Annotated in this window: 86 protein-coding genes, 2 tRNA genes, 2 pseudogenes and 1 riboswitch (1 of these 91 running past the window's edge); of the genes and pseudogenes, 47 read left to right on the forward strand and 43 right to left on the reverse strand. The window is 38.1% G+C overall.

The features are described from left to right. From N0B48_RS04630 to tenA, 6 genes are all read left to right on the forward strand, one after another. Positions 1-118 carry the 3' portion of a DUF3037 domain-containing protein gene (locus N0B48_RS04630; protein ID WP_259837089.1) on the forward strand. The gene continues 266 nt to the left of window position 1, outside the view, so only the last 118 of its 384 coding nucleotides appear in the window; its start codon lies off the left edge, out of view; it ends in the stop codon at positions 116-118. 270 nt (positions 119-388) lie between these two features. Then, complete coding sequence (locus N0B48_RS04635) at positions 389-2,230, forward strand: carbon starvation CstA family protein (protein ID WP_259837090.1); 1,842 nt, start codon at positions 389-391, stop codon at positions 2,228-2,230. A gap of 42 nt (positions 2,231-2,272) precedes the next feature. Further along, a riboswitch (TPP riboswitch) is annotated at positions 2,273-2,366 on the forward strand. 62 nt (positions 2,367-2,428) lie between these two features. After that, positions 2,429-3,226 carry a hydroxyethylthiazole kinase gene (thiM, locus tag N0B48_RS04640; RefSeq protein WP_259837091.1) on the forward strand — a complete coding sequence of 266 codons (798 nt, stop codon included), beginning with the start codon at positions 2,429-2,431 and terminating at the stop codon, positions 3,224-3,226. Next, positions 3,223-3,858 (forward strand): thiamine phosphate synthase, encoded by a 636-nt coding sequence (gene thiE / locus N0B48_RS04645; protein WP_259837092.1) that lies wholly within the window; start codon positions 3,223-3,225, stop codon positions 3,856-3,858. The genes thiM and thiE overlap by 4 nt, the downstream gene beginning before the upstream one ends. Then, the gene (gene thiD, locus N0B48_RS04650; RefSeq protein ID WP_259837093.1) at positions 3,855-4,688 is read left to right on the forward strand and encodes a bifunctional hydroxymethylpyrimidine kinase/phosphomethylpyrimidine kinase; all 834 of its coding nucleotides are present in this window, start codon (positions 3,855-3,857) and stop codon (positions 4,686-4,688) included. Before thiE ends, thiD begins: the two co-directional genes overlap by 4 nt. Then, complete coding sequence (tenA, locus tag N0B48_RS04655) at positions 4,675-5,325, forward strand: thiaminase II (protein ID WP_259837094.1); 651 nt, start codon at positions 4,675-4,677, stop codon at positions 5,323-5,325. Before thiD ends, tenA begins: the two co-directional genes overlap by 14 nt. Positions 5,326-5,745: 420 nt before the next feature. Here the strand turns inward: tenA and N0B48_RS04660 are convergent, their stop codons facing one another. The 3 genes and pseudogenes from N0B48_RS04660 to N0B48_RS22950 all read right to left on the reverse strand — a co-directional run. Beyond that, entirely contained in the window at positions 5,746-8,472 is a 2,727-nt protein-coding gene (locus N0B48_RS04660; RefSeq protein ID WP_259837095.1) for a TonB-dependent receptor plug domain-containing protein, read from the reverse strand. A gap of 500 nt (positions 8,473-8,972) precedes the next feature. Further along, positions 8,973-11,303: an ATP-dependent helicase gene (locus tag N0B48_RS04665; protein ID WP_259837096.1), complete on the reverse strand. Its 2,331-nt coding sequence runs from the start codon at positions 11,301-11,303 to the stop codon at positions 8,973-8,975. A gap of 651 nt (positions 11,304-11,954) precedes the next feature. Beyond that, positions 11,955-12,218: pseudogene (locus N0B48_RS22950) on the reverse strand (thrombospondin type 3 repeat-containing protein); the annotation flags it as partial. Positions 12,219-12,450: 232 nt separating this feature from the next. On the opposite strand from N0B48_RS22950, the gene N0B48_RS04675 reads away from it, so the two are divergent. From N0B48_RS04675 to secG, 3 genes are all read left to right on the forward strand, one after another. Continuing rightward, complete coding sequence (locus tag N0B48_RS04675) at positions 12,451-13,764, forward strand: M16 family metallopeptidase (RefSeq protein ID WP_259837098.1); 1,314 nt, start codon at positions 12,451-12,453, stop codon at positions 13,762-13,764. 52 nt (positions 13,765-13,816) lie between these two features. Beyond that, entirely contained in the window at positions 13,817-15,847 is a 2,031-nt protein-coding gene (locus N0B48_RS04680; RefSeq protein WP_259837099.1) for a M16 family metallopeptidase, read from the forward strand. Between the two features lie 133 nt (positions 15,848-15,980). After that, positions 15,981-16,343, forward strand: coding sequence for a preprotein translocase subunit SecG (secG, locus tag N0B48_RS04685; protein ID WP_259837101.1), 363 nt, complete (start codon positions 15,981-15,983; stop codon positions 16,341-16,343). 51 nt (positions 16,344-16,394) lie between these two features. Here the strand turns inward: secG and N0B48_RS04690 are convergent, their stop codons facing one another. Together N0B48_RS04690 and recR are read right to left on the reverse strand one after the other, a co-directional pair. Then, on the reverse strand, positions 16,395-17,228 hold the full coding sequence (locus N0B48_RS04690; RefSeq protein WP_259837102.1) for a glycosyltransferase family 2 protein: 834 nt from the start codon (positions 17,226-17,228) through the stop codon (positions 16,395-16,397). A gap of 2 nt (positions 17,229-17,230) precedes the next feature. After that, the gene (recR, locus tag N0B48_RS04695; RefSeq protein WP_072922549.1) at positions 17,231-17,842 is read right to left on the reverse strand and encodes a recombination mediator RecR; all 612 of its coding nucleotides are present in this window, start codon (positions 17,840-17,842) and stop codon (positions 17,231-17,233) included. A gap of 446 nt (positions 17,843-18,288) precedes the next feature. Between recR and N0B48_RS04700 the strand changes: the two genes are divergently transcribed. The 4 genes from N0B48_RS04700 (at position 18,289) to N0B48_RS04715 (ending at position 21,747) form a co-directional block, all read left to right on the forward strand. Next, complete coding sequence (locus N0B48_RS04700; protein ID WP_259837103.1) at positions 18,289-18,894, forward strand: LURP-one-related family protein; 606 nt, start codon at positions 18,289-18,291, stop codon at positions 18,892-18,894. A 20-nt stretch (positions 18,895-18,914) separates the two neighbouring features. Continuing rightward, entirely contained in the window at positions 18,915-19,406 is a 492-nt protein-coding gene (locus N0B48_RS04705; RefSeq protein ID WP_259837104.1) for a hypothetical protein, read from the forward strand. Positions 19,407-19,515: 109 nt separating this feature from the next. Beyond that, entirely contained in the window at positions 19,516-20,958 is a 1,443-nt protein-coding gene (locus N0B48_RS04710; RefSeq protein WP_259837105.1) for an aminoacyl-histidine dipeptidase, read from the forward strand. 207 nt (positions 20,959-21,165) lie between these two features. After that, positions 21,166-21,747: an LOG family protein gene (locus N0B48_RS04715; RefSeq protein WP_259837106.1), complete on the forward strand. Its 582-nt coding sequence runs from the start codon at positions 21,166-21,168 to the stop codon at positions 21,745-21,747. Between the two features lie 249 nt (positions 21,748-21,996). On the opposite strand, the gene N0B48_RS04720 is transcribed toward N0B48_RS04715, so the two are convergent. Beyond that, positions 21,997-22,326 (reverse strand): 2Fe-2S iron-sulfur cluster-binding family protein, encoded by a 330-nt coding sequence (locus N0B48_RS04720; RefSeq protein WP_123876696.1) that lies wholly within the window; start codon positions 22,324-22,326, stop codon positions 21,997-21,999. Between the two features lie 12 nt (positions 22,327-22,338). Then, positions 22,339-23,394: an NAD(P)/FAD-dependent oxidoreductase gene (locus tag N0B48_RS04725; RefSeq protein WP_047455067.1), complete on the reverse strand. Its 1,056-nt coding sequence runs from the start codon at positions 23,392-23,394 to the stop codon at positions 22,339-22,341. A 157-nt stretch (positions 23,395-23,551) separates the two neighbouring features. On the opposite strand from N0B48_RS04725, the gene N0B48_RS04730 reads away from it, so the two are divergent. Then, positions 23,552-24,322, forward strand: a complete 771-nt coding sequence (locus tag N0B48_RS04730; RefSeq protein ID WP_259837107.1) for a DUF3108 domain-containing protein — start codon at positions 23,552-23,554, stop codon at positions 24,320-24,322. A 335-nt stretch (positions 24,323-24,657) separates the two neighbouring features. On the opposite strand, the gene pheS is transcribed toward N0B48_RS04730, so the two are convergent. Together pheS and N0B48_RS04740 are read right to left on the reverse strand one after the other, a co-directional pair. After that, the gene (pheS, locus tag N0B48_RS04735) at positions 24,658-25,668 is read right to left on the reverse strand and encodes a phenylalanine--tRNA ligase subunit alpha (RefSeq protein WP_259837108.1); all 1,011 of its coding nucleotides are present in this window, start codon (positions 25,666-25,668) and stop codon (positions 24,658-24,660) included. Positions 25,669-25,794: 126 nt separating this feature from the next. Continuing rightward, positions 25,795-26,454, reverse strand: coding sequence for a YceI family protein (locus tag N0B48_RS04740; RefSeq protein ID WP_259837109.1), 660 nt, complete (start codon positions 26,452-26,454; stop codon positions 25,795-25,797). A 75-nt stretch (positions 26,455-26,529) separates the two neighbouring features. Here N0B48_RS04740 and N0B48_RS04745 point away from each other — a divergent pair, with 75 nt between their 5' ends. Continuing rightward, positions 26,530-27,465: a sulfate/molybdate ABC transporter ATP-binding protein gene (locus N0B48_RS04745; RefSeq protein ID WP_259837110.1), complete on the forward strand. Its 936-nt coding sequence runs from the start codon at positions 26,530-26,532 to the stop codon at positions 27,463-27,465. 320 nt (positions 27,466-27,785) lie between these two features. Here the strand turns inward: N0B48_RS04745 and N0B48_RS04750 are convergent, their stop codons facing one another. Further along, positions 27,786-28,130: a zinc ribbon domain-containing protein YjdM gene (locus tag N0B48_RS04750; RefSeq protein WP_076506582.1), complete on the reverse strand. Its 345-nt coding sequence runs from the start codon at positions 28,128-28,130 to the stop codon at positions 27,786-27,788. A gap of 433 nt (positions 28,131-28,563) precedes the next feature. Between N0B48_RS04750 and N0B48_RS04755 the strand changes: the two genes are divergently transcribed. The 16 genes from N0B48_RS04755 (at position 28,564) to N0B48_RS04830 (ending at position 44,084) form a co-directional block, all read left to right on the forward strand. Next, positions 28,564-29,769, forward strand: a complete 1,206-nt coding sequence (locus N0B48_RS04755; RefSeq protein ID WP_259837113.1) for an RsmB/NOP family class I SAM-dependent RNA methyltransferase — start codon at positions 28,564-28,566, stop codon at positions 29,767-29,769. A gap of 199 nt (positions 29,770-29,968) precedes the next feature. Further along, positions 29,969-31,636, forward strand: a complete 1,668-nt coding sequence (locus N0B48_RS04760; RefSeq protein WP_259837115.1) for a GLPGLI family protein — start codon at positions 29,969-29,971, stop codon at positions 31,634-31,636. A 318-nt stretch (positions 31,637-31,954) separates the two neighbouring features. Further along, entirely contained in the window at positions 31,955-33,628 is a 1,674-nt protein-coding gene (gene asnB / locus N0B48_RS04765; protein ID WP_259837116.1) for an asparagine synthase B, read from the forward strand. Between the two features lie 358 nt (positions 33,629-33,986). Further along, entirely contained in the window at positions 33,987-34,799 is an 813-nt protein-coding gene (locus tag N0B48_RS04770; RefSeq protein ID WP_259837118.1) for a hypothetical protein, read from the forward strand. A gap of 139 nt (positions 34,800-34,938) precedes the next feature. After that, complete coding sequence (locus tag N0B48_RS04775) at positions 34,939-36,342, forward strand: MFS transporter (RefSeq protein WP_259837120.1); 1,404 nt, start codon at positions 34,939-34,941, stop codon at positions 36,340-36,342. Between the two features lie 99 nt (positions 36,343-36,441). Next, positions 36,442-37,317, forward strand: coding sequence for a pirin family protein (locus tag N0B48_RS04780; RefSeq protein WP_259837121.1), 876 nt, complete (start codon positions 36,442-36,444; stop codon positions 37,315-37,317). Between the two features lie 229 nt (positions 37,318-37,546). Beyond that, positions 37,547-37,858: a GNAT family N-acetyltransferase gene (locus N0B48_RS04785; RefSeq protein ID WP_259837122.1), complete on the forward strand. Its 312-nt coding sequence runs from the start codon at positions 37,547-37,549 to the stop codon at positions 37,856-37,858. A 56-nt stretch (positions 37,859-37,914) separates the two neighbouring features. Beyond that, positions 37,915-38,814: a pirin family protein gene (locus N0B48_RS04790; RefSeq protein ID WP_259837123.1), complete on the forward strand. Its 900-nt coding sequence runs from the start codon at positions 37,915-37,917 to the stop codon at positions 38,812-38,814. A 23-nt stretch (positions 38,815-38,837) separates the two neighbouring features. Continuing rightward, complete coding sequence (locus N0B48_RS04795) at positions 38,838-39,377, forward strand: NADPH-dependent FMN reductase (protein ID WP_259837124.1); 540 nt, start codon at positions 38,838-38,840, stop codon at positions 39,375-39,377. Beyond that, entirely contained in the window at positions 39,370-39,948 is a 579-nt protein-coding gene (locus tag N0B48_RS04800) for a TMEM175 family protein (RefSeq protein ID WP_259837125.1), read from the forward strand. The genes N0B48_RS04795 and N0B48_RS04800 overlap by 8 nt, the downstream gene beginning before the upstream one ends. 1 nt (position 39,949) lies before the next feature. Further along, positions 39,950-40,168: a (4Fe-4S)-binding protein gene (locus N0B48_RS04805; protein ID WP_259837126.1), complete on the forward strand. Its 219-nt coding sequence runs from the start codon at positions 39,950-39,952 to the stop codon at positions 40,166-40,168. After that, the gene (locus N0B48_RS04810) at positions 40,168-40,563 is read left to right on the forward strand and encodes an OsmC family protein (protein ID WP_090023949.1); all 396 of its coding nucleotides are present in this window, start codon (positions 40,168-40,170) and stop codon (positions 40,561-40,563) included. Before N0B48_RS04805 ends, N0B48_RS04810 begins: the two co-directional genes overlap by 1 nt. 1 nt (position 40,564) lies before the next feature. Further along, positions 40,565-40,852, forward strand: a complete 288-nt coding sequence (locus N0B48_RS04815) for a GNAT family N-acetyltransferase (RefSeq protein WP_259837127.1) — start codon at positions 40,565-40,567, stop codon at positions 40,850-40,852. 112 nt (positions 40,853-40,964) lie between these two features. Continuing rightward, on the forward strand, positions 40,965-42,404 hold the full coding sequence (locus N0B48_RS04820; protein ID WP_259837129.1) for a sodium:solute symporter: 1,440 nt from the start codon (positions 40,965-40,967) through the stop codon (positions 42,402-42,404). A 432-nt stretch (positions 42,405-42,836) separates the two neighbouring features. Continuing rightward, complete coding sequence (locus N0B48_RS04825) at positions 42,837-43,526, forward strand: GDSL-type esterase/lipase family protein (protein WP_259837131.1); 690 nt, start codon at positions 42,837-42,839, stop codon at positions 43,524-43,526. A 39-nt stretch (positions 43,527-43,565) separates the two neighbouring features. After that, entirely contained in the window at positions 43,566-44,084 is a 519-nt protein-coding gene (locus N0B48_RS04830) for a hypothetical protein (protein WP_259837132.1), read from the forward strand. A gap of 114 nt (positions 44,085-44,198) precedes the next feature. Here N0B48_RS04830 and N0B48_RS04835 read toward each other — a convergent pair whose 3' ends face one another. Further along, entirely contained in the window at positions 44,199-45,230 is a 1,032-nt protein-coding gene (locus tag N0B48_RS04835) for an alpha/beta fold hydrolase (RefSeq protein WP_259837134.1), read from the reverse strand. 330 nt (positions 45,231-45,560) lie between these two features. Between N0B48_RS04835 and N0B48_RS04840 the strand changes: the two genes are divergently transcribed. After that, positions 45,561-46,415, forward strand: coding sequence for a transketolase (locus tag N0B48_RS04840; protein WP_259837555.1), 855 nt, complete (start codon positions 45,561-45,563; stop codon positions 46,413-46,415). 85 nt (positions 46,416-46,500) lie between these two features. Further along, entirely contained in the window at positions 46,501-47,448 is a 948-nt protein-coding gene (locus N0B48_RS04845) for a transketolase family protein (protein ID WP_259837136.1), read from the forward strand. A 310-nt stretch (positions 47,449-47,758) separates the two neighbouring features. Here the strand turns inward: N0B48_RS04845 and N0B48_RS04850 are convergent, their stop codons facing one another. Genes N0B48_RS04850 through N0B48_RS04860 form a run of 3 tightly spaced genes read right to left on the reverse strand, consistent with a single transcriptional unit; the run spans position 47,759 to position 49,316 of the window. Next, the gene (locus N0B48_RS04850; RefSeq protein ID WP_259837137.1) at positions 47,759-48,271 is read right to left on the reverse strand and encodes a hypothetical protein; all 513 of its coding nucleotides are present in this window, start codon (positions 48,269-48,271) and stop codon (positions 47,759-47,761) included. Beyond that, the gene (locus tag N0B48_RS04855) at positions 48,268-48,732 is read right to left on the reverse strand and encodes a hypothetical protein (protein ID WP_259837138.1); all 465 of its coding nucleotides are present in this window, start codon (positions 48,730-48,732) and stop codon (positions 48,268-48,270) included. Before N0B48_RS04855 ends, N0B48_RS04850 begins: the two co-directional genes overlap by 4 nt. Positions 48,733-48,764: 32 nt before the next feature. Further along, on the reverse strand, positions 48,765-49,316 hold the full coding sequence (locus N0B48_RS04860; RefSeq protein ID WP_259837139.1) for a hypothetical protein: 552 nt from the start codon (positions 49,314-49,316) through the stop codon (positions 48,765-48,767). Positions 49,317-49,778: 462 nt separating this feature from the next. Here N0B48_RS04860 and N0B48_RS04865 point away from each other — a divergent pair, with 462 nt between their 5' ends. The 4 genes from N0B48_RS04865 to gwsS all read left to right on the forward strand — a co-directional run bounded on the left by N0B48_RS04865 (position 49,779) and on the right by gwsS (position 53,142). Next, the gene (locus N0B48_RS04865; RefSeq protein ID WP_259837140.1) at positions 49,779-49,973 is read left to right on the forward strand and encodes a hypothetical protein; all 195 of its coding nucleotides are present in this window, start codon (positions 49,779-49,781) and stop codon (positions 49,971-49,973) included. Between the two features lie 53 nt (positions 49,974-50,026). After that, positions 50,027-50,920, forward strand: coding sequence for a hypothetical protein (locus tag N0B48_RS04870; protein WP_259837141.1), 894 nt, complete (start codon positions 50,027-50,029; stop codon positions 50,918-50,920). A 73-nt stretch (positions 50,921-50,993) separates the two neighbouring features. Continuing rightward, entirely contained in the window at positions 50,994-51,896 is a 903-nt protein-coding gene (gwsG, locus tag N0B48_RS04875; RefSeq protein WP_259837142.1) for a grasp-with-spasm system ATP-grasp peptide maturase, read from the forward strand. A gap of 175 nt (positions 51,897-52,071) precedes the next feature. Beyond that, a complete protein-coding gene (gene gwsS / locus N0B48_RS04880; protein WP_259837144.1) occupies positions 52,072-53,142 on the forward strand; it encodes a grasp-with-spasm system SPASM domain peptide maturase in 1,071 nt (356 codons plus the stop codon). 17 nt (positions 53,143-53,159) lie between these two features. Here gwsS and N0B48_RS04885 read toward each other — a convergent pair whose 3' ends face one another. The 3 genes from N0B48_RS04885 to N0B48_RS04895 form a co-directional block, all read right to left on the reverse strand. Further along, positions 53,160-53,537, reverse strand: a complete 378-nt coding sequence (locus N0B48_RS04885; protein ID WP_259837145.1) for a hypothetical protein — start codon at positions 53,535-53,537, stop codon at positions 53,160-53,162. A gap of 71 nt (positions 53,538-53,608) precedes the next feature. Further along, on the reverse strand, positions 53,609-54,079 hold the full coding sequence (locus tag N0B48_RS04890; protein WP_047455018.1) for an Lrp/AsnC family transcriptional regulator: 471 nt from the start codon (positions 54,077-54,079) through the stop codon (positions 53,609-53,611). Positions 54,080-54,213: 134 nt separating this feature from the next. Further along, positions 54,214-59,004 carry a translocation/assembly module TamB domain-containing protein gene (locus tag N0B48_RS04895; RefSeq protein ID WP_259837147.1) on the reverse strand — a complete coding sequence of 1,597 codons (4,791 nt, stop codon included), beginning with the start codon at positions 59,002-59,004 and terminating at the stop codon, positions 54,214-54,216. Positions 59,005-59,008: 4 nt separating this feature from the next. On the opposite strand from N0B48_RS04895, the gene tsaD reads away from it, so the two are divergent. Genes tsaD through N0B48_RS04910 form a run of 3 tightly spaced genes read left to right on the forward strand, consistent with a single transcriptional unit; the run spans position 59,009 to position 61,185 of the window. Then, positions 59,009-60,025: a tRNA (adenosine(37)-N6)-threonylcarbamoyltransferase complex transferase subunit TsaD gene (gene tsaD / locus N0B48_RS04900; RefSeq protein ID WP_047455014.1), complete on the forward strand. Its 1,017-nt coding sequence runs from the start codon at positions 59,009-59,011 to the stop codon at positions 60,023-60,025. Continuing rightward, on the forward strand, positions 60,022-60,438 hold the full coding sequence (locus N0B48_RS04905; protein ID WP_259837148.1) for a hypothetical protein: 417 nt from the start codon (positions 60,022-60,024) through the stop codon (positions 60,436-60,438). The genes tsaD and N0B48_RS04905 overlap by 4 nt, the downstream gene beginning before the upstream one ends. 45 nt (positions 60,439-60,483) lie before the next feature. Further along, the gene (locus N0B48_RS04910) at positions 60,484-61,185 is read left to right on the forward strand and encodes an RsmE family RNA methyltransferase (RefSeq protein WP_259837149.1); all 702 of its coding nucleotides are present in this window, start codon (positions 60,484-60,486) and stop codon (positions 61,183-61,185) included. 93 nt (positions 61,186-61,278) lie between these two features. On the opposite strand, the gene N0B48_RS04915 is transcribed toward N0B48_RS04910, so the two are convergent. Next, on the reverse strand, positions 61,279-61,950 hold the full coding sequence (locus tag N0B48_RS04915) for a TrmH family RNA methyltransferase (protein ID WP_259837150.1): 672 nt from the start codon (positions 61,948-61,950) through the stop codon (positions 61,279-61,281). A gap of 81 nt (positions 61,951-62,031) precedes the next feature. On the opposite strand from N0B48_RS04915, the gene N0B48_RS04920 reads away from it, so the two are divergent. The 4 genes from N0B48_RS04920 (at position 62,032) to N0B48_RS04935 (ending at position 64,365) form a co-directional block, all read left to right on the forward strand. Then, positions 62,032-63,048, forward strand: coding sequence for an asparaginase (locus tag N0B48_RS04920; RefSeq protein ID WP_259837151.1), 1,017 nt, complete (start codon positions 62,032-62,034; stop codon positions 63,046-63,048). 55 nt (positions 63,049-63,103) lie between these two features. Continuing rightward, a tRNA-Ser gene (locus N0B48_RS04925) sits at positions 63,104-63,190 on the forward strand. Between the two features lie 75 nt (positions 63,191-63,265). Beyond that, on the forward strand, positions 63,266-63,415 hold the full coding sequence (locus N0B48_RS04930; RefSeq protein ID WP_259837152.1) for a hypothetical protein: 150 nt from the start codon (positions 63,266-63,268) through the stop codon (positions 63,413-63,415). A gap of 71 nt (positions 63,416-63,486) precedes the next feature. Further along, a complete protein-coding gene (locus N0B48_RS04935; protein WP_259837154.1) occupies positions 63,487-64,365 on the forward strand; it encodes a DUF2490 domain-containing protein in 879 nt (292 codons plus the stop codon). A 139-nt stretch (positions 64,366-64,504) separates the two neighbouring features. Here the strand turns inward: N0B48_RS04935 and N0B48_RS04940 are convergent, their stop codons facing one another. The 15 genes and pseudogenes from N0B48_RS04940 to N0B48_RS05010 all read right to left on the reverse strand — a co-directional run bounded on the left by N0B48_RS04940 (position 64,505) and on the right by N0B48_RS05010 (position 86,252). Further along, positions 64,505-65,200 (reverse strand): hypothetical protein, encoded by a 696-nt coding sequence (locus N0B48_RS04940; RefSeq protein ID WP_259837156.1) that lies wholly within the window; start codon positions 65,198-65,200, stop codon positions 64,505-64,507. A gap of 316 nt (positions 65,201-65,516) precedes the next feature. After that, complete coding sequence (locus N0B48_RS04945; protein ID WP_259837157.1) at positions 65,517-67,049, reverse strand: M20/M25/M40 family metallo-hydrolase; 1,533 nt, start codon at positions 67,047-67,049, stop codon at positions 65,517-65,519. 140 nt (positions 67,050-67,189) lie between these two features. Beyond that, positions 67,190-67,681 carry a DUF7336 domain-containing protein gene (locus N0B48_RS04950; RefSeq protein ID WP_259837158.1) on the reverse strand — a complete coding sequence of 164 codons (492 nt, stop codon included), beginning with the start codon at positions 67,679-67,681 and terminating at the stop codon, positions 67,190-67,192. Between the two features lie 361 nt (positions 67,682-68,042). Then, complete coding sequence (locus N0B48_RS04955; protein ID WP_259837159.1) at positions 68,043-68,615, reverse strand: hypothetical protein; 573 nt, start codon at positions 68,613-68,615, stop codon at positions 68,043-68,045. A 190-nt stretch (positions 68,616-68,805) separates the two neighbouring features. Then, positions 68,806-69,198 carry a hypothetical protein gene (locus N0B48_RS04960; RefSeq protein ID WP_259837160.1) on the reverse strand — a complete coding sequence of 131 codons (393 nt, stop codon included), beginning with the start codon at positions 69,196-69,198 and terminating at the stop codon, positions 68,806-68,808. Positions 69,199-69,250: 52 nt separating this feature from the next. Further along, positions 69,251-69,619: pseudogene (locus tag N0B48_RS04965) on the reverse strand (RHS repeat-associated core domain-containing protein); the annotation flags it as partial. A gap of 132 nt (positions 69,620-69,751) precedes the next feature. Next, the gene (locus tag N0B48_RS04970; RefSeq protein ID WP_259837161.1) at positions 69,752-70,246 is read right to left on the reverse strand and encodes a hypothetical protein; all 495 of its coding nucleotides are present in this window, start codon (positions 70,244-70,246) and stop codon (positions 69,752-69,754) included. A gap of 4 nt (positions 70,247-70,250) precedes the next feature. Beyond that, positions 70,251-73,820 carry a DUF6443 domain-containing protein gene (locus N0B48_RS04975; protein ID WP_259837162.1) on the reverse strand — a complete coding sequence of 1,190 codons (3,570 nt, stop codon included), beginning with the start codon at positions 73,818-73,820 and terminating at the stop codon, positions 70,251-70,253. 9 nt (positions 73,821-73,829) lie between these two features. Continuing rightward, positions 73,830-74,957, reverse strand: coding sequence for a hypothetical protein (locus N0B48_RS04980; protein ID WP_259837165.1), 1,128 nt, complete (start codon positions 74,955-74,957; stop codon positions 73,830-73,832). 11 nt (positions 74,958-74,968) lie between these two features. Next, positions 74,969-78,031, reverse strand: coding sequence for a hypothetical protein (locus N0B48_RS04985; RefSeq protein WP_259837167.1), 3,063 nt, complete (start codon positions 78,029-78,031; stop codon positions 74,969-74,971). A 13-nt stretch (positions 78,032-78,044) separates the two neighbouring features. Continuing rightward, a complete protein-coding gene (locus N0B48_RS04990) occupies positions 78,045-79,721 on the reverse strand; it encodes a T9SS type A sorting domain-containing protein (RefSeq protein WP_259837170.1) in 1,677 nt (558 codons plus the stop codon). Between the two features lie 259 nt (positions 79,722-79,980). After that, positions 79,981-81,423, reverse strand: coding sequence for a TolC family protein (locus N0B48_RS04995; RefSeq protein WP_259837171.1), 1,443 nt, complete (start codon positions 81,421-81,423; stop codon positions 79,981-79,983). Further along, positions 81,410-84,604, reverse strand: a complete 3,195-nt coding sequence (locus N0B48_RS05000; RefSeq protein ID WP_259837173.1) for an efflux RND transporter permease subunit — start codon at positions 84,602-84,604, stop codon at positions 81,410-81,412. Before N0B48_RS05000 ends, N0B48_RS04995 begins: the two co-directional genes overlap by 14 nt. A 22-nt stretch (positions 84,605-84,626) precedes the next feature. After that, complete coding sequence (locus tag N0B48_RS05005; protein ID WP_259837175.1) at positions 84,627-85,712, reverse strand: efflux RND transporter periplasmic adaptor subunit; 1,086 nt, start codon at positions 85,710-85,712, stop codon at positions 84,627-84,629. Between the two features lie 150 nt (positions 85,713-85,862). Then, entirely contained in the window at positions 85,863-86,252 is a 390-nt protein-coding gene (locus tag N0B48_RS05010; RefSeq protein ID WP_259837178.1) for a hypothetical protein, read from the reverse strand. A gap of 949 nt (positions 86,253-87,201) precedes the next feature. On the opposite strand from N0B48_RS05010, the gene N0B48_RS05015 reads away from it, so the two are divergent. Together N0B48_RS05015 and N0B48_RS05020 are read left to right on the forward strand one after the other, a co-directional pair. Beyond that, positions 87,202-87,594 carry a hypothetical protein gene (locus N0B48_RS05015; RefSeq protein ID WP_259837180.1) on the forward strand — a complete coding sequence of 131 codons (393 nt, stop codon included), beginning with the start codon at positions 87,202-87,204 and terminating at the stop codon, positions 87,592-87,594. 49 nt (positions 87,595-87,643) lie between these two features. After that, the gene (locus tag N0B48_RS05020; protein WP_259837182.1) at positions 87,644-88,078 is read left to right on the forward strand and encodes an META domain-containing protein; all 435 of its coding nucleotides are present in this window, start codon (positions 87,644-87,646) and stop codon (positions 88,076-88,078) included. Positions 88,079-88,330: 252 nt separating this feature from the next. Here N0B48_RS05020 and N0B48_RS05025 read toward each other — a convergent pair whose 3' ends face one another. The 9 genes from N0B48_RS05025 to N0B48_RS05065 form a co-directional block, all read right to left on the reverse strand. Continuing rightward, the gene (locus tag N0B48_RS05025; protein ID WP_259837184.1) at positions 88,331-88,588 is read right to left on the reverse strand and encodes a SemiSWEET transporter; all 258 of its coding nucleotides are present in this window, start codon (positions 88,586-88,588) and stop codon (positions 88,331-88,333) included. Between the two features lie 26 nt (positions 88,589-88,614). After that, positions 88,615-89,664 carry an NAD(P)/FAD-dependent oxidoreductase gene (locus N0B48_RS05030; RefSeq protein ID WP_259837186.1) on the reverse strand — a complete coding sequence of 350 codons (1,050 nt, stop codon included), beginning with the start codon at positions 89,662-89,664 and terminating at the stop codon, positions 88,615-88,617. 56 nt (positions 89,665-89,720) lie between these two features. Beyond that, the gene (porN, locus tag N0B48_RS05035; RefSeq protein ID WP_259837197.1) at positions 89,721-90,659 is read right to left on the reverse strand and encodes a type IX secretion system ring subunit PorN/GldN; all 939 of its coding nucleotides are present in this window, start codon (positions 90,657-90,659) and stop codon (positions 89,721-89,723) included. Positions 90,660-90,679: 20 nt separating this feature from the next. Further along, the gene (porM, locus tag N0B48_RS05040) at positions 90,680-92,272 is read right to left on the reverse strand and encodes a type IX secretion system motor protein PorM/GldM (RefSeq protein ID WP_259837198.1); all 1,593 of its coding nucleotides are present in this window, start codon (positions 92,270-92,272) and stop codon (positions 90,680-90,682) included. 53 nt (positions 92,273-92,325) lie between these two features. Next, positions 92,326-93,018 (reverse strand): type IX secretion system motor protein PorL/GldL, encoded by a 693-nt coding sequence (porL, locus tag N0B48_RS05045; protein WP_259837199.1) that lies wholly within the window; start codon positions 93,016-93,018, stop codon positions 92,326-92,328. 60 nt (positions 93,019-93,078) lie between these two features. Continuing rightward, positions 93,079-94,500, reverse strand: coding sequence for a T9SS ring complex lipoprotein PorK/GldK (porK, locus tag N0B48_RS05050; protein ID WP_259837200.1), 1,422 nt, complete (start codon positions 94,498-94,500; stop codon positions 93,079-93,081). Positions 94,501-94,608: 108 nt separating this feature from the next. Then, positions 94,609-96,462 (reverse strand): glutamine--fructose-6-phosphate transaminase (isomerizing), encoded by a 1,854-nt coding sequence (gene glmS, locus N0B48_RS05055; RefSeq protein ID WP_259837201.1) that lies wholly within the window; start codon positions 96,460-96,462, stop codon positions 94,609-94,611. A 20-nt stretch (positions 96,463-96,482) separates the two neighbouring features. Continuing rightward, positions 96,483-98,108, reverse strand: a complete 1,626-nt coding sequence (locus N0B48_RS05060; protein WP_259837202.1) for a DUF4270 family protein — start codon at positions 98,106-98,108, stop codon at positions 96,483-96,485. Between the two features lie 13 nt (positions 98,109-98,121). Beyond that, entirely contained in the window at positions 98,122-98,892 is a 771-nt protein-coding gene (locus N0B48_RS05065; protein ID WP_259837203.1) for a glycogen/starch synthase, read from the reverse strand. 171 nt (positions 98,893-99,063) lie between these two features. Between N0B48_RS05065 and panC the strand changes: the two genes are divergently transcribed. Further along, positions 99,064-99,912, forward strand: coding sequence for a pantoate--beta-alanine ligase (panC, locus tag N0B48_RS05070; RefSeq protein WP_259837204.1), 849 nt, complete (start codon positions 99,064-99,066; stop codon positions 99,910-99,912). Positions 99,913-100,103: 191 nt separating this feature from the next. Here panC and N0B48_RS05075 read toward each other — a convergent pair. Then, positions 100,104-100,176, reverse strand: a tRNA-Lys gene (locus tag N0B48_RS05075). Between the last annotated feature and the right edge of the window lie 2 nt (positions 100,177-100,178).

A 100,178-nucleotide genomic window follows, 5' to 3' on the forward strand; every position in this document is an offset into this window, starting at 1 on the left:
GTTCCGCTGGCTGACGGCTGTAAGAAGCTCTGTCGTTCAAACTTCAAGACCTCATCCGGGAAAATCTAAAGACCTGGAAAAGACTTTTGATAAACTTTTTGAGGAGTTAGTAAAATAATACTCCACTAGAAAAAGTATCCTATAAATCATTAACGAACAACATTTCAACTGACGAGTCTTAACATATATATTCTTAGATAGAAAATTATTTAATCAACTATAAATCAATATTATAAAATAAAAAAAACATCTAAAAATATAAATTTGCTAGATTAATATACATATCACCCGTTTTTACGTCTAAAATAATTAACTTGGCTTTTGTTTAAATTATTCTTAACAAAATATCCAATATTTTTAATTATTCATTCTTAAAAAAACAACTGGTATGGATTTTCTGAATAACACCAATGCACTTACCCTGATCTTTGTATCAGTCCTTATTTTTGCGATCGCCTATCGTTTTTATGGTATTTTCATTGCCAATAAAGTACTTCGGCTTAATGATAAAAATACAACGCCTGCCGTAGAATTTGCAGATGGTAAAGATTACGTAGCGACCAATAGAAATGTTCTTTTCGGACATCATTTTGCGGCTATTGCTGCAGCAGGACCTTTGGTGGGACCTGTTCTGGCGGCCCAGTTTGGTTATCTTCCCGGTGCATTATGGATCCTGATCGGATGTGTATTGGGTGGCGGTGTGCATGATATGGTGGTTTTATTCGCTTCTGTACGACACAAGGGACAGAGTCTTGCCACCATTGCTTCTAAGGAAATTGGAAAGACCACCGGAACAGTTGCCGGTTTTGCCATTTTATTCATATTGATTCTTACGCTGGCCGGTTTATCATTGGCCTGTATCAATGCGATGCATGAAGCTTCATGGTCTTTATTTACAGTTGTGATTACAATGCCTATCGCGGTGATCATGGGATTGATCATGAGATACAGAAAAAACAGTGTGCTTTTCGCCAGTATTTTAGGAGGGATCCTTTTAATAGCAGGAATTATCGGCGGTCATAGCTTAATGCAGAATGAAACGATGAACAACCTGTTTACATGGGATATAAAAACCATTTCGATTGCTATTCCGCTGTATGGTTTTCTGGCTTCTGTGCTTCCGGTTTGGTTGCTTCTTGTACCTAGAGATTACCTTTCAACTTATTTAAAAATAGGAACCATCATTATGCTTGCTGTAGGTGTGATCGTGATCCATCCAACGATTCAGATGCCTGCCCTTACGGAATTTATAAACGGTGGAGGTCCTGTCATTGGCGGCCCTGTACTTCCTTTTATTTTTATTGTGATCGCCTGTGGAGCCATTTCAGGTTTCCATGCTGTAATTGCAACCGGAACAACCCCAAAAATGCTTAACAAAGAAAAAGAAATCCTTTTTGTAGGCTACGGAGCGATGCTGGTGGAAGGTTTTGTAGCATTAATGGCTTTAATCGCAGCTTGTACGTTAATGCCGGGTGATTATTTTGCCATCAATACTCCGAAGGAATCTTATGATGCTTTCCTGGCAGCACATCCTGCTCTTCATGGCGTAGACATCGATTATTATTCACAAAAAATAGGCATTGAGCTTCACGGAAGAACAGGTGGAGCGGTGTCCTTAGCCGTTGGAATGGCTCATATTTTCAATAAAATCCCATATATGGATCAGCTGACGGCTTACTGGTATAATTTTGCCATCATGTTTGAAGCCGTGTTCATCCTTACCGCTATTGATGCAGGAACAAGAGTCGGCCGTTTCTTTTTACAGGAAATGCTGGGTTCTGTGATTCCTAAATTCAATGATAAAAACTGGATTCCGGGAATTATTATCAGCAGCCTCTTATTTACTTTCGCGTGGGGATATCTGGTATTTACGGGTAATGTCAGCAGTATCTGGCCGCTCTTTGGAATCAGTAATCAGCTATTGGCAGCCTGCGGACTTATTGTATGTACGACGATGCTCATACGGATGAACAGAGGGAAATATGCGTTATGCTCAGCCATTCCGGGAGTTTTTATGGCCGGAATTACTTTCTGGGCCGGTTATATCCAGGTTACTGCGATCTATCTTCCTAAAGAACAGTATCTGCTGGCAGCTTTAGCCGTAACGGCTATGGTTCTGATGTTAATTGTATTCATTGGGGCATTTATCAAATGGTACCAGCTTCTGCAGATTAAAACCACTGTGACAGATTATTACGGAGAGCCTGTCAAAGAGCTTGTAGAAAGATAATTCTTGTGAGTTTTTGCCTGCTCTGATAATTTTTATACATTTGTTTTGCTTTAGGGGTATTCTGAAAAAGAATTGAGAGAGTCCCTTTGAACCTGATACGGCTGACACCGACGTAGGGAAAAGCAAAATGACATTGTTGACAGTGTACTTTTTGTTTTGGATTTTTTCCTAAAGCTATTTTTATTTTAAATGATAATAATGGAAAAAATTCTTTGGGAACAGGTACAGCTTGTCAGACAACAGTCTCCTTTGGTTCATAATATCACCAATTATGTGGTGATGAACAATACCGCCAATGCCCTTTTGGCTGCAGGAGCCTCTCCTATCATGGCGCATGCAAAATCTGAAATTCAGGAAATGATTGGCATCGCGCATTCGGTGGTGATCAATATTGGTACGCTGGATGAATACTGGTCAGAATCTATGATCCTGGCGGCTAAAACGGCACATTCAACCGGAAAACCATGGGTTTTAGATCCTGTAGGTGCCGGAGCCACTTCTTTCCGGGACGAAGTTTTACAGCAACTTTTGCAATATCAACCTACCGTTATCAGAGGGAATGCTTCTGAAATCATTGCGCTGGCCAAAGCCAATACAACCGCTACCAAAGGAGTAGATAGCACTGCACAGAGTAATGAAGCTATAGATGCTGCCCGCAGTCTCGTTGACCAATACGGCACCATTGTCTGTATCTCCGGTGAGACCGATATTATTCTTGATAATCAACAGGAAATTTTCATTCAAAACGGACATCCGCTTATGACGAAAGTAACCGGTCTGGGATGTTCTGCGACAGCCTTAATCGGTGCATTTATAGGAATTACACAGGATAAAGTAATGGCTGTAGCTGCTGCCATGGCATTCATCGGGATAGCGGGGGAACTGGCTGCTGAGGAAAGCAAAGGTCCCGGAAGTCTTCAGGTCAACCTCATCGATAATCTGTATACGATCACTGAACAGGAATTCTCAAACCGTCTAAAAATAGAAAGGAAATGAGTTTAAATCCTTTTCCTTATCAACTTTATCTGGTTATTTCTGAAGCCGACTGTGTGGGAAGAAATTTTCTGCAGGTTGCCGAGCAAGCTATGCTTGGCGGAGTTGATGTGATTCAACTGAGAGAGAAAAACAGCAGTACAGATTCCTTTCTTGCAAAAGCTCAACAGCTTATTGAATTGACCGATAAATATTCAGTTCCACTCATCATTAACGATAATATTCAGGTTGCAGAAAAGGTCGATGCAGCAGGCATTCATGTGGGAAACAGCGATGCTTCACCCGTTTATTTAAGACAACGGCCTCTTCTCCATCATAAAATCATTGGTTACTCCATAGAATATCTTTCCCAGCTTGACAATGAACAGACAGCCGTTTCAGATTATCTGGGAATCAGTCCCGTTTTCAGAACGGATACAAAAACGGATACGATAACAGAATGGGGCCTTGAAGGAATTAAAACAATCAGACAGCTTACGGAAAAACCTTTAGTCGCCATTGGCCATATTCATTTAGGAAATGCAAAAGAAGTGATGAATGCAGGGGCAGATTGTCTTGCTGTTGTTTCCGCGATCTGCGGTGCACCTGATCCTCAAAAAGCAGCCTATCAATTAAAAAACGAAATTTTAAAATGAAGAAATACACTTATCCATCGGTATTAACGATCGCCGGATTTGACGGAAGCGGCGGCGCTGGCATTCAGGCTGATATTAAAACCGCTTCTGCTTTAGGATGTTTCTCGACATCTGTATTAACCGCTTTACCTGTACAGAACACGAGGGGTGTACGGAAAATATATTCCATTCCCGTAGAAGCTATAGCGGATCAAATTGAAGCTATTCTGGATGATATTTTTCCGGATGCTATAAAAATCGGGATGGTTCATACCCCACAACTGGTCGAAACGATTGTTTCAACTTTAGGGAAGTATAAAAAAATACCGCTTGTATTTGATCCTGTTATGGTTGCCACAAGTGGTCACCGTCTGATCGAAGAGGATACGATAACAGCCATCACGGAGAAACTTTTCCCGATTGCTGATGTGATTACCCCTAATATGGACGAAGCTGCCATTTTAGCAAAGATGAAAGTCGAGACCCTTGAAGATTTGTACGCTGCCGGAAAAGAAATAAAAAAGCTGGGCTGCCGAAGCATTCTTTTGAAAGGCGGACATCAGGAAACCTCAACAATCACGTCTTTATTTTTTGATGAAAATGAAAAATTTCATTCTTTCGAGACGGTGAAATTTAACACTAGCAATACCCATGGCTCAGGCTGCACGCTTTCTTCTGCCATTGCTTCCTATCTGGCTCAGGGTAAAACTTTATACGATGCCGTTTCTTTGGGCCAGGAATATGTTTATCAAGCCATAGACAACGGAAAAGACGTACAAACAGGGCACGGAAACGGTCCGCTTAATCATTTTTTTAATCCTCAAAAACTCATCAAAAATGAAATGGTCTGAACACACCTGGCAAGCTATAGAACAACGGTATGAGTCTATTCTGGACATGCCGTTTATCAAAGAATTGTCAGACGGAACTTTACCCCAGGAGAAATTTCGGTTTTATATGGCTCAGGATTCCTTATATCTTGAACATTTCGGGAGAACGCTTTCGCTGATTGCTGCTAAAATTCAGGATCTTCACGATGTACTTGCATTTATGCGATTTGCTGAAAATGCCATTGTGGTGGAAAATGCACTGCATGAATCTTACTTTGTAGATTTTGGAGTTACTGATAAAGGCGTACTGGAACCTGCCTGTCATCATTATATTCACTTTCTGAGAAGTACGGCAGCTTTAGAATCTGTAGAAATTGCAGTAGCGGCAGTCCTTCCCTGTTTCTGGATTTACAGAGAAGTCGGAGATTATATTTACAGCAATCAAAACACGATCAATAATCCTTACCAAAAGTGGATTGATACGTATGGAGGGGATGAATTTTCTATTGCCGTAGATCAGGCTATTGCAATCTGTGACCGACTGGCTGAGAACAGTACAGAGGAAACAAGAGAAAAAATGACCGAAGCTTTTATCATGTCCACGAGAATGGAATTCCATTTCTGGGAAGGCGCTTATGAGCTGAAAACATGGAAATAGATTAATCTGAGTTCAATTGAACAAAAGGCAAATATCTGGTGACTTCGAGGCCCTCAGCCACCAGATATTAAAAGCGGATTCAAAAATTTGAATCCGCTTTTTTGATATGGAATTTTTTTTTGTTGGTAAACGCAAAGGCGCAAGTTTTTTTAATATGAATCTTTTTTTAAGGCGCAAAAAAATCATAGATTTTCAGCTATTTTTATGCCTCTGTCATTGCGAACCTTTAGGTGAAGCAATCTCAAATTATTTAACAATACCTTTTTTTGAGATTGCTTCGTCGCTGTGCTCCTCGCAATGACAGCGGCACTCAATTTTATCGAAGATAAAATCCTGGCTCCTTACAACGTAATGCATTCAAATATCTTGCTCCTTTGCGTTTTTCCAACCAGAAAATATGATTTTTAAACGGACTATGATTTAAAAATTAAAATTAAGTCGTGAGAATACATATCTTCCGTTTTGACCAAACTGAGACGTAGAACGTGAGTAAACAAACTGGTCATTATTGGTGGATGCCGGAAGGTTTTTATCAGGATAAATATCAAATAGATTATTGACCCCTATCGTCAGTCCTACATTTTTTGTAAACTGGTAAGCTAATGAAAGATCAGTAATGATTTTATCGCCGATTTGCTGGTGCTCATTGAATCCGATGATTCCGTCTCCATTAGCATCAATCAGATCTGCACCCGTCACTTTTCCGAAATAGGTATTTCTAAGATACACACTTGCCTTTTTCCATGAAAGCGTGTGGGATAAACTTGCTTTTACCCTTGGAACCGCTTCTTCCAGATATACTCTTGACTTCTCTGAAAAATAAATTTTCTCAAGATTCGGAGACTGTAAAAGTCCTGAGGAGTGAGTATTTCCTACTTTTCTGGTTTCGCTTACATTAATTGCAAAATTGTTGTCCAGTTTTATCCCTGAAAATCTCGCATTGTGGGAAATAACAACGTCCACACCTCTGGTCTCGGTATCAATCGCATTGGTAAAGAACTGTGCCCCATTAACTCCCTGTGCATCAAAAGCAGCTTGCGCAGCGGCAGGTACATCAGCTTTTAAGAACTGATCAGTAAGAATAATTCTGTTATTGATTCTGGTAAAATATCCATCTGCTGTAAAGGTCAGGCTCGCAGAAGGAATTTTGTACGTAAATCCTACGCTGGCAGATTTAGAAGTTTCCTGTTTCAGTTTTGGCATTTCCAACAGTCCTGCAATTTGTGAATCATTACTGAAGGTTCCCACTTCCAGAAGCTGACTGTTGGTAAACAAGGTAGAGGTCACATTATAATAAATCTGATGGATAGAAGGTGCCCTGAATCCAGTAGAACCCGCTAATCTTACATTAAAATTGGGAGCGACTTTGATTCTTGACGCTAATTTATAATTAAAGGTAGATCCAAAATCTGAATAATTTTCATACCTCGCTGCGGCATCCACCAATAACCAGTTGGTGAAATTAAATTCAACATCCGCGTAAGCCGCTACTGCCTGTCTGTTTTTATCGATCGCATTCACCGGCTTAAATCCTCCAAAAACCTGTGATCCTCCCGGAAGTGGATTCTCAAAGAAATCTGTTGCTCTCGGGCTGCTATTATTCCACACATTTCCTGCGGCATCATAAGTGGTGTAGGAAGCTTCATCACCCTGCGTTATTTTAAAATTCTCATAACGGTGTTCCGCTCCAAAAGCTACGTTGATTCCACTCCAGACATCATATTTTTTAGAGAAATCTAAATTGATCGTGTTCTGTGAGAATCTTAAACCGCCTGCATTAAATTCTTTGGGAGAAGCAAAACGTAAAGACGTATTTCCTGTGTTCTGAATATTATAACTGAATGAATTCTGTCCGAATGTATTGCTTAAATCGATATTCCAGCCGTCCCAGTTTCCTTTGATTCCTGCGGAAAGCGACAGATCCTGGATATCAGTTCCGATCTGAGGTAAATAACCGTCTGAATACAATCCTGTAAACGTTCTGCTCTGATTCGGTTTTCTATAAAATCCTCCTGAAGTTCCTTGTCTGAAGCTGTAACCACCGAAAGAATAGACTTTCCAGTTATCATTGATAGGAACTTCGATATTGGCAAAAAGCTGATGGTTATTCAGTTTGGACTGCCCTACCTGCATGTTGAAATCTTTTCTTTCCTGCCCTCTGTATGCCAGCTCCTGATCTGTAAAATCACCTTTTAAAAGTCCCTGCAAAACGCCAATACTGTTCGCTCCCTGAATCTGGTTCTGAAGATCCTGAGAAAAATAGCTTACGCCTTGGGCATATTGATGGATGTAATTAATAAGCTGCTGAGAATTCGGCACATTATTGATATTTGAAAAAAGGGAAGATAAATTCACGCCATCGTTCTGTGCACGTTTTTCAATCGCATTGTAAGCATTGTAGATTGATCCACTTTCAGCTCCGGCTCTTGAGGTTGGGTTTCTGAACTGGGAAGACCATGTGATATTATAGAAGCCACCTTTATTCCCGATTTTATTTCCGTAATTAAGGTCAACCTGAATATTCTGTCCGTCAAAATTTCCGGTATGGTCATTAGCAGTCGGAGTTAGATTCCCACCGTAGCTCACCTGACCGGTTAGTTTTCCGATATCTTTTTTCAGTTCAAGGTTGATCACTCCGGCGATTGCATCAGATCCGTATTGAGCTGAAGCCCCGTCACGCAGGACTTCAATTCTGTTTAAAGCAAAGGAGGGAATCGAGTTTAAATCGGTTCCTACAGTTCCTCTTCCGGGAGTTCCATTGACATTGACCAATGCTGATGTATGTCTTCTTTTTCCGTTAATCAAAACCAATACCTGATCCGGTCCCAATCCTCTCAGCTGAGCCGGATCCAAATGGTCCGTTCCGTCTGAATTCGTTTGGATGGTAGAAGTGAAAGACGGCGCTACCGCATTCAAAATCTGTCCTATGCTGGACTGTGGAAGAACTACTGAAGACTCTCTTATATTGAAGACATCCACAGGAACCGGGCTGTCTATTTTAGATCGGGTACCCGCTCTTGAGCCCAGTACCACTACTTCTTCTACATTATTGGTTTTCACGCTGTCTTTTTCTTTTTCCTGCCCGAAAGCATAGGTTCCGAGGAAAAAAAGAACAGAAGCTGATACGATAGTCGTTTTATTTTTCATACCCTTATATCAATTTATAGTTTATGTTTTTTTGAGTGGCAAATGTAAAACTAATTCATTAGTCTACAAAACTAATAGACTTTAATTTTATGAAAATTTAAGATAGTTTCAATCTATTATTTTAAACACGAATGTCACAAATACTTTCACAAATGGCACTAATGCCGTCAAAGATATTCGTGTTATTCGTGAAAAACATTCGTGCTATTTGTGTTTTGAGAGCGTATTTTTTAATTTTTATCACAAAGAAAGACAAAGATTGTATTAGGTATTTTTTTTAAGAAAGACAGAGCCGCTTCGCTTATTTTAAGAAAGACAACAATAGGAATTGCCCTTGTCTTACATTGATAAGTCTACGCCTTTGTTTATCTTAATAATAGCATTCACAGAAAATAAATCCTTGTCTTACTTTGCGATAAAAAATAATCAATAAAAAAACGGACTCCAAATAGAATCCGTTTTAAAATATATCATCAGCTTTTCCGCTGAACAATTAACTATTATATTTTTGTAAGCTTAGCATACTTCAGGATAAGGTTTTTCTCCCCTTCATGAATGAAAACTACTTTGGCTTTAATGTTCTGAGGATCCGTACCATCCAGGAAAGAAACTTCCCCGATTCCGAAACGGTCATGTCTTACCTTATCTCCTACCTCAATGTCCTGTGAAGAAGCTCCGCTTGGATTGATAATTTTCGCAGTACTTACCGGCTTTAGTTTTCTGACTTCCGGGGCAGGTTTTGAACTATCACCTTTATCAATGGTTTTCTTTTCAACTCTTCTGAATGCTTTCTGCTCGGAAGGATGTTCATCAAATATATTGGACTTGATCCCGGTGTTATTGATAAATCTCTTTTCCAGAGCCGGGTTTAAGAATTCAATATACTGATCATCAATTTCACTTAAGAATCTTGAAGGTTCCGCATCTGTAATTTTCCCCCATTGGAAACGGGAAACCGCATAAGAGAAGAAGACCTGCTTTTCGGCTCTCGTCAATGCTACATAAAACAGACGTCTTTCTTCCTCCAGATCTTCTCTGGTCGCGGAACTCATAAAGCTAGGGAAAAGGTTTTCTTCCAGACCTACAAGGTGTACCACCGGGAATTCCAGACCTTTGGAAAGGTGAATCGTCATTAACGAAACCATATCTTCCTCTAAACTTTTATCCTGAGTATCTGCAGAAAGGGCAATATTCTCAAGGAAATTCGGAAGACTAGGATCTCCATCTTCCAGCTGGATCTGTTCTTCAATGAACCCCTGCATAGAGTTCATTAATTCCTGAACGTTTTCTACACGGGAAATGCCTTCCGGAGTCTGGTCGTCTTTTAAAAACTTGATCAGTCCGCTTCGTTTGGCCACTTCCATCGCAACGCTATACGCCGTATCGGTTTTCAGCAATACCTGGAACGCTTTGATCATGGACCAGAAGTCATTCAGTTTAGTTAAAACCCCATTATTCAGTCCCAATTGAGGTGCGTACATTGGTAAATTACTCAATACCTGCGAAATGGTTACATTATGGGAATCGGCAAAAACGATCAGCTTATTCTGTGTAGTTTCCCCGATTCCTCTTGTAGGGTAATTGATGATTCTCATCAATGCTTCCGAGTCATTTTCATTGACCAGAAGACGCAGATAACCGATCAGGTCTTTTACTTCTTTTCTCTGATAGAATGAAAGTCCTCCGTAAACCTTGTACGGAATATTTTTACGTCTCAGTGCATCTTCAAATGCTCTGGTCTGTGAGTTCGTTCTGTATAAAATCGCAAAATCACTGTACTTTCTCTGATCCGTATTTCTAAGCTCCCAGATATTTCCGGCCACGAAATTCGCTTCATCGGCATCAGAAAGGGAACGGTATATTTTGATCTTATCTCCTTCTTCGTTATCACTGAAAACGTTCTTCTTGAACTGCTGAAGGTTTTTTGAAATGACAACATTGGCTGCATTCACAATATTCTGGGTTGAACGGTAGTTCTGTTCCAAAGAAACTGTAATCGCGTCAGGATAATCTTTCTTAAAGTTTAAGATGTTATAAATATTAGCTCCACGGAAAGAGTAAATAGACTGTGCATCATCCCCTACCACGCAAATGTTTTCAAATTTTGAAGCCAGTGCTTTTACAATAAGGTATTGGGAATGATTGGTATCCTGGTACTCATCTACCATGATATATCTGAATCTGTCTTGGTATTTGGCCAATACTTCCGGAAAACGGGTCAGTAATTCGTTGGTTTTTAACAACAAATCATCAAAATCCATTGCTCCGTTTTTAAAACAGGCATCCACATATCTCTGGTAGATCTGCCCGATGAATTTCATATTTGCTTTTTCATCAGCTTCCATCAGTTCAGGATTGTTGAAATAAGCTTTTACGGTGATCAGGTTGTTTTTGTAGGTTGAAATTCTTGCCTGTACTTTTTTAGGTTTATAAAGATCGGCATCGATATTCATGTCTTTCAATACTTTTCTGATGACATTCAGGGCATCCTGCATATCATAGATCGTAAAATTGGACGGATAGCCCAGATTATGACCTTCAATTCTCAGGATTCTTGCAAACACCGAGTGAAAGGTTCCCATCCACAAACTTCTTGCATTGCTGTCTCCCACCACTTTTGCGATACGGTCTTTCATTTCGCGGGCGGCTTTATTGGTAAATGTCAGGGCCAGGATGTTGAAAGGGTCCACACCGTTGTGGATCAGGTGGGCAATACGCATGGTCAGCACACGCGTTTTTCCGGAACCGGCTCCTGCAAGTACCATCAAAGGTCCCTGTAGAGAGGTAACGGCTTCATATTGTGATTCATTGAGTCCTTTCAGATAATCCATACTGCAAAAAAATTTTGGGAACACAAAATTAATGTATTCAAAGGACAATTCAAACTTTAATAAAACAGCACTTACCTATTTTATTGTATTCCAAGTTTTTCCATCATATGTATAAGTAGTGTCCGTATAAAAACGGTTACTGTCTGTCATTAAAACTCTGATTTGATGTGGATTTTCAAAATACATTGATATTATAACCAATTGATATTGCTCTTTATCGTTTTTTAATACGGAAATCGTCCGTTCTTTTTTGTAATGTTTCACCAAATAATTATATAAAGGAGGATCTACAAATTCTTTCAGTTCCGGAAATATTTCCGGCCAAAACTTTGTAGAGAAAAAGATCCCGTTGATATCTTTCCTGTTATATAATTTTTCCAGTGTAGTTTTATTCCAAAATTTAGTACTCAAGTAATTTGACTGAATATGTTTCCAATTCTGATCGCAACCATCTCCTGTAAGACAGGAAGGTCCCCAATCAATAAGTTTAATATACAGCCTTATATTTTTCAGATGATATTTGTTGATGGGCTCCAGAATTTTTTTGCTGAGCTGGTTATAAATCTTATCAATCTCTTTATAGCCGGCACGTAATTTCATCATGTCCAGACTATCTTGTTTTGCTATTGCTCCGCAATCCCGTGTAAATGATTTAGGTTTAGGACAGCCACCATATTCTATAAATCCCTTCACTGTGGGACACTTATCCTCATTATCCAAAATCCCGTCATTATCGGTATCCGACCATGGACAGCCATAATTTTCCGCCGGACCAGCCAAATCCGGACAGTTATCTTCCTGATCTATAATCCCATCTTTATCTTTATCGGGCCATGGACAACCCTTATTTTCAACGGGACCTTTCTCTTTAGGACACTGATCCAGATAAAAAATTACTCCATCCCCATCTTCATCGGAAAGGCAGGTCTTTTTATTCAATTCTTTTCTGCATTTTTTCAACGCATCCTGATCGATGGTTTCCTGTGCCTGCATCAGAAAAAGGGAGAAAAGAAAAAGTAAAGTATAATAAATTCTCATAGTGGAATTAATGGTTATACAAATAAACAAAATTTTAAAAAAAAGTAGAGTAATTATGTAACAAATACCGTGTTTTCCCTACTAATTTATACAAAACAATTTCTACTTTATGAAAAAGCGACTTCTTTCTGTTGCGGCAGCATCTTTCTTCGGAATGGTTCTGAATGCACAGCAAATTAAATTCGAAGAGTATGACCTGCCAAACGGCCTTCACGTAATTCTTCACCAGGACAATTCTGCGCCGGTAGTCACTACAGGGGTAATGTACCACGTAGGTGCGAAGGATGAAGTAAAGGGGAGAACAGGTTTTGCCCACTTCTTCGAACATCTTTTATTTGAAGGAACACCTAACATCAAAAGAGGTGAATGGTTCAAGATCGTTTCTTCAAACGGAGGACAAAATAACGCTAACACCACGAATGACAGAACGTATTACTTTGAAACGTTCCCTTCCAACAACGAGCAACTTGGACTTTGGATGGAATCTGAAAGAATGCGTCACGCCGAGATCAATCAAGTGGGAGTAGATACTCAGAGAGAGGTTGTAAAAGAAGAGAAAAGATTAAGAATGGACAACCAGCCTTATGGAAACCTTTTCCCTACGATTCAGAAAAATTTATTTACCAATCACCCGTACAACTGGCCTACAATCGGTTCTATGGATGATCTTAATTCTGCAAAGCTTGAAGAATTCCAGGCTTTCTATAAAAAATACTACGTTCCGAACAACGCTACATTGGTAGTGGCAGGAGATATCAAACCTGAGCAGACCAAGAAGTGGATTCAGGAATACTACGGAGGAATTCAGAAAGGAACTCTTTATCCAAAAGACTTCCCGAAAGATGCTCCTATCACTCAGGAAAAAGAAGTAACGGCTACAGACCCGAACATTCAGCTTCCTGCGTATATTTTTGCGTACAGAACTCCGGCTAACAAAGAGAAAGACGCTTACGTTCTTGATATGCTTTCGTCTTATCTGAGCAATGGTAAATCTTCAGTTTTATACAAAAAATTAGTTGACCAGGACAAAAAAGCGCTTGCTGTACAGGCTTTCAATCAGGGTCTTGAAGATTACAGTATTTTCGCATTCTTCGCGATCCCGATGGGACAGACTACAAAACAGACTTTACAGGCTGACATTGATGCTGAAATCAAAAAATTACAGACCGGTCTGATCTCTGAGGAAGATTATCAGAAACTTCAGAACCAGTATGAAAATCAGTTTGTGAATGCCAATTCAAGTATTCAGGGAATTGCTGCTTCATTGGCAACGAACCACGTATTGATGGGAAATACCAATCTGATCAACAAGGAAATCGACATCTACAGATCGATTACAAGACAGGATCTGCAGAACGCGGCTAAGAAATATTTGAATTCCAATCAAAGAGTAATCATTAATTACGTTCCTGAAAAAAAGTAATCATTTAAAAACTTCAGGTTTAAAATGATTATTAAAAATTAAATTTTTACAAATGAAAAAGCAATTAACATATATAGCTGCAGCGTTTTTTTTCGCAGGAACGGTTTCAGCACAAAAAATTGATCTTAACGCAATGCCGAAACCGGGACCTACTCCTGCGATCAACATTGCAAAACCAAAAACGTTTCAACTAAGCAACGGTCTTACGGTAATGGTAGTGGAAAACAATAAACTACCAAGAGTAAATACGACGCTTTCTATGGATAGAGCTCCGTTCAACGAGGGAGGTGTAACCGGAGTAAGCTCTATCATGGCCGAACAGTTCGAAAACGGAACGACTAATTTAAGCAAAGACGATTTCAACAAAAAAGTAGATTATTTGGGCGCTAACCTTAATTTTTCTTCCAACGGTGCTGCTTCGAATTCTCTTTCCAAATATTTCCCTGAGGTATTAAGTTTAATGGCAGATGCGATCATTAATCCTAAATTCTCAGCTGAAGAAATTCAAAATTCAAAAGAAAGAGCTTTAGAAGGTCTGAAATCTGGAGAGAAAAATGCTTCAGCGATCGCTTCAAAGGTTTCCAACGCTTTAATGTATGGTAAAAATACAGCAAGAGGAGAATTTGAAACTGAAGAATCTATCAACAAAATCCAGCTTGCTGACGTACAAAACGTTTATAAAAAATACTACGCTCCGGACAATGCTTATTTAGTAATTGTAGGAGATGTGAAATTTGACCAGATCAAACCTTTGGTGGAAAAAGCATTCAGCGGATGGAAAAAGGCGAATACACCTATAGTTCCTTTGGAGCCGACAGCCAATGTTGGTAAAACGGAAATTAATATTGTAGACGTCCCTTCAGCGGTACAGTCTGTAGTTTCTGTAAGCAACCTGAACAATCTTAAAATGAAGGATCCTAATTATTTCGCGGCTACTATGGCTAACTACATCTTAGGTGGTGGTGGTGAAGCGAGACTTTTCATGAACCTTCGTGAGAAAAACGGATTCACTTACGGAGCGTACTCCAGCATGAGTGCCGATAAATATGCTTCAGAATTTTCAGCTGATGCCAGTGTAAGAAACGAGGTTACCGATAAAGCCGTTAAGGAATTCATGAATGAACTTAACGCTATTTCTACCGTAAAGCCTGAAGAACTTGAGAACGCTAAGGCTAAATTGAAAGGTTCTTTCATCATGTCATTAGAGAAACCTGAAACGATTGCAAAATTTGCTTTAAACCAAAAGGTTCAGGATCTTCCTTCTGATTTCTATACGAACTATTTAAAATCAATAGATAAAGTAACTGCTGCTGATATTTCCAACGCAGTAAAAGCTAATATTCTTCCTAACCAGAGCAGAATTTTCATCGCCGGTAAAGCGGCTGATATTTCTGAGGGGCTGGAGAAATTAGGGTATCCTGTAAAATATTTCGACAAACAGGCTAATCCGGTTGCGAAAGCTGCTGCACAGAAAGTAGATGCAGCAGTAACCACGGCATCTGTTGCTGATAAATACATCAATGCCATCGGAGGTTTGGCAGCGGTTCAGAAAATCACTTCCATCAGTACTGACGCTACTACAAAGGTTCAGGGAATGGAAATGAATATGAAACTGGTTCAGGCTAAAGGCGGAAAAATGCTGATGGATATGAAAATGATGGGCAACACAGTACAAAAGATTGTTTTTGACGGTAAAGATGGCTACATGGAAGGACAGGGCAAGAAAATAGCTTTAAATGACAAGCAGAAGGCTGAAATGGCTGATCCGGAATTGTTCCCGGAACTTGCTTTCGCTAAATCTGCCGACTACAAAGTAACAGGAATCGAAAAGTATAACAACGAAGATTCTTACGTAGTAAAGGGACCAAAAGACACCTATTATTACAGTGTAAAAACAGGACTTAAAACGGGTGAAACAAAATCGAGTGAAGGAGGTTCTATCCCTACAAGCTTTGCAGATTACAAAGATGTTTCGGGGGTAAAGTTTCCATTCACGATCATCCAGAATATGGGTGGAATGGATATCAACCTGACGGTAAAATCCCGTGAGGTGAACCAAGCTAAGGATTCCGATTTTAAATAAAAATAGTCTTTTTATTATAGAAAAAACGGCAGCTGACGCTGCCGTTTTTATTTTTACTAATATTTACCATGATCTTCTTTGTCATTCGGTAAAAAAAGATTAAATTTGCCCATTCAAAAAGATATCAAAATTAATGGATACTATATTTATACTATTGATGGTTCTTGTTATGATCGCCAGCATCTTATTGGTAATCATCGTTATGGCTCAAAATCCTAAAGGAGGAGGTCTTTCCAGTACTTTCGGAGGTGCATCACCTGCACAATTCGGAGTACAGAGAACCAATGATTTCATGGAAAAAGCAACATGGACTCTGGGCGCAGTAATCATCGTTCTTATTCTTATAAGCGTTGTGATCACAGGGAAGCCTACAACAGCAGCTCCTGCACAGCAGCAGCCATTGAAGAAGGAAACTACAGCTCCGGCTAAGCAAACTGCTCCAGCAGCTACGACTACTGCTCCGGCTCAGAAAACACCTGTAGCTCCGGCTAAATAATAACAGACCTATCTTATATACAACAAAAGCAGTTCAAATTGAACTGCTTTTTTATTTTAGCTTGATTTTTTCAATCTTATGCCTCAGCTTCAGACCTGCTTTTAAAAACGAATACTGCATCGGTTTAGATTCTCTGTAGTATTTATCGATGAAGATCTGCATTGCTCCATAAAACCGGTTAAGATATACTTCATCTTTAATGGTACTTTCGCCCTTATGATGAAGAAGAGAAGCTTTTCCGTAATAATAATTTTTGTAGCCGTTTCTCAACAGCGTATAGCACAGATCAATATCTTCCCCGTACATAAAATACGCTTCATCCAATCCTCCGATATTTTCGTAAATGTCTTTTTTGACCAGTAAAAATGCTCCGGTCACGACATCTACTTCTGCAATGGCATCTTCCTCAATATCACTTCTGTAATAAGATTTTGAATTGCTTCTTTTAAAACTCGTAAACAGTTTCTCAAAGGAATTGAACATATCAGGAACGGAACGCTTGCTTTCAGGAAGAAAAACCCCTTCCGCATCATGCATTTTTACGCCCAGGCATCCGAAATTCTCTTTAGAATCAGCAAAATCAAGAAGATCTTTCATATAATAACCTTCCAGTTCAGTATCCGGATTCAGGAGCAAAACATACTCTCCTGCTGCGGTATGGATTGCTTTATTGTTGGCAATGGCAAAACCTTCATTATGTTCGGAAGATATAAAACGTACTTTTGGGAATTCCGGGATAAGATCACCCCAGGACGCATCTGTAGACGCATTATCTATAACGATCACTTCATAATCCTCTCCTTCCGTATATTTCTGAATAGACAAAAGGCAGTTTCTCAACAGCCTGGTAACATTATAATTGACAATAATTATCGACAGCTTCATATTTAATCCTTTTCGTTGTAGGGCAATCTGTTCATAATAGATCTTCCCAAAGATACTTCATCTGCATATTCCAATTCATCTCCTACCGAAATTCCTCTCGCAATACTTGAAAAATTAACATTGGAGTTTTTAAATTTCTTGTAAATGTAATAAGCTGTGGTATCTCCTTCCATCGTGGCACTTAATGCGAAAATAAATTCCCTCACTCCGCCTTCACTCACTTTTCTTTCAATGCTTGGAATATTCAGCTGATTCGGTCCTACTCCTTCCATCGGTGATATTTTCCCACCTAAGATCAGGTATTTCCCTGTAAACTTTCCTGTATTTTCAATGGCAATCACATCACGCACATCTTCAACGATACAGATCACTTCGCTGTTTCTTTTTTCATTACTGCAGATTTCACACACTTCAAAATCTGAAAAATTGTGACATTCTTTGCAGTATTTTATTTCGTTGACAAGGTTGATTAATGAGTTTCCAAGACTTACCGCTCTGGAACTGGGCTGTTTTAACAGATGTAACGCTAATCTCAAAGCTGTTTTTCTCCCGATCCCGGGCAGCCCCGAAATTTCGTCTACGGCTTTTGCTAAAACTTTACTAGGGTAATCCATAGTACAAAAATAAGGAATATTGTTGAGAGTTGAGGGTGTTTGAGAGTGGGAGTGTTTGAGTGTTTTAGGGTTGGGGAGTTGTGAGTTTTGTGGGTTTCGTGGTGCGGGATTCGGGAGTTGGGAGTTGGGTTGGAGAATATGACTGGTGGCTTCGAGGCCCTCAGCCACCAGACATTGGTCTTGCATTCAATCTTTCCGGATTCAAAGTCTTTCCAACCCAGTATTTTGTAATTTAAACTCTACAACACAAAACTCTCCGTCTGATATCTGGCATCTAAAATCTTATTTCTAAAATCTACCATTCACCATTCACTTGCGAAGCAAAATTGACCATTGACCTATTCCCGTCTCATGTCTCGTGTCTGAAATCTCACATCTAAAATCTTCCCCCAACATTCTAAAAAAACCTCTATCTTTGAGGCTCTAATATGAAAAAAATAAACTAAATGGTACTTAAAAATCTAAACTATCCTCTGGATTTCAAATTTAAAATTTCAACTTTATCGAGTGACTTCAATATTACTGACAAAAACGGGAGCTATGTAGCCTATGTACGTCAGAAAATGTTCAAACTAAAGGAAGATGTGATTGTTTTCAATGACGAAAGCAAAACTAAGGAGCTTTTCAGAATCAAAGCCAACCAATGGATCGATTTCAATGCTTCTTATTCTCTAAATGATCTTACCGACAACAAAAACTACGGAAGGCTGGCCAGAAAAGGAATGCGCTCTCTCTGGAAATCTACCTATGACATTCTGGATTCAAACGACCAACCTAAATTCATCGTTACAGAAGATAATGGATGGACAAAATTCTTTGACGGAATGGTAAGCGAGATTCCAATCATAGGGATGTTTACAGGGTATTTTCTTAACCCGGCTTATACGGTAAGAGGTATAGACGGAAAGGAATATTTTAAACTAAAAAAAATGCCTTCATTCTTCGGAAGAAGATTCCAGCTTGACAGAGTGATCGATATTGATGACGAAGACGAAAGCTTAGTGATCCTGTCATTATTAATGATGGTTCTTCTGGAAAGAGCAAGAGGCTAAAACAACAAAAACCGCAGACAATGAAATATCTAATCATTTTCTTTTCAGCGCTCCTTTTGACCGCATGTAAAAAAGATAAAGAAACCGTTAAGGACAACGCTTCAACAGATTCTTTGAACATTGTTAAGGATTCTGCTAAAACAAATGCCGCATCAGGAAAGGTGCAGGTAGACATTATCGCTTTTCCGAAAGAGATCAAAGAATGTTCATGCTATTTTGCAAGAAATAAAGCAGAGTTTGAAGCAGAGAAGTATATCTACGCCGATGATGCCGGAAAAACGGCCTATATGAAACTGGATGGCCAAAGAATGGCAATGAACCTTATTTCCTCAAGCGACATGGAAGTGGATGAGGAACTGACCAAAGAAATTGAAAGCGATAACTACAAGATTTCTGTAAAAGGTAAAAAAATAAAGCATGAAGAAGCTTTACTGTTCGAAGGTACACTGACGATTGAAAAACCGGATGGTACTGTAGAAACCATGCCTATTTATGGAGAATGTGGATGCTAGAAAAACGAAAGGGCTAAAAAATAAATTTACCCCTATGCTCCTTATAAAAAATGCTTTCGGATTCACGGAAGCATTTTTTATTTTGTAATTTTGATAAAAATAAAATTTCATGGAATTATCTAATATAGAACCGCAGATTATCTGGAAAAATTTCTCCAAATTAAATGCAGTTCCAAGACCGTCTAAAAAAGAAGAAAGAGTCATTGCTTTCATCAAAGGATTTGGTGAAGATTTAGGGTTGGAAACTACCGTAGATGAAGTCGGAAACGTGATCATCAGAAAGCCGGCTACAGCAGGTATGGAAAACCGCAAGTCTATCGTTCTTCAGTCGCACCTTGACATGGTATGTCAGAAGAACAGCGATACCAATTTTGATTTCGATACGGAAGGGATCAAAATGGAAGTTGACGGTGACTGGGTAAAGGCAAAAGGAACAACTTTAGGTGCTGATAACGGTTTAGGAGTAGCGACGATCATGTCTATCCTGGAAAGTTCAGATATTCCACATCCTGCTTTGGAAGCACTTTTTACCATTGATGAAGAAACGGGAATGACTGGTGCTTTAGGTTTAAAGCCCGGACAGTTGACTGGAGAAATCCTGTTAAATCTTGATACCGAAGAAGACGATGAGATCGATATCGGTTGTGCTGGTGGTGTAGATGTTACGATTACTCAAAATTACGGAACAGAAGCTGCAAAAGGACAAATTGTAAGAATTGAAGTAAAAGGCCTTCAGGGAGGACATTCAGGAATGGATATCCACAAAGGTTTCGGAAACTCCAATATTATTTTGGGAAGACTTCTTTACAGCGGTTTAGCTAATCAAAATATCCAATTGATCTCTGTAGACGGAGGCGGATTGAGAAATGCCATTCCAAGAGAAGGGGCAGCATTGATTTCTGTGAGAAATGCTCATGAATTCATCGAAGCGGCAACCGCTCTTAAAAAAGATATTTTAGAAGAATTTGCTACCGTAGAACCTGGTCTTCATATCAATATTGAAAACTCTACAACGTCTGACTTAGCTATTTCTGAGGAAGATTCAAAGAAGATCATTCTTACTTTAAAATCTCTTCACAATGGAGTTTACAGAATGAGCCCGGACGTAAAAGATCTTGTGGAAGCTTCTAACAATGTTGCGAGAGTTGAATTAAAAGGAGGTGAGCTTAAAATTTTAAACCTTACCAGATCATCCGTAGATTCATCTAAATATTCTGTGGCAGAACAGTTAAAATCTGTGGCTGAATTAGCAGGAATGAATGTTGAATTCAGTGGTTCTTATCCTGGATGGAAACCGAAACCGGGGTCTGAGATCGTACAGCTGATGGAAAAGATCTATACGGAGAAGTTTGGTGAGAAACCTCACGTTGTTGCCTGTCACGCGGGATTGGAATGTGGGATCATCGGAGCCAATTATCCTGAAATGGAAATGGTAAGCTTTGGACCTACCATCAGAGGAGCACACTCTCCGGATGAGAAAGCGAATATTCCTTCTGCTCAGAAATTCTGGAGTTTCACCAAGGATATTTTAGCGAATATTCCTTTAAAATAAGAAGATAAAATTGCTATATTGAATATCCAAAATCTTACGACTTTGGATATTTTTAATTTAAACCATTAAGTTTTTTTTTTAAGTCGTTAAGATGATTAAGAATTTACAGATGTCGGGCTTAAAAATATCTTTGATATTTTACTTAACTTTCCTTAATAACTTCATTGATCTTAATGGTTCAAAAATTATTTAACAAGATTTAAAATAATGAAAAGTATAACAGTATTCTGCGGCTCAAGTTTCGGCACAGATGATATTTTTAAAGAACAGGCTTTTCTGCTTGGTCAAACATTGGCTAAACAGCACATACAATTGATCTATGGCGGTGCAGACACAGGTCTGATGGGAGCTGTAGCAGACGGAACTTTAAGCGCAGGAGGAAAGGTTACAGGAATTCTCCCCCATTTCCTGCAATCCAAAGAAATTGCCCATAAAAACCTTACCGAGCTGATCATCGTAGAAACCATGCACGAAAGAAAAACAAAGATGAATGATCTTTGTGAAGGAGTCATCGTCCTTCCCGGCGGCTATGGAACGCTGGAAGAGTTTTTTGAAATGATCACCTGGGCTCAGCTTGGACTTCATAAAAAACCGATCGGGATTTTAAATATTGACGGGTTTTATGATGATCTGATAAAACTAGTTCAGACGATGGTAGATAAGGGATTTTTAAAGCTGGTGAATCGTGACATGCTTTTGATAAGTGAGAACATCGATGAGCTTTTGGAGAAAATGAGAAATTATGAGGCGCCGACAGTTGGGAAGTGGATTTCTAAGGATGAAGTTTAAGACTTTTATAATTTTCACATGAATAACTACAACGTTAATAAAGAAATGTTAGGTGTTACAGCCGTATTTGTAGGACTTTTTATTGTAGCCCCATTACTTTTCAAAGTTGATCATAAGGCATTCACAGAGGAAATTAAAAAAGAAGATACTGTAATTGTTCACAAATGGAACTGATCACCTTATTCAACCTATAGCAAAACCGCCCGGAGATTTCCAGGCGGTTTTTATATTAATTAAATTTAATATAGTCTAAGGATAAGGAGCAATCGCCACTTCAAGACCTTCCATGGAATCCATCATATGCAGCTGGCATCCCAGTCTGCTGTTTTCTTTTACGTGGTAAGCTTCCGCCAGCATGGCATCTTCTTCATCTCCCATAGGCTCAAGGCCCGGATCATTGATCACATATACCTGACATGAGGCGCACATCGCCATTCCGCCACAAACTCCGATAGTTCCCTCTTCCGCCAATTCATAAGAACGGATGATCTCCATCAGGTTCATAGACATATCTGTAGGTGCTACAACATCATGGGTAATCCCCTCCCGATCGGTGATCTTTATATTAATATCTGACATAATAGTGCAAAATTAGTCAATTTTTTTCACAACTGCCTTTTCTGCTTCTTTACGGCTACCGTCAAATCCGTCTACACCGCTTACTGTCGTATATTTAAGTACAAATTTTTTCCCTGGATTCAGTCTGTTGTAAACACTCTGACACATCAGAGTTGCTTCGTGGAAACCGCAAAGGATCAGCTTCAGTTTACCCGGATAGGTATTGATATCTCCGATTGCGTAGATTCCATCGATGTTGGTCTGATAATCAAGTGCATTGTTCACTACGATTGCATTTTTCTCGATATTCAGTCCCCAGTTTCCGATCTCACCCAATTTTGGAGTCAGTCCGAATAAAGGAATGAAATAATCTGTTTCAATATCAAAAGCTTCCTGCCCTTCAATTTCTACTGTAATCGCTTCTACTTTTCCGTCACCTTTGATCCCGGTCACTTCAGCGGGTGTAATTAACTTGATTTTCCCCTGGTTCTTAAGATCCTGAACTTTCTCTACAGAATCCAAAGCTCCTCTGAATTCATTTCTTCTATGGATCAAAGTCACTTCACTCGCTACATTAGAAAGGAAAACACTCCAGTCCAAAGCAGAATCTCCACCTCCGGCGATCACTACTTTTTTGTTTCTGAAATGTTCAGGTTCTTTCACGAAATATTCAAGACCTTTTTCTTCATAGTCAGCTACATTTTCAAAAGTAGGTTTTCTAGGCTCAAAAGTTCCCAATCCACCGGCAATGGCAATTGCTTTACATCTGTGAACCGTTCCTTTGTTAGTGATCACTTCAAACCATTCATCGTCTACCTTGGTATAAGAAACCGCCGTTTCTCCCAAAGTGAATCCCGGCTGGAACTGTTTGATCTGCTCCATCAAATTATCTACTAATTCTCCTGCATTCACAGAAGGATATCCCGGAATATCGAAAATAGGTTTTTTAGGATAAAGCTCAGCTAGCTGTCCTCCCGGCTGTGGAAGTGCATCAATAATATGGCACTTCATTTTTAATAAACCTGCTTCAAAAACAGCGAAAAGCCCGGTAGGTCCGGCACCTATGATCAATATATCAGTGGTTATCATAATAATAAGATAATTTAATTATACATGTAAGTGCAAATTTACTAATTTTAATGCGAAGCCTATTTAATTGATTCTAAATAAAAACCTGAGATTTATCAAATCTCTGTAAATACTTAAGGATCTTAAATTTGGCAGTGTTTTTGTTAAATGTCATACCATGAAGAAAATTTTAAGTTTTTTTGCAGTATTTACGTTCCTGTTGAGTTACGCTCAGATCGATAATATTGCTGACGGCGAGTCTATTACCTTCAGAATCCACTACGGAATCCTGAATGCCGGAACCGCCAATCTTACCACAAAAAAAACGACTTATATGGGCGCTCCCCATCTCTACGTTAAAGGCACAGGACAGACTACCGGAGCTGTAAAAGCCTTCTTTAAAGTAGAAGATCTCTATGAAAGTTTTATCAATACAGATACCGGTCTTCCCAGTTTTTATGTAAGAAATGTGCGTGAAGGCAGCTATCGTCAGCATTTTGAGACTGTTTTCAACCACGATAATCACACTTTAATATTAACTGATAAAAAGACACCTGCTAATGGCTCAAAGGTCATGAAATCCATCAAAGGGGTTCAGGATATGCTTTCCTGCTTTTATTATCTGAGAAGCAAAAGTACAAGCGAGCTAAAAGTAGGAACCGTGATCAATATGAATGTCTGGATAGACGATGAAATGTTTCCGTTTCAGCTGAAAGTAACAGGCAATGAAGATCTGAAAACAAAATTCGGGACGATCAACTGTCTTAAAATTATTCCGTCTGTCAAAAGCGGAAGGGTTTTCAAGGAAAAAGAAGGGGTTACGATGTGGGTGACCAATGATGCCAACCACATCCCAATGCTTCTGAAAGCCGAACTGGCTGTAGGATCCCTGAAAGCAAGTATTGACGATCTTAAAAATGTGAAATACCCTTTAAAGTATCTTAAATAAAGAAGATAATCAGTTTTAAAAATATAAAAATGCCGGCAAAGAAATTTTCCGGTATTTTTTGTGTTAACGATGTAATACATCTCAACTTCCGGTTGTCTTATTAATAACAGCAGACGTAAGAATGTATACCGATGAATCCGAAATATAATGTAACGCTTCGACTCCGCTCAGCGTGACAGAGTTTCAGAAAAATAAGAATCCGTATTTATATTTCTCTGCCCATGAATAAGACAATACACGTTGTAAATTTTCAATAAAATCGTTTTTAATTACGTTTTGTTTCTTAGGTCAGTAATTAAAAACAAAAACCTCCGGAAATTCCGGAGGTTTATTTTTTATAGTGATTTAAACTGTTCTAAAGTTCTGATATCATTTTCGAAGAACATTCTGATGTCGCTCATCTGATAAAGAAGCATCGTGATTCTTTCAATACCCATTCCGAAAGCGTATCCGGAATATTTCTCAGCATCGATATTCACGTTTTTCAGAACGGCAGGATCTACCATTCCGCAACCCATGATTTCCAGCCAGCCTGTTCCTTTTGTGATTCTGTAATCGGTCTCAGAGTTTAATCCCCAATATACATCAATCTCCGCACTAGGTTCCGTGAACGGAAAATAAGAAGGTCTCATTCTGATCTTAGATTTTCCGAAAAGCTCAGTCGTAAAGAACTGGATCGTCTGCTTAAGATCTGCGAAACTTACATTCTCGTCAATATACAAACCTTCGATCTGATGGAATATACAGTGTGAACGTGAAGAAATAGCCTCATTTCTGAATACTCTTCCCGGAGAAAGAATTCTGATTGGCGGCTGATTTTCTTCCATATAACGGATCTGAACGGAAGAAGTATGCGTTCTTAAAAGGACATCAGGATTCTGCTCAATGAAGAAAGTATCCTGCATATCTCTTGCCGGATGGTATTCAGGAAGGTTCAGCGCCGTAAAGTTATGCCAGTCGTCCTCTATTTCAGGACCGTCGGCTACTGCGAAACCAATTGATTTGAAAATTTCAATAATTCTGTTTTTCACCAGATTGATCGGATGTCTGGACCCAAGATCCAATGGAAAAGCAGGTCTTGTAAGATCTTCTTTTTCTGTGATAATAGCAGATTGGGAAGAATCTTTCAGATCTTCCAGTTTTCCTGCGACAGCCTGTTTCAAAGAATTGATCTTCAGTCCGAATTCTTTTTTCTGGTCGTTTGGAACTTCTTTAAATTTTTCAAAAAAATCATTCAGAACACCTTTTTTACCATTATACTTAATTCGGAAGTTTTCAATTTCCTCTTTAGACGTAGCATTGAAGCTGTTTACTTCGGTAAGTAGTTCTTCTATCTTTTCTATCATTGTTTTACCCTTTCAAAATGTTTTGCAAAAATACGTTTTTTAAGTTTAATAATGAATCTGTGATAAAAAAATCTGCCCCTTTATCGGAGGCAGACTTCAATCACTTATTTCACTTAAATAAAAAAATTATTTCTTTTCTAAAGCTTTAACGCTGATCTGAAGAGTTACCTCATCCTTAATCACGCCGTTTTCAGCAGGAGCCTGGAACTTCACGCCAAACTCTTCTCTTTTAATATCCTTAGGCTCGGTAGCCACACTTACTTCTCCATCTTTTACAGAGACATTGGCCTTAAACTGAACCGGTTTTGAAATGCCTTTGATCGTTAAATTACCATCAAGAAGCGTATTGTAATCTCCTTCTGTAGACGGAGTCACTTTTGTAATCTCAAATGAAGCCGTCGGGAATTTTTCCACTTCGAAGAAGTCTCCGCTCTTCAGATGACCGTTCAGTTTTCCTAACTGTTCAGCATCGTCTTTCAGATCTACGGAAGTCAGAGAAGCCATATCAGCAACAAATTTTCCGCTTTCAAGTTTTCCATCTTTTACCGTTACATCACCACTTTCAAACTTGATGGTTCCGAAATGGCTTGTGCTTTCAGACTTGAATACTTTATATCCTTTCCACTCCACTTTACTGTTTAATGTATCCAGTGTATACTGGTTCCCGTCTTTTGTAGTCGCCACCTCATTGCTTTCGCTGGTAACCGGTTTGTCTTTTTTACAAGAAACCGCTACAGCTGCCACAAATAAAGCAGGAATAGCTAAAGAAAACAGTTTTTTTCTCATTTTTGATATATTTTTATTACTTCCGCTAATATAATAAAAAATTTTATTTTTTCATAAAAACCTTACATTTGTATTATGCTATTAGAAATAAACAATTTATATTTTTCCCACACCAAAGATAACCCCCTGTTTCAGAACCTAAATCTAGGTTTTGAAGAGGGCAGAATCATTGCTCTTGCAGGAGAAAGCGGATGTGGAAAGTCTACATTGCTCAACCTGATTTATGGACTTTTGGACTGGGAAAGCGGTGAAATTGTTTTTAACGGAAAGCGTCTTTTGGGACCGAAAGGAAATCTTGTTCCCGGGGAAGCGGAAATGAAACTGGTTGCCCAGAATTTTGATCTGATGCCTTACGCTATGGTTGCTGAAAATGTAGGTAAATTTATTTCCAATATCAATTTAGCTCAGAAAAAAGAAACCATCATGGAACTTCTGGAAGTGGTAGGTCTTCAGGAATTCGCTCATGTTCTTCCTAAATATTTAAGCGGTGGCCAGCAGCAGCGTGTTGCCATTGCCAGAGCGCTCTCTGTGCTTCCGAAACTACTTATTTTGGATGAACCTTTCAGTAATCTGGATTTTTCAAGAAAAATAGAACTTCGCGAAAGACTTTTCAGATATGTGAAGCAGCATCAGATTTCTCTGATTATTTCCACCCACGAACTTCAGGAAATCATGCCATGGCTTGACCAGATCGTTATTCTTCAAGATGGAAGACTGATCCAGAACGAAAGTCCGGAAGAAACGTACAGACGTCCTTACAATTCATATGTCGCCAAACTTTTTGGGGAAGTCAATATTTTCAGTGAGGAAGAAAAAGCAGAATTTCAGCTTGCTAAATTTTCATATTATCCTAAAGAAATAAAAATTTCTGAAGATGGTATTGAAGCCGATCTTGTGGAAAGCAGATTTGCAGGAAACCATTACTGGAATAAGTTGAAAGTCCACAATAAAGAACTTATTATTTATACGGATGAAAAGTTAGAAGGAAATATTAAGATTTCATTTATTTAAGCTAAGAAATCACGGCAGTTAATGAACTGATAAGGGTCAATTTTATGATCAGTCTTTTCACCATTCAGGACTTACAACTCACCATTAAAAAATCATAACTCGTACATTTCCTTACACTTATTGTTAATATGTGGATAAAAAAAATACAAATCTAAGAAGCCGTTTAAAACTTTTTCTTACATTTGTATTTCCACAGCATAAGGAAATTTTTGGTTAATTCTCTTTCTGCCTTGAGACGGACATTAGCACCTCCCTGCAATTAAGTCTTTTTGAAAGATTACACTGTCCAATCTTTTCCTTTTTTATTTTTTGCAATAAGCCTACGCTTTCTTTACAAACTCAGATTTCAGAGCCATAGACCCGAAACCATCAATTTTACAGTCGATATTATGGTCGCTATCCGGTCTTAAACGAATATTTTTCACTTTAGTTCCGGCTTTTACCGGTTTTGGAGCACCTTTTACAGGAAGATCTTTGATTACTACTACAGAATCTCCATCCTGAAGCTCATTTCCGTTCGAATCCAGAATTTTTCCTTCACCGGCTGTTTCAGCAGCTGTCTCTTCAGGACTCCATTCATAGAAGCATTGTGAACAGGTCATCATATTATCTGTTGGATAGGTAAATTCAGAGCTGCATTTCGGACAAAGTACAGTATCACTCATATTTTTGATTTTTGCAAAGGTAGGATTTTTGTTTTAGATGTAAGATTTCAGACACGAGACATCAGACTCAGATGATAAGATGTCAATGGTGAATTTTGCTTCGCAAGTGAAGAGTGAATTTAAGATGCCAGATTTCAGATATGAGTACTGGTGACTTCGAGGTCCTCAGCCACCAGATGTTTGTCGTTCATTTAATCTTTCTTGATATATATATTGAATCCGATAACTCAAAAAAACCTCAAACCCGAATCCCACACCTCGGAATTTCGAACTCTCCTACTCTAAAACCCTCAACCTCTCCTACTCTCAAACTCAAACCCTTACCCCGCATCCCACAACCACTAAAATCTATCGATTCTCAAACTCATCAACCCGCCTCCCAACTCTCAACTATAATTCGTACTTTTGCAGATTCAAACAGCGAAGCAAATTTATGGAACTTATTCACAGAAACTTAGCGATCGGAATTCACGATGCTTTACAGGAAACATTTTTCGAGAAAAATAAATACGCCGATAAGGTTATCGAAAGACTATTAAAAGCCCACAGAAAATGGGGAAGCCAGGACAGAGCCGTTGTTTCTGAGATTTTCTATAATATTATCCGCTGGAAAAAACGTCTTGAATATTATATGGGTGAAGGTGTAAAACCTACCAATATCTATAAACTGATGATTGCGTACCTGCTTTGGAGCAAGACCAATTACAAAAAATTTGAGGAATTTGACGGAATTAAAATCGCAGATATCCTTACTAAGCTTAAAAAGAATACCGTTCCTACAAAAGCTATCGAGCATTCTATTCCTGAATGGCTGGCTGAAACTCTTGAAAAAGAATTAGGTCCCGGGTGGGAAAAGGAAATGCACGCTTTAAATGAGCAGGCTCCTACGGTATTAAGAGCAAACAGCCTAAAAACAACTCCTAGAGAATTGATCTCCGACCTTTCTGACGAAGGTGTTGTAGCGTATACGGTAAAAAATTATCCTGATGCTGTACAGCTTGAGGAAAAGAAGAATGTTTTTCTTACGACCGCTTTCAAAGAAGGTTTATTTGAGGTTCAGGATGCTTCTTCACAGAAAATCGGATATTTCCTTGATGTAAAAGAAGGCCAGAGAGTCGTAGATGCATGTGCGGGTGCGGGTGGAAAAACACTTCACTTAGCTGCATTGATGGGAAATAAAGGTCAGATTGTGGCTTTAGATATTTTCGAGTGGAAACTTGCTGAACTGAAGCGTCGTGCAAAAAGAGCGGGAGCGCACAATATCGAAACCCGTATGATTTCTGATAACAAAGTAATCAAGCGTCTTCATGATAAAGTGGACCGACTTCTTATTGACGCCCCTTGTTCAGGACTTGGTGTTTTAAAGAGAAACCCGGACAGTAAATGGAAAATTGATCAGGATTTTATCGACAGAATCAAAAAAGAGCAGCAGCAAATCCTTCAGGATTATTCCAAAATGCTTAAAGTAGGAGGAAAAATGGTGTATGCCACATGTTCTATTTTACCATCTGAAAATAATTTACAGGTAGAGGAATTTTTGAAAAACAATTCAGGTTACAAGCTGGTTAAAGATGACAAAGTAATGCCTAGTCATGGTTACGATGGATTCTATATGGCGTTGATCGAGAGAGTTTCTTAATCAGATTCAATCATACAATATATATAGCTGCTCTATTTCAGGGCAGCTTTTTTTGTTGAAAATTTTAATTAGATGAATATTTAAGGCGTATGTAACATCTGCTTCACTAAAGACTACTTATTGTATTGTAAAATCGTTTCAAAACCCAGCAAAATCTTAGCACAAATAGTAGAATTATTTCTGCAGAAACTCTGTCCTTATGTATAAAAAAGCTCTATTCAATTTCTTCGCCTTATTCTTATGCTGTATTGCATATGCACAAACCTATGAGATCCAGTACACCAGCTCTTCCAACGGAAAAGTTCTTACGGAACAGTCCCCTACTCTTGTTTGGGCAAACGCGAAAGAGAATTTTATCCTAACCAATAAGATCAGGGAGCAGAAAAGTGATTATCCATATGAAATCACAAAGGTCGAAAAACCTTCTAATACTGTTGTTTCCTATGCTTTCCTGAAGCTGGGAGACATAATTTCTTCTCCAGATGCAGAATCCATCGGAAAACAATCCTTTGAATTAACCAATGAAACGAAAAAAATCCTGGGTTATTCCTGTAAAAAAGCGGTTACAAAGATCAATTCCAATACTATAGAGGTCTGGTATACCAATGATTTAAAGATCAATGGTGGACCATCTGTTTTAGGACAAAGTTTAGGTTTTGTATTGGAAATCGAAAGAAATAAAAATTCACTGATCACCGCAACATCGATTAAACAAGTAAAGAAAACAGACATTAATGCTATTATAAAAGGATCCGTACCGTCTACCGACCTTTTAGGATATAGGAATCTGCTTTGGAAAAGTCGCTTTACCACTTTGAAAGTTTTTGACAATGAAACAATCAATTTTTCAGATGAATCAAAATCCAATGAAAACGTAAAGAAATTCGCTAATGGAACCATTATCCTTAAAAAAATAAAATTCCCTGCGATAAAGGAAGGTGAAAACATATTTGTAGAAGTTAAACAGCAATCCAATGGTGATGCCTACGACAGAACCGGAACCGTATTTTTTATTCCTCAGGATAAAACGTCTTCTTTTTTTGACGGACTGGAAAAAGGTGCTAAAACGCTTCCTGTTTACGACAATGGAAATGGAAAACAGTATTACGGAGTAACAGCCACTGAAAATTACAGCCCGGCGATAGAAATGATGAGATTTTTTACTGCTTTCGGGATTCAGAAATTCAATCATATTCAGTTGAAAGGAAAAGACTGGCAAACGGTGAGCCCTTACCGTCAGGATATCACAGAATTAAAACCGTCCCTTTCCGAAAAAGAACTTTGGATAGGAGCTTTCATCGGGAATTATGATAAAGGCGGTCATAAAATAAGTCTGGACATCACCATTCATAAAAGTGATCAGACGGTGTATAAAAACAATACGGTAATCCCTCTTTTCAACACTTTAAATATTATGGAAATGGCGGGTCAGGATTATTCAACGATGTTCGATAAGGACAAAGGTCTTTTTGTAGAATTTACCTTAAAAAAAGATCTGAAAAATGCCCAATTGAGATACATCACTACCGGACATGGAGGTTGGGAAAACGGAGATGAATTTGTTCCGAAAGCCAATTCTGTATTCTTAGACGGAAAAATGACATTTTCTTTTGTTCCCTGGAGATCAGATTGCGGTTCTTATCGCCTGTACAACCCTGCATCAGGGAATTTTCCGGACGGACTTTCTTCCTCAGACCTCAGCCGATCCAACTGGTGTCCCGGAACGGTTACGAATCCAAATTTCATCCCCCTTGGAGATCTGAAAGCGGGAACGCATACCATACAGGTAAAAATCCCTCAGGGAGCTTCAGAAGGCACAAGTTTCAGTTCATGGAATGTCTCAGGAGTTCTGTTAGGGTCCCAATAAAACAAAACCTTCTTGCAAAGAGAATTGCAAGAAGGTAAAAACACAAATGATGAAAAAAAATTATTTCGAGCCACAAAGTAAGGGCTAAAATTCATATAATAAATTACCATATATTATTAATTATTTCATTTTAATTTTGTATAGGATTAAGCCCCATTTTTTCATAGCGAAAAAAATTAATTAAATACGCGATAATTGGACCAAATAGTTAATATTTTTCTTTGAAATAAATTATTAAGTTAAAAATATTAACTTTTATTTATTTTTTATTGTTATTTTTAAACATCAAAGCTAATTTTGCTTCAAATAAGTAACAATATGTGTGGAATAGTATGTTTGTTTGATGCCAAACAAAAGACCGAAATACTGAGACCTCAGGTCTTGGAAATGTCAAAAAAGATCCGTCACCGTGGTCCGGACTGGAGCGGTGTGTTTCAGGATGAAAAAGTCGTATTTTCTCATGAGAGGCTTGCTATCGTAGATCCTACTTCAGGAAAGCAGCCCTTATTCACCAAAGACGGGAAAGTAGTTCTTGCTGTGAATGGCGAGATTTATAACCATAGAGAATTAAAAGAAGAATTTCCTGATTTTGAATTTCAGACCCAGTCAGATTGTGAAGTTATTCTTGCACTATATGGAAAATACGGAAAAGATTTCATCGAGAAACTGAACGGAATCTTCGCATTTGCTCTATACGATATAGAAAAAGGTATTTATCTGATTGCCCGCGATCATATGGGAATTTGCCCTCTTTATCAGGGATGGGATAAAAACGGAAACTATTATGTAGCTTCTGAATTAAAAGCATTGGAAGGCATCTGCAAAACCATAGAAACATTCCTGCCGGGACATCTTTTATACAGTCCGGACGGCACAGAGCTTCAGCAGTGGTATAAAAGAGACTGGGAAAGCTTTGACAGCGTAAAAGACAACGAAACCGATATTTCAAAAATAAGAAAAGGCCTTGAAGACGCCGTTCACAGACAATTGATGAGCGATGTTCCTTATGGCGTATTGCTTTCCGGAGGATTAGATTCATCCGTGATTTCAGCCGTTACCGCGAAGTTTGCAAGACAGAGAGTTGAAAGTGGTGACACTCAGGAAGCCTGGTATCCGAGACTTCACAGTTTTGCAGTAGGATTGGTAGGTTCTCCGGATCTGGCTGCTGCAAGAAAAGCAGCTGATCATATCGGATCTGTACACCACGAAGTTAATTTCACCGTTCAGGAAGGATTAGACGCCGTGCGTGATGTGATTTATCACCTTGAAACCTATGATGTAACCACCATCAGAGCCTCCACGCCGATGTATCTTCTGGCAAGAGTGATCAAATCGATGGGAATCAAAATGGTTCTTTCAGGAGAAGGCGCAGATGAACTTTTCGGGGGCTATCTGTATTTCCACAAAGCACCAAATGCAAAAGAGTTTCATGATGAAACCGTAAGAAAATTGGGTAAGCTTCATTTATATGACTGTTTAAGAGCCAACAAAGCTTTAATGAGCTGGGGAATTGAGGGCAGAGTTCCTTTCCTGGATAAAGAATTTATAGACATTGCAATGGCTGTGAACCCAAAAGACAAAATGATCAACGTGGCAGAAGGAAAAATAGAAAAATGGGTACTGAGAAAAGCCTTTGAAGACGTCCTTCCGGATTCTATTGTCTGGAGACAGAAAGAACAGTTTTCAGATGGTGTAGGCTATTCCTGGATTGACACTTTAAAAGAAGTTGCCGAAAAAGAAGTTACTGACGAAATGATGACGAACTCAAGATTCAGATTTCCGCTAAACACGCCTCAAAACAAGGAAGAATACCGTTACAGAACCATCTTCGAAGAGCATTTCCCAAGTGAAACGGCAGCGGCAACAGTTCCTTCCGTTCCTTCGGTAGCCTGCTCCACGCCTATCGCCTTAGAATGGGACGAAGCTTTCAAAAAAATGAACGATCCGAGCGGAAGAGCGGTGAAGGTGCATGAGACGAGTTACGGTTCGTGATGAGTTTGAGTTGGAGAGTTTTAGGGTTTTAGAGTGAGGGAGTTGTTGGTTTGGATCTCGAAACCCGAATCCCGAACCACGTCTGAAATCTGATGTCTGAAATCTAGCATCTACCATTAACAATTCACTTGCGAAGCAAAATTCACAATTGACATTTTTCAACCTCAATCTAGGCTTTAATCTGGTCTGAAATCTCATATCTGAAATCTCACATCTATCTAAGATTTTATCAATCCTGTAGCAATACGGGATTTTCTTTTGAATAAACCTTAATAATATAATATAATTTAACTGACAATCAAAAATAATATCTAAGAAATAATTATATTTGGACAACGAAAATATCAATTATAAAAAAATGAGAAGAAATCTTACTGTTTTATTTGCCTTACTATCCATCAGTTTTGCTTTTGGACAGGGAAAATATGGCAAATACTTAAATTCAAAAAAGCTTGCTTTATCTTATAAGACTGTAAAAGATCAGGATAAGGATGACTATTATCAGCAGTTCTACTGGTTGGTAAAAGCAGAGCAGCTTAAAACGTATCCTCACCTTAAAGATGTAAAACCTATCGTTTTATATGAGTTCGTGAAAAAAGTAAATCCACAGAATCCTACCAAAAAACTGGATGACAGAGGAAAAGAGCTTAGAGCAACGGCTGAATTATCTTTAAATCAATATTTTAAGAACAAAAAATTCGAAAACAATTCGGTTTTGATGTACAATCTTGAAACGTATGTTGATCCGTCTAAAGGACAGTTCTATACTAAGGTAGATCCAGAAAAAATCAAGGAGCTTGTTCCTAAAGAATTGTTTGCGTTCAACTCTTTAAACAGAAACTTAGGGGAAGAAAAGACCTACTACCTGTGGATTGATAAGAAAAAGGATGACTTAAATATTATAGATATCATCCCTAACGAAAAAGAAGACAAAGATTTCTACGTAAGACTAAAACAGTATCTTCCAGGTTATAAGTTTTCCAAATATGTTCCGACTGTGAAAAAAGGAAACAAATCAGACAAAACAGATATTGACTACTACTATATCATGCCGTTCGAACAGAACACCGATAACATCGAGTACAAAACAAAAGATTTCAAAACTTACATCTTAAGCCAGTACAGAAAAGCCGGCAACGAATGGAAAGGAGTAGAAAAACCTAGAAAATAAATTGAAAAGTCCTGTGAAAATTCACAGGACTTTTTTAATTTTATATGAAATTCTTTATCTAAGGATCAGGCTGTTTTAAAACAGCACTTCTTCCAATAAAAATAAATCTGGAAATCATCAGGTTTTCAGTCTACACCGAATGACAGAAACAAACCCGCAACAGATCTCTGTAAAAAAAATACTTCCACTCATCCTGGCCACTGCCATCTTTATGCAGATGCTGGATTCCACGATCCTGAACACCTCCCTGCCCTCCATCGCCAAGGACCTTCATGAATCTCCGCTCAATATGCAGAATGCCATTATCAGTTACGTTCTGACATTGGCCGTCTTCATGCCAGCCAGCGGTTTCCTGGCGGATCGGTTTGGAACAAAAAAGGTATTTATTTTTTCACTGATTCTTTTCAGCTTAGGTTCACTGTTTTGCTCCATGTCACAGAATCTTACGCATTTGGTTATTTCAAGGGTGATTCAGGGTGTCGGAGGAAGTTTGATGACACCGGTAGGAAAACTGGCACTGATCAAAACTTTTGATAAAAGTGAATTATTGAAAGCAATGAACTTTGCGATCATTCCCGCGCTGATTGGGCCTGTGCTCGGTCCATTGGTCGGCGGTTATATGGTAGATTATCTTTCGTGGCACTGGATCTTCCTGATCAACATTCCCATCGGAATTTTAGGAATTGTTTTAGGATTGAAATATATGCCTGATTACAAATCCACCGATGTCGATTTTGATTTAAAAGGATTCTTAATCTTCGCGGCAGCATCACTTCTGCTCTCTATTTCACTGGAACTATTCGGGGATATGCAGAATATAAGTCCGGTACTTTTTGTATTTATTTTGGGCTTTTTATTCCTTTACTATTACTACAAACATGCAAGAAGAGGAGGAAATCCTATTTTCCCGCTGGATCTTTTCCAGGTGAGAACTTTCCGGGTAGGCATTGTCGGAAATCTGGCTACAAGATTGGGAATCAGCTCAGTTCCGTTATTGCTTCCTTTAATGATTCAGATCGCTTACAAACAGTCGGCGGTGACTTCCGGATGGATCATTGCCCCGATGGCCCTGACGGCTATATTCGGGAAATCGTCGGTTATCAAAATTTTAGATAAATACGGCTACAGACAGACTTTGATGGTGAATACGTTCATTATCGGAACTTTGATCTGCCTTCTTGCCATTCCAGATATTCATACTTCTTTATATTGGTTCGTCCCTATTATTGCCATATTAGGATTTTTCAACTCTATCCAGTTCACTTCGATGAATACCATATCCATTGCAGATCTTAGAAATTTCCAGACCAGCAGCGGAAATTCATTAATATCCGTTAATCAGCAGCTGGCCATCGGTTTTGGGATCGCTTTCGGACTTATTGTATTAAAATTATTTGAAAGCTCAGACCTCATTAAAGGAGAAACTCACAACGCTTTCCGCTATACTTTCCTTACCGTAGGGATATTAACCATTATCTCAGGTTTTGTTTTCAGAAGACTTCACATTTCAGATGGAAAAAACATGAAATCCAAGGACGAATAAGAACTGACAAGCTTAGCCTTTAAACCCACCGAACTTAACACAGATCAATGTATCTGATTTCCCGCTATCGTATTTTTGTTATATAAAATTCACAATATTATGACAGCGAAAAAAGTAGAAATCGTAGTATCTCCAAAGCCAGCCCATTTTGTAGGGGACGGTTTTAGGGTTCATAATTTTATACCAGGGGTACACGGATTGGATATGAAAAGAATGGACCCGTTCATTATGCTGGATTACAATTCAAAATTTCACTTCAACGGTTCGGAAAGACCAAGAGGCGTGGGCGTTCATCCTCACAGAGGTTTTGAAACAGTAACGATAGCTTATCAGGGGAAAGTAGAACATCATGACAGCGCCGGCGGAGGCGGAATCATAGGCGAAGGCGACGTACAGTGGATGACTGCAGCAAAAGGAGTTCTTCACAAAGAATATCACGAAACCGAATGGTCTAAAAAAGGTGGGATTTTCCAGATGGTCCAGTTATGGGTCAATCTGCCCGCAAAAAATAAAATGAGCTGCCCGAAATACCAGGCGATAGAAAATGCAGCGATGGAACGTGTTGATCTAGGTGAAAACGGTTTAGTGGAAATCATTGCCGGAGAATATAGCGGACATAAAGGTCCAGCGGAAACCTTCACCCCATTAAATATGATGAATGCTAAATTAAAAGCAGGTGGAAAAGCTGAGTTTAGTTTTCCGGCCAACTTTAATACGGCAGCATTGGTCATTGAAGGAAGCATTACCGTAAATGGAGAGCAAAAAGCAGCAGCAGATCATCTTGTTTTATTTAAAAATGAAGGTGAAACGTTCAGCATTGAAGCTCATGAAGACTCAATAGTATTGATCATAAGCGGAGAACCGATCAACGAACCGATCTATCCTCACGGACCTTTTGTGATGAATTCAAGGGAAGAGATCATGCAGGCTTTCGAAGATTACAATACCGGAAAGTTCGGTTATCTGGAAGATTAACAGAATTTAAATTTCTCTTAATCTTACATTCTTCCTTTTTTATTAACTTTATATAATGGTGTTTGGTGAAACGCAAATACGAAAGTTCAATTGAAATGTGATGTTTAATCAATGCATCAAATCTTATAGGTTTTTAAAACCTATAAGGTTTAGTGAAATAATGAAAAGCATTCTAACATTCGATCTTTTCTCTTTGCGATTTGCCAACCCATTTATCCTATAAAAATTTATGAAACCAGAATTTGAAAATATACTGCTTGTAAAAGCAGCAACAAGATTTGAAATAGAAATCGACGGACATTTTGCCTTTATCGATTACCGTGAAATGGGTCACCAGATCGCTCTGGTACACACAGAAGCAGATCCCGAACTGGCCGGAACAGGGGCAGCCGTAGCTGTGGTAGAGAAAACGCTGGCTTATATTGAAGAGAATGAAAAAAAGCTTCTTCCTTTCTGCCCTTATGTTTTTGCCTACATCAAGAAACATCCGGAATGGAAACGCATTGTTGATGAAAAATTTGAAGGCTACGACAAACTGTAATCTCAGATTAAAAAAAATCATCGGCTTAAATACAATTCAAAAACATTTACTTTATTATGTCAAATATCGGACTTATCATAGAAGAAAAAGCAGCAGATATAGGAAATTTCCTTGTGGGAAGACTTCTTCCTTTCCGTGAAAAAAGAGCGGTGGGACCTTTTGTTTTCATCGATCATATGGGACCTTCTGAACTGAAGGACTACCAAAATCTTGATGTACCTCCGCATCCGCATATCGGTCTGTCAACTTTAACCTACCTTTTGGAAGGATCTATTTTCCACAGAGACAGCATCGGAAGTGCGATTGAAATAAAACCGGGCGCTGTGAACTGGATGACTGCCGGAAAAGGCGTAGTACATTCAGAGAGAACGCCTGAATATTTAAGACACACCGATAAAAGACTTCACGGATTCCAGATCTGGGTAGGTCTTCCGAAACATCTGGAGCAGACAGAACCTAGTTTTCATCACATCGAGGCGGATGAAATTCCTACATGGGAAGAAGACGGAATTCAATATAAACTGATTGCCGGTGAGGCTTTCGGAAGAACTTCTGCAGTTCCTGTTCACAGCAAATTATTTTTCATCGAAATCAAAACCAAAGAAGCAAAGAAAATAAGCATCGGAAAAGACCTTTACGGTGAAGCAGCGATGTATGTACTGGACGGAACAGTTTCTACAGAAGGAAATACCTACGGTTCAAAACAGCTGATGATCGCTAAAGATACCAAACTGTGTGAATTCGATATGAGTGAAAACGGTACGGTCTATCTTTTTGGTGGCGAACCTTTTGATGAAGAGCGTTTTATATTCTGGAATTTTGTAAATTCAGACAAAGAATTGCTTGATCAGGCTAAAGTCAACTGGAATGATCAGAATCACGACGCGTTTCCTTTGGTACCCGGCGACGAAAAAGAATACGTTCCGCTACCTAAGGCTATTTTAAACAGAAAATAACATTAGGGCCACATTCATCAACCATGAAAATATTAGCATTTGCGGGAAGTACATCTTCCACTTCGATCAACAGGGAACTGGTAAAATTTGTGCTGAAAGATTTTCAGGATGAAGAGATCAATCTGATTGACCTCAACGATTTCACCATGCCTGTTTTCTCCGTAGACCTTGAAAAGAAAGGATTTCCGGAAGAAGCCTACAACTTTTTAAAGGAGATCGGAGCATGCGACGTGATCATCTGCTCGCTTGCAGAACATAACAGATCTTACAGTTCCGCTTTTAAAAATGTGTTCGACTGGTCATCAAGGATCAACGTTAAGGTATTTCAAAACAAACCGATGCTTCTGATGAGCACTTCTCCGGGAGGTTATGGCGGCGGCAATGTGATGAATACGGCTAAGACGTTTTTCCCACAGTTTGCAGCAGATATTAAGGATACGTTCTCCCTTCCCAAGTTTTATGAAAATTTTGATCTGGAAAGCGGCGTTATTAATCCTGATATGCTTAAAGAGCTTAAGGACAAGATCGGAAACTTTAAAAACACCGTTAAGACCAATGACTAAAGGGAGACTGGAGGCTTTCAGTGATGGGGTTTTAGCCATCATCATTACCATCATGGTCCTTGAACTGAAGGTTCCGGAAGGGAGCAGCTGGGCCAGCCTAAAGCCTCTCGTTCCAAGAGTTCTCGCTTATATTTTCAGTTTTATTTATGTAGGAATTTACTGGAACAATCACCATCACCTCTTTCAGGCAGTGAAAAAGGTCAACGGAAGCATTCTGTGGGCCAATCTTCATCTCCTGTTCTGGCTTTCGCTAATGCCGATCGCTACGGAATGGATAGGCACTACTCATTTTGCAAAAAATCCGGTGGCGGCTTATGGCATTTGTCTCATCATGGCTGCTGTGGCCTACACTATTCTGGAGCATGTGATCGTCCGTTGTGAAGGTGAAAGTTCCATGCTGAAAGAGGCTATACATTCAAAATTTAAAGAATATATCTCGATTATATTTTACGTCCTCGGAATCGCTGTTTCATTTTTTTATCCTTATATTGCCATAGGTTTTTATTATATCGTGGCTCTCATATGGCTGATTCCGGACCGAAGAATCGAAAAATCACTAAAAGAAAATTGACATGGAAATACACGAATATCCTAACGGCAGTATCACTGTCCTCTGGCAGCCCCAGAAGTGTATCCACTCGGCTGTCTGCGTAAAAATGCTTCCCAAAGTCTACAATCCCAAAGACAGACCCTGGATAAAAGCTGAAAACGCAACTCCACAAGAACTTAAAAACCAGATAGACCAATGCCCGTCGGGCGCATTAAGTTATAAATTCAATACAGAACAATAATGGCGGTAACCGTAAAAGCAAGTTTAGGAAAAACAAAATATTACACTGAGGTAACGGCCGGCGAAAACCAGATCATTACCGATGAACCCATCGATAAAGGTGGTCAGAATAAAGGTTTCAACCCTATGGAAATCTTAGCCACATCTCTGGCAAGCTGTACAGCAGCTACTTTAAGAATGTACATTGAAAGAAAGGAATGGGACGTGGAAAACATCAACGTAGAAGTAGAACTCGAAAATTTTCCTTTAACGAAAAGAGCGATTTTCAAAAGAGATATCAGCTTTGAAGGTATTCTGGATGATGAGCAGCTGAAGAGACTGCATACCATTGCCGATGCCTGCCCTGTACACAAAATATTAACTAACGATATAGAAATACTAACAAAATTCTCATAATATGATCGAAGTAAAACAAAACAACGACGAGAAACACGGAAGTTTTGAGGCTTTCATAGATGGAAAACACGCAGGACTAATGACTTATACCTGGGCCGGAGAAGAAAGATTCATCATAGACCACACGGAAGTGGAAGAAGCCTACAACGGAAAAGGCGTAGGAAAAGAAATGCTTCTGGCAGCAGTAGATTTTGCCAGGAAAAGCAACAAAAAAATCATTCCTCTCTGTCCTTTTGCCAAAGCAAGTTTTCAGAAAAGTGAGGAGCTGCAGGACGTATTAGTGAACTGATCCTAATTTCCGTCCTTAAGATACAGGCCTTTCAGAGTTTAACATCTGAAAGGCTTTTTCTTTTACCAGAACAGAAAAAAACTATATTTGTAAAATTTTAATTGAAAAAACTATGTCTCCAATTATATTACTGTCTATTATTATCGTCTACTTCGCGCTCTTGCTGTGGGTAGCCTACAAAACAGGGAAAGGAAGTGATAATGAGAGTTTCTTTATCGGAAACCGTAAGAGTAATTGGATGCTGGTAGCTTTCGGGATGATTGGCACCTCGCTTTCCGGTGTCACGTTTGTAAGTGTTCCGGGAGCGGTAGGAAATGATAAATTCGGGTATCTGCAGATCACACTGGGATATCTTATCGGATATATGGTCGTGGCTTATGTTCTTCTTCCCTTGTATTACCGTCTGAAACTGACTTCTATTTATGGGTATCTCCAGCAAAGAATGGGTCAGCTCTCTTATAAATCGGGAGCGTGGATCTTTATTGTTTCCCGACTGGTAGGTGCCACTGCAAGACTGTATCTGGTAGTGAATATTCTTCAGCTTACGATTCTGGACAGTTTAGGCATTCCGTTTATTGTAACGACACTGATTATTTTAGCAATGATCATTCTTTATACCTATGAAGGAGGGGTAAAAACCATTGTCTGGACGGATACCTTACAAACGTCATGTATGCTTTTGGGACTGATTATCTGTACGGTGTATATGCTGAATCATTTAGGCTTAAGCTTTGGCGAAAGTTTTACAGCGATGCAGGATAAAGGCTATACCAAGATTTTTGATTTCGATCCGAACCAGAAAAGTTTCTTTGTTAAGCAAATCCTTGCCGGAGCTTTTATCACCATCACAATGACGGGAATCGATCAGGAAATGATGCAGAAAAGTTTATCGGTAACGAGACTGAAAGATTCACAGAAAAATATGGTGACTTTAGGATTTATTCTTCTTGGAGTTATCTCATTATTCCTTTATATGGGAGGACTTCTTCACCTTTACGGAGCGCAGGAGCATGTAACGAGTGCGGGAGATCAACTTTTCCCTGATGTCGCTTTAAATCATATGCCCGGTTTTATTTCAATTATCTTTATTATTGCGCTGATTTCGGCATTATTTCCAAGTGCAGACGGGGCTATGACCGCTCTTACCTCTTCTTTATGCATCGATATTTTTGGCATGAAAGAGAAGAAAGACTGGGATGATTCCAAAAAAGAAAAATTCAGAAAAAACATACACTTAATTGTGGCCCTTTCTTTCCTGATTATGGTGGTTATTTTTAAAATGATCAATGACAACTCCATGATCGGACTTATTCTGAAGCTTGCAGGATTCACTTACGGACCTCTTCTCGGACTTTTTGCCTTCGGAATTTTCACCAAATACAAGGTGAATGATAAACTGGTTCCTTACGTTTGTATCGCAGCACCGGTGATCTCATTCTTTATCGATAAATACCAGGAAAACATGTTCGGGGATTTCAAAATCGGACTGGAACTTTTGATCATCAACGGATTGTTGACATTCATAGGGCTTTGGCTGATCAGAAAGAAATAATATTTAATTTTGTAAATAGAGTAAAACCTAGTGGTGGTCGGAAGAAAAATTTTTCCGATCATGATTACCCAAAAATGGAATCTTTTAAAGTTTATAGTATCAAAAACGATAGTTATTTTTTAAATTTTTATCGCAAGGAAAGACAAAGGTTAGATTAGATATTTTTTTAAGAAAGACAAAGCCGCTTCGCTTATTTTAAGAAAGACAACAATAGGAATTGTCCTTGTCTTACATTGATAAGTTTACGCCTTTGTTTATCTTAATAATAGCATTCAAAGAAAATAAATCATTGTCTTTCTTTGCGATAAAACGTAATCAATAAAAAAAGCACCCTAGAATGTAGTTATAGTCGAAGGAAAAATTCTTCCGAGCATAACTAGAGTAAAACCCGTTCCTATTGAAAATTGAATTTTCTAACAGATACCATTTGATATGAAATTATCCCTATTCATAGCTATTGGCTTGCTTGCAGGCGAGTTTGTACATGCACAAAGCGCTGTTGACTTTGCTAATCTGGCCAAATACAGAGAAGACAATACAGCCATTTTAAATGCAAAGAAAAAAGTGGATGTGGTCTTTATGGGCAATTCCATTACGGAAGGATGGGTAAAAAGCCATCCGGAGTTTTTTTCTCAAAATAATTATGTGGGCAGAGGAATCAGCGGTCAAACCTCTTCACAGATGCTTTTGAGGTTTCAAAATGATGTCGTGGTATTAAAACCTAAACTGGTCGTCATTAATGCCGGCACTAATGATATTGCTCAAAACGCGGGAGCATATGATCCGGATTTTACGTTCAGCAACATTAAGGTAATGGCTGATATTGCCCGAAGCAACGGGATTAAGGTAATCATTGCATCTGTACTGCCTGCAGCTGCATTTCCATGGCGTAAAGAAATAACGGATGCCACTCAGAAAGTGGACGCTTTAAACAGCAGACTAAAACAATATTCTCACAGCAGCAAGATCACTTTTATCGATTATAATACAGCAATGCGTAATGAAAAAGGGGGTATGCGTGACGGTCTTTCAAGTGACGGCATCCATCCCGATTTGGCAGGTTATGCTATTATGGAACCGATTGTTAAGAAAGCTATCAATCAGACATTAGGCAAGAAATAAACGTCTTTGCTATTTTAAAAATCAACTTATTTATACATCATGAAAAAAATTATTTCACTTTTCTTATTCGCATTGACATTTGGTATAATGACTGCTCAGGATTTTGAGGTTTCCACTTTAAGAATGGGACCTTACAAAGTCTTTATGGAAAAAGCAGAAGGAGAAAAAATAGCCGGTGCAAAATTAAAAATAACGGACGGACAGATCAAAAACAATGTAAAATACAATGGTGAACTGATCCAGCTCGATCTTTATGAGGCTTATATCAGTGAAGCAAAACCCAATGCGGCAAGCATTATGGGCCTTACCACTACCAGTAAAAAGTTTAAAACCAAAAGCGGAATCGGGATTGGAAATACCAAGGATGATCTGATCAATGCTTATAGAAATTACCCAAGTTTTACCGTACATCCTGCCTGGGACGATAAGAGTGAAAAGCGCCTTAAAGATACCGGATATTTCACTTTGGAAGATCTTGATGCAGGAACACAGCTCTCTTTCAAGTTTGTTAATAACATCATTACTGAAATATCAGTATATCTTAACGAAGGCTGTTAAACCTCATATCTTCATCCTTCTCCGTAACAAAAAAATAAGATAGCCAAAAATTGTTTTTTGGCTATCCGTATTTATTCTATCATGAGAGGAATAAATTTCCCTCATTTTAAGAGCTTACTTCTTTAAAAAGGATTGTACCGTCTTTCTCACTTCTGCAGCTTCACACCACGGAGCGATGTGGCCGCAGTTCCCTTCAAGTACGAAAAGCCGAGCGTTGGTCATTTCTGCAAAGCGGGTTGCCGGCAAAGGATTTACCATATGGTCCTGCCGGGATACAATGATCAACATTTTAGCCTTGATTTCCTTTGCTGCTTGTTCAAGAGTTCCGCCGAACTTGGCAATATTGTGACTTTTAAGTGCTTCCAGCTGTCGATGCATATCGTTCCAATCCATATTTTCTGATTCTTTTTTTGCCAGCCATTTTGAAAAATCATCTCTCGAAACGGCATTGGATAAATACTCAGGGGTAGTTAATGCAAACTGATGCATCATCGTGACACCAGGAAGTAAAGGTTTCTGCTCATAGTTCCCGTTAAGATAGGCAGGATCTCTTTCCATGGCATTTAATTCGGCATTCCATAGCAGCAGATCGCTGGTAGTAAGTTGTGGAGAACCTACAATGGAGACTATTTTATTCATCAATTCAGGATAGGTAACTGCCCATTGAAAGGTCTGCATTCCTCCCATAGAAATTCCACAGACAGCTTCCAGATGATGAATTCCCATGTTTCCGGTTAGTACCTGATGCTGGCTTTCTACCATATCCCTGATGGTAAATACCGGAAATTGTAAACGGGCCTGCTTTGAACTGTTGCTGGGTGAAGAGGAAACACCATTGCCCAATGCATCGAAAAGGATAAGATGGTACGCCAGCGTATCTACTATTTTTCCGGGAACCATACTTTCGAGTTCCTTTGTGGTTCCGGTAAACCAGGTTGGAAAAATAACAGCATTGGAGCGATCGGCATTTAACTTCCCATAAGTTCGGAAACCAATTTTACAGTCCTCAATTTTTTGTCCGCTCTCCAGATTAAAATCTCCGAGGCGTGCATACTGTTGTTTATTTTTCCCGGGCTTTTGTGCTTTCCCTGAGCTTACGGCAAGAATCAATATGGACAGATAAGCGGCGAATAAGGTAATTTTCATTTCATTTACATTTTTGTGTTTCGCTATGTAAAGTAAAAAATCTGAATGAAAATAATCTGGTTTATTCTGAAATAATGATCAATACTGAAAATTGGCCATTTATTAATTACGGACAGTTAAATTTAAAATAGTTAATAGGAATTAATCTACAAATAATAAAGCAAAATAGAGACTTTTGCAAAAGCTCCTGATCACTGGACAATATTCAAATTTTGGTATGAAATAAATCGACCAGATGACTTCAGATGACCATTTAAAATTCCCGGTCCGGATTTTTGCATTTCCGTAAGCCGTGAAAAAATTGTAAATTCGCGTGCAAATAAATCAGATATAATGAGTAAAAGTATTGAAGAGTTAAAATCTCTTACTACGCAGATCAGAAGAGACATTTTAAGAATGGTTCACGCTGTGAATTCAGGACACCCGGGCGGAAGTTTAGGTTGTACGGAATACTTCACAGCGCTGTATGGAAAGGTAATGAATTATAAGCTGCCTTTTACAATGGAGGGTAAGAATGAGGACCATTTTTATCTTTCAAACGGGCATATTTCACCGGTTTTCTATTCTACATTAGCGAGATTTGGCTTTTTTCCGGTAGAAGAACTTAAAACTTTCAGAAAGCTGGATTCAAGACTTCAGGGGCACCCCACTACTCATGAGGGTCTTCCGGGAATCAGAATTGCTTCCGGATCTCTTGGTCAGGGACTTTCTGTAGCACTTGGTGTAGCTCAGGGTAAAAAACTGGACGGAGATACTTCTCTTGTTTACACGCTTCACGGTGATGGTGAACTTCAGGAAGGTCAGGTTTGGGAAGCTTTGATGTATGCTGCTGCTAAGAAAGTTGACAATATTATTTCAACGATTGACTACAACGGACGCCAGATTGATGGGGATACGGATGATGTATTGAGCTTAGGAAATCTTCATGCTAAACTTGAGGCATTCGGATGGACTGTTTTGGAAGAGAAAAACGGTAACGATCTTGAAGCTGTAATTGCTATTCTTGAGAAGGCAAAAACTGAAACAGGCAAAGGAAAACCGGTAGTCATCATTCTTCATACAGAAATGGGTTACGGTGTAGATTATATGATGGGTTCTCATGCTTGGCATGGTAAAGCTCCGAATGATGAGCAGCTTGAAACAGCATTCAAACAATTATATCTGGAAGCTCCTGCTGATTATTAATCATAAATGATCGATGATAAATAATTGTGTTTTTAGATCTTAAGACCAATCATTTATCCATTATTAAAAACTTTAGTAAAAAAAAATGAAATATACATATACAGAAAAAAAGGATACGCGTTCAGGATTCGGAGCCGGATTAGCAGAACTTGCCGACAAAAATCCTAATGTAGTGGCACTTTGTGCAGACCTTATCGGTTCTTTGAAAATGGAAAAATTCATTGAAAAAGCACCGGAAAGATTCTTTCAGATAGGTATCGCAGAGGCTAATATGATGGGAATTGCTGCAGGTTTAAGCATCACTGGAAAAATTCCTTTTACAGGAACTTTCGCGAACTTCTCTACTTCAAGAGTGTATGACCAGATTCGTCAGTCTATCGCTTATTCAGGGAAAAATGTAAAAATCTGTGCATCTCACGCCGGTCTTACTTTAGGTGAAGACGGTGCTACTCACCAGGTTCTGGAAGATATCGGTATGATGAAAATGCTTCCGGGTATGACGGTAATCAACCCTTGTGACTACAACCAGACTAAGGCAGCGACTATTGCTATCGCTGACTTCGAAGGTCCTGTATATTTAAGATTCGGAAGACCTACCGTTCCTGTATTCATTCCGGAAGATATGCCTTTCGAAATCGGAAAAGGAATTCTTCTTCAGGAAGGTACTGATGTAACCATTGTTGCAACAGGACATCTTGTATGGGAGTCTCTTGTAGCTGCTGACGAGCTTGAAAAAGAAGGAATCTCTTGTGAAGTGATCAATATCCACACAATTAAACCTTTGGACGATGAAATCATCTTAAAATCTGTTGAAAAAACAGGTAAGATCGTTACGGCTGAAGAGCACAACTATCTTGGTGGTTTAGGAGAATCTGTAGCGGGTATGCTTGCAAGAAAGAGACCTACAAGACAGGAATTCGTAGCAGTAAACGATACTTTCGGAGAATCTGCAACGCCTGCTGAGCTTATGAAAAAATACAAAATCGATTCAGCGGCTGTGAAAGAAGCTGTGAAGAGAATTTTAGCTAACTAGTCTGAATAGACTATCATATATGGGCTCGGGCTGTTTCTTCGAAACAGCCCGAGCTTTTTTTTGAGTTAAGATATTAGATGCCAGATTTCAGACATCAGACATCAGATCTTAAATCTTAGATAGTTGGCTGGTGGCTTCGAGGGCCTCAGCCGCCAGATATTGGTCTTTTATTCAAAATTATTCGATATATGAGGTTTTATTTAAAAATTTTATATCATTAAAGGATAAAGCTTAATTACTATCAACCACCAACTTTTTTTACACTCATATACTCTAAAACTCTCCAACTCTACTACCCTCAAACCCGTCATTACTGTGGTCTGTTGATCGGAACATCTATGGCATCGAGTACAGGATATAGTATGTCTGTCTGGAATTCTTCCTCTCTCAAACGTGATTTTTTAGAGCCTGAATAATAATTACTGATTCTATAGTTTTTAACAAACTGATTCCTCTTTTTCCCAATGACATAATAATATCCTCCGCTGTCTTCATTGATGAAATAGGTCATTTCATCAAAGCTCATGATCTTTTTGGTAAGAAATAGTTTTCGGTAAATGCACTTCTCCCGCTTATCGAATGTGTATTTTACAGGAATTCTAAAAAGAAGATCCCACAGAAAATACACCATATAGATTCCTAGTATAACAGAAGCAATAGTAAAGGCATTTTGAGATAGTATATTTCTGAAATAATACATCACCGGAATGGCAAGAATACCAGCTACCAACCACCATTTTAAGGTGTGTATGAAGCTGTAATTAGGCATAAAGCTTATTTCACTGCCATTATCCTCAAATTTATATCGGTCTTTGGTATTCATCGTACATTTTCATTTAAGCGCATGATATCTTCTGTTTCGTTTACCATTTTCTGTATGCTTTTATGGGTAAGGGCCTGTCCTACCGAAAATTTCTTCTCTTTTCCATTCACCTCAAAATAGATGTTCAGGAATACATTGGTTGTGATAAAGCCAAGATATTTCATCGCCAACACTTCAAAATGAGTAAAATCCTGAAAAGAATAAATCTTTGTAGGAACAAAAATACTGGGCTTACAGGTGATGGTCTGCTGCTGAGGATCAATCACAAATTTTTTTGCAAAGAAATTAGCGATCATTAGACCTCCAAAAACAACAAGGAACAAGGCTAATAAAGGAATTTTATACTTATAAGAGAATCCTGCAGCAATGAATGTAAGAGTAGCCAATACTGCTACAAATACCGGCTGGTTTTTAAAGATTAACAGGTTTCCGTCTCTTTTGTAAAATTGATAAGTGTTCATAATAAATTGTGATATATTTTAATGTATGTTATTTACGATGTATAGCGTTCTGCAATTTCGTCGTCGTTGATGGTCTGCAGTGTCATCAGGTCTGTTCTAAAGTAGGTATCATGAATTGAAAAATAAGCATCTATGCTACTTTCCGTGTGTGCTGAAGCTTTTTTCCAGCCTTCAAAAAACCAGTTTTCAAATAGCTCATATTTTTCTTCGTTGTAGTCGTCCCACAAATCATCGAAATCCTCGTCATCTGCATACTGTTCCTGAAAATCTGTAGCTGCAGTCCATATATTTTCCGGTAAAAACGCGCTCCAGTCTTCTTTCTGATCGCTCCGTTTTTCTCTTTGAGGGAATAAAAAAACAGGGTTGGTTATGACAGCTCCGGATTGGTCTACAGTCCATGCTGTGATATCCAGATAATCATATTCATATTCGAAATAAAAAGCTACGCTATCTGTTTTGGTCTTTCCGCTTAGATACTCCGTGCTTTCCCCTTTGAGCACTTGTACAAGCGCATCGACAAGTTGTTCTGTCTGTTCTTCAAGGTAATTTTTTAAATCAATATTGAGTTGATTAAGATCTTGCATTCCGTGATTTTGTGATTTAGGTTTTGTCTTTGGCGGTAAGTACAAAAATAGGTGAAAAATTAATTGTACCGAATAGCCACACGGCCTTGTTTGTCTTGTATTTTTTTGTATACACACGGCATACATATCGAAATATCGGATTATTTATCTGTTTATTTAATCTATAAAATCAGGATTTATATTTTTCGATCTATGATGGACAAAATTTTATAGCAACATTATCTCCTATGATTTATTTTAACCTGTACAACCGTACACAAACCACTCACTAATTTACAACAAATCCACACATTAAATCCCTTAAAAGAGATTTAATAATCTATAGTTTTGAACTCATCAACGTTGATACCGCATTCAGCAGATCTGCCGGTAAGTGTACAGTACAGGCTGAAATACTGAATAACAAAACCCATGTCAGGGTTTATATGGCAATCACAAATTTTAATTAAAAATTATTCAATTATGAAAAAATTACAAGGAATGAAGAACTTTTCTTCATTGGAAAACAAGAAACTGAAAAATTCAAAAGTAATTTTCGGGGGTGGTACAAATGTTAGAACAACACAGGAAACAGGTCCAAATGGTAACGCCGGTAATACTGGTGACACCAAAATCATTAATGATGGGAAGGTTCACTCTATTATAACAGTTGACTAAATATGAGGGGGGATCTTCCCCCCTTCTGTTTAAAAGGGTAAAATATATTGGTGATGAAATACAGAAAAATTGTTTTCCTGCTTCTTACAATCATAACTTTTATTTCCTGCACAAGTAAAAAGCTTAACTATATTAAGTATTACAATACAGTTTATGCAATTGATAGTACTCATAGAGTTGACAGAGATACTTTAGCAACGATCAGGCAGTACAAAAAACTATTCAGGAAATTTCCTCCTGTACAGAATGAAAGAATGGAGGAATATGAAATGTACATCAGATATGCAGATAAATTCCATAAAAAGTTTGGAGGTATAAAAAATCTCGACCAACTTATAGCACAGTCGGCACCTAACTGGAAATACAAAAGGCAGGAGCCGGATTTTTTCAAACTCTATAAAAGGTATGGGATTGACAGCATTGGTGTTGAAAGAAAAATTCTTCAATGGAATCAAAAACTAAATAAAGTATTAATTGACTCATTCAGCATTGCTTTTGAACGTGATCAACATAATGCCCGCGTAGGACTAACCGTTGAAATTAATGACAAAAAAAATGCAGAACTTCTGATCTGGACTCTTAAAAATTATGGTTTTCCATCCAGACAAAAAATAGGACTTTATGGAAACAATGAACGTTTTATGTATATGGGAACTCTTCTTAATCATATGGCAGGAACAGTACATTATGAATATTTAAAGACAAAATTACTGGAATATGTAATGTCCGGTGAATGCCCTCCGAGAGATTATATAGAGATGGTTGACAAACATCAGTACATCCATTATCTTGATACTGCTTACCACATATTTGTACATTATGACGCACCTGATTTTACTGCATCAGACTCTGCGCGAATAGACAGAAATAGAAAGGCCATAGGTTTTCCTACTTTCAAACAGTCGTCCAAAATAACTAAAGATTTCCAGAAAAAGATCAGTCACTAAGCTTGTCTGTTTTAAATGGCTTTCAAAGATCTTGTCCCATTTATCTAAATCATTAATCCAATAGCTCGTTACTATGATTCTGATTCTTTCTCAAAATAATGAAATCACAACCACTGAAGTTATTAAATATCTTATTGTGATGAAGAAACCATTCATCCGTATTCATGAGGATGAAGTTTTTGAGATCAAAACCCGGAACAAGAGGATCTTTCTCGAAAGCAGCCGTAGTACATTCTTTCTAGATGACATAAAAAGTCTCTGGTACCGGAGAGGAGGATTACAATTTAAAAGATTAAAATATGCCAATCGATCCATCCATTTGAATATGACGGAAACACAGTTCTGGCTTGAGGACTATGTCCGGAAGATCTTGGAATCCAAAAGAAATATTAACAAAGAAAGTAACAGCGATGTCAATAAACTTATTGTTCTGGACATGGCAAGGAATCTCGGCTTTGATGTTCCTGATTATTTTTTAGCAGAAAATACTCGCGATGTAGACGTAGACAAGACGATTATAAAAACATTGAATGGCAATGTCACCCTGGATGAAATAAGGAAGAATTCCGGTGGTTTTATGTATACATCTGTGGTTAAAGATACTGAAGACGGAGATTTTTTCATCACTTTTTTTCAGGAGAAAATTGAAAAAGACTTTGAAGTAAGGACATTTTATTTAAACGGTCAGTGCTGGTCTATGGCCATATTTTCACAAAATGATGCACAGACCAAAATAGATTTCAGGAAATACAACGAAATGAAGCCCAACAGAAATGTCTCTTATCATCTTCCCTCTGATCTGGAAGAAAAGATCCACCTGCTCATGAAGTCTTTAGATCTTAATTCAGGCTCCATCGATTTTATAAAGAAAGGAGAAAAGTATTATTTCCTGGAGATCAATCCCATTGGCCAGTTCATGGGAATGTCCGGGACATGTAATTATTTTCTAGAGCAAAAAATAGCCGAATACCTATGAAAAAGCTGTACAACGAAAAAAATAAACTGCCACTTACGTTTAAATATATTGAGACCTTTAAAACCAAAAACGTCGGCAAAATCCATAGTAACCTGTTATATTTTGTACAAAGCGAAAAATACCAGACGAAGCATCATGTCCGAGAAAAACCTTTAAAACCGCTTACAAGAATTTTATGACGTATTTTAACTTATTCAACAATATCCTCGTCACTAAAGGAGCCACACGCATCCTGATCGCTGATCTTCAAAGAAACTTTTCTGAGTTATATCCTTTGGAATTTTACGAAATCATAGAGGAATTGAAGATTAAATCTATAGAAAACCTTCTGGAAAATTATGATGAAGACTCTGCCCCATTGATTCAGGAATATATTAATCTGCTGCTTGAAAAAGAATATGGTTTTATAACGGAAGATGACTGGGACAGAAATTTCCCATTGCTCTCCTATACATTCTATGAACCCAATGAAATTTCAAATATTTTCATAGAAATCAACAGCATTTCAATTCTGGATAAGATCAAACAAAGTGTGGAAAACCTGGGAGTGAAGCATATCGTACTTTTCAGTCACCAAAAACTTTCGCTTAAAGAATTTCTGGACATCGACTCAAAATTTAAAGGTTCTGTTTTAAACGGTATTGAAATTATTTCGCCTTTTCATGACGATGTAGATATTAACTTTATTAACAGTCTTAGTCAAACCGCAGAACGAATTTATAGTTTAGTATTCCATAACTGTCCACAAATTCCATTTAAATCAAAGGATACTTTCAGATTCAGTGTACATTTTACGAAAGAAACATTGAAAATTTCCTCCTGCGGAAAAGTAGATCTGAACTATTTCAATACCAATATCTCAAAAGTGACAGAGGCTATGAATTATAATTCCTGTCTTCACAAAAAAATCGGAATAGACGTTCATGGAAACATCAGAAATTGTCCCTTAATGCCTGAAAGCTTTGGAAACATCAATGATATCACCCTGGAAGAGGCCTTGAACAGATCTGGATTCAGAAAATACTGGAACGTCACTAAAGATCAGATAGAAGCCTGCAAAGACTGTGAATTCAGATATATCTGTACAGATTGCCGAGCTTACACAGAACGCACCCATCAAAACCATGAGGAACCAGACACATCTAGGCCCCTTAAATGCGGTTACGATCCATTTACGGGGAAATGGGAGGATTGGAGCAGAAACCCGTTAAAACAGCAAGCTATTCGCTTTTACGGACTGGATTAATGGTAGAGCTTAAAGTGCTATCTGAAAAACTTCCATTTCGGAATAATAGCCAGCATTCCAAATCCTGTAAAAAGGAAAAGATTGGTTACATCCGTGTATAAAAAGGTAGAAAGATAATAATTGTGCATAAAGAAATGCAGAACCAGCAGTGCCGGAAACATAATGATTCCCACTTTTCTGTAGAAAAACATCAGGACAAGCCCGATCATCATCAGGAGATCAATGGAAAAAATAATGAAAAAATACCATCTCGGAATCTGAAGATACTCATGCTGCAGATATTCATCCACATCTATTCCAAGCCCCATAATTGTAAACAGCATCAATGCTGCAAATGCTAAAATAAAGCCCCATCCTTTCTTTGGATCCTCATCAAAGTAACTGTATTCTTCCATAGGTACAAAAATAAAGAACTTATGAATAAATCCATAAGTTCTTTAGTATATTTATTCGTTTAAAATTTGAATTATATAGAAATAGCGTTGATCAATCTGTTTTTGTCGCTCAAGTACTCTTCCATGGAGATCATACTCTCGGTTCTCATTACATCTTGAATGTCGTCTATCTGATAGATAATTCTTTTCGCATCTTCCGTATTCTTAGCTCTTACTTTACAGAAAATATTATATTTCCCGGAAATAACGCTCGCTTCAATTACGTTTGGAAGTATTGATAATTCTTTCAATACCTCTTGAGTGCGGTTTGATTTTGTCAAAAGGATCCCAATGAAAGCTGTAAAGTGATAGTCCAGCTTACCATAATCGATATTAAGAGATGACCCCAAAATAATACCTGCATCCTCCATTTTTTTCACTCTTACGTGAATTGTTCCCGCAGAAACATCCATCTGCTTTGCAATTTCTGTAAAAGGCATTCTTGTGTTTTCTACTAAGAAATCAAGAATTTTCTTGTCTATTTCGTCCAGTTGATAGTTCATATTAGTTAAATTACAATTTTCTTAAAAAATCCATGTATTTTTTGCAAATTTATAAAAAATTATTTAACTAAAAAAATTATATCAAACATTAACAATAATTAACACGGATGATAAAAATCATTAAAATATTCAGATTATTTAGCATTTGATTTTATAGAATCTGTTTTTATTTCCGTTTTAGGTTCTGCGGGTTTTTTATCTTTTTTCTTCTTTTTAAAGAGAGAATTGAAGCTTTTACTCCACACAACTCCCCCACCATAGGCCTGATTTGCAGATCCATTCGTACTTACCATTCCTATATTGGTAGGTTTGGAATAGCCTCTCAGGACGAGACTCCCGTCATTCTTTTTAGAAACATCATACTCAATAGACCCTTCCCCGGAAAGATAATTTGTCTGTGTTCCTTCTGTTTTTGTCAGTGGAATACCCAGTCCGGTTTTAATATTGACCCTTGGTGAAAGGGCTACACTTACCCCGGCATTAGCCCGGTCACCAGTGTTGGAATTTTGATCACCTTTTACATAATTCAGATCGATCTGGAATTCGTTACTCATGGTATTCAATACAGAACCCAGCTGTTTAAGAAGCATATTATATCCGGAAGATTCTGCGACTCCCGCCACGTCAAAATCCACTCCTCCACTATTGGAGACATTAAAGGTACTTAACAGCAATACAGAACCAAACTGGAGTACTTTCTCGCCCTCCTGGCTCATCTTGGCTGCCAATGTTTCCTTTACCTGGCTGGACACGTCAAGAGCCGTCACATTCAGGTCTATTTTCGGATTGATTAAGGATTGGGTAATATTCGCCTGAAGCAGTACACTGATCGGCTGCAGTTTTCCCATACTTAAATATTCCCCTGCATTCGATACCATTCTTACATAATTGGCTGTAATATCCAGTGCAGGCTTCATAGCATCACCATCCCACCTTATGCTACTGTTCTTTTCGATCTGGAAGGTCTTATTCAGAATCGCTTTAGAAACAAATGTTCCGTTATCTACTTTATAAGTTCCGTTCATGGCGATTCCTCCACGTCTTCCCATCTGAAACCTCAGCCTGTCAGCCGTTCCTTTTACGGTAATATTTCCTACATCATCGCCCACAAGTACGTTTACCGTTGTTCCTTTATCCACATCAAGACTGAAGTCGATATTCATATTCGCACCCGTCTTTTTCTTTTCCTCCAGCGTGATCAATCCGTCTTTTCCTTCTTTCAGGAACCTCAGCATTTTGAACTCTTCCACATTAGACGTAGAACTGGAATTAAAGGTAAAGGTACTTCCGTTCAGTGCCTTCATATTCGGGGTGGAAATACTCAGTCCGGAAACAGGTCCGTCCACGTAGAGATCTCCCTGTCCGTAAACCCTTCCCCAAAACAGGTCAAAATCTTTCTGTGAGGTATTCAGCACCAGAAGATTATCGGCTCTCATAATCAGGTTGACCCCCATGGAAGAAATCGTTTCAAACTGGATCGCCCCGGAGATCGTTCCCTTAGAATTCGTTCTTCCGTCATGTACTTCAATATTGTTAAGGATGGCAAGTCCTTTGGAAAGCGGAATCACCGTATCGTCAAATGAATAATCTACGCCTGTGAAAAGCAGTTTCAGACCGAAACCTTTCAAGGCGATATCTCCACTGTAATCCAGATTGCTCAGCTTTCCGTTGATCTTAAGGTCACCCGTCGCTTTTCCTCTTATATTTCCGAAAACAGTCTGAACGAACTGTTGGGTAAAGGCAAGGTCAAAATCCCGCATTTCCGCCGTCAGATCGATCGTAGGAGAAGCGGTATTGTTGTTTACGGTACCTGTAAGATGCAGGTTATTATTTCCGAGAACTCCGGCAGAAGTTACTTTCACATCTACATCATAAACGTTCAGTGAGAATCCATTAGTCGCAGAAATCGTAAGGTCGCCCATTTCATTTCCGTTCATCATGATATTGTCTACCGTAAGGTCTACCAATGGCTGCAGCGTGCTCTTATCCATTTTGATCTTTACACTTCCGTTCGCCAGACCTTTGATTCCCATCGGATTTCCTCCGGACTGCATTTCAAGGAGCTTTTCTACGGCAAATTCATCGATATCCGCATCTATATAAAAGTCTTTTGCAGATTTAAACTGTGCCTCTTTAATGAACAGGGCACTTTTATCTGAAAATACCCTCAGATTATGAATGTCAAAATCAGCAGTACTTTTCCTGTAGGTAATAGAATGATCCAATTCTGGGCTGGTATCTATCGCCCAGGTAACATCATTGAACTTCACTTCTGTAGGCTCAAACCTGAAAACATAATCTCCCGCTGCATTGGTAGACTGATCTACATTAATGGCGTATGCTTTAAGGCTTTCACTCAGTTCATCCTCCGGACTTCCATGTTTAAATGTTGTCGCAAGATGAAGTGCCGTATTGTTTTCATTCTTTCCTCTGAGTTCAAAATCTTTGATAATATTCTTATTGTACACCAGTTTACTGATCCTTGCATACAGCTGCTCATCAAGCTTTGCCGTATTGATTCTGACCATTACACTGTCGATCATCGCACTGTCTCTGGAAATATTATTCCGGTCATTAAGTTTATATTCAGGATTGGTGGCCGCCAACGCTTTGTCTGCTTCGGTGATCTCCTCCTTTTTGGTCATGATATACTTCAGGGAAGCTGCATCCAGATTCAGGATCAGGTCATTGGAATCTCCGTTATATTCTCCTTCTATCAAAGCACCCTGCGGAAGTTTAAGATCCGGCAGAAAATAATTCACAACACCCTGCTGAACATCAAAATTCATTTTGAAGCTCTGGCCTCTGTATAGTTTTCTCGGCGGAGGTCCTACCAGTATTCTTCCGATACCGTTTTCCATCATTCCCACAAGATCACCAAGGTTGTATTTTCCTGAGATTTTACCACTGGCTGCTCCCGGTGCATCGACCTCTATTACACGTCCACCCGCTTCCACAAAGGTTTTAATCTTTGCTTTTGGAACGATATATTTCTGTGTAGTTGTAGCAAAATGCAGATCATTAGCATCCACATCCAGGGTCAGATCATTAATGGAAGACATGGACATTTTACCTACCACCTGGCCGCTCACGATCTGACTTCCCGGTTTGTTGGTGAAATAATTCATGTTCAGATGGGTGACATCTGCATTCACATCCATCATAATCCTAGGGGTACTGAAATCAATAAGTCCCTTAATGGTAGCTTTCGCCTGCTCATCATTTATGGTGATAAGTCCGTTATATTTTTTATGGTCTAATAAACCGTCCAGATACAGATTGCTGATTTGCTTATCCATAATCTCAATGCTGCTGATCTGGGATTTGGTGGTGAGACGCATGGTATTGACGTCAAAACTCTGCCCGTTCAGATCAAATTTACCGGAGATAAGACCGACTGCTTTATTTTTGGTGATGACAGATGTATTCAGGTCTTTTACTTCCAGATATCCAGAATATTTAGGCATTGTTGTGCTGTATCCCGTCAATGAAAGTTTAGTGATTTTCGCCTGTCCTATTCCCGTCATCAGATTTCCGCTGGAAACATAAATTTGTCCGGGATCTACTTTTGCGGCTCCGTTGTATTTCAGTTTTCCAAAATCGTCCGCGAAATTCTTCATCTTTTTAGATATAAATGAAGGCATCATCGCTTTAAGGTCTTTATAGGTAAAATCTGTAGAAAGATCATTGGTTTCAATAGAGAAATTTCCTTTCAACAGCCTATCGACTCTCATGGTTTTGGTCGCAATATTGACGTCAGGATTTCTGATCAGGAAGTCTTCCAGGTGGAATTTATTCAAGGGACCGGTCATTTTACCAGCCAGATTGAAGGGTTTAAAATTATCCCAGTTCGTCACGAAGTAACTGATGTCATATCCGCTCAATTGGCTTCCCTGCTTGATATTCATATCCCAACGTACACGGTCTGCAAAATCGGACCACGAGCCGTCATGAAGATTAAATTTAATATCTCCCTGAAGCAGTGAATGATCTGTATTCAGCGTCAAGTCTTTTAAGGAAAGGAATTCATGGGTCAAAGAAAGTTCCGTAGAAAAGGTATCTACCAAGTGAGATTTCCCCCATCTTGCTGTGACGAAGGACATATTATTGATCAGCGCAGAAATATTAGGCCCGTTCACCTTTACATTAGGCGCTATTAAATTAAATTTTGTAGCCGTCAACCATTTTCCAGGTTCTCCCGGAGAGTTTTGACTAACGATCGAAACTTTTGAATCGATGATCTGGACACGTGAATTCAGCTGGAAAGGAGGTTTCTTTGGATCCCGCTTCTTTCCGCTGTCGAAAAGCTGTGTAAATCTGATAAAGTTGGAAATGCTGTCGCCTTTGTAGGTAATCACCTTTACATCGGCATTGACAAGGGTAAGAGAATTAAAGCTTAATGAATTACTGTTCCCTGAAATTGCATTATAGGCAAGAGACATCCAGTCGGAATTTGCACGGAATTCTCTTGCTTTGATGAATTCAAGGCCTTTGTAATCTTTGATTTTTAAACCTTTTATAATAACGTCTCCGAAATAATCCACTTCTACACTTTCCGTAGACATTCCGGCTTTAAAGTCTTTGTTAACGATCTGAAGTGCCTGATTGGCGGCCCACTGCTTGGTTGCCGGAAGATTAATGGCCGTAAGGATTCCTCCAACAAGAATAACTCCCAGCCAGAAAAGGATCAGGAGAAGTTTGGCCCACCAGGAGTAGCTGGTCACATCTTTTACCGCCTGTTTTCCAAATTCTTCAGCCGTTTCTACGGGATGATGAATGGCATCTGATGCCAGTTCAGATGCTTCTTTAACGGTCTCCTTCACAGCGCCTTCTACATTCTCCACAGTCTTCTGTACCTGATCACTTAGGTTCTCAGCTACAGATTTTTTATTCTCATTCTCGTTATTATTCTCTAACTTTGCCATTATTATGAGCGACTCTATAATTTTAGGTATTGAATCGTCCTGCGACGACACCTCAGCAGCTATCATCAAGGGAAACTGTATTCTGTCCAATATTGCTGCGAATCAGGCCATCCATAAAGAATATGGGGGTGTAGTCCCGGAACTGGCATCGCGAGCGCATCAGCAAAATATCATCCCCGTTGTTGAAAAATCTATTACTAAAGCAAATATACAACAAAATGCTATTTCAGCTATAGGATTTACACGCGGCCCCGGACTTTTAGGATCTCTTCTTGTAGGAACGTCATTTGCTAAGTCTTTGGCAATGAGTCTGAATGTTCCGTTGATTGAAGTTAACCATCTCCAGGCCCACATTTTAGCCCATTTTATCGAAGATGCAAATCCTATGCCGCCACAATTCCCTTTCCTGTGTCTTACGGTAAGCGGAGGGCACACCATGATCGTATTGGTGAAGGATTATTTTGATATGGAAATTATCGGAAAAACAATTGATGATGCCGCCGGAGAAGCTTTTGACAAAATCGGAAAAATTTTCGATCTGGACTATCCTGCAGGACCTATTATAGACCGACTGGCTAAGGAAGGAAATCCTGATGCTTTTACGTTTAACAAACCGAGAATGGAGAATTATGATTATTCATTCAGCGGTATAAAAACGTCTGTCCTTTATTTCATTCAGAAGGAGGTGAGAAAAAATCCTGATTTTATTAAGGAAAACCTGAATGATCTGTGTGCTTCCGTTCAGAGAACAATCGTTGAAATTCTGATGGCTAAACTTGAAAAAGCAGCTAAAGAATTAAATGTAAAAGAAGTGGCGATTGCAGGTGGAGTTTCTGCCAATTCCGCTTTAAGAAAGGCGATGGAGGATAATCATGAAAAATTAGGCTGGAATATCTACATTCCAAAATTTGAATATACAACAGACAACGCCGCGATGATTGCTATGGTGGCTCAACTGAAATATGAGCGAGGAGAATTTACGGATATGAAAACGTCCGCAACTGCAAAATATGATTTATGAAAATACTCTTAGAAGAAAAAGTACTGGGAACCCAATCTAAAAAGAACTCAAAATATTATTGGGTTTTAGAAACGATTACCGGAAAAAATGAAGTGACAGAAAAATCTGAAGACGAAGATGAAGATTATTTAATGATCAGTTCAGAAACTGGATATGTTCAAAATATAAAGGAAGAGATCGTAGAGAAAATCAATTCAGAAAATGTATTTAGTTTTACGTACGAACCCAAAGAAGGAGATTATTTATCCATCAAAAATAATTTAAGAAAAAACGAATATTTGAATTTAATTTTCATGAATAATAAGTGGCTTGAAGAAATTTACGCCTGTTCATATAGAGATTGTGAAGGTGATATTTATACCACGATAAAAACCGGTGTCGCATTTTTAAGCGATAATGAAATTGCCTTTTAACCATCACTTATACATAAAATTCAGGCGCATTCTAAATATCAATCTATGAAACTTTTTTTTGGCGAAATCGATAACGGAAAAGCAATAATTAATGACGAAGAACAGCAGCACATTGTGAAAGTTCTTCGGATGAAAGAGGGTGAAGAAATTCACGTCACAGACGGAAAAGGAAATGTTGCTTCCGGACAATTATTGATCGAAGGCAAAAAAGCGAGTCTGAATGTTTCCGAAATTAAAACAGATACTCCGGATTTCAATCCTAAACTTCATATAGCTATTGCTCCGACTAAAAATATTGACCGAATTGAGTTTTTTGTAGAAAAAGCTGTTGAAATGGGTATTTCTGAGATTACCATTTTACAAACTGAAAAAACAGAGCGTAAAAATATCAGTATAGACAAACTCAGAAAACAAGCCATTGCGGCCTCAAAACAAAGTTTGCGGTTTCATTTTCCTGTGGTTAATGATTTAATTAAACTTCCTGATTTTCTGAAAAATATTAGTCCAGAAAAGACTTTCGTGGCACACTGTCATGAAAATCTGGAAAGAATTAAGCTTAACCATATTCCTGCTTTGGAGGAGATCACTTTTTTAATTGGTCCTGAAGGAGATTTTTCTGAAAGGGAAATCCAGTTTCTATCCGACAGTCATATAAAAGCAGTCTCACTTGGAAACCAAAGGCTGAGAACTGAAACGGCGGGGGTGTTTGTAGCGGCGTGGAATTATTTTAGGATGGTGAAAGGGTAAAAATTAGATGTTAGAGATTAGAAGTTAGAGGTTAGAAATCGGGGCATATCAATAGATCAGCAAATTATCAAATCAACTCATCATCACATCAATCTACATTTCCAGATTATGATCTCTCAAATATTTTTCAAAGATCTGTTTTCCGCTTCGCATGGAGTTGATGGCCCAACGAATCTTCATTTTCATCTTTTTTTCTTCGCTTAGCTTATAATCGATGCCTGAATGTATCAGTTTCTGTTTCAGTTCGTACATACAGATTCCTGCGGCTACAGAAACATTGTAGCTTCTTGTTAAGCCATACATCGGAATAGCCAGGGTTTCGTCTGCGAAATCTATGACTTCTTCCGATACGCCTTCCATCTCGGTTCCGAATACAAGCGCAATAGGTTCTGTAATCTGATAATCAGGAAGCATCACCGCATTTTTTTCAAGAGATACCGCAAGAATTTTATAGCCTCTGTCTTTGATATTCTGCAGAGAAGCAATATTCTTAGCCATTTTCTCAACTTCTACCCAGGTTTCGGCACCTTTGGTTACGGTAAGGTTGGGATCAAAAACATTCTCCTCTTCCATAGCTATAACCTTATGAAACGCGCAGGCTTCCACAGATCTGATGATAGCCGCTGCATTTCTGAACTGGTAGACATCATCCATCACAGGAAGTACAAAATCGGAACTTTCCTTAGAGAAATGTTCTATTTTCGAGAGTCTTTCCTCTGTTAAAAACTGCTTTAAGTATTCAAAAGTTTGCGCTAAATCTTCCATTCATTTTCAAATCTTTGCAAATTAACGTAATTTTGAGCTATGAACCTGAACGAGGCTCAATTTCTTACTAAAAAGTAATTCATGAAAAGAAAAGTCCTGCTCATCTATACCGGAGGAACCATCGGTATGGAAAAAGATTATGAAACCGGAAGTCTCCGTGCATTTGATTTTGGAAATATTTTCGAAAAAATGCCCGAGATGAAATTAATGGAATGCGAGGTGTTTGTGCATCCTTTCGCAAAACCGCTGGACTCTTCGGATATGGGACCTGAGGAATGGAAGGTGATCGCCAACTATATTCTCAAGAATTATGAGCTGTATGACGGCTTTCTGGTCCTTCATGGAACCGATACCATGTCTTACACGGCTTCCGCTTTAAGTTTTATGCTGAAAGGTCTTAGGAAACCTGTCATTATGACGGGTTCACAGCTTCCGATCGGAGATCTGAGAACGGATGCCAAGGAAAATCTTCTGACCAGTCTTTATTATGCCAGTCTTTATGAAAACGATGAAGCCGTTATTCAGGAGGTTGCCGTTTATTTTGAGTATAAATTATTGAGAGGAAACAGAACCCTGAAATATTCTGCGGAGTTTTTTGATGCCTATTCAAGTCCGAATTACCCTATTTTAGGACAATCAGGTGTTCATTTAAATATTGTTAAGGACAATTTGTACCGTTGTGATCCGGAAGTGGAATTTCATGTAGACGAACATATTTCTGAAGATATTTTATTCTGGAGAATTTTTCCGGGGATGCATCTGAGTCATTTTAAAGAAATTCCTAAAATGAAGGTTTTAATTCTTCAGGTTTTCGGTTCGGGAACTATTTTCAGCAGTGAAAAAACGCAGGAAACGCTTGAGGAGATCAGAAGCAACGGAACTGAGATCGTGGTGGTAAGTCAGTGTATTTCAGGAGGTATATCTTTCGGGAAGTATGAAAACAGCAATATATTTTCAAGAATCGGAGCGATCAGCGGAAGGGATATGACCGCCGAAAGTGCCATCACCAAAGCGATGCACCTTATAGACAACCCGAATTACACAGGAACCTTTGCGGACAACTTCACCAGAAGTCTCTGTGGAGAAATTACTGACTAATTTTGAATAATAATTTGCAGATTCCAGAAATTACTCTATTTTTGCAATCTCAAATAGAGAGGTGTCCGAGTGGTTGAAGGAGCTACCCTGGAAAGGTAGTATGCGGGTAACTGTATCGAGGGTTCGAATCCCTTCCTCTCTGCAAGATTATAAAAGTCTTAAACTTAATTGTTTAAGACTTTTTTTTGTAAAAAAAAATAAAGATAAAATCAATTCCATGGATTCTAACAAAGGGAATGTATCTATAAATTTCACGCAGATTGGCCAGATCATACAGATTTTTATTTTTTATCTGCTCTATCTGTATGATCAGCGAGAGGAATTGATTGAGTCCACAATTTTTGCGCCTGATCCTTCCTATTCCTAAAACATTCCTAAATCATGTATTTAATTTGTCCTGTTTATCAACAGTATTAAAATCATTTACATCATTATTTAATGGATAAAGGACCTACATTGGCTACAGCAAATCATCATTTTATTACTGAACAGATACTCAGAATACGATTCAATAGATTTTACAGGATGCTCAGGAAAGGAAAAATTATTATTGCGATATTTTTATTAAGCTTATTTAGTTCAGTACATGCCCAGATCAGTTCGCCTGGTCTTGGAGAGGCTAATACGGCTTTCTGGTCAGCCTTCGGAGTAAGACGGCAATTAGATTCACTGGGAAAGAAACAGGCTTTAAGCTATATCGCTTTGGGAAGAAAAAGCAACCCAGATGATTATAATTTAGTCTCAAAACAGGCCATCATTGTTTTGAACCATGAGGTGTATCATTCTTTTGCACCCAATCAACAGTATAGCTATGCGGTCAGTTACCGCCGGCAGCCGAAATATGAAAGCTCTGCACCTTATGAAAAGGAAGCGACTGAGCAGGAGTTCAGAATTTATGGAAGATATGCCTATATTTTCAAATTGGGGAAAAGATGGAAACTTAAAAATACAGTCCGCCAGGAATTTCGGAAGTTTTTTGATGCTGATTTCCGTCAGGTTGAAGAAAATTTCCAATTGAGAACAAGGATTAAAAGTCAGTTGACTTATAATCTATCCCAAAAAAACAATCAAAAGCTGGCTCTAAGTGCCGAAGGTCTGTTTTCTACAAGCTACCTTAATGAGCCGGAACAGAAATGGACGCCTTTCGGATACCGGGAAATGCGTATCGGGGCTTATTATATGTTCAGTATTCCCCACTCCCCTTTCTCGGTGGATATTGGATATGTAAATGATCTGATTCGGGGAAGCAGAAGTGTGAAGAGAGGTGGCGTGCATTATTTGGCCGTGGATGTGATTTGGAATTTACCCTTCAAATAATGAGTAATGAGTAATGAGTAATGAGTAATGGGTAATGGGTAATATTAAACAAAATCCTGGCATTGCTGTCAGGATTTGTCTGGAAGACCGGTCAGGGTATTCCGTCAATATAATTTAGATATGAATGTTGGTGAAAATTTTAATTGCAAATCGTCAGAAACTGATGACTCATCTGCACTTTGAATTTGGCTTCTGATTTTAATTTAGCATAAATGGTGTACTCAAAAGCCTGTACAGATCTCAACTTTTTATCAATATATTCCGCGATCTGCACTATCGAGAAAATAAAGTCTCTGTACACCGCAATGTTTACAGTCTGCCCGAAATAAGGAAGGTAAGACTTTAAGAACGGAACCGCTGCCTGATGCCTGCTGTAATTCACACAATATCCGGTACCTTCTATTGAAGTGATGATGTCACGATCATTGATATAATCCGGAATTGTTTTGTTTCCGTCCAGAGAACTGCCGTTTTTTAACAAGTGTCTGTTGATCTTATCCAGAATATGTTGTGCATATTCCATCATCGTAATGGTTTTCCACTCGAATATATGGTTCATGCCTTTGGCTGCCTTTGGATTTTTCCCGTTTTCACAGCTTGTACAGAAAGAAATCCCGATCTTTTCATGATAAGGAAAGAAGCAGTCTTTGATTTCCATAGAAGCATCAGCCATCAGCCTGTCATCCGCAAAACTGTAATACAGATAAGGACTGTAAAGATCTGCCAGTGTCTTAAGATAATCGATTTCGCTGGCGTTGTGATATTCTTCAAACCATTTTTCAAGATTATCGTAATAATGACTTTCAAATTCTGTAAATGTTAAGTAAAACGGCATTTCCATAGCTCTGTAATTTTGATAGGACAAAGCTATAGCGGTAATGCGACAAAACTTGACGTGTTATATTTTTGTTTAGATTTCAGATTTCAGACATTAGAACTGGTGGCTTCGAGAGCCTCAGCCGCCAGATATTTGTCGTTCATTCAATATTTCCGGAAACATTATATTTCAGACTATTAAAATAAGAGGCTTAATTACTACCCCCAAGCAACAGTCAGCAACACAAAAATCCTCAAACACTCCGACACTCTAACCTCGAATCCCGAAACTCTCAAACTCTCAAACTCCGCATCGCAAATCCCGTACCCCGAAACTACTTATCATAGTTGAGCATCATGAACTCAAAGTAATGGATCATCTTCATATAGTTTTCAATGCTGATGTACTCATTGGTGCTGTGGATACTTTGCTGCTCTGAGCTGTTGATTTTGATGGGCATGAATCTATAGATATTTTTGCTTACAATCTGGTATTTGTAGGCATCGGTACCGGCCATGGTAAGGTAGGGAGTTACGATAGCACCCGGATTAATTTCTCTGACTCCGGCTTCTATTAACTGATACGCTTTTGTATTGGTAGGAGAAACTGCGGAAGCTTCTCGTGTATTGTCGATCTCTTCCACCTCAACATCGAAACCTTCTGTGGCTTTTGCGATATGATCACGGACTTCTTTTGCTGTATCGCCGGGAAGAAGCCTGAAATTCACTACAAATTCCACTTCGGGAGAAAGGACATTGGTTCCATCGCTTCCTTTCATCATGGTAAGGGCAGTTGTGGTACGTACCAAAGCATTGGTGGTATTATTTTTGGTCAGTTGAGAGAGCAGAAGTGGTTTCAGAAGCCATTGGTTGGCAATAGCAAGCCTGTTCGTAAACGGCATAACTCCTCCGATATTGTCAAAAAATTCTTTGATCAATGGAGTTATGGTAGGTTTCATCTGATGGTCTTCGAGGCGCTGCATAATGACTGCGGCCTTTCCTATCGCACTTTCCATAGGTGGCATTGAGGAATGTCCTCCAAGTCCTTTAACCTTAATTTTTGCTGATAAGAAGCCTTTTTCTGCACAGCCCACTACGGCGACATCGGAATCTATTCCTGCGACGTTTCCTTTCTGCATGATCAATCCGCCTTCATCGTAGACTGCATCGAACTTCAATCCTTTTTTCTTAAAATAGTCTGCAATCTGTACGGCTCCTTTCTGTCCTCCTACTTCTTCATCGAAACCGAAAGCCAGGTAGATATCGCGTTTCGGAATCTTTTTACTTTTAACCATCATATTCATAGATTCCATGAGGGAAAAGAGCATTCCTTTCATATCGATGGCTCCTCTTCCGTAAATCCTTCCGTTCGCAACGGTTCCTGAAAACGGTTCGAAATCCCAGTCTTCTGCAACTTTAGAAACGGGTGGCAATGGTTTATCGTCAGGTCTGAAAATATTCTGTTCTTTGTTTTTCACATCAGCATCTCCGGGAGGCACTACATCTATGTGGGAAAGGAAAAGAATCGGGTCCTGTGAAGAGTCACTTCCTTTAAGCCGGAAAACCAATGCATGGGTGTTGACCTCATTGTTTTCTGTATTTTGATAGACCAGCGGATAAGATGTTTTCAGATATTCTTTAAACTGATCAAACGGAGCATAATTGAATTCACCCAGACTTCCAGTAGAAACCGTAGGGATTTTGATACCACCTGACAAACGCAGTATTGCTGAATCATTTTTGACTGGTTTCCATGCTTCAGAGCTTCCTTCCACATTCTTTTTAAACGGATACGTATACATTTTGATTAAAAGTATGGCAACTACAATAACAAGAATGCCGAGAATGGCTAAAAGGATTTTTTTCATGGCGGTAAGATTTTGTGTGGTGATGGTCTAACAAATATAGCAAACAAAACGGCTATAACCGCGCTAAAAATCAAGTATTTCCCGTAAATTAGATATAAAATCAATGAAAATAAGCTATATCATTGCCCGATTTTTCAAAATCAAAAACCGGAAGTCCATAAAAGCTTATTCAGTTCTATTTCACAAATTATAAAATCTTCAGGATATTCTTTAAATCCAGGCTGTTGTCTTAGTTCGTCTATATTTTTTTCTGCTGTCTTTAAACTTGAAAATACACCAATAATTCTTTCATCGTCTAAATATCTGTCAATGGTATATGTATGACTTACACTGAAAATAGAGAGTAAATTTTGAACAACATAAGCCTCTGTATCTATTTCATCTTTTTCAGGTATATAATCTCTTCCAACTTCTCCGATTACAGAACTGAATCCTGTCTTCCAATGGACTTTATCCAGTTCATTTTTTATACTTAAAAAACCATCCGGATAATCCCGAAATCCTGGAAATTCTAAAGCTTGATCTTTGATTTTTTCCAGTTTTGTTAAATCATCAAAAAAGCCTAAAAGCTTAATCGCGGTATGCTCTTCGTCGGTATATATATGTTCAAGGGTGTATATAAATTGTTTCATTTTCTCTATATCAAGCTTTCAAGGCTAAAATAATAAAACCACTGTGGAAAACAGTGATTTATTTTAATTGATTGACAATTGATATTTAAAGTTTCAAACCTTCCTAATAGAGCCTTGAAACTGTCCAGCTAAACGTTTATGCTATTCTTTATAGTTGGAAAAACGCTAAGTGACGCAAAGATTAAATAAGAATGAGGATATTTTAAGGCGCAAGAAAATCAGAAATTTTCAGCAAGTTCATTGCCGTTTATTGAGCGGTCTACAATTTATCTGTGATAAAATCCTAGAGCCTTACAGCAGCATCTTTTCAAATTTCTTTGCGATCTTTTGCGCTTTCCATTAAAAAAAGTTTACACAAGTTTTACAACTCATTCCAAAGCTGGGCATTGATATCAAAAAATACATTGTTGTTTTCCAGCCTGAATTTCTCAACTGTCTGTTTTGCCGAATCATTTACCGAAATAAAACGGACTACTCCTTTTTCCTGTTGTCTGTAGAATTCCATAATGTAGTAACCTTTGTATTCATAGGTGTACAAAAGGCCGTTTTGCATTTCTTTTTCGGGAGTTTTAATAGAGAAATCATTCTTTACATCAGTGAGGTTTTTTCCGGCATAATAAAATCCAAGCATATTGTTGTAGATACTGGATTTGGTATAGGTAAAAAGGATCTGGGATGAAGGCTTTATTTTAAGATTGCTGAGCATTCCAGAGATCTCTTTATTGGTGAAAAAGATTATGTTTTTATCTACCTTATCAAATATATAATCTCCATAGAAATTCACGTCCAGCGTTCCATCCTTAAAAACTAATTTTCTGGTTATATTTTCAGAGCTGGGTACTGATTCTGTGTGGATGGGTTTGATATAGGAAGTGCAGGAAAATGTGATGAAAAGAAGAGTGATGGTGAAGATGTGGGAGATTGATTTTTTCATGGATTGTCTTTGGGTGAATTTAGTTTTTAATTTTTATTGAAGTAAAAGTCACAATATAGTTCATAAATGCTTTCAAAGCTAAAATAATAAACCACTGTAAAAACAGTGGTTTATTATTATTATTATTATTATTATTATTATTGACATGAGCGGAACACTCGCACTAGCGGGGACTTTGCTCAGTGGTTTTTTATTTTATAATCTTTTTATAACAATTCTCCCCATTATGGTAACCAAAGCAAAGTACAATATTCTTATCTTTTTTTTCAAAAAAAGTAGTATAGGTCATATCAATATCATTCACATCTTCTGGAAAGGCAATTAAATCTTTATCTAAATTTAAATAAAAATCAGAAAACTTTATTGAAGAACCATCTAATTTGTATTTCGAATTGTAATTCAATAATTCCCTCCCTTCTATATTGTAAATCAATCTGTTATAAATCCCATCTTTGTTAATTGTTAGAGTGTCATATGTATTCTTGTATGATATGGGTGAATATTTTCCATATATATCTTCATTACTAATATTTTGGCACGAAAATAAAAAAGGTAATAAAATTAAACTTATACTTTTTTTCATATTTATTAAATTTAAGATGTTCGATTTAAAATCTAGGTCTTGTTAATATAGATGGTGGTGTTATAGCCCATCTTCCCATCTCCGGCATATAGAACCTCGCTCCATAATCATACATTCCTGTCTCCTGAAGTTCCTTCCCGTTGTACTTGTATTTAGACGCAGGATTTCCTGACAAAACATTATACCCATGCTTCAATCCAAATGGATAATAATTACTCTCTTCAATGATCTCTGCTCCTGAGCCATTTTCAAAGTAGCTCAGTCTTGTATTTCCAAGATGGTCGGTATAATTATACACATATTTCACGGTTTCAAAATTAAAATAACCTTCTGCGGTAGGGAAGAATTTCAATGTGCCGTTTTCATACTGGAAACCGTTTATATAATCTGTGGTGTCTGTATCGAAGGTCTTTTTCTTTTTAGGCTAAAATAATAAAACCACTGTAAAAAGCAGTGGTTTATTTTTATTGATGGGCGCGAGCGAGGGGGGGGGGGCTGCTCAAAGTCGGGAAACTTTGAATAGTAGAGAGCAAAAGGTTTAATAGTTTTTAGTTTATTTGGGTGCCTTTGGCATTGATTCATATAATAAATCCTTAGAAAATCTATAATAAGGAATTTCTCTAAGTCCTTTATCTTCTTTTAGTAAAATCAAGTCTTCAATAATTTCCTCTTGTCTATTTGATAACTCGTGTGAATAAAATCTAAATTTAAGATTCTTCCCATTTAAATAATAATTTATTTGTCTTGGCTGAGCATCGGGAGTACTTTTAAATTGAACTGAATCATAAAAAGATGTCAATATTCTTTCTCTATAATAAGCGAAATTAATCTTTTGATTTGATTTAAAATATTTATATTTTACTCCTTTATCAGTTGATGTTAAATTTTCCTTACATACATACAAAGAATCTTTGTCATTTATAAGGATTGCAATCCTTGGTTCATTAGGATTCATGCTAAACCCCAATGATACTTCAATATATTCTTGCTTCTCTTTATGACATGAAAGCAATAGCATACTAATCATTATAATCCTAATTAATTTCATACAATTATTGATCTTTATGTTTTAGGTTCCCACTTTTATCTACTTTTATCATAGATCCTCTAAAATTCCACATTTCGGTTTTTATCTGAGTATTACCTAACTTTAATTTTAGAGCTTCGTTAGCTTGCTTGAGAATTTGCATTCCTTCCTTAGTGTATGTATTTACTTTACTGTTTGTAGGATCTTTTAAATACTCATTCTGGATATAATAATGTTGTCCATGTTGAGATTCCCTAGTGTCATATTTTCTGTATTCTTTTGAAATACTGCTTGAATTAAGGTAACCATCATCTTGAAGATCATTAGCTTCCAAATCAGCATGAACAAAAGATTCGTGAACTATTTGTCTCAAGGTATTAAAAAACTGACTACCGGAATCACCATATGCTTTGTTCGAAATCAAGATTGAGACATTCTTTTCATCTCCCTTAATTTTACCTGTCGTGGAACCTCCTACAGATGAGTCTGTTTTAACCCCATATGATAAATCTATGCCTTTATTGTGATACTCACCATTTGATTTTGCTTCAAAAATAGTTTTCCCACCATAAGTAATGGTCTGTCCTTTCTCCATGTATTTTGATAAAAAAGCTTGACCTTCTTTTGTTTTAGCAAAAAAAACAAATGCTTTGTATTGCTCTTCATTGCCTTTCTTCATAATATCACTTAAATCCAGTTGCATTCCATCAGGATCTATATAAAGAATAGGGTTATTAGCTGTATAATTGAAGGGAGATATATTGAAATATTTCTCCGCCAATGGGTCTACGACACCCCATCTTCCTAAATCCGGCATATAGAATCTCGCCCCATAATCATACATCCCACTCTCCTGAAGTTCCTTTCCATTGTATTTGTATTTATATGCAGGATTCCCTGACAACACATTATATCCTTCATGCTTTAATCCAAAAGGATAATAATTACTCTCTTCAATGATCTCTGCTCCTGAACCATTTTTAAAGTAGCTCAAACGTGTATTTCCAAGATGATCCGTATAATTATACACATACTTCCCGGTTTCAAAATTAAAATAACCCTCTGCGGTAGGGAAGAATTTTAATATGCCGTTTTCATACTGGAAACCGTCTAAATAATCTGTGGTGTCTGTACCAAAGATCTTTCTTACTTTTACGCCATCTGCCTTATAGGTGTAATCTGTTACTTTGGTATTCTGGGTAACCTTTCCCGGTAAATTTAAATAATTATATTGAATAGAGATCCCTTTATCCTGCTGAAGTATCATATTTCCGTTCAGGTCATAGCTGATCGCACTTCCGGTGCTTCCTGATGAAAGCGGATAGCCGCTTAAGGCATTACCTGTTCCCACTTCTTTAAGATAGGCTAACTTATTACTCTGTTCACCATTTTCATAGTGGTATTCCAGATCATCCATCACTTCAGGAGCCGTATAGCCGGGAAGCTGTCTTCCTCTCCTGAGCAGGGATTTAATATTCCCGTTCAGGTCATAGGTAAGCTGCTCATGGTATTCTCCTCTGTCTAAATTCATGGCATCCCAGAAACGTCCTTCTTTAAGACGGTTAAGGCCATCATATTCATAGGAGTAATTTCTGAGCACAGCATCGCTTTGGGTAATCCATGACATCTGTGAGATATTTCCGTTGTACCTTGCAGAACCTGAAAACTGGCTGTCCGGTTTGCTGTACCTCAGCTCGTAAGCAAAGAGTTTATTCTGCAGATTGGAAGGTTCATTAAGTTTCGTGAGCCATCCTCTGATATTGTATGCATATTTGACACTTTGGAGAGGACTGCCTGTTGTATTTCCTACCTTTTTGGTCTGTACCTGTCCTAGATCATTGTATAGATTTTCAGCAAGAAGTTCCTTCACTCCACCATTTACTTCATTCCAATGTCTTACCAGCCTTTCCTGATGATCGTACTCAAAAGTTTCTTTGAGGTTGACTTTAGTGGCATCTGCAGCTCTTTTATGCTCAGTAAGCGTATATTCCGGCACCCCCGAAAATTTCAGGAAGCTTTCTGTTTTGGTATATCCTCCCAGATGATTCACAGAATAAGTGGATATTGCTCTACCTTTCTTATCATAATAGGTATATGCTTTTGTCCAACTGTCATTGTCAATGTTTTTCACATAAGAAGCTGTAGGCAGGCTTTTGGTACTCACATTCGAGGACTGGGTAGATTGAGTCAGTACTTCATGACCTAAAATGGTCGCAGAAACCGCCGGTGCTCCTTGTGGATAGGTATCATAATAACTTACGGTAAGAATTTTATCAATACTCGTAGGGTAAGAAACGCTTCCGTACTCTATATTCATTCCACTCAAGGCAAAACTGCCTCCACGGGCTTCGTAAGAAACATTCGCAGCCTGATTATCAACATAATTCTGGATGTTCCGCCTCAGAGTACCGTCCCTTGAAATCCCGGTGTAGGTAACTCTTCCAAACTGATCGTATTTCGTAAAAGTCCATGACTGGTCAGCGGTAAAATTGGTGATTCCATTTTTTAGAACAATGTCCCGATATAGGATAATTTGGTCTTTTTTGTTGTATACCATCTGTTCCCAACCTTTTCCAGGAAGTTTCTTTTCTACCAATCTGCTTCTGCCATCATATTTATACTGATAACACAGATGTTCCAGAGCGGAAGCAGATACGGATGTGGAAGCAGAAGCCAACGGTGGAACCACAACTGCCAACTGATCATACTCATTGTACACATAATAGGTATCTGCATTTTCTGAAGCACTGATGACTTTTCTGACCAATAGAGTCTGTCCCTTACCATTCTTAAATTCTATGGTTTTATTGTTGTCTTCATCCGTAACAGTATTTTTATACAGTTGCGCTTCTCCGTAGGTCCCGGACAGAAGTAATTCGGAAGAAGTCACTCCATCCGTCCAATTCGTGGCTATTGTGGTATATTTTTTCACCTCGCCTGCCGTATTGGTATCATAGCCGAAAACAACAGGTTTGTTCTGCCAGTCGGCACCTGGATTTTTTTGGCTCAGAATCCTGTCAAGCGGAGAGTTTTCTAAATTTTTATGGCTGAAAGGAAAGGAATCATTAATCCCGTTGGACTGATAATATGCATTGACAGCCCCTTCCACTCCGGTCTGAATATTTCCACTCTGGGATGACATCGGAACCGGAAGCCAACTATCTACCTGCCGTCCAAATCCATCGTAAGGAATATGGGTTACCATATCATTCCCGGTAGGGGTAGATTTAATACTCACCGACTGTTTAGGCCTTCCAAGACCGTCAAAAAACTGAACACTCTGTATCTGTTGCAGCGATCCATCTGAAACTTCCGTAGGGACTAAATACTGTCTGGTATACACATAATTTTCAGTATTTGAGATATTCGCCGAATAATTAACGCTGATGGGTGTATAAGTATTTTCTGGAGATGGTGTTCCAATATAAGCTCGAAAAGTTCCGTTAACAGAATTAAATTTGAATCCGGGAAGCATACGTATACTTTGGGGGTCTGCTACTTCAGTATTGGGAACAGGAGTAGAAGTTAAAACTACCTGCCCATAATGATGTATCCCCCATAGTAATCCTATGCTTATATATAATTTTTTATACATAATTTTTAATTAATGGGTGACACTGGATTTCATCTTAATAAGCTCTTCTTTCAGTTGCTTAATATCCAATACTGTTTTTCCTAAATCAGTATTTTCTGTTTCTAATTTTTGAATTTTTTCCTGCTGATTTTTTAACTGTCTGTTTTGTTCAATCACATACAAAGTAAGTTCTTCGATCTTTTGCAGGAGTTTAATCTGGAATTCACCAACATTTACTCCTTCTTTTTCCATTACTTTGGCTGAAGCTATTTCCGGTAAATGTTTTTTCTCTTTAATATGCTTTGCCACTTCCTCCAGCTTTGGAAGGTCATAGTTTTCTTCAAATACGAAATCGGCTGTTGGGGTCAGGGTCACTTTAATTTCTTTGGCCTCTAATTTACCTTGTAATAGAGCATTTCCATTGGGAGCAATTTTCATGATTTCATTCATTGTAACCGGGGAATTCAATGCTCTGATTTGCGCTGGTGAACTTAAAAACCGGATCCCGTCATCATTCATGATCATTGACACCTTAGAAAAATTTAAGGTTCCATTGGAAGACAACCAGCCATCCGCTGTATTGGGATCTGCCTTAACTCCAAAACTCATATAGGATGCCGCAGAACTTCTTAAAGAACCCCAGTTACTTAAAGATCCATCTTCGTACCGTATCGCAAGAGCATTAATTCCCTCAGTGGAACTACCACCACCAACCAGTATATTCCCTGAAACATCCAATTTTTCCTTTGGCTGTGTATTCCCCATTCCAATATTTCCATTTTGGAGGATTGAAAATCTTTCGACTAAGCTTGGAGTATTTGTATCATCTTGAAGTAAAATAGAAAATTTTGACCCACTCGTATTTCCTGATTCTTCAGTAGCAGTTATTCTCGCTTTAGGATAATTTAAGTATCCTGCGAATTCCAAAGTAGGATATTTTGGATTGGCAGAAGAAGCACTCCAGCCACCGGTAGAAATTGTTATCTTACCTCCATTCTGGTCACCAACTTCTAAATTGGAATGAGGATCATGAACCCCGATTCCCACATTTTTGGATGTAGGAGTAGATGTTGGGTTTACAACACCTGCAGATGAATATAACTGTGCTGAAGCAAATTGAGCAGCAAAAAGGCCTGCAATGAATATTGTTTTTTTCATAATTTGAGTTTTTATTGTTTGTAATTGTATTTGAATTCTTTTACTATTTCACGTTTGACATCTTTTACTTTTTCAAGTTTATCAGTCGAATCATATTCGTAATACGTTATGATTCCACTAGGATCTGTCATACTTCGCATTCCTATATAAGGATCATACGTATAAGTTGTAACTAAATAATTACTAAGCGAGGTATTATTCCTAAATATATTTAATGCGTTTAAAAAATCTGTTTCTTCCTGTTTTCTCGGCTTTAATGCATCTAAATCAGAAGCCGCAACTATATTATTAATTAGAGTAGCATCAATATCTGACCATTTAGCTCCTTCTATTTTGGCTATAGGCTCTGTACTATTATAGCCCCAGATAATTGTTACCGGTGTTCCATCTCTTGTTGTATATTGCTGCAAATTTCCCAATGAATCATATTTGTCATAGGTCATCTCAACGATGCCAAAATTTACATCCGGTAATGTGATGCTGGGATGATGTGCTACATTTTTCTCTTCGTTATAAATTAATGTTTTCCTAGGAAGCGTCGTATAGAAATCATTACTATAATTGAATTCATATAAAGTCTGTATTCTCTTTAAAAACTTATTATTCTTATACTGAGAAACTACTGATGGTATTCCAAAAATACTTTTGGAGAACAGATTCACTAGAAAAGCATAAGGCTTAACAAATGCTACTGGGTGGTTTGGACTTGCGTGTAAGAGGTCCCCAGTATACAGGTAGGTAGTTTTCATGGATGTATTATCTGGATAAATATATTCTTCTTTACTAAGATTGAAATGTCGTTGACCTTCGTAAAAATAATTATGAGTCGTTGCCAGTGTCTTCCCTCCTAAATAGTTTTTTGTTATTGTTGATTTCAATAAATAGGGATAAACATATTCTTTCTGATAATGAACCCATGATGCAAACTGTTGAACACGTGAAATATAACTGTTCTCTAACAATATATTTGTGCTTAAAGATGAATATTTATTTTCTGTTTCCTCTATGATCTGATCATCTTTGAATAACTGAACCTTTAATAGTTTACCTCTTTGATAATCATTATAATTATATTTTACAGGGAAATTTTTAATTAATGTAAGAGGCTTGATGTCATCGGTTAGCACTAAAGTATTTCTTTCAATAAGAGAATCGGGATTAGTAGAATAGTCACTGAAAAAATATTTTTTCTGAAGAATATTATTCTTTAATTCGGCAACTTCACTATAGCTAATAGGAGAAGAGGAAAGCGAATTCTCAGAGATATTATTGGCGGTTTCTGTCAATGAAACCGATCTTCCCCCGCCCTGATTTTTATAATCCACATAATACATATATCTCAATACCTGACTAGAAATACCGCTGGACTCTGCAGAACCGGATCCATAATTTCTTAAATACTTAAAATCTCTGGTAATAGTATTAGTTCCATCAAAATCTTCTATTTTATTTATTCTTGCGCCTCCTACTCTTCCCAAGGAGTTTTTCAGATAGGGTAAAAAATTAGAGGAAAAGTCTCTATCTATCTTTCTTGAGTAGCTATGTGGTTCATAATAAAATGTAGTCGAGCCACCAGTCGGATATAAGACATTTTTTAAAAGTCCAGTTCTTACTAAGTTCGGATTCGAATCCCTGGTAGTTCCCGTAATTTCATAATCACCAGTGTCTCTGTTAAAACTATAAGTTGGAATCAAAAAATTATTATCATCATTCTTTCCATTCCAATATCCCCAAAAGTCAATACCTAAAGTAGTTTCTTTTGGTAAAGTTTCTTTGTTATAATAATCAAAAAGATAAAGTTTTTCATCAGGGAATTTTAATGATTGTAAAAAGAATCTATCTTTATTTCTGTAATAATCAAAAGAAAAAGTTTGTTGTCCAGCTATTATAATAGAACTTATTTTTAAAGATTTATAGCCATTATCATTGGATTGAAAGTTATTGTAATTAAAACTAATCAGGACTTTCCCATCCAATACAATTCTTTTTGGCAAAACATTCTTAGTTAGAGTATATTGAAAATACGGAGCTTGATAAGAAAATCCGCTTCCATCACCCCAAACATGATACCCTCCAATACTTGTATTAATGTTATAATTAAACCTGGAATTTGACTGGTTAACATATTTATTGTAACTAAATAAAGATTCTACAAAATCAAATGAACTTTGTTGTGGTGCGGGAGGTGGTATAGAAGTACAAAAATTACCAAAATTAGGAGATTCAAAAGAAGTTGAATTATCACTATAAGGATGATAATCTATCTCTAATTTATGATTATCAGAATATTCTACTTTATATAAATACCATCCTGTAATAGAAAATATTCCCTTTCCATCCGGAAGAAGAGTAGCCGGCTGGTTAGAATTACCCATTTGATATGATACCTCAAGATTATTATGATGCCCTCCAAAATAATACTTGTTGCCTTTTCCATCTATAATAGTTATTTCTGAAAACGAAGGAGTACATCCATAGTTGTGCTGATTGCTTAGGTTTGAAATATCAATCTTTAAATTCATATTTTGAGAAACAACAACAGGAATTCCATCATTTCCAATGTAAAAATATCCTGTATTTCCTAAAAAATTAAAATTGAATTTGTCTGGAGTAAGTTCATATTGATATCCACTAATCGACATGTGATCTTTATTAAAAGAGCTGCTATAACTACCATTATAAATATCACTATTCAACTTAGGATTCAGCCTCACACCAACAAGGAATCCTTTCGATCCAAGGGTGCTTTCACTTGAATTAGAATCATCAGCAACACCATTAATGCTTCTAGATATTAATCCCCCAAAATTTAAACTCCAGTCATGTCCAACATAATTTGATTTCTTCGTAGGGATAAATCCTGACGAATTGTAATCTAAGGACATTTTAAAATCTCCAACAGAAGATATTCTTTTTTCAAATATCGGAATATTAAAATCAAGTCCTCCTGCATTTAAATTAACAGGAATATTACCAAACCGTTCCATTTCATAACTTTGAGGAGATTTGATATTTAATGCTTGACCATTAAATATGTTATAAATTAATATAAATATTGCTATATATTTTCTCATTCTATTAGTAAATTTATTTCTTAATCAATTTCGCATTCGCCATTTTATTCCCATCCGTCTTTATCGTCACCAGATAAGCCCCCTGAATCAAATTCTGAGTATTAATCTTCGTCACTTTATTCTTTGTTTTCATGCTCTGCAGCTGTCTTCCACCCATATCATACAGCATTAGATCCGCTTCTTTAAAGTCAAAGCCAATTTCCACGTAAGCATAATCTGAAACCGGATTCGGATAGATCTTAATGTCTTGTTTTTCGATGAGTTTATTGATCTGGCTATCTCCTAGCTTCACAATCTTCCAGTTCTCTTTTCCTAGTTCTTCAGCACTGGTTCCGGCAAGAATGATGGAGCCGTCTCTGTTTAATTTAATATCTGAAAGTCTTTCTTCTTTCTTCCTGGATTCTCCTTTCACATATTTTCTCCACTCTTCATTTCCGTCCTGATTCAGGTACAGCATCCAGAAGGTTTCATCATCGGAGGAGGTCCCTGAGCCTGTCGAAGGGCCTTCCGCCTGCGTATAGCCTCCTAAAAGAATTCCCTTCGAAGATTTGTCATCTGCTGAATGAAGGACACTCATTCCCATTAAAATATCGCGGTTCTTGAAATTGAAAGATTTCTGCCAGATTTCTTCGCCTCTTTCGTTAAGTGAGATCAACCACAGGTCAGTTCCTTCTTCAATTCCTACCGTTTTATTACCTGATCTTTCGGATCTGGATTCTCCACCGATTACATATCCGGCTGATGTTAAACCCAATGTTCTGATATGATCATCACCTTTTCCTCCAAAGTTCTTTTCCCACTCTACTTTTCCGGTTTTGTCAAGTTTCACGATCCAGTAATCTCCTTCGCCGAAGTTTTCTGTAGATTTAGCAGTTCGGGATACGGGATGCGGGGTTGTTGCAGACGACTTATCTGTAGAACCTGAAACCCGGATCTCGGAACTCCTCGAGTAAATTCCCAATAATGCTCCACCATCTCTCGTAGGAATCATTTTTTCCACTTCGTCCAGACCTTTTCCTCCTAAAACAGTTTCAGAAAGAACCTTTCCGTTTTTATCCAATCTGGAAATCCAAACATCTTTTGATCCATAACCGCTGGTTCCCTGAGGTAGTTTACCCTGAGCGGAGTCGAAGGGAAGGGAACTTTGTCTGTTTCCTGCTACAAAAAATCCAAGATCCATAGTTTGAATGACAGCTCTGGCTTCTTCATCAGAAGAACTTCCCAATGTTTTCTGCCAAAGCTCATCTCCGAATTCATTGATTCTGATCAGCCAGATATCAGACCCTCCTTTGGAATCTTCTTTTTTATCCAGTCCTTTTCCGGAATAAGAGGTTCCGGACAGAAGAAATCCTCCTTCCTGAGTAGCTACAGAAGCTGACAGATAATCATGATTCTGTCCTGAGAAATATTTTTCCCAGACCTGTTCACCCTGTTGGTTCAGTTTGATTAAATGGAAATCGTAGCCATTGTTTTGCTTTTGGCTATTAGCTGCTGGCGTCTGGCGGGATCCTGAGCTCGTCGAAGGATGAATCGAGCTTCCCGAAATAAGATATTGCTGATCAATAGTTGTGGTAACCTGGCTTAGAAAATTCTGTGTAGAAGACTTAATGTCTTTCTGCCACAATACTTCCTGGGCAGAAAGCCCCAGAAGAGTGCATAAGGTCAATGCACCGGAATAGAATATCTTCATCTTTTGTGTATTTAAATATTAGTTTTATAAATAACGCTGCAAATTTAACATTTCTTTAACACCCAATCAAGTCTCATTAACGAGATTTAATATGAATAATATCACTCCATAGGTTCCGTGTGTACTTCGTTATCTATTTCCATTAGACAAAGCTAGTCCTCTGTAACGACAGAACTCGTCGCATAAAAATAAAAAGAGCCGACCCCCGAAAGGATCAGCCCAAAACATTAACTGTTTATATTGATAGAATTATGATTTCTTATTTCCAGCCACCGCCTAAACTTTTGTAAATATCTACAACGGTACTCAGCTGCTGCTGTTTGGCTTCGATTAGCTCCATTTTAGCATCCAGAGCATCTCTCTGATTCAGAAGAACCTCAAGATAATCTGCTCTTGAATTCCGGAACAATTGGTTAGCAATGTCAATCGACTGATCCAATGCTTTTGTTTCCTGGGATTTCATCTGATAATATTGGTCTATATTTTTAATCTTTGACATCAGATTAGCTACATCCAGATACGCATGCAAAATTGTTTTGTCATACTCGTACAACGACTGAATCTGCTTAGCATCTGCAGTCTGGAAGTTCGCTTTGATCGCACTTTTATTGATCAGCGGACCAGCTAATTCTCCTGCTAAATTATAAGCGATGGATTCAGGCATTTTAACCAGATAAGAAGGCTTAAAAGCTTCCAATCCTAACGTTGCAGAAATCTCCAATGACGGATAAAATTCCTTTCTTGCAGCCTGTACATCCAGTTTAGCAGCTTTCAATTCCAGTTCTGCCTGTTTGATATCCGGACGGTTAGCCAGTAACTGAGACGGTATTCCCGTATACACAGTCTGTGGCATCGTAGACATAAAGCTTTCCTTAGCTCTTACAATAGGTTGCGGATATCTTCCCAGAAGTGCATTGATCTCATTTTCTTTCTCCGTGATATCCTGGCGGATGGTATATTCTGCGGCTTTGGATTTTGCCAGTTCTGCTTCAAATTTCTTCACAGCCAGTTCTGTAGCGGCGGCGGCCTCCTTTTGAATTTTGGAAATTTCCAACGCTCTTTCCTGCAGCTTAATATATTGCTGAATAATATCCAGTTGATTATCCAGAGCCAGCAATTCATAATAATTATCTGCAACTTCCTCAACAAGACTGGACAAAACGAAGTTTTTTCCCTCAACCGTAGAAAGATAATGGGCTACAGCCGATTCCTTCTCAGTTCTGAGTTTTTTCCAGATATCAATTTCCCAGTTCGCCATCAATCCACCTTCAAAATTCCCAAGCGGGTCCGGCATTTCTCTTCCCGGTTCTATTTCTGTAGTGGCATCACCTGCTCCCTCGCTGGTATAACGTCCGGCTTTTTTAAGACCGGCTCCTATTCCAGCTGAAACGGTTGGGCTCAATTTTCCTTTTTTAGCTAAAACACTGCTTTTCGCCATTTCAATTTGCTGAAGCGTGATCAGTAATTCCTGATTGTTTTTTAAAGCAGTTTCAATTAAGCTTACCAGATTGGGGTCTGTAAAAAACTGTCTCCATGGGGTTGTTCCACTGTTTGCATTCGCATCCTGCTGCTCTTCCTGATTAAAATTCTGAGGCAGGTTTTCTTTTACTTCATCTTTTATAACCGTGGCCATCGGAGCTCTACAGCCTGTGAGTACAAGCGATAGAGCAATGGCTGCTATATATTTATTATAAATCTTCATGCTTGTTATCGTGTTGATAAGGTTCAGTTTGTTCTGTTAAAGGATTCTCTTCTTCATATTTTGCCAGTTTCGATTTCTCGGCAATAGTTCCGAAAATATAATACAGTCCCGGAATAATCATCAGCCCGAAAATAGTTCCTATCAGCATTCCTCCTGCTGCGGCAGTACCAATCGTTCGGTTTCCTACAGCTCCCGGTCCGGTAGCCATTACCAACGGAATAAGACCCGCGATAAAAGCAAATGAAGTCATCAGAATCGGACGGAAACGGATGGCCGCCCCTTCGATAGCTGCCTGCGCTACAGGAATTCCTTCTTCCGCTTTCTTCTGAACGGCAAATTCTACAATCAATACGGCATTTTTACCCAACAGACCAATCAACATAACCATTGCCACTTGAGCATAAATGTTGTTTTCAAGGCCTAATAATTTCAAGCATAAGAATGCTCCGAAAATACCCGTTGGAAGGGATAAAATCACCGGCAACGGAAGAATAAAACTCTCATACTGCGCTGCAAGGATCAGATAGACAAATCCAAGACAGACTAAGAAAATAAATACAGCTTCATTTCCTCTGCTCACCTCATCTTTAGAGATACCCGCCCAGTCGATACCGAAACCTCTCGGAAGTGTTTTATCAGCAACTTCCTGAATCGCTTTAATAGCTTGTCCACTACTGTATCCCGGCGCCGGAGTTCCACTCACCTCTGCAGAGTTATACATATTGTGTCTAGTGATTTCTGACAATCCATATACTTTTTGCATTTTCATAAAATCTGAATACGGAACCATCTGTTCTTTATCATTTTTCACATAGAGTTTCAGCAGATCGGTAGGCAGTGCACGGTATTGCGGACCAGCCTGTACAATGACTTTATAAGGTCTATCGAAACGGATGAAACTGGTCTCATAGTTGGAACCGATCAATGTAGAAAGGTTATCCATCGCGCTTTGTATCGTTACTCCTTTCTGCTCGGCAAGATCATTATCCACCTTCAGCATATACTGAGGAAAACTTGCAGAATAGAAGGTAAATGCAGAACCAAGTTCAGGGCGCTTCTTCAATTCTTTAACAAAATCATTACTTACCTGCTCCATTTTATGGTAATCTCCACTTCCAGCTTTATCCAGCAAACGAAGCTCGAAACCTCCTGCGGCACCATATCCTGGTATGGAAGGTGGCTGGAAGAATTCTATATTAGCACCAGGAATATTTTTGGCTTTTTCCTCGAGCTTTTCAATAATTTCTGCAGCAGATTCTTTACGTTCTTCCCAACTTTTAAGGTTGATCAGACAGGTTCCTGAATTGGATCCCGTACCTTCCGTCAGGATTTCATAACCTGCCAGTGAAGAAACCGATTGTACGCCATCGATATCTTCAGATTCTCTTAATAATTCTTTCGCAATCTGATTCGTTCTTTCCAGCGTAGATCCCGGAGGCGTCTGGATAATGGCATAAATCATTCCCTGATCTTCCGCCGGAATAAATCCTGAAGGAAGTGAGTTGCTTAAGAAGAATGTACAGGCACAGAATGCCAGTAATAAAGGAAGTGTAATAGATTTTTTCTTAACTGTTTTGTTAAGCATTTTCTCATATCTTCCGGCTCCTTTCGTAAATAAATTGTTGAATTTATCTAAGAAAATAGTGATCGGTGTTTTCTTTTTAGCTTTTCCGTGGTGATTTCTTAAGATCAAAGCACATAAAGCCGGAGTCAGTGTCAAAGCTACAACCCCAGAAAGGATGATCGCTGAAGCCATCGTAATGGAGAACTGACGGTAAAATACCCCAACCGGACCTGACATAAATGCAATCGGAATGAATACGGATGCCATTACCAAAGTGATCGCGATAATCGCTCCACTGATCTCATGCATCGCCTCTTCCGTAGCTTTTAAAGGAGAAAGTCCTTTTTCTTCCATCTTTGCATGAACGGCTTCAATCACCACAATCGCATCATCGACGACGACCCCGATGGCCATTACCAGTGCAAAGAGCGAGATCATGTTTAACGTAATTCCAAATGCGGACATGACTGCAAATGTTCCAACCAATGAAACGGGAACCGCCAGCGCCGGAATTAAAGTCGAACGCCAATCTCCCAGGAACAGGAATACCACGATTGCCACCAGAATAAAGGCTTCAAATAAGGTATGAATAACCTTTTCCATGGATGCATCCAGGAATCTTGAAACGTCATAACTGATGTCATAATGCATTCCTTTCGGGAAGTTATTTTTCTCAAGATCTTTCATCAAAGTTTTCACATTTTTGATAACATCACTTGCATTGGAACCGTAAGACTGTTTTACCGTAATCGCTGCAGAAGGTTTTCCGTTCAGTGTAGAATAGATATCATACATGGACGAACCGAATTCTATATCTGCTACATCTTTTAATCTTACAAATTCTCCACCCGATTTTGCTTTGAGGATAATATTTCCGTAATCTTTTTCATTGTTGAAACGTCCGGAATATTTCAGAATATATTCAAATGACTGAGAACGCTTTCCTGAACTTTCTCCTGTTTTACCCGGAGAGGCTTCCAAACTCTGCTGGTTCAGGGATTCCATTACTTCGTCTGCGGAAATATTGTAAGCGGTAAGTCTGTCCGGTTTAAGCCAGATACGCATTGCATATTCCCGGGTTCCGAGGATATCTGCGAAACCTACTCCACTTACCCTTCTCAATTCGGACATCACGTTGATATCAGCATAGTTGAAAAGGAATTTCTGGTCAGCTTTAGGATCGTCACTGTACAGGTTAATGTACATCAACATGTTGGGTTCTTCACGGGTAATTTTAACCCCTTCACGCACTACCAACGGTGGTAGTTTGTTGACCACGGAAGATACACGGTTTTGAACGTTTACTGCGGCTACATTGGGGTCTGTTCCAAGATCAAATACGATCTGAATGGATGCTTCCCCGTCGTTACCGGCATCGGACGTCATATATTTCATACCCGGAACACCGTTCAGACCTCTTTCGAGGGGAATAACTACGGATTTAATCAATAGTTCGTTGTTGGCTCCCGGATATTCTGCGGTGATATTTACTTTAGGTGGTGAAATGGAGGGAAACTGGGTCACTGGAAGTTTTACCAGCGACAGCACTCCCATAAATACGATGATCAGTGAGATCACAATAGACAGAACAGGTCTGCGGATGAATTTCTTAAACATACTGCTTCGTTTTACGAGTAGACTACTCTGCTTTTAGTTTCAATGACTGAAGAACTTTTTTAGGATCCTGGAATTTGGACTGTATTTTCTGGTCATCTTTTACCTTCTGTACACCTTCTAAAAGGATTTTATCTCCCTCGGCAAGCCCTGAACCTACCACATAAAGATCCGGCAGTTCGTAAGCTATTTTTATGTTTCTGGATTTTGCTTTTCCATTTTTATCGATGATGAATACATATTTCTGATCCTGAATTTCATAGGTCGCTTTCTGTGGAATGATAAGCGCATTATGCACAGGCATCGTCATCTGTACTTTTCCGGTTTCCCCGTTTCTAAGGAGTTTATCCGGGTTCGGGAATTTTGCTCTGAAGGCAATATTTCCTGTTTCATTGTCGAATTCTCCTTCTATGGTCTGGATTTCTCCTTTCTGAGGAAGCATTTCTCCATTAGCCATAATCAAAGACACCTCCTTGCTTCCTCTGTCGGCAGCGTGGGTCTGATAGGTTAAATATTCCGGCTCTGAAACGTTAAAATAACTATAAACGTTGGTATTGTCTGATAAAGAAGTTAGTAAATCTCCTTCGTCTACAAGGCTTCCTAATTTTAAAGGAATCCTGTTGATCACTCCTGAAAACGGAGCTTTAATATCTGTAAAAGATAAATGGATCTGAGCCAGTTTCATTTCAGCATTGGCAGCATCCAATTTAGCTTTAGCCATTGCTCTTTCGTTTTTAGAAACAATGTTGTTACTAGCCAATGTGCTGGCATTTTTCAGCTCTATAGTCGCCTGCTCTACTTCTGCTTTGGCTTTTAATAATTCAGCCTGGTACAGCTGAGGCATAATTCTGAACAGGGTTTGTCCCGCCTGTACATATTGACCTTCGTCTACATAAATTTTTTCAAGAAATCCTTTTTCCTGTGCACGAACTTCAATGTTTTTCACAGATTGGATTTGTGCTACGTATTCTTTGTTGATCACTGTGTCCATTTTTACAGGGCTGGTGACGGGATATACTGTGGCTTCTTCTTTTTCTTCTTTCTTCTGACTGCAGCCAACAGTCAATAAAAGGGTGCTTATCGCAATGCCTGAGGCAACTCTTTTGATCATAATTCTAGAGTTTAATATAAATCGTTAATGTTTTGAATGGAAATAAAACGGTAATTAGGATTCCTGCGCCATAATTATTACCGGCATAGACAACGCAGTAGATCTCCCGCCCGGAATTGGGACAGAAAACGGATCACGAAAAATGATTTTTTAGATTCTGATAGAACGGATCAGAATGAATGTTTTAACATTGGAATACAGCGAAAGAAAACCATTGATATCAGGCTTTCTACTTTTAGAAGAACGAAGACCAAAAATATAGACAAGACTGAATACACCGGCAAATACAGCAATCATCTGAATGGTATCAGATAACTGAAAATCATCTTCAGCAAGCTCAAGGGTGGAATTATCAATATTGTCTGCCATCTGCTGCACCGACAGTTTTTCAAAAGTCTGGTTCAGGCGGTTGGCTTTTTTGGGCAAATGATGAGAAACATGACCGGAATAGTCATTTCGAAGTGTTTTGACATCGAGTCTGCTTTCTACTACGAAGAGCAGAAAAAGACCTGTCAAAAAATATACTAATACGTTTCTCATTTTGAAGTGGCAAATGTACACTTAGAAATGCATACCCTCATAATAGATTAACAAAATTTAACTCTCCTTTAAATAAGCTGAATAGAGAAACCATGCGTTTTTAAGTATGAATCATTGCTAATCTTCTTTCAATTTTAACAATTATAGATATAAATAACAAGTAATTGGTTTTTATGCTAAATTTTACACACAAAATATAATTTAAAACAGAAAAAATAACATTCAAAAATGGTTAAAATAACTTAAAACGCAAATCAAACATTAAATATTATTAAAAATCAAAAATTTAATTAATATTATTAATAATAATTTGTATATTTATGAAAAATTATAAATAATAAATTAACAATCTGAGGCAGTTACTTAATTTAATGAAAGTGTTTTATTTTTAAGCTTTTATGTGATTTGTGATTGGAGCGCTTATTTTTTATGACTTATTTTTAAAACTAACAACCACTATAACCATGAAAACTTTAATTATGAAAAACAGAATATCCTTTGCCAGGCCTTAAGCTTGCATAAAGATATTATCTGATCCTTACAGAGAGCTGAAATTTTTCAGTTCTCTTTTTTTATTATCTCTCAAAAAAATAAGGTCTCACGCGTATGATTTAAATCATTTTTTACTGTGTATCAGCGTAATAGAATTTTTAATACTTTTGCAGCAAATTAAAACAACACCAATAACGTGAAAAAAAACTGTACTTTTTTATTCTTACTACCGGCTGTTTAAATCAGCATTCCTACGGTAATCAGCTTAGCAAATCTTTATTGAACAGACTTATTTTTATCATTTATAAAAACAATACTGTAAAGGAAGCGTAAAGCTTAACAAATAGAAATATCAGATTAATTTATGTAAAATTAACATATATTTATTAAAAATATTCGTAAATTTATATAGTATTAATATCACTATTCATGACACCTATTCAAATCACTTATCACTATGAAAAAATTATTCACATCGGTTCTTATGGGGCTGGCAGTTCTTTCCTCAACAGCGTGTAAGCATCCGGGTAAGGAAGCGGAAGCACTTACTGAGGCGGTACCTGAAAACAAGGATGAAATCTCCAAAGACGTTTTCACAGACAGTTACGGGGAAAAAATTGAAGTCACCGTCAACCACACAAAAAACACAGCAACAGTTCATCTGGAAGGTAAAACGTATGATCTTAAGAAAAGCGATGCTCTTCCCGAATATACTGCAAGTAATGAAGAATATCAGTATTCCGATATCAAAGGGAATATTACTTTACTGAAAAAAAATGTAGATATGGTTCTGTTTCATGCCAAGCGTGATATCAAAGGGTCAGGATCTACAAAGATGGCTTCCTATTAATCTGAAAGCCTTAAGATACATTACCCAAACTCACACAAAATAATAAACTATGAAAAACTTGTATTACTTTTTATCTGCTCTTTTTTTACTGGTATTTCTTACGGCATGTAAGACACCGCCAGCACAGAAAACGTCAACAGATATCATGGGAAAAACATGGAAACTTACGGAACTGAACGGACAACCTATTAAGCTTAAGAATCCTAAAAACAATCCTTACTTCAAACTCAATACGGAAGGCATGAGATATGAAGGTAACGGCGGCTGTAATGGCGTTGGAGGTACTTTCGAGATCAAGCCTGATATGATGAGAATCAAATTCAACCAAGGAATGTCTACGATGATGGCCTGTGATGATCTTGAAACGGAACAGCTATTCACAAAAGCTTTGCTTGCTGCGGATAATTATTCTGTCAATGGAAATACGCTGACCTTGAACAAGGCAAGAATGGCTCCTTTGGCTAAATTTGTTCTTCAGCCTTAATTGAATTAAATTTTTACGATATAAAAAAGGTGGCTGAGAATTTCTCAACCACCTTTTTCGTTTCTTGGTCTGAATTCAAAATGACAGGTACGGGTTAGATGCCAGTTCCGGGATGCGAGAAAGAGAAAGATGAATTTTTGTTTAGACATGAAATTTCTGATATTAGAAGACCCGAAATAAGTGTCCCGCAATTGTGAAACGCTCAAACCCGGAACCCGGAACTCGAAACCTTTACCCAAAAACTCAGATTTCTTAAGATTTTTTGTAGATCATATAACTTACCAGCAAACTTATATTGACCAAAACAGCAAATGCATTTGACAGGATGATGGGCATTTCATCTTTCATAAAACCGTACCATACCCACAGCGAAAGTCCTGAAATAAGGACCAGCAACATGACCAGGGAAATATCATCCACATTCTTCTCTTTGATCACCTTGATCAGTTGGGGGATCATGGAGATAGAGGTAAGGACTCCGGCTATGATGCCAAGGATGTTTTCATTCATAGTTTAATTTTTTTAGCTGATGGCTTCTAGCTTTTAGCCTCTGGCTTAAATCTGTCACTTGAAACTTCCTCATGCAACGGGATATTTTCTTCAATAAACTGATACAGACTATGAGAAAAATAGCAGCCATTTAGGATTCCTCTTGCTCCAAGACCATTGAATACATAGAGGTTTTTAAATGATTCATGTCTCCCGATAATCGGTCTTCTGTCTTTCACAGTGGGTCTGAAACCGAAATTCACTTCTTCCACTTCAAAATCATGTGGATAAATTTCAGACAGTCCGTTCACGAGCTGTGCTACGGCAGATTCGTCCACATGATGATGCAATTGTTCTCTGTCATAGGTTCCGCCATAGAAATGGAGTCCGTTATCTGTCGGGAACAGGAAATGTTTCTTTTTAATGGTGATATCTTTAGGAATAGCTTCTGAAAGTTTTACTTTGATATGATGTCCCTTATTCGGAACTACTGCAATATCTGAAAAGAAAGGATTTTCTTTCACGCCCATACCTTCACAGAATATGATATTTTTAAACTGAAAGTCTTTGTAAATTCCTTCAGAAGCTTCTACTTTTCCATAATCGAATTTTTCTTTGACCAAAAATGCTTTTTTTTCTAAAAAATCAAATAAATCCATGAAAAACCCACTTACTTTCAGTCTGGCAGACTGATTGACCTTTCCAGTGTTAAAATCGTTTTTTACCACCTCTAAATGATCGAATTTTTCATCAAGAAAGCTGGAAAGTTCTTCATTTTTGGATTTTTTCACCCACAGGTTCTGTTCATTCTCATCGTGAAAAATTCTGTGAATCGGTGAATTGATGAGATAATTTTTCCCGGTGTAGGATTCTATCTCAGTCAAGGTATTTTTAAGAAAGTCAATTTGCTCCTGAGCTTTCCAGAAAGTCGTGAATTTTTTAAGGACTACAGGATTGATAATTCCAGCAGAAACCTGAGAAGCACTTTTTCTGCCTTCTGAGAACAGGACAAAAGGTTTGTTATGCTTTATTAACTGATGAGCGAAAAACAACCCCGCATATCCGTCTCCAACGATGATATAGTCTATATGTTTCATAATAAAAAAAACCTGAGTAAAAGTACTCAGGTTTTGTATAAATATCAAGTGAAATCTTAGTAATTCCACATATCATTTTCCATGTTAAGGATCTGACTTTTGATTCTTTCGCTTTCAGCTAACTGTTCGTCAGCATCTTTAGGGATATAGTCCTTGATGGCACCGTCACCTAAACCGCTTGACGATTTGTAAATAATTGAAGAGAATCTTCTTGCATTGATGATATCATCGAAAGACAGGTCAGCAGAAGAATTTTTTCTGTTGTACACAAAGTTGTTGGCCAACACGTCTCTTGCATTCGGATAGAATATCCAGAATAGGTCGATAAGCTCGTCATTACTTGCAATCGGCTTACCATCTGGTCCAATAACTCCTTGTACAGCTGGATCTGGTCCCATTGCTGCAATACCAAGAGGTCTGTATTTCATCTGTCCGTCTCTCTTATCGATAAACCACATACCCATGATTTTAAGAACTTTTACTTTATCAGTAGTAGTCTTGAAAACGTCGGTATATTCTTTTTTCTCCTGATCTGTTAATTGTCTTCCAGAGTTTAGGATATCAATAGCAGCATCATTGATGATTACTTTTTCCAGTCTCTTCTGGATACCTTCCGGCGTCAATTTCACCGTAAAGTTTTCATCATCATAAACCTGCTCAATCTTTCCGCTTAACGCCGCATCCAATAATAACTGGTACAGAGATCTTGTAGGTGTAGCAAGAAGCCCATCAGGATTGTCATAGTAGAAAGGCTGGTTGATCTTATCATTCATATCAATGATCTCCCAAACAAACATACTCTTAAGGATATCTTTATCTTCTACAAAACCATATTCAAGAGGCTTTACTGTTTTATCAATAATAGTATCACCAACTTTTTGTTTGTTTTCCTCTCTCATCTGTCTGAACTCTTCCGGAGAAGCTGCGTTCAGAATAGTCTGGGATAAAGCGAATCCCGAAACTAATACTAAAAGGGTGCTAATATATTTTTTCATAATAAATTACAATTTTAGTCCTATGGAATATTAATGATTATAGGAGTAATGTTTTTAATAACCTGACCGTCCAGACCTTGTGCAGTAACTTTAATATCAAAGATGGAAACTACATCTCCGGATCTAAGATTCTTCACTAATCCAGCAGCATCACTTAATGAACTTCCGTGAACTAATAGTGCTGCTCTACCTGGTATTCTTACCATAAACTGAGTTACAGTAAATGAAACCGGGAAGTCAAAGTCAGGAATTGCTGCCTGTACCGTTTGATTTTGGATAGACGTAGCCGGCATAGATACCATACTCTGTCCTCTAATCTGACCTTGCGGTGGTGGTACATTCTTAATTCTATACTCAAATACCTGTGATACAGATTTTCCGTAAGGATCTATTCCTGATAATGTCAGTTTAACTGTATTACCTGAACTAGGTTTCACACTCCATTTTCCTGGACCTGTATTTTTTACAGATGCACCCGGAGCAGAAAGTGAAAGTCTCGAATTGTCAGCCCCTAAGATTGATCCTGAAACAGGGTTCTCAAGTCCTCTATACATTACATTCATTTTATCTGCAGAAAGTAATAATCCTTTTTCAAGTTTTACTTCTCTTGGTCCTGCGATTACGTTATACGTGTGCGTCCATGGGAAACTCTGAGGTTTTCCCGAAGCATCCGTTAAAGTAATTGTTCCTCCCAGTTTGTGCTCGCCGATACCAGAACCAGAAATAGAGGTAATCCCTTTTCCGTTCTCTACTCTGCTTACCCCTGAGATCGCAATCTTGTTACTTGTAGAATAAGTACCTAACATTACTTTTACTTCAGCCTGTTTTCCTGCCTGGATATCCACCGGACCTGAAACGATAGGCTCGTAACTTGAGAATTTGATACTTGCATCCACTTTCTCCTGAAGTAATAATGCCAATGCATCAGACTGTACGTTTCTCGCATCATTCTGGATGATCTCTAAATTAGAGATGGCAGCGATCAACGGCTGGTGATAGAATTTATTCTGAAACCAAGTCTTGTCATTCGGAGATTTTCCTTTTGGATATTCAGCGATCAAAGATTTATTAGCTCTGTCTACTAAGTCTTTCAGCTGTGCATTGTTTCCAAAAGTTGCATTGATATAATTTCTTACGTCGTCAATTTTTGCTTTTAAATCTAAAGCTCCTTTTGAAGGCGTATTTTCTTCTCCTTCTTTAAAGAAATATTCTGTAGTCGCTTCATTGTTATTCAGCGCAGCAAAATTTTCGCTTACATCAATTTCTTTTCCGGTTTTTGGATCTTTATCATGAAAATCTGAAGTCTTTTTTAAAGCATCTTTGATTCCTTGTGCCGAAGCAACCAAAACATCAATTTTGCCTTTTAAAACTTTATACTGTCCCCAAGGCTGTGCATAAGTATCTGGTACTTGCAACGCTTTAGCCTCAAGCGTTTTTTCGAAGATCTTTTCGTTCTTATTTTCTGTTAAAGTTCTTGTTTCATTCAATGCTCTGGTAGAGTCATAATATGATCTGATGATTTCTGCATCAATATTTAGGGCCATCATCGCGATGAACACCAAATACATTAGGTTGATCATCTTCTGACGAGGGGTCTGTTTTCCTTGTGCCATTCTCTTTTCTTTTGTTTTTGATTAAGTAGTTAAATTTTAGAAATGGTTAGGAATTAAGACTTCATAGCAGTAAGCATACCACCATAAACTCTATTTAAGCTGTTAAGATTAGTTGTTAAACCTTGTAACTCTTGATTGAATTTTTCAGACTGCTCTGCAGATTTCTGCATATCAGCTACATATTTGTTAGCAAATTCAGATTGTCTCTTACCGCTTTCAAGCTGCATTGTGTATAAAGCATTCATACTTTCCATATGCTGAGCCGCTTTGTTAAGCTGATCATTATATTTATGAGTAGAAGCAGATACGTCAACGGTCTGGTTGATCTGGTCTACAGAGTTAGAGAACTTGTCGATACCAGTTCTTAATCTGTCAAACAACTGAACATCCAGTTTTGCATCCTGAAGCATTTTGTCTAATTTATTGGAAAGAGAATTTTCTAATTCTGCCAAATGCTGAGCATTATTTTTAGATGATACATTAGAATGTAAAGGGTTTGGGTTTGCATGCTTATCTAATAATTCAGGATAAACATTTTCCCATGCATAAGATTCTTCTGATTTTGGAGGGTCGAATGCGAAAATGATAAAGATAATAGCCTCCGTAATAAGTCCCACTGTAAGAGCGATATTACCATTAATTGGTCCCAAGGTAATGTGAGTAATTTTAAGCCAAGCTCCAAGAATTACAATTGCAGCACCGAATGAATAAAAGAAATTCATCCAAGCATCTTTAGTCTTAAACATATTAAGTTAGTTTTTTTAATGTTAAATAAAATTGTTATTGAAAAATAGTTGTCCGGTTAATTATCTGTTAACTCTTCTTGGCTTAACAGCTGCTTCAGGAATGTCCTGTACAGTTCTGAATCCGATATAGCTTCTTGCGGAATCTTTTCTTTCCCAATCTCTAGCACCTGTCATCAGGGCATATCCTATATCTTTCCAAGATCCACCTCTTACTGATCTCTTCGTATCCTTTGTATCTTTCGTAGAAGGATTTAAAGTAGATGAGAATCCGTAAGAAGAGTTGTTATACGCAGATGATGTCCATTCAGAAACGTTTCCAGCCATATCAAATAACCCAAATCCATTTTTCTTAAATTTCTTTACTGGAGCTGTATATGTATAAGTACCTTTTTTCTCGTCTTCCATGTAGTTACCTCTCTTCGGTTTGAAGTTAGCCAGGTAGCAACCTCTGTCATCCATTAAATATGGACCACCCCAAGGGTAAGTAGCATTTTGCATTCCACCTTTTGCAGCATATTCCCACTCAATCTCTGTAGGAAGACGGAACTGCAATGGTCTTTGTTTTTTTCTTTTTAAGCTTTCGTTGTAGTCTGTTTTCAGTTTAGATCTGAAGTAACAGTATGCTCTTGCCTGATCCCAGGTTACCCCTACTACAGGATAATCTTTGTAAGCTTTGTGCCAGAAATACTGTTCGAACAACGGCTCGTTGTAAGTGAAGTGGAAATCATTTACCCATACCGTAGTATCAGGATAGATGGCAATGCTTGAACTCTTAAGGTAGTTTGCTCCTCTTTCGTTGTCAGCAAGTGCGGCATCCATATCTCCCCACTGATAGCTGTATTTTAGTTTACTAACGTCTAAAATTCTTTCGTTTCCAATTCTGGAAGAAGCAGGCAGATACATAGACTCTAAAACTTCCGCATATTCTACATCAGGATACTTTCCAGTGCTCCAGTGTAATGGGATTTTCCAGTCTAATTTTTTGCTTGCATCATAACTTCCGTCATCTCTTCCTCCCTGTCCCTCTAAATATTCTTGATAAGGTGTTAAATTTTCTTCTTTTTTAGCAAGGTATGCATAGTCTCCTATACTTGCTCCTCTACGTCCACCTTCGTCACCGCCTTCCCCAGCGGCTTCGGCTAATAGAGTTCTCGCAATGGAATCTCTCACATAATTGATAAATACCCTGTACTCTGCATTGGTAGTTTCCGCTTCATCCATAAAGAAAGAGGAGACTGTAACAGTTTTCAATGATGCTTTTTCAGGTGTGTTTGTTGGGTCCTGATCTGCAAGACCAGCAACAAATGAACCTGCTGGAATAGCCACCATTCCGAATGGTCTTTCCGCAACAAATGATTTCGTTTTTTCTCTTGGTATCAATTCTCCTTTCGTTCCAGGCTTCCCTACAGAAGAACTGCCACCACCTGAACAAGATACTGATGCTACCGACGCAGACAATAATAAAAGAAATATCCTTTTCATGTTAATTTTTATAATTAAGCCGTAAATATATAATTTTTTTAAGAAACTTTTAAGATTTTTTTTGAAATAACAGAAGAAATCTAAATTTATTTTATTTACAACTAGTTTTTATTCCACGGTTACGGATTTTGCCAAGTTTCTTGGCTGATCTACATTGGCTCCTCGGTATACTGCAATGTAGTAGGCTAATAGCTGTAAAGGCACTGATGCAACGATTGGGGAAAAACATTCAGACGTCTCAGGAATTTCAATAACATAATCTGCCATTGCACTTACCTGTTTATCTCCTTTATTAACCACTGCAATCACTTTTCCTTTTCTTGCCTTAATTTCCTGAACATTACTTACAATCTTATCATAGTGTCCTTTTTTAGGCGCAATAATAACGATTGGCATGTTTTCATCGATAAGGGCAATAGGTCCGTGCTTCATCTCTGCTGCCGGATATCCTTCTGCGTGAATATAAGAGATTTCCTTCAGCTTAAGAGCACCTTCCAACGCTGCTGGATAGTTGTATCCTCTCCCCAGGTAAAGGAAGTTCGTAGCACCGATAAAGTCTTTGGCAATATTTTGAGTAAGCTCGTGAGTAGCACTTAAAACTTCTTCGATCTTTTTAGGAATAGCGTCCAGCTCAGCAATTAAGCTCATGAATTCTGCATTTCCTAGGTTACCGTTATGTTTTCCTAGTTTAAATGCAATCAGGGTAAGGATCGTAAGCTGTGCAGTGAATGCTTTTGTAGAAGCCACACCGATCTCAGGGCCTGCGTGAGTATATGAACCTGCATCTGTAATTCTTGCAATGGAAGAATCCACGACGTTACAGATACCATATATAAATGCTCCTTTTTCTTTGGCTAATTTCAATGCAGCCATTGTATCTGCAGTTTCTCCGGACTGGGAGATAGCGATAACAACGTCTTTGTCCGTGACAATCGGGTTTCTGTATCTGAATTCTGATGCATATTCCACCTCTACAGGAATCCTTGCATATTCTTCAATAAGATATTCCCCGATAAGACCTGCATGCCATGAAGTTCCGCAAGCAATAATTATAATTCTATTAGCATTCTTGAATCTCTCTAAATGATCCCAGATCCCAGCCATTTTTATCACCCCTTCGTCTACAAGAAGTCTCCCTCTCATCGTGTCGTGTATGGATTTAGGCTGTTCAAAGATTTCCTTAAGCATAAAATGCTCGTACCCACCTTTTTCTATCTGCTCCAAGCTTAATTTAAGCTCCTGAATCTCAGGCTCAATCTTAGAGTTATCATTAATTGTTCTGATGTCTACCCCATTTTCCAATGAAATAGTAGCCATATGTCCCTCTTCAAGATAGATCGCTTCTTTTGTAAATTCTACGAAAGGAGACGCATCAGAAGCAATAAAGTACTCTTTATCACCAAGTCCTATGGCTAGCGGAGAACCTAATCTTGCTACAACCAATATTCCCGGATAATCTTCGTGAAGGACTGTGATAGCGTAGGCTCCGTATACTTCATTCAGAGCATATCTTACCGCTGTCGGGAAGTCTGTTTCTGAATTTACATCCATGAAATACTGGATAAGATTAACCAGAACTTCTGTATCTGTTTCAGACTTGAAAGTAAATCCTTTTTCAGTAAGCATTGTTTTAATAGTATCATAGTTTTCTATAATACCGTTATGTACAAGAGCTATTTTTCCGCTATTTGACAAATGCGGGTGTGAATTTCTATCACTTGGAACCCCGTGAGTTGCCCAACGGGTATGCCCCATTCCTATTTTAGCTGTACCTTTTAACTGCGCCGAAATATTGACCAAATCATCTACTTTACCCTTTGTTTTTTCTACTTCAAATTTTTTATCTGAACCTTCCAAAACAATTCCAGCACTGTCATATCCTCTATATTCTAATCTTCTAAGACCGTTGATCACAATGTCATACGCATCCTGAAATCCTGTATATCCTACAATTCCGCACATATTTTTTCTAGTGTTTTTTTTTATTTTTTTGTACCGTAAGTGACTTTTAACTGCATTCTGTATTTGTTATTTTTATCTTTTGATCCCACAAAGACAGCTCTTTCTGTTTCAAATGCTCTGGATGTAAATTTGAATCCGCCAAACGTATTTGCCGTTGTCGGTGTAAACTCACCCATATTGATAAGAAGCAGCTTATTTTCAGTACGAACTCCATTATTGAGAGGGTTTCCTTCAATAATATCTTTCACTGTTTTTGTTACCGTGAACTCATAATAAGAAGGGTCTTGATCAATAGCTGATTTTAGCCAATCAAAACCGGCAGTAATATCGGCTAAAAAGGCTGACGAAGTAAGTAATGGGGTACCTGAGTCTATAGGGCTAATGGTAAGATTCTCCTGTTTCCTTCTTAAGTTATTTTTCCATACCGCCTCATCTGTATAGATTCTGATTTTCGCACTTACGATGGCCGCTTTATTAGTATCATATAACGTCCTAAGACTATTGATCGTACTTTCCGGAATTTTCACTCCTATAGAAGGTCCTCCCATTCCCTGTAGATAAAGTCTGTCATTTCCTTCGGTTTCGTTGATAGATCCTATTGCGTTTTCCCATTTAGAGTTTGTTCTGTCATACGTATACTGACCTATACGAGCATTACCCAGGCCTCCTTTCATCAATAATTTGAATGAAGACTGCGGTCTTGTTATCGTACCATTATCATTTTTTTCGTTGGTGTAGTACATGATCACTTCCAAATCATCCGGAGAGAACTGTAGCAGATATCCATCCGTTTCATCCACAGAAAGTCTGATTCCTTTGAAGTATCTGGTAAAGTTTGCCGCATCCTTAAGTTCAGGCTTACCGCTCTTGTCAAGGATTTTAGTCTGGAAGAAATCATTATTCAGACGAATTCTGAATCCTGCATCTGCCGCAAACAACGTAGAGTTGTCAGACTTTTTAGTGATCGTAACTGCTTTTACATTTCCATCAAATACAGCAGAACCAAGGGCTGCCCCTGTACCTACATTTACATTTGAATATTTGAAATTGTTATCATTACCATCCAGGAAGGTCGTAATTTCATCTACATTAACATGCAACAATGTATTAGTTCCTCCCGCACCCAGTTTAGTTTTACCATATTTCACTCTATAATCAACAGGGTAAGTTTTAACCTCTGTAGAAACAGGTGTCGCTACAGTTCCTATCAATATACTTTCGTCTTTAGCCCCTGAAGTTTTCACAGAATCGGTTACAGCTCTAGGCTTCATTACCAATACTACAGAGTCTACCTTTGGGGTTTTTCCAAAATCGAAATTATCGCTGGACATTCTAAGCTGAGTAAGAAACGATGCTTTCTGCATTCCGAACTGTCCCTCGTTGAAAGCTCCGAGAACGGCCGTAGCCGTAGAAATACCTGATGTATTGATAAGACTTACCAGTCTGCCTGCATCACTTCGTATTGAATCTTTATTATTAATATTATAAGCAACAAGATCATAGGAAGTCATATTACTTTCCGCACCATCATTGATAAATAGCTGCTCACCCAGCGAATCCGCTTCCGGTTCGCAGTTATAAAGAAGAGCACTTCCGAAAACCGCCACAAAAAGCATGGCAAAAGTCCTTTTAACAGTATGAGTCATTAAAAAAGTGTTTTTAATAAATTTGATTAATAGAATCTACGTCTACGTATTCTGATTTTGGAGTCGCTGTTTCATTGAAACCTTTGTCAAGGTCCTCATCTAAAAACTCATCTCCTTTTACCACCATATCCACGTAATTCATACTCTCGATCACAAAATTTTTGATTGTCGGATTATCTAACGCTTTTAATCCGGAAATATTATCGAATGCCAATTTCTCAGCAATATTTTTATCAAGATCCGCGTCTTTCTCATTGTATAGGGAAAGAACGATTTTGGCGTCTTTGAAATAAGTATCGGATTCGTAATAGGTTTTAAGGTAAATTGGAACAAAAGAAGACATCCATCCGTTCAGGTGGATCACATCCGGAACCCAGTTCAGCTTTTTGATGGTCTCAATAACACCTCTTGCAAAGAAAATCGCTCTTTCGTCGTTATCATCAAAAGGGTTTCCTTCGTCATCAACGTAGTATTGTTTTCTTTTGAAGTATTCTTCGTTGTCAATAAAGTAAACCTGAAGTCTTTCCCCCGGAAGAGACGCTACTTTAATAATCAAAGGCTGGTCCAGGTCATTGATGATAATGTTCATTCCCGAAAGACGGATCACCTCATGAAGTTGGAATTTTCTTTCACTTATTTGTCCAAATCTTGGCATAAAAACTCTTACATCATTGCCTTCATTGTGCATCTTAAGTGCCATTTTGTTTACCACTGCAGCCATATTCGTATCTTCCTGATATGGATACATCTCTGTAGTAATGTACAGTATTTTTTGATTCGGCATAAATTTCTATCTATATTTTTGTAAAAATGCTTTAATGTGCAAAATTACAAAAAAACATCCAACATTATTTTAATTAACATTATTTTACGATAATTCCTATTTCCAAATTATTAAAAACTCATATAATTATGTGATATTTTTAGTATTTTTGAATTAGTATTAAAATAAACTATGGAAGTTATAAAGAACAAGAAAACCCTTCAGGATTTCATTGAAAGACAGAAAGAAATGGGGAAAAAGATAGGCTTTGCCCCTACTATGGGCGCGCTCCATAACGGCCATCTTTCCCTGTATGAAGAAGCCAGAAAAGATAATGACCTCGTAATTTCTTCAATTTTTGTAAATCCAACCCAATTTAATAATCCGGAAGATCTTGAAAAATATCCGAGAGATATCAACAGAGATATTTTGATCCTCAAAAACTCAGGATTGGTGGATGCTGTCTACATTCCCGAGGTAGCCGATATCTATCCGGAAAAAACAGAAAGCCAGCGTTATGATTTCGATGGACTGGAAAATGAAATGGAGGGAAAATCAAGACCGGGACACTTTGACGGTGTAGGAACCGTGGTTGAAGAGCTTTTCAATCAAATTAAACCGGACAATGCCTATTTCGGAGAAAAGGATTTTCAGCAGCTTGCCATTATCAAGAAAATGGTAGAAAAGAAACAACTTCCGGTAAAAGTAACAGGCGTCTCCATTTACAGAGCAGAAAACGGCCTTGCTTTGAGCTCAAGGAACCAGAGACTTCATGAAGACCGGAAAGAAGCATCAAAGGTGATTTATCAGACCTTAATTAAGGTAAACGATTGGTTCCGGACCGTTACCATTCCTGAAATAAAAGAAAGAGTTGCCGATATCTTCGATCATGAACATGGAATGAAACTGGAATATTTTCTGATCGCTGATGAAGATACTCTTAAAGAAACCGATTTTTTCTACAAAGACAGAAAATACCGTGCATTCATCGTGGTTGTAGTAGATGGTGTCCGATTAATAGATAATATGCACCTGGATTAATATTAAACACTTGTTCAACAAAATACCTCGTGTACTTTTTATAAAAAAATAAAGCTCTGATCAATAAAATCAGAGCTTTTTCTTTTCCGGGGTATAGTATATAAAAAAAATCAAAGGTCTCTTGAGGAAACCTTTGATACACCAAATCACAAAATATTAATATGAAAAAAATTTACTTTTCAGTAAACTTGTGACCCGGCTGGGATTCGAACCCAGGACCCATACATTAAAAGTGTATTGCTCTACCAGCTGAGCTACCGAGTCGG

Origin of the sequence: Chryseobacterium herbae (genome assembly GCF_025154075.1) — a bacterium.
Taxonomy (GTDB): Bacteria; Bacteroidota; Bacteroidia; order Flavobacteriales; family Weeksellaceae; genus Chryseobacterium; species Chryseobacterium herbae.

Coding starts and splice junctions, on each gene's coding strand:
- N0B48_RS04955 (WP_259837159.1), bottom strand. CDS start 68,615: ATGAAAAAATCAATCTCCCACATCTTCACCATCACTCTTCTTTTCATC.
- thiE (WP_259837092.1), top strand. CDS start 3,223: ATGAGTTTAAATCCTTTTCCTTATCAACTTTATCTGGTTATTTCTGAA.
- N0B48_RS04830 (WP_259837132.1), top strand. CDS start 43,566: ATGAAAAAAATTATTTCACTTTTCTTATTCGCATTGACATTTGGTATA.
- N0B48_RS04960 (WP_259837160.1), bottom strand. CDS start 69,198: ATGAAAAAAAGTATAAGTTTAATTTTATTACCTTTTTTATTTTCGTGC.
- N0B48_RS04885 (WP_259837145.1), bottom strand. CDS start 53,537: ATGGAAGAATACAGTTACTTTGATGAGGATCCAAAGAAAGGATGGGGC.
- N0B48_RS04805 (WP_259837126.1), top strand. CDS start 39,950: ATGGAAATACACGAATATCCTAACGGCAGTATCACTGTCCTCTGGCAG.
- N0B48_RS04940 (WP_259837156.1), bottom strand. CDS start 65,200: ATGCCGTTTTACTTAACATTTACAGAATTTGAAAGTCATTATTACGAT.
- secG (WP_259837101.1), top strand. CDS start 15,981: ATGGATACTATATTTATACTATTGATGGTTCTTGTTATGATCGCCAGC.
- N0B48_RS04950 (WP_259837158.1), bottom strand. CDS start 67,681: ATGAAACAATTTATATACACCCTTGAACATATATATACCGACGAAGAG.
- N0B48_RS04870 (WP_259837141.1), top strand. CDS start 50,027: ATGAAATACAGAAAAATTGTTTTCCTGCTTCTTACAATCATAACTTTT.
- N0B48_RS05020 (WP_259837182.1), top strand. CDS start 87,644: ATGAAAAACTTGTATTACTTTTTATCTGCTCTTTTTTTACTGGTATTT.
- N0B48_RS04825 (WP_259837131.1), top strand. CDS start 42,837: ATGAAATTATCCCTATTCATAGCTATTGGCTTGCTTGCAGGCGAGTTT.
- N0B48_RS05005 (WP_259837175.1), bottom strand. CDS start 85,712: ATGATCAAAAGAGTTGCCTCAGGCATTGCGATAAGCACCCTTTTATTG.
- N0B48_RS04990 (WP_259837170.1), bottom strand. CDS start 79,721: ATGAAGATATTCTATTCCGGTGCATTGACCTTATGCACTCTTCTGGGG.
- porM (WP_259837198.1), bottom strand. CDS start 92,272: ATGGCACAAGGAAAACAGACCCCTCGTCAGAAGATGATCAACCTAATG.
- N0B48_RS04985 (WP_259837167.1), bottom strand. CDS start 78,031: ATGAGAAAATATATAGCAATATTTATATTAATTTATAACATATTTAAT.
- N0B48_RS04660 (WP_259837095.1), bottom strand. CDS start 8,472: ATGAAAAATAAAACGACTATCGTATCAGCTTCTGTTCTTTTTTTCCTC.
- N0B48_RS04845 (WP_259837136.1), top strand. CDS start 46,501: ATGAAATATACATATACAGAAAAAAAGGATACGCGTTCAGGATTCGGA.
- N0B48_RS04810 (WP_090023949.1), top strand. CDS start 40,168: ATGGCGGTAACCGTAAAAGCAAGTTTAGGAAAAACAAAATATTACACT.
- N0B48_RS04860 (WP_259837139.1), bottom strand. CDS start 49,316: ATGCAAGATCTTAATCAACTCAATATTGATTTAAAAAATTACCTTGAA.
- N0B48_RS04725 (WP_047455067.1), bottom strand. CDS start 23,394: ATGATAACCACTGATATATTGATCATAGGTGCCGGACCTACCGGGCTT.
- tsaD (WP_047455014.1), top strand. CDS start 59,009: ATGAGCGACTCTATAATTTTAGGTATTGAATCGTCCTGCGACGACACC.
- N0B48_RS04740 (WP_259837109.1), bottom strand. CDS start 26,454: ATGAGAAAAAAACTGTTTTCTTTAGCTATTCCTGCTTTATTTGTGGCA.
- panC (WP_259837204.1), top strand. CDS start 99,064: ATGGAAGTTATAAAGAACAAGAAAACCCTTCAGGATTTCATTGAAAGA.
- gwsG (WP_259837142.1), top strand. CDS start 50,994: ATGATTCTGATTCTTTCTCAAAATAATGAAATCACAACCACTGAAGTT.
- N0B48_RS04865 (WP_259837140.1), top strand. CDS start 49,779: ATGAAAAAATTACAAGGAATGAAGAACTTTTCTTCATTGGAAAACAAG.
- N0B48_RS04995 (WP_259837171.1), bottom strand. CDS start 81,423: ATGAAGATTTATAATAAATATATAGCAGCCATTGCTCTATCGCTTGTA.
- glmS (WP_259837201.1), bottom strand. CDS start 96,462: ATGTGCGGAATTGTAGGATATACAGGATTTCAGGATGCGTATGACATT.
- N0B48_RS04710 (WP_259837105.1), top strand. CDS start 19,516: ATGGAATTATCTAATATAGAACCGCAGATTATCTGGAAAAATTTCTCC.
- N0B48_RS04945 (WP_259837157.1), bottom strand. CDS start 67,049: ATGAAAAAAATCCTTTTAGCCATTCTCGGCATTCTTGTTATTGTAGTT.
- N0B48_RS05000 (WP_259837173.1), bottom strand. CDS start 84,604: ATGTTTAAGAAATTCATCCGCAGACCTGTTCTGTCTATTGTGATCTCA.
- N0B48_RS04705 (WP_259837104.1), top strand. CDS start 18,915: ATGAAATATCTAATCATTTTCTTTTCAGCGCTCCTTTTGACCGCATGT.
- N0B48_RS04780 (WP_259837121.1), top strand. CDS start 36,442: ATGACAGCGAAAAAAGTAGAAATCGTAGTATCTCCAAAGCCAGCCCAT.
- N0B48_RS04755 (WP_259837113.1), top strand. CDS start 28,564: ATGGAACTTATTCACAGAAACTTAGCGATCGGAATTCACGATGCTTTA.
- N0B48_RS04635 (WP_259837090.1), top strand. CDS start 389: ATGGATTTTCTGAATAACACCAATGCACTTACCCTGATCTTTGTATCA.
- N0B48_RS04800 (WP_259837125.1), top strand. CDS start 39,370: ATGACTAAAGGGAGACTGGAGGCTTTCAGTGATGGGGTTTTAGCCATC.
- N0B48_RS04855 (WP_259837138.1), bottom strand. CDS start 48,732: ATGAACACTTATCAATTTTACAAAAGAGACGGAAACCTGTTAATCTTT.
- thiD (WP_259837093.1), top strand. CDS start 3,855: ATGAAGAAATACACTTATCCATCGGTATTAACGATCGCCGGATTTGAC.
- N0B48_RS04700 (WP_259837103.1), top strand. CDS start 18,289: ATGGTACTTAAAAATCTAAACTATCCTCTGGATTTCAAATTTAAAATT.
- N0B48_RS04935 (WP_259837154.1), top strand. CDS start 63,487: ATGGATAAAGGACCTACATTGGCTACAGCAAATCATCATTTTATTACT.
- N0B48_RS04890 (WP_047455018.1), bottom strand. CDS start 54,079: ATGAACTATCAACTGGACGAAATAGACAAGAAAATTCTTGATTTCTTA.
- tenA (WP_259837094.1), top strand. CDS start 4,675: ATGAAATGGTCTGAACACACCTGGCAAGCTATAGAACAACGGTATGAG.
- N0B48_RS04970 (WP_259837161.1), bottom strand. CDS start 70,246: ATGAAATTAATTAGGATTATAATGATTAGTATGCTATTGCTTTCATGT.
- N0B48_RS04920 (WP_259837151.1), top strand. CDS start 62,032: ATGAAAAGAAAAGTCCTGCTCATCTATACCGGAGGAACCATCGGTATG.
- N0B48_RS05030 (WP_259837186.1), bottom strand. CDS start 89,664: ATGAAACATATAGACTATATCATCGTTGGAGACGGATATGCGGGGTTG.
- N0B48_RS04835 (WP_259837134.1), bottom strand. CDS start 45,230: ATGAAAATTACCTTATTCGCCGCTTATCTGTCCATATTGATTCTTGCC.
- N0B48_RS04785 (WP_259837122.1), top strand. CDS start 37,547: ATGAAACCAGAATTTGAAAATATACTGCTTGTAAAAGCAGCAACAAGA.
- N0B48_RS04690 (WP_259837102.1), bottom strand. CDS start 17,228: ATGAAGCTGTCGATAATTATTGTCAATTATAATGTTACCAGGCTGTTG.
- N0B48_RS05010 (WP_259837178.1), bottom strand. CDS start 86,252: ATGAGAAACGTATTAGTATATTTTTTGACAGGTCTTTTTCTGCTCTTC.
- N0B48_RS04895 (WP_259837147.1), bottom strand. CDS start 59,004: ATGGCAAAGTTAGAGAATAATAACGAGAATGAGAATAAAAAATCTGTA.
- N0B48_RS04675 (WP_259837098.1), top strand. CDS start 12,451: ATGAAAAAGCGACTTCTTTCTGTTGCGGCAGCATCTTTCTTCGGAATG.
- N0B48_RS04665 (WP_259837096.1), bottom strand. CDS start 11,303: ATGGATTATCTGAAAGGACTCAATGAATCACAATATGAAGCCGTTACC.
- N0B48_RS04715 (WP_259837106.1), top strand. CDS start 21,166: ATGAAAAGTATAACAGTATTCTGCGGCTCAAGTTTCGGCACAGATGAT.
- N0B48_RS04905 (WP_259837148.1), top strand. CDS start 60,022: ATGAAAATACTCTTAGAAGAAAAAGTACTGGGAACCCAATCTAAAAAG.
- N0B48_RS04980 (WP_259837165.1), bottom strand. CDS start 74,957: ATGAAAAAAACAATATTCATTGCAGGCCTTTTTGCTGCTCAATTTGCT.
- asnB (WP_259837116.1), top strand. CDS start 31,955: ATGTGTGGAATAGTATGTTTGTTTGATGCCAAACAAAAGACCGAAATA.
- N0B48_RS04775 (WP_259837120.1), top strand. CDS start 34,939: ATGACAGAAACAAACCCGCAACAGATCTCTGTAAAAAAAATACTTCCA.
- N0B48_RS04820 (WP_259837129.1), top strand. CDS start 40,965: ATGTCTCCAATTATATTACTGTCTATTATTATCGTCTACTTCGCGCTC.
- porL (WP_259837199.1), bottom strand. CDS start 93,018: ATGTTTAAGACTAAAGATGCTTGGATGAATTTCTTTTATTCATTCGGT.
- N0B48_RS05060 (WP_259837202.1), bottom strand. CDS start 98,108: ATGACTCATACTGTTAAAAGGACTTTTGCCATGCTTTTTGTGGCGGTT.
- N0B48_RS04915 (WP_259837150.1), bottom strand. CDS start 61,950: ATGGAAGATTTAGCGCAAACTTTTGAATACTTAAAGCAGTTTTTAACA.
- N0B48_RS04910 (WP_259837149.1), top strand. CDS start 60,484: ATGAAACTTTTTTTTGGCGAAATCGATAACGGAAAAGCAATAATTAAT.
- N0B48_RS04680 (WP_259837099.1), top strand. CDS start 13,817: ATGAAAAAGCAATTAACATATATAGCTGCAGCGTTTTTTTTCGCAGGA.
- thiM (WP_259837091.1), top strand. CDS start 2,429: ATGGAAAAAATTCTTTGGGAACAGGTACAGCTTGTCAGACAACAGTCT.
- N0B48_RS04770 (WP_259837118.1), top strand. CDS start 33,987: ATGAGAAGAAATCTTACTGTTTTATTTGCCTTACTATCCATCAGTTTT.
- N0B48_RS04720 (WP_123876696.1), bottom strand. CDS start 22,326: ATGTCAGATATTAATATAAAGATCACCGATCGGGAGGGGATTACCCAT.
- gwsS (WP_259837144.1), top strand. CDS start 52,072: ATGACGTATTTTAACTTATTCAACAATATCCTCGTCACTAAAGGAGCC.
- N0B48_RS04760 (WP_259837115.1), top strand. CDS start 29,969: ATGTATAAAAAAGCTCTATTCAATTTCTTCGCCTTATTCTTATGCTGT.
- N0B48_RS04850 (WP_259837137.1), bottom strand. CDS start 48,271: ATGAATACCAAAGACCGATATAAATTTGAGGATAATGGCAGTGAAATA.
- N0B48_RS04790 (WP_259837123.1), top strand. CDS start 37,915: ATGTCAAATATCGGACTTATCATAGAAGAAAAAGCAGCAGATATAGGA.
- N0B48_RS04745 (WP_259837110.1), top strand. CDS start 26,530: ATGCTATTAGAAATAAACAATTTATATTTTTCCCACACCAAAGATAAC.
- N0B48_RS05015 (WP_259837180.1), top strand. CDS start 87,202: ATGAAAAAATTATTCACATCGGTTCTTATGGGGCTGGCAGTTCTTTCC.
- porK (WP_259837200.1), bottom strand. CDS start 94,500: ATGAAAAGGATATTTCTTTTATTATTGTCTGCGTCGGTAGCATCAGTA.
- N0B48_RS04975 (WP_259837162.1), bottom strand. CDS start 73,820: ATGTATAAAAAATTATATATAAGCATAGGATTACTATGGGGGATACAT.
- N0B48_RS04750 (WP_076506582.1), bottom strand. CDS start 28,130: ATGAGTGATACTGTACTTTGTCCGAAATGCAGCTCTGAATTTACCTAT.
- pheS (WP_259837108.1), bottom strand. CDS start 25,668: ATGATAGAAAAGATAGAAGAACTACTTACCGAAGTAAACAGCTTCAAT.
- N0B48_RS04795 (WP_259837124.1), top strand. CDS start 38,838: ATGAAAATATTAGCATTTGCGGGAAGTACATCTTCCACTTCGATCAAC.
- N0B48_RS05025 (WP_259837184.1), bottom strand. CDS start 88,588: ATGAATGAAAACATCCTTGGCATCATAGCCGGAGTCCTTACCTCTATC.
- N0B48_RS05065 (WP_259837203.1), bottom strand. CDS start 98,892: ATGCCGAATCAAAAAATACTGTACATTACTACAGAGATGTATCCATAT.
- porN (WP_259837197.1), bottom strand. CDS start 90,659: ATGAAAAAATATATTAGCACCCTTTTAGTATTAGTTTCGGGATTCGCT.
- N0B48_RS04930 (WP_259837152.1), top strand. CDS start 63,266: ATGGATTCTAACAAAGGGAATGTATCTATAAATTTCACGCAGATTGGC.
- N0B48_RS04730 (WP_259837107.1), top strand. CDS start 23,552: ATGAAGAAAATTTTAAGTTTTTTTGCAGTATTTACGTTCCTGTTGAGT.
- recR (WP_072922549.1), bottom strand. CDS start 17,842: ATGGATTACCCTAGTAAAGTTTTAGCAAAAGCCGTAGACGAAATTTCG.
- N0B48_RS04815 (WP_259837127.1), top strand. CDS start 40,565: ATGATCGAAGTAAAACAAAACAACGACGAGAAACACGGAAGTTTTGAG.